This is a genomic window from Herbaspirillum sp. 1173, assembly GCF_031455335.1.
GTDB classification, from domain to species: Bacteria; Pseudomonadota; Gammaproteobacteria; order Burkholderiales; family Burkholderiaceae_D; genus Herbaspirillum; species Herbaspirillum huttiense.
Map to the genome: position 1 here is coordinate 1,663,983 of NZ_JAVDSP010000001.1, position 106,110 is coordinate 1,770,092.

A 106,110-nucleotide genomic window follows, 5' to 3' on the forward strand; every position below is an offset into this window, starting at 1 on the left:
CCTTGTTCATGGCGCGGAAGGCCGAGAGCGGATAGAGCACCAGGCCCACATCGGCCCCCTTCAATTCGTCGACGGTGAACAGCGGCGTCGAGCCGAATTCGGTGATGTTGGCCAGGATCGGTACCTTCACCGCATTGGCGAACTGCTTGTACATGGCGAGGTCGGTGATGGCTTCCGGGAAGATCATGTCGGCCCCGGCTTCGACGCAGGCCACGGCGCGCTCGATGGCGGCGTCCAGCCCTTCGACCGCCAGCGCATCGGTGCGCGCCATGATGACGAAGTTCTCATCGGTACGGGCATCGACGGCGGCCTTGATGCGGTCCACCATTTCCTGTTTGGTGACGATTTCCTTGTTGGGACGATGGCCGCAGCGCTTGGCGCCGACCTGGTCTTCGATGTGCATGGCGGCCGCGCCGAACTTGATCATGGACTTCACGGTGCGCGCCACGTTGAAGGCCGAGGCACCGAATCCGGTATCGACGTCCACTAGCAGCGGCAGGTCGCACACGTCAGTGATGCGGCGCACGTCGGTGAGCACGTCATCCAGGTTGGAGATGCCCAGGTCAGGCAGGCCCAGCGAACCCGCAGCCACGCCGCCGCCGGACAGGTAGATCGCGCGGAAGCCGGCACGCTTGGCCAGCAGGGCGTGATTGGCGTTGATCGCGCCGATGACTTGCAAGGGGGATTCTTCCTGGACGGCCTGGCGGAACGCTGCGCCTGCGGAGTGGAGAGCCATGGTGGACACCTTCTCGATGAGGTTGAAATACGGAAAGTCTGGATTGCCTGACTGCGGCGGGCGGGGCTGCATCACACCCGTCCTGCGACATGTGCGTTCACCATTGCAACGGCCGTGCCATCGCAGTGCAGCATTGCATGGCGCAAGGCATGAAAAAACCTTCATATCGTCTGAAACCAGCGCCGGACAAGGCTGGCAGGCTTCCCTTCCGGTGCGCTCTCCGGGCGTACCCGCCTTCTGTCGGGTTGATGTTCCACAACCCTGGCCGTTTCATCAGTGTTACATTAACGTTTCATAGAAACGCCGCGAACGCCCACCATGAAACGCCCTGCCCCCGCTGACCGCCTGGCCGACAAGCCCGTGATCTGGACCGTGTCCGTGTCGCGCCTCTCCGAACTCTTCCGCGACATCACGCTGGAATTCGACGGCGTGGCCGATATCGAGCCCATACATCTGGGCTTCGACGAGGCCGTGCGCGCCATCCGCGAGCGCCTGGCCAGCGAGCGCTGCGATGTGGTGATCTCGGCCGGCTCCAACGGTGCCTATCTCAAAAGCCGCCTGCCAGTGCCGGTGGTGGTGGCGCGCGCCAGCGGCTTCGACGTGATGCAGGCACTGGCCCGTGCCCGCCAGATCAGCGCGCGCATCGGGCTGGTCACTTATCAGGAGGCGATGCCGGCCCTGACCGAATTCCAGCAGATGTTCGGACTCGACATCGCCCAGCGCACCTATGCCACCGAAGAAGACGCGCGCGCCGTAGTGCAGGAACTGAAAGCCGGCGGCGTGCAGGCGGTGGTCGGGGCCGGGCTCATCACCGACCTGGCCGAGGAAGCGGGGATGCAGGGGATCTTCCTCTACTCCTCGGCCACGGTGCGGCAGGCCTTTGAAGATGCGCTGGAACTGGCGCGGCTGACACAGCTGGAAAGCACGCGCGGCCCCAGTCTGCCGGTCGCTGACAGCCTGCGCGCACGGCATCACCTCAAGGACCTGCGGGGCGATTCGGAGGTGATGGAAACGGTGCGCCAGTCGATCACGCTCTTTGCGCGCTCGCCGGCCAACGTATTGATCCAGGGTGAGACCGGCACCGGCAAGGAACTGGCGGCGCAAGCCATCCATCGTGCTCATCCGCGCATGCAGGGCAAGACCCAGGCAGCCCACCCCTTCGTGGCCATCAATTGCGGCGCGCTGGCCGAATCGCTGCTGGAATCCGAACTGTTCGGTTATGAGGAAGGCGCTTTCACCGGGTCGCGCCGTGGCGGACGGGCCGGTGTCTTTGAAGCGGCCCATCGCGGCACGCTGCTGCTCGATGAAATCGGCGAGATGCCGCTGCAACTGCAGACGCGATTGCTGCGCGTGCTGGAAGAGCGCGAAGTCGTGCGCGTGGGCGGCACGCGGCCCATTGCGGTCCAGGTGCGCATCATCAGCGCCACCCACTGCGATCTGGAAGCGCGGGTGCGTGAAGGACGTTTTCGCGCAGACCTGTATTACCGGCTCAGCATACTGCGTTTGCAGTTGCCGCCCTTGCGGGCGCGCCGCGAGGATATTGCCGCGCTGGCCGAATGGCATCTCAAGCATGCGCTGGCCGCACTGGATGCGCGGCCGCACGCCAACCTGGGCGCGGAGCTGCTGCGCTGTGCGCCACTGCTGGCCGCGTATGACTGGCCGGGCAATGCGCGCGAGCTGCGCAACCTGATGGAACGGCTGGCCTTGTTCCTGGCCGCAGAGCCGCTGCAGGCGCTGACACCCGCGCTGATCCAGCGGGTGGCGCCGGAGCTGGCGGGGATGGCGCAGCCGCTGCTGTCGAACACGGCGGAAATGGTGGCACCCCATGAGCTGACCACGTCCGACATCGTCCCCGACGCTGACGCCATTGAAGCTGCACTGCGCCGCTTCCGTGGCAACCGTGCCGCGGCTGCGCGCCATCTCGGGATCAGCCGCACGACCTTGTGGCGCAAGCTCAAGGAAACGGAAGCGCAGAACAGGGAGCCATCATGAGGCTGCGGGCACGGGAAACGAGAAAATGATTTCGCAAAATCAGGTGCGCGTCCTGCCTCCTGATAATCCCCCGCACTGCGCCTTGACAGTGCCGCATCGCGCCGCCTATCCTCGCCCGCTGTAACGGCCCCGGCCGTCACAGGGAGCCCACAACCATCCATACACAGCCAGGCAGCCTTCTGCTCCGCCAGGGTCAGAACGGCGTGCTGCTCCTCCATCCACGTATCCATCAGGGAGTCTCCATGACCAGCAACACCGCGGCGCCTGGCGCCGGCACCACGCATCCGCAAGCGCGGCGTGCGATCATCTCGTCCTCCATCGGCAATGCGCTCGAATGGTTCGACATCCTCATCTATGGCGCCTTCGCCGTGGTCATCGCCAAGCAGTTCTTCCCGACCGGCGACGACAGCGTCTCGCTGCTGCTGACCTTCGCCACCTTCGGCGTGTCCTTCTTCATGCGTCCGCTGGGCGCGGTGGTGCTGGGTGCCTACTCCGACCGCGCCGGCCGCAAGGCGGCGCTGATGCTGTCCATCATGCTCATGACCATCGGCACGGCCATGATCGCCTTCATGCCCAGCTACGCCAGCATCGGCCTGCTGGCACCGGCCGGCATCGCACTGGGCAAGATGATCCAGGGCTTCTCCGCCGGTGGCGAGTTCGGCAGCTCCACCGCCTTCCTGGTGGAACATGCCCCGCATCGCCGTGGTTTCTTCTCCAGCTGGCAGGTGGCCAGCCAGGGCATCAGCCTGCTGCTGGCGGCCATCTTCGGCGCCGTGCTCAACAACATGCTCACGCCCGAGCAACTGGCCTCGTGGGGCTGGCGCGTGCCGTTCATCTTCGGCTTGCTGATCGCACCGGCCGGCATCTACATCCGCCGCCATCTGGATGAAGCACCCGAGTTCAAGGAATCCAGCGAAAAGACCGATGCGCCCCTGCGCGATACCTTCGCCCACCAGAAGATGCGCCTCTTGATCGGTGCCGGCAGCGTCATCATGGCGACCGTCTCGGTGTACCTGTCGCTGTACATCCCGACCTATGCGGTCAAGCAGCTGGGCCTGCCGGCCTGGTCCTCGTTTGCCGCCATGTCGGTGGCCGGCCTGATCATGTTCATCGGCTCGCCGCTGGTGGGCGCGATGTCCGACAAGATCGGCCGCACGCCCTTCATGATCACCAGCAGCGCGCTGTACATCGTGCTGACCTATCCGATGTTCGTGTTCCTGACCAACTCGCCGGGCTTCCTGCAACTGCTGTTGCTGCAGACCGTCATCGGCGTGCTCATGACCATGTATTTCGCCTCCATGCCGGCCCTGCTGGCCGACATCTTCCCGGTGGCCACGCGCGGCACCGGCATGTCGCTGGCGTATAACATCGCCGTCACCATCTTCGGCGGCTTCGCCGGCCTCATCATCACCTGGCTGATCGACTTCACCGGCAACAAGCTGTCGGTGAGCTACTTCGTCATCTTCGGCGCAGTGCTGAGCCTGATCGCCACGCTGGCCGCGCGCTTCGTGCTGCGCCTGCGCTGACCGAAAACAGACAAATGATATAAATCATTTACTGCTATTTCAGCGGATCGGCAGGCGCTGCTGCAGCGACTTCCGCTCCGTACATGGCACATCCGCCAAATGGCCAGGATCACCCGATCCTGGCCATTTTTCTTGATGGACTCGTCACGGGTGCACACCACGCAATTTGTCAGTTTTGATCGAGATGCGGTGGCACTTCGGTCAACTTGTTGCCAATCCATATTTATGCATTGATAAGCATAATTGAAAGAGTGTTTCCGTTTGGCGTCATCCTGCCAAATTCATCTTGAATTTGGGCAAGACTGCCATTAAAGTTCATGGCGCTTCCCCCGGAGCTCATCCTGACGGCACTGCCGCTCACCCTTGCAGGCCGTGCGCCTGCGTCGGAATCATCATCCACCCTTCGTCTGCCGTCAGTGGCGGCAGGCCAGCCCCCTGAGGGATATCGTGAATTTCAGACAGACCAAAGTTGCCACCCAGCTTATGTTGGGCTTTTCCGTTTTAATCCTCTTCATGGCCGTGCTTGGTGCAGCGGCCTGGTACGGGCTCAATACTGTGGACCGACAGCTGAGCGCAGTGCAAACCAAGCTTATGCCCAGCGTCGCCACGGCCAAGACCATGCAGGCCGAGATCCGCGCCTTCAACCTGGCCCAGTATCGTGCGCTCACCGCCAATGATGCGCAGCGCATGCAGGATGCCCGCACGCGCCTGACCGCCTCGCTGGGACGCTACACCAGCGCCGCCGACCAGTATCGTCCGCTCATCCATACGTCCGAGGAACAAGCCGCCTACGACGAACTGCAGGCCCTGCTGCCCAAGTACCTGGCCGTGAGCCAGCAGATGCTGGCCGCCCTCGAGCAAGGCAAGCAGGAGCAGGCCGTGGACATCATGAAAGACCAGCTCTTCCCGCTGCGTGCAGCGATGGAAGTGCAGATCCTGCGCCTCATCACCGTCAACGAGAAAGGCGTGGCCGAAGCCGCCACCAGCGCGCGCGAAGCGTATGCCGGCAGCCGCATGCTGATCATCGGCCTGACCCTGGCATCGGCGCTGATCGGCCTGTTGATCGCACTGCTGATCAGCCGCCGCCTGACGCGCCAGCTGGGTGGCGAGCCGGCCGAAGCGATGTGGCTGTCGGGCCAGATCGCCGCCGGCAACCTGAGCGCGCAACTGCAACTGCGCAAGGGTGACCGCGCCAGCCTGATGCATTCGCTCATGACCATGCGCGAACAGCTGGCCGGCCTGGTCGGCCAGATCCAGCAGGCCAGCGGTGCCATCCACGTGGCCGCACGCGAAATTGCCCAGGGCAATACCGATCTCTCGCAACGTACCGAAGAACAGGCCGCCTCGCTGGAGGAAACCGCCTCCAGCATGGAACAGCTGACCAGCACCGTGCAGCAGAATACCGACCACGCCCGCAAGGCCAGCCACGTTGCCAGCGCCGGTGCCGATGTGGCCCGCCGTGGTGAAACGGAAATCGCGCAAGTGGTCAGCACCATGCGCGAGATCGCCGTCAGCTCGCACCAGATGTCGGACATCATCAGCGTCATCGAAGGCATCGCCTTCCAGACCAATATCCTGGCCCTCAATGCCGCCGTGGAAGCGGCACGCGCCGGCGAGAACGGCCGCGGCTTCGCCGTGGTGGCCACCGAAGTGCGCGCGCTGGCCCAGCGCAGCGCCGGTGCCGCCAAGGAAATCAAGGGACTCATTGAAGGCTCTGTGGGGCGCATCCAGAGCGGCACGACGCTGGTGGAAAAGGCCGGCGGCACCATCGCCGAAGTCATGCGCGCCTCGGTCGATACCACCCGCATCATCAGCGACATCGCGCATGCTTCGGAAGAGCAAAGCGCCGGCATCACCCAGATCAATGCGGCCATCCTGCAGATGGACCAGGTCACGCAGCAGAACGCCGCACTGGTGGAACAGGCCGCTGCTGCTGCCCAAGCCATGATGCAGCAGGCCGAGCAATTGACGGCGGCGGCATCGGTGTTCCGCATCGACGCGCAGCTCCTGCAGGCTGCGCCGCTTACGCCCGCTCTGGCGACCAATGGCCAGCCTCACATGCCGCGCCTGGCCATGTGAACGCGCCCCTCTTGCTGAATTGACTAAATGATTTAAATTTTATAAATCGTTTATCAGCAGCATCAATAAAAATGGCCTGGATCTCGCGATCCAGGCCATTTCCTTTTTTGTGGCCGCCGCCTCTTCCCCTTGCTGATGCTGCCCACGCGGCGGCACGCGGGCAGACCTCCCCTGCTTGATGGTTGCGCTGCGGATCAGTCGTCTTCCGCGCCGCCGATCCCCAGTTCCTGGATCTTGCGGGTGATGGTGTTGCGGCCGATGCCCAGGCGCACGGCAGCGTCGTTCTTGCGGCCGTGGGTGTGTTTCAGGGCGATCTTGATGAGCGCCGCTTCAAACTGGCGGCCGAGGATGTCCATCACCTCGGGCTGTTCGGAGGCCAGCATCTGCGCCGCCTCCACTTCCAGCAGCGAGATCCAGTTGCCAGCCGCTGCATCCGCCGGTGCAGCGGCGGACGCCGGATCGGCATACGCCACCGGAGCGGCCACGGCAGCCGCCGAGGCGGGCGCGGAAACGGTCTGCGCCGGTTGCGGTGCATGGACGCGTTCTTCCACCAGATCCTGCGGCAGGTCCTTGATCTCGACCGTCTGGCCCGGGGCCATCACGGTGATCCAGTTGCACAGGTTTTCCAGCTGGCGCACGTTGCCGGGGAATTCCAGCTGCGACAGGAACTGCATCGCCTGCGGCGACAGGCGCTTGGCTTCCACGCCGAGCTGGCGCGCGCTCTGTGCCAGGAAGTAGCGGGCCAGGATGGGAATGTCTTCGCTGCGTTCGCGCAGGCTGGGCAGGCGCAGGCGGATCACGTTCAGGCGGTGGTACAAGTCTTCCCGGAACAAACCTTCACGTACACGCTGCTCCAGGTTCTGGTGAGTGGCCGCAATGACGCGTACATTGGCCTTCAGCGACTGATGGCCGCCGACACGATAGAAGTGCCCGTCGGACAGCACGCGCAACAGGCGCGTCTGCAGGTCCAGCGGCATGTCGCCGATTTCATCGAGGAACAGCGTGCCGCCCTCGGCCTGTTCGAAACGGCCACGGCGCATCGCTTGCGCGCCGGTGAAGGCACCGCGTTCATGGCCGAACAGTTCGGATTCCAGCAGGTCCTTGGGAATCGCCGCCGTGTTGAGCGCCACGAACGGCTGGCTGGCGCGCGGGCTGTGCTTGTGCAGGGCACGCGCCACCAGCTCCTTGCCGGAACCGGATTCGCCGGTGATGAGCACCGTCACGTTGGATTGCGACAGGCGGCCGATGGCGCGGAACACGTCCTGCATCGCAGGGGCCTGCCCGAGGATTTCGGGGGTCTGGGCCGCGCCCTGTTCGATATCGGTTTCGCGCAGGCTCTCGTCGAGCGCGCGGCGAATCAGTTCGACCGCCTTGTCGACGTCGAAGGGCTTGGCCAGGTATTCGAAGGCGCCGCCCTGGAAGGCGGAGACCGCCGAATCCAGGTCCGAGAAGGCGGTGATGATGATCACCGGGATGCCGGGGTGCTTGGCCTTGATGGTCTGCAGCAGTTCCAGGCCGGAGGCACCGGGCATGCGGATGTCGGACACCAGCACTTGCGGCGTGCCGTTCTGCAGGGCTGCCATCGCATCGCGTGCGCTGGAAAAACTCTGCGTGGCGAGATTTTCTCGGGCCAGGGCTTTTTCGAGCACCCAGCGTATCGATTCGTCGTCGTCAACAATCCAGATTGGCTTCATAAATAACTTCTTCCTGCGTTGGTCATGCTGTTAATGCTCCCGCGATCCACGGCGCTTCTGACGCCCTGTCCGCAGCCCCCTTGGTGGACCGGATGCCCTGCATCCACTCGGCTTTGGCGCGCCGCCTGCGGCCATGCTCACGGCAGCGGTATAAGTATTCTGAAATCGGTACAACCGGGCCGGCTGTCGCATTCGATGACACCCATGTGCTGATGCACGAAGGTCTGCGCCAGGGTCAGCCCCAGTCCGCTGCCTCCCTCGCGACCCGACACCAGCGGATAGAAGATTCTTTCCTGGATGTCGGGAGGAATGCCCGGACCGTTATCGATGATATGCAAGTCTAGTGCCAGCCGGTATCTGACCTTGGATAGCGTCACCTGGCGCGAGACGCGCGTGCGCAGAATCAGCTCGCCATCACCGGCACGGATGCGGTCGGCCAGCGCTTGCGCTGCGTTGTGGACGATGTTCAGGACGGCCTGGATCAGTTGCTCCTTGTCGCCCCGGAATTCGGGGATCGACAGGTCATAGTCGCGCTTGATGGTCAGCCCCTGCGGGAACTCGGCCATCACCAGGCTGCGCACGCGTTCGCAGACTTCGTGGATGTTGACGTCGCCCACGATGTGCGGGTGGCGGTGCGGGGCCAGCAGCCGATCCACCAGGGTCTGCAGGCGGTCGGCTTCCTTGATGATGACCTGGGTGTATTCGCGCAATTCCTTGAGGTGGCGCTCGGGCAGCTCCAGCTCCAGCAGCTGGGCGGCGCCACGGATACCGCCCAGCGGATTCTTGATCTCGTGGGCCAGGTTGCGGATCAGTTCCTTGTTGGCCTGGCTCTGGTCGAACATGCGCTCTTCGCGGTCCAGCTTGAGTTGCTGGACGTTCTCGCGCAGCTCCAGCAGCACCGGCCAGTCGGTGCTGTCCAGGGGCGTGACGATGGTGTGGACCTGCAGCGGCTCGCGGTTGGCACGCTCCAGCACCAGGTCCAGGCGCTTGTCGGCGAACTGGTGTTCGATGGCCTGGTAGAACAGCGCGGTCAGCTCCTTGCCATTGAGGAAGAGCTCCGAGAGCTTCTGCTGCGAGAGCACCTTGAAGGAGCTCTCCAGCAGGTTCTCGGCGGCGGCGTTGGCGTAGACGATGCCGCCATTGGCATCGAGGATGATCACGGCCGAGGCCAGCAGGTCGAGGCCATCGAGGGATGGGAGCGGTGTCTTCATGGGAGGATTCTTGATGCCTGGGGTCATGTCGTCTCGTGCCGGTCTGGCTGCATCTTGCAAAGGCTTGCCGCGGCGGATGTTGTACTGGATCTGTTTTGACTAGCAATTTTCGGGCGCACTGCCCTGCAGCAGGCGGTGCGCCGCGCATAAAAAAAGGGGAAGCAAGCTTCCCCTTTTTCTCCGGATGCGGATTCGATTACAGCGAGTAGTACATGTCGAATTCGATCGGGTGCGTGGTCATGCGGAAGCGTTGGACTTCCTGCATCTTCAGCTCGATGTAGGCATCGATCATGCTGTCGGTGAACACGCCGCCACGGGTCAGGAACTCGCGGTCCTTGTCCAGGTGCTCCAGGGCTTCATCCAGCGAAGCACAGACGGTCGGGATCAGCTTGTCTTCTTCCGGCGGCAGGTGGTACAGGTCCTTGGTGGCAGCTTCGCCCGGGTGGATCTTGTTCTGCACGCCATCCAGACCGGCCATCAGCAGGGCCGAGAAGCACAGGTACGGGTTGGCCAGGGGATCCGGGAAACGGGTCTCGATGCGGCGGCCCTTCGGGTTCGCCACGTGCGGGATACGGATCGAAGCGGAACGGTTGCGGGCCGAGTAGGCCAGCTTGACCGGAGCTTCGAAGCCGGGGACCAGACGCTTGTACGAGTTGGTGCCGGGGTTGGTGATCGCGTTCAGGGCCTTGGCGTGCTTGATGATGCCGCCGATGTAGTACAGCGCGAACTCGGACAGGCCGGCATAGCCGTCGCCAGCGAACAGGTTCTTGCCATCCTTCCAGACCGACTGGTGCACGTGCATGCCGGAGCCGTTGTCGCCAACCAGGGGCTTGGGCATGAAGGTTGCGGTCTTGCCGTAGGTGTGGGCGACGTTCCAGATCACGTACTTCAGGGTCTGGGTCCAGTCAGCGCGCTCGACCAGGGTCGAGAACTTGGTGCCCAGTTCGTTCTGGCCAGCGCCAGCAACTTCGTGGTGGTGCACTTCGACGGGGATGCCCAGGGATTCCAGGATCAGGGACATTTCCGAACGCATGTCCTGGAAGCTGTCGACCGGGGGAACCGGGAAGTAGCCGCCCTTGACGGTCGGACGGTGGCCGGAGTTGCCGCCTTCGATCTTGGCGCCGGTGCTCCAGGAAGCTTCTTCGGAGTCGATCTTGACGAAGGAACCGGACATGTCAGCACCCCAACGGACGCCGTCGAAGATGAAGAATTCGGGTTCCGGACCGAAGTAGGCGGTGTCGCCCAGGCCGGAGGACTTCAGGTAGGCTTCAGCGCGCTTGGCGATGGAACGCGGATCGCGGTCGTAGCCCTTGCCGTCGGACGGCTCGATCACGTCACATTGCATGAAGAGGGTGGTCTCTTCCATGAACGGGTCGATGTTGGCGGTGTTCGGGTCCGGGATCAGCAGCATGTCGGAGGCTTCGATACCCTTCCAGCCGGCGATCGACGAACCGTCGAAGGCGTGACCGGATTCGAACTTGTCGATGTCGAAATGCGAAACAGGCACGGAAACGTGCTGTTCCTTGCCACGGGTGTCAGCGAAACGGAAGTCGACAAACTTGACTTCGTTGTCCTTCACCATCTTCAAAACCTCTGCGGCCGTCCTTGCCATGCGAATCTCCTAAAACGAGGAAGTAGTATAAATTGGGGTGTTGAGCCGTTTTCTGCGACTGGATCTTTGCATTTGATACAACGGTCTTGCGCCGAACTCAGTCGCGGATGATAGCAGATTCCATGCCACCAACCTTTCGGGTGCGCCAATAATGGAAGTTTTTAGGGAGGACGCGCCAGTTGGGGCGCTGCGCGCGGTGCAGAGGCACTGCAGATATGCATTATTTTAGTGCGATTTACCAATAACGCACCAATAAAATGCATATTCGTGGATTTGGATATGAATTGCACCACTATAGCGCATGCGCCGTGTTGGGGCAGCCCCCGGATGAACTGCCATGCGTGCACCAGCTTGGGAAAATTGCCTAACTGTTTATATTGTTTAAAATCATCTCCCCTGGGTGCACATTGCCTTCACTGGCTTCGTTGCGCTTCAGGGGCTTTCACCGGCATTCCTGCGCTTCCTTGTACGCGCTTCTTTCTTCTTCAGAGGCTTTACCCATGAGCAACGATTCGATTCTCAGCACTGCCACCCAACGCGCGACCGACGGGCAACTGCCCTATGCCGGTGCCGTGACCCCGCAGGAAGCCCTGGCCCTGCTGCAGTCCGATCCCGCCATCAAGCTGGTCGACGTGCGCACCCGCGCCGAGCGTGACTGGGTCGGCGTGGTCCAGATCCCGTCCGGACAGCATCTGGCCGTGCAATGGAATCTCTACCCCGAGGGCAAGCCCAATCCGCAGTTCCTCGAACAACTGCAGGAAGTCGCCCGGCCCGGTGAAGTGCTGCTGTTCCTGTGCCGCTCGGGCGTGCGTTCCAAGCATGCCGCCAAGCTGGCCACGGAAAACGGCTACACGCAGTGCTTCGATATCCTGGAAGGCTTTGAAGGCAACAAGGACGCCAACGGCCACCGCAAGACCATCGAGGGCTGGTGCAAGGCCGGCCTGCCGTGGGCGGGTGCCTGAACGAATCTGACGGAATCAGGCCTGCAGGCTGCGCGCCTGCAGGGCACTGGCCAGCGACTGCAGCAGCAGGCTGATGGCGGCCTGGCCATCGGCCTCGGCGCGCAGCGCTTCTTCCACGCAATCCAGCAGCGCCACCAGTTCCAGTCGGCCCATGGTCAGGGCGGCTCCCTTCATGCGATGTGCGAGCTGCACCATCCTTCCTCTGTCGCCCTGCAGGCTGGCCTGTTCGAGCGCCGCCAGATCGTTGCGGGTGGTTTGCAGGAAGAGCCGGTCCAGATCCTGTCCATATTCCTGTTCAGGCGTCATGGCCTGGCCATCCTCCTCATTGTCGAGATCGCACCAGAGGGCCAGCAGGCGCCGGATGGCCTGGGTCTGCAAGGGCTTGGGAAGCATGCCGTCCATGCCGCTGTCCAGACAGCGCTGCACATGCAGGGCATCGGTTTCGGCGGAAATGCCGATCAGCGGCGTATAAGGACGCTGGCGCTGCGTCTGTTCCAGCTGCCGCACCTGGCGGGCGACTTCCTGACCGGGAATGTCGGGCAGGAAGCAATCCAGCAGCACCAGCCCGTAGGGCCGCGCCCGGATGGCGGCCAATGCGCTGCCGCCATCGGCCACGCAATCGACCTGGCAGCCGAGCCGCTGCAGGCGGTTCTGGATGGCGTAACGAATGGTGACGGAATCATCGACCAGCAGCACGGCCGGTTCACGTTGCCCGGTAGTGGCGCTTTCCCTCTGGTGCGGCATTTACAGCTCCTTGATCTGGTATTCGATCTTGAACAGTTCGTTGTCACTGCGCACGCCCAGCTTGCGGAAGGCCGATTGCTTCTGCCCGCTGATGGTCTTGACGCTGCGTGCGAATTTTTCCGCGATGTCGGTGACCGACATGCCGTCCAGGCAGCAGCGCAGGACTTCCCGTTCGCGCGGCGACAGGCTGGGCATGTCCGACAGCGAGTCCGGCGAGACGTCGGTGCCGCGCGGTCGCCGGCGCGGCGGGCGCACTTCGGGCTGGCTGCGCGTGGCCGCTTCGGCGGCCTGCATGATGGCCAGCTCGCGGGTCATGGAGCTGTTGAGATATTCGCGTCCCCGGCTGATGGTGCGGATGGCCAGGATCAGTTCGGCCAGCTCCTGCGATTTGCTGACGAAACCGCGTGCCCCCGCCTTCATCGCCATGGCCACCGTCGCCGGGCTGCTGTCGGCCGAGGTCACCAGGATCTTGGAACGCGGAAAGCGCACGCGCAAGGCGCGGATCAGGTTGAGACCGTCGATGTCATTGCTGCCCAGCGAATAATCGATCAGCAGCAGATCGGCCGGCGAGGCGCGCAGGGCTGCCATGAGCTCCTTGCTGGTGGCGAAAGCGCCGACCACGGTGAAATCCGGCTCCTCGGCCAGACGCTTGGCCAGGCCGTAACGCACCACGGCGTGGTCGTCCAGCAGCGCGATGCGCAACGCCGATGCCAAGGTCCATGTCATGCGCTATCCCCTCGTATTCTGATCATGTGAAGCCGCTGCGGTGCATCATCAGCCCCCCTTCTGATGCAGCCGCTGACGAAGGCGTTATTGTGGTCGAGCGCCGCCTTCCGGCGCATAAGAATCGTCTGAAAAACAGTGACAAATCGCAGAATTTTTATACTTTACCGCGCTTGCGGGAAGCTGACGAAGGCGTCAGCTTTGTAACACCCTGTATGAAGAACAATGCTTGCTGCGCTACAGTGGCGCTCGGCCGCAGCAGCACGGGATCGCGGTGCGGCCAGACCCGCGCATTACACTTTATTACAGCCCGCGTGCAAGTCCATCACCATACTGGCCTGCAGCTGTTCTCCCCAATTTTCGACCTCGCGAGGCTCGTCGATGCAAGCGCCCTTCAAGCAGCTTTTTCCTTCACGTTCAGCCTGGCTGATGCTGGCACTGGTTGCCTGCACCTTGGGGCAGGCCCAGGCGGCTGGACCGACTTCCGCCAGTGCCCCGCTGTCGGAACAGGAGCGCGCCCTGCACGTACTCAACCGGCTCGCCTATGGCCCGCGTCCCGGCGATCTGGAGCAGGTGGAGCGCATGGGCGTGAAGCGCTACATCGACCAGCAACTGCATCCCGAGCGCATCCCCCTGCCCGATGACTTGCAGGCGCGCCTGGCGGCGCTGCCGGGGCTGCAGATGACGCCGGCACAGTTGTTCGTCGACTATGGCCCGCCCTCCTTCGACCGCAGCGCCAGCAAGGAAGAGCAGCAGGCCGCGCGCCAGCGCGCGCCGCGCGAACTGACGCCGCAATTCCACATGGCGCGGCTGCTGCAGGCCAGCGAAAGCCCGCGCCAGCTGGAAGAAGTCATGACGGAATTCTGGGCCAATCACTTCAACGTCTTCGAAGGCAAGGAGTGGGTGCGCTACTGGGTGGGCGACTATGAAAAGAACGCCATCCGCCCCTATGCCCTGGGCAACTTCCGCGATCTGCTGGGGGCGGTGGCGCATCATCCGGCGATGCTCTACTACCTCGACAACTGGCTCTCCAGCGGTGCCGGCACGCCCGGTGCGCGCGGGCGTTTCAAGGGGCTCAACGAGAACTACGCACGCGAGCTGATGGAGCTGCATACGCTGGGCGTAAATGGTGGCTATCAGCAGGCCGACGTGATCACGCTGGCGCGCATTCTCTCCGGCTGGACCATCGATGTGGACGCCATGAAGGCCGGTGCCTCGCCCTTCCGCTTCGCCGCGCAACGGCATGACAACGGCCCCAAGATCTTCCTCGGCAAACCGCTGCAGGCGAGCGGCTATCAGGAAGGAGAGGCGGCGCTGGACATCCTGGCCAATCATCCGTCGACGGCACGCTTCATCTCGACCCAGCTGGTGGAATACTTCGTCGCCGACCAACCCGATCCGGCGCTGGTGAACAAGCTGGCGCAGAAATTCCTGGCCAGCCATGGCGATATCCGGGCCGTGTTGCAGACCCTGTTCGACAGTCCGCAATTCTGGGCCCGCAGCAATTACCAGACGCAATTCAAGACGCCGTACCAGTTTGTGGTCTCGGCCCTGCGCGCGGGTGATATTCCGGTGCGCAATCCCAAGCCGGTCAATGGCGAACTGGGGCAATTCGGCATGCCGCTGTATGGCTGGCTCACGCCCGAGGGCTACAAGTATTCGCAGGCGGCCTGGCTCAATCCCGGCGCGCTGCTGCGGCGGATCAATCTGGCCGGCAACCTGGCCAGCGGCAAGTCGCCGATCGCCCGCGTGGAAGGCGCGCCTGCGCCCTCCAATACGGAGGCTCCGCCGCTGGACGCAGCGGCCTTGCTGCGCACCCTCGGCCCGGCCATCACGCCGGCCACCGCCGCACAGATCAATGCCGCACCTGAGAACCAGCGTGCAGGCCTGGTCCTGGGCAGTCCCGATTTCATGAAACGCTAACCGCTGGAGGCCAGCATGAACCGCCGCCATTTTCTCCGTTATCTGGGCGCTGCCGGCAGCGGCGCCATCCTGGTGCCGATCGGCTTGTCCGGCTGTGCTGTCGTGCCGACCGGCGACCAGACCATCAGCCGCAGCAACCACACGCCCGGCAAGGTGGCCTACGGCTCCCCTGCCCCGCGCGCGCATGCCCAGGGTGACGGTGCGCCGCGCATGGTGGTGGTGTTCCTGCGCGGGGCCGTCGATGGCCTCAACGTGGTGGTGCCGCATGGCGATCCGCTGTACTACCAGGCGCGTCCGACCATTGCGGTGGCACGTCCCGGCCAGGCCAACGGCGCGCTGGACCTGACCGGTTACTTCGGTTTGCATCCGGCGCTGCAGCCGCTGATGCCGTACTGGGAAAGCGGGCAGTTGACCTTCGTGCATGCATCGGGTTCGCCCGATGGCTCGCGCTCGCACTTCGAAGCGCAGGACTATATGGAAACCGGCACACCCGGCCAGCACAGCACGCGCGATGGCTGGCTCAACCGGGTGATGGATTACCTGCCGCCGGCCGAGTCGCCACTGCAGGCCATCAACGTCGGCAGCGCCACGCCGCGCATCCTGAGCGGCCACAACGTGGCGGCCAATCTGCAGACCGGGCGCGATGCCACGCGTCCGAGCATGATTGACCAGCCGCGCTGGAGCCAGGTCTTCGATCCGCTGTATGGCGGTGATGATGCGCTGGGCAAGGCCTATCGCGATGGCATGGCCGCGCGCAAGCAGCTCATGGCCGAGATCAACAGCCAGGAGCAGCAGATGGCCAACAACGGCGCGCCGCTGCCCAATGGGCTCTCCATGGATACGGCACGCTTGGGCCGGCTGATGCGGCATGATCCGCGCATCCGCCTGGCCTTCCTGGCCGTGGGGGGCTGGGATACGCACATTGCACAAGGCAACGGGACCGGCCAGTTAGCCGGGCGTCTGTCGCCGCTGGCCACGGGCCTGGCCACGCTGGCGCGTGAACTGGGGCCAGCCTTCAATGACACGGTGATCGTGGTGATGTCCGAATTCGGCCGCACCTTCAAGGAGAATGGCAACGGCGGGACCGATCATGGCCACGGCAATGCGATGTGGCTGATGGGGGGCAATCTGCGCGGCGGCAAGATTTATGGTCAGTGGCCGGGGCTGAATCAGACAGCCTTGAACGAGGGGCGCGACCTGGCGATCACGACGGATTTCCGGGCGGTCTTGTGTGCGCTGTCGGAGCGGCATATGCGCATCCCGGATCAGGCATTGGAGAAAATTTTTCCACAATATGCTGCGGGGGCAAGAGGGATTCCTGATCTCTTCGTCTGATATTTTGCAGAGATCGCAGATACGTCAAACGTAAAAAAACCGCATCGAATCGATGCGGCTTTTCGCTTTTACCGCAGCTGTCCGAGTCATTCCGCCTCGGCAATCCACGCTGCCTGAATGGCTTCCAGAATGCGCTCACCAGAGCGATTGGGATCATCCTCAAACCCCTCCAGCTCCATCACCCAACGATGCAGGTCGGTAAAGCGGATGGTCTTGGGATCGACCTCGGGAAACTTGTCGTAGAGTTCCTCGGCGATCTGCTGGGTATCAGTCCATTTCATGTCAGTCTCCCCGGTGCCATGGCACCGAACGAAAACCTCGGAAGATCAGTGATTCTCCGAAGCGTGGTTGATGGTGTACTTGGGGATTTCGACGGTCAGGTCGTCTTCGCCCAGCACCACCTGGCAAGACAGGCGGGACGTCGCTTCCAGGCCCCAGGCCATGTCCAGCAGGTCTTCTTCCTTGTCGGTCGGATCATCGAGGGTCTCGAAACCTTCGCGGATGACCACGTGGCAGGTGGTACAGGCGCAGGACTTTTCGCAGGCGTGCTCGATGTCGATGTCGCTGTCCAGCAGCGCATCGCACAGGGTCTTGCCGGCGGGGGCATCGATCACCGAGCCTTCAGGGCAAAGGACCGGATGGGGGAGGATGACGATCTGGGGCATGGTGGCTCTCGTGTCTTGTCTATCGTGTCTACAGTATTCGGGGTGACGACATCGCTTACGCGACTTCGTCCAGTTTCTTGCCGGCCAGCGCGGCGTGGACGCTGCGGTCCATGCGCCGTGCGGCGAATTCTTCCGTGCCATGCGCCAGCGCATCCACCGCCGCCTTGATGGCGAGGTGATCCGCACCTTGCGCGGCGGCCGTCACGGCTTCGATCTGCGCTTCGATGGCCACGCGCTCTTCTTCCGACAGCAGCGCGGCATCGGCCTGCAGGGCCGAACGGGTGGCCAGGACGATGCGCTCGGCTTCGACCTGTTCTTCGCGCAGGGCGCGGCGTTGCATGTCTTCATCGGCCGAGCTGAAGGATTCCTGCAGCATGCGGGCGATTTCATCGTCACCCAGGCCATACGAAGGCTTGACGGTGATGGAGGCTTCCACGCCCGAGGTCATCTCGCGCGCCGACACGGCCAGCAAGCCATCGGCATCGACCTGGTAGGTCACGCGGATGCGCGCCGCACCGGCGGCCATCGGCGGAATGCCGCGCAGCTCGAAGCGGGCCAGTGAACGGCAGTCGGCCACCAGCTCACGCTCGCCCTGCACCACGTGGATCGCCATGGCGGTCTGGCCATCCTTGAAGGTGGTGAATTCCTGGGCCCGGGCACAGGGGATGGTGGAATTGCGCGGGATGACCTTCTCGGCCAGGCCACCCATGGTCTCGATGCCCAGCGACAGCGGGATCACGTCCAGCAGCAGCCAGTCGTCACCCGGCGCACGGTTGCCGGCCAGCAGGTTGGCCTGCACGGCCGCACCCAGCGCCACCACCTTGTCGGGGTCGATATTGGACAGCGGATTGGTCTTGAAGAACTCGCCCACCGCACGGCGGATGTGCGGCATGCGGGTAGCACCGCCGACCAGCACCACGCCATCCACGTCTTCCACCGTCAGGCTGGCATCGCGCAGGGCCTTGCGTACCGGCGCCATGGTCTTGGCGACCAGGTGCTGGGTGATCTCGTTGAATTGTGCGGCGGTAATCGACAGGTGCACTTCTTCGCCGGACTTGAGCACGGCATCGATCTGTACTTCATCCTTGGTGGAGAGCAGCTCCTTGACTTCGCGCGCCTTGACCATCAGGAGGCGCGTGTCTTCATCCGACAGCGGCTGCAGTTGCGCCTCGTGGCTGATCCAGCAGAACAGGCGATGATCGAAATCATCCCCGCCCAAGGCCGAATCGCCGCCTGTCGCCAGCACTTCGAAGACGCCGCGCGTGAGCTTGAGGATGGAAATATCGAAGGTACCGCCACCCAGGTCATAGACCGCGAAGATCCCTTCGGAGGCATTGTCCAGGCCGTAGGCGATCGCGGCCGCCGTCGGTTCATTGAGCAGGCGCAGGACATTGAGACCGGCCAGTTGCGCCGCGTCCTTGGTGGCCTGGCGCTGGGCATCATCGAAGTAGGCAGGCACGGTGATGACAGCACCCACCAGGTCGTCGCCCAGGGCATCTTCAGCGGTCTGGCGCAGTGTGGCCAGGATCTGGGCCGAGACTTCCACCGGGCTCTTCACGCCGGCCACGGTCTTGATCTGCACCATGCCGGGCTGGTCCTGGAAGTCATAGGGCATGTTCTCGGCGTGGGCGATGTCCTTGAGGCCACGGCCCATGAAACGCTTGACCGAGACGATGGTATTGCGCGGATCAATGGTCTGCGCGGCCTGGGCCTTGTAGCCGATGTTGGCATGGCCGTTGGGCAGGTAGCGCACGATCGAGGGCAGCAGCACGCGGCCGTCATCATCGGCCAGGACTTCGGGAATGCTGTTGCGTACGGTCGCCACCAGCGAATTGGTGGTGCCCAGGTCGATGCCGACGGCCAGACGACGCTGGTGTGGCGCGGTGGACATGCCCGGTTCGGAAATCTGCAGTAAAGCCATAAGGTGTGGACTCGTCGTGGAGCGTTGGGGCGAAGTGACTCGCCGTTATTCAGGTAAGGCCATCCGGATGCCCAGGCCGATGAAGGCACAGCCTGCCAGGCGATTCAGATGAACGGAAGCGGAAGCGCGACGGCGGAAGACCGCACCGACGGCACCGGAAAAGAGCGCGATGGCGCTGAAGATGACGAAGGCCTGGACAATGAACACCAGCGCCAATATCAGCATCTGCAGTGCTTCATGACCAGCCTCGCGCTGCACGAACTGCGGCAGGAAAGCGATGAAGAACAACGTCACCTTCGGGTTGAGCATATTGGCCAGCACGCTCTGCCAATAGATGCGGCGCAGCGGGACCGCCGCAGCGCCCTGCCCGTCTGCCGACATCGCGATGCCGCTGGAAGCCGAACGCAACGTGCGCACACCCAGATAGGCCAGATAGGCGGCACCCGCGTATTGCAGCGCGTGGTAGGCCGGCGGATAAGCCTTGATGAGGGCAGCAAAACCCAGCACGGCCAGCAGCGTATGAAAGATCAGTCCCGAACAGAACCCGGCAGCAGCCACAAGCCCGGCCTTGCGCCCTTGGGCGATGCCGCGCGTGAGCACGTAGATGTTGTCCGGACCCGGTGCCAGGGTCAGCGTCATCGCGGCCAGCAGGAACAGGAACAGATCGGGCATCGTGCGTCTCCGGTCAGCCTTCGATCAGGGCAAAGGCATCGCCGATCTCGGCCCCGAACTTGTCGAGGAACATCAGCTGGCGCACCAGCTTGCCGGCACCGGCGTAGTCGCCCACATCCAGCAGCGCTTCGATGCGCGCGATCTCGGCTTTCTTCTCGGTCAGCAGTTCGGTATTGAGCTGCTCCAGGGCATCGATGTCCTTGCCGGCCTTGGCGTCGTCGAGCGTCTCGCGCCATTCCATCTGCTGCATCAGGAAAGCGGGAGCCATGGCGGTGTTGGATTCGGTCTGCAGGTCTACGCCGTGCAGTTCGCACAGGTAGCGGGCGCGCTTCAACGGGTTCTTCAGCGTCTGGTAAGCCTCGTTGGCACGTGTGGCCCACTGCATGGCCACGCGCTTTTCGGCATCGCTGGCGTGTGCGAACTTGTCCGGATGCGCCTGGCCCTGCACGCTGTGGAAAGCCTGCTCCAGCGCCTTCTGGTCGATGGCGAAACGTTGCGGCAGCTGGAACAGATCGAAGTGGTTTTGCATGGCTGAAAAATAAAAAGCCTGTCGGACTGCAACAGGCTTGGCACATCAGGGACGGCGGACGGTGACCAGGTCGGCCCCGCAGGGAGCAATCACGAGGCCCTCACAGGGCTATCACGGTCCGGCTAAGCACTGGGGCCGCCTGCACCACAAAGCCGGTACGACGGCATCGACAAGAAACTGAAGATCCAGGTCAGATGCGGAAGCTTTCGCCGCAGCCACATTCATCCTTGACGTTCGGATTCTGGAACTTGAATCCTTCGTTCAGTCCCTCCCGGGCGAAGTCCAGCTCGGTACCATCGATGTAGGGCAAGCTCTTGGGATCGACGAAGACGCGCACGCCATGCGACTCGAAGACGGTGTCTTCGGACGATTGTTCATCCACATACTCCAGCTTGTAGGCCAGGCCGGAGCAGCCGGTGGTGCGCACACCCAGGCGCAGGCCGATGCCCTTGCCACGGCGCTCCATGTAGCGGCTGATGTGTTTTGCTGCCTTCTCTGTCAACGTGATTGCCATGATGCTTGCCTTACGAAATCGAAAACGGCCTTGCTGTCCTGCCCGTCAAGCCGCTCAGGCGGCTTGCTGCTGTTCGCCGTGCTTGGCCTTGTAGTCCTGCACGGCAGCCTTGATGGCGTCTTCGGCCAGGATCGAGCAGTGGATCTTCACCGGCGGCAGGGCCAGTTCTTCAGCGATCTGGGTGTTCTTGATGGACAGGGCTTCGTCCAGAGTCTTGCCCTTGACCCATTCGGTCACCAGCGACGACGAAGCGATGGCCGAACCGCAGCCATAGGTCTTGAACTTGGCATCCTGAATGACGCCATCCGCGCCCACCTTGATCTGCAGCTTCATCACGTCGCCGCAGGCCGGCGCGCCGACCATGCCGGTGCCCACGGTGTCGTCGCCCTTTTCGAAGGCGCCGACGTTGCGGGGGTTTTCATAGTGGTCGAGTACTTTTTCGGAATAAGACATGTTCTTTGCTCCCTAGATGATGGTTTCGGCCATCGCCCCTGCCCTGCTGCGGCTGCTGGCGATGGCTGGCAGAATCCTGGTTTAGTGGGCCGCCCACTGGATGGTGGACAGGTCCACGCCGTCCTTGTACATGTCCCACAGCGGGGACAGCTCGCGCAGCTTGCCGACCTTGCTCTTGATCAGCTCGATGGTGAAATCGATATCTTCCTCGGTGGTGAAGCGGCCGATGGTGAAGCGGATCGAGCTGTGCGCCAGTTCGTCGCTGCGGCCCAGGGCGCGCAGCACGTAGGACGGCTCCAGGCTGGCCGAGGTGCAGGCCGAACCGGACGAAACGGCGATGTCCTTGATGGCCATGATCAGCGATTCACCTTCCACGTAGTTGAAGCTCACGTTCAGGTTGTGCGGCACGCGATGATCCATGTCGCCGTTGATGTAGGTCTCTTCGATCTCTTGCAGGCCCTTGGCCAGGCGATCGCGCAGCGCGCGGATGCGGGACAGCTCGCTGTCCATTTCTTCACGCGCCAGGCGGAAGGCTTCACCCATGCCCACGATCTGGTGGGTAGCCAGGGTGCCCGAACGCAGGCCGCGCTCGTGGCCACCGCCGTGCATCTGCGCTTCGATGCGCACGCGCGGCTTGCGGCGCACATACAGCGCACCGATACCCTTGGGGCCGTAGCTCTTGTGAGCCGAGAAGCTCATCAGGTCGACCTTCCAGTTCTCCAGGTCGATCTTGACCTTGCCGGTCGCCTGGGCGGCGTCGCTGTGGAAGATGATGCCCTTGGAGCGGCAGAACTCGCCGATTTCCGGCACCGGCTGGATCACGCCGATTTCATTGTTCACCAGCATGACCGACACCAGGATGGTATCCGGACGCACGGCGGCAGCGATCTGCTCGACCGTGACCAGGCCATTGTCCTGGGGCTGCAGGTAGGTGGCTTCGAAGCCCACGCGTTCCAGCTCGCGGAAGGTATCCAGCACCGCCTTGTGCTCGGTCTTGACGGTGATGATGTGCTTGCCCTTGGACTTGTAGAACTGCGCCGCGCCCTTGATGGCCAGGTTGTTGCTCTCGGTGGCACCGGAGGTCCAGATGATCTCGCGCGAATCCGCGTTGACCAGCTTGGCCACTTCTTCACGCGCCTCTTCCACGGCCTTTTCAGCAGTCCAGCCGTACATGTGGCTGCGCGAAGCGGGGTTGCCGAACTGCTCGCGCAGGTAGGGAATCATCTTGTCGGCCACGCGCGGATCGACCGGGGTGGTCGCCGAGTAGTCCATGTAGATCGGGAAGTGCGGAGCCTTGATGGTCTCCAGCAGGCTTTTTTCCAGGGGTGCGTTCATAAGGTCCTTGCTCCAAATCAGGCTGCGGCTTGCGGGCGGTGCATCACCACCACGCTCTGCGAGTCGGCGGCACGGTGTTCGGCCGCCTTGGGTTCTTTTTGCTGGTCCACCAGGTCCTGGAGGGATACCGAATCCAGGTACTCGACCATCTTCTCGTTCAGGGTGGACCACAGCTCATGCGTCATACAGCGTGCGCCGCCCGGATGCGCCGCGCTGTGGCAATTTTCCTTGCCACCGCACTGGGTTGCATCCAGGGGTTCGTCCACCGCGATGATGATGTCGGCGACCGACACGTCAGCCGCCTTGCGGGCGAGATTGTAACCACCGCCGGGCCCCCTCACGGACTCGACGATCTGGTGACGCCGCAACTTGCCGAACAACTGCTCCAGATATGATAAAGAAATTTCCTGGCGCTCGCTGATGGCCGACAGCGTGACGGGGCCCTTGCCCTGGCGCAAAGCCAGGTCAATCATCGCAGTCACGGCAAAACGGCCTTTGGTGGTAAGACGCATGAAGTTCGCTCCAGAAACAAATGCACCGGCGGGGCCGGTTACCCTGAATTCCCGAATATTTGAGTCAAGTATAGCAAACCCGAGTAATTCTGTCAGGTACCCTGCCTTTTCCTTCATATCGGCCAAAACCCGGCCTGGCGCAAGCCGTCGACAAATTCACCTGAAACTTGTCTGACCTCTTGCGCAAAGTGCGCTACTCTCACGGCTACGGCTGGTCCTGGCGTCGTAGCGGCTTATCGATCTGGTAAGATGGCGCGACTATGTTCACCCCGCCTGATGCGGACCGATCACAACCATTCACAATCCGGTCTGCCAGCGCTCCCGAGAAATAAAACGATATGGATGTAAGCGATACCCCCAACCCGCTGCTGCGCCCGCGCCGCAAGCCCCAGAGCCTGTCGCAGGAAGTGGTGGCGGCGCTGACCGCAATGATCTCCAACGGCAGCCTCAAGCCGGGCGACAAGCTGCCCACCGAATCCGAGATCATGCAGACCCAGGGCGTCTCGCGCACCGTGGTGCGTGAAGCCATCTCGCGCCTGCAGGCGGCCGGACTGGTGGAAACGCGGCACGGCATCGGCACCTTCGTGCTGGAGGTCAAGAAGGGTTCCAACATCAACATCGACCCGGCCACCATCACCACCATGCGCGACCTGCTGGCGCTGCTGGAGCTGCGCATCAGCCTGGAGACCGAAACCGCCGGCCTGGCCGCATCGCGCCGCAGCGATGCCCAGCTGCAGGAAATCCGCGAGGCGCTGGACCTGTTCCACGCCAACCAGAAAAGCGGCGGCGACACCGTGGGCCCGGACTTCCGTTTTCACTTCGCCATCGCCAACGCCACCGGCAACCGCTATTTCATCGAGATCATCAGCCATCTCGGCATGGGCGTGATCCCGCGCAAGCGCATCAATACCGCCGAGCTGGCGCATGACCAGCAGGCCAGCTACCTGGAGCGGGTACAGCGCGAGCACGAAGACATCTATGAGGCGATCGCCCGCGGCGATGCTGAAGCCGCCCGCGCCGCCATGCGCAATCACCTCACCAACAGCCGCGAGCGCCTGCGCCGCGCGCAGCAGGAAGCTGAATCGGGCACCGCCGGCAACGCCTGATCCCGCGCAAGTCCGGCCGGCCCGTGCTGCACGGACCGGCCGCTTCCGTTCCCTCCCCCTCTTCAGCAAGCCTCCGCCATCCGACGATCTCCTCGGCCCGGCCGGCCGGGAATCCCGCCCTCCACCCTGCGCAAACCATCACAACAAAGTACTGGCTTTCTGAAATCTTATGTTGTACGATGACTGATATCCTAATTGGATACAAGAAGATCAGAGACAACATTCATCCTATTTGCCTCGTTTTCCAACCCATTCCTAACGGCGTCGAGCGAAACCATGTCCCAGTACACACCCCAAGACCTCAAACAGATCCTCTCTTCCGGCCTGCTGTCGTTCCCGCTGACGGACTTCGACGAGCAAGGCGACTTCCGCCCCAAGACCTACATCGAACGTCTGGAATGGCTGGCGCCCTATGGCGCGAGCGCGCTGTTCGCCGCCGGTGGCACGGGTGAGTTCTTCTCGCTGGTCCCGGGTGAATATTCGGACATCATCCGCACCGCCGTCGACACCTGCCGCGGCAAGGTGCCCATCATCGCCGGCGCCGGCGGCTCCACCCGCGCGGCCATCGCCTACGCCCAGGAAGCCGAGCGCCTGGGTGCCCACGGCATCCTGCTGATGCCCCATTACCTGACCGAAGCCAGCCAGGACGGCATCGCGGCCCACGTGGAAGCGGTCTGCAAATCGGTCAACTTCGGCGTCATCATCTACAACCGTGCAGTCTGCAAGCTCAATGCCGAGACCCTGCAACGCCTGGCTGACCGCTGCCCCAACCTGATCGGTTTCAAGGACGGCATCGGCGAGATCGAACCGATGGTGCATATCCGCCGCAAGCTGGGTGACCGTTTCACCTACCTGGGTGGCCTGCCGACTGCGGAAGTCTACGCCGCCGCCTACAAGGCGCTGGGCGTGCCGGTCTATTCCTCGGCGGTCTTCAACTTCATCCCCAAGACCGCCGTCGAGTTCTATCAGGCCATCGCCAAGGAAGACCACGACACCGTGGGCAAGCTGATCGATGACTTCTTCCTGCCCTACCTCGCCATCCGCAACCGCAAGGCCGGTTATGCCGTCTCCATCGTCAAGGCCGGTGCCAAGATCGTCGGCCACGATGCCGGACCGGTGCGTACGCCCCTGACCGACTGCACGCCGGAAGAGCACGAAGAACTGGCTGCACTGATCAAGAAGCTGGGTCCGCAATAAAGACTGCATGATCTGATCGGCAGTACCCGAGGGAGGGGCCGCAGGCAGCTGCGGCCCCTCCCTTTTTGGGCGATATGAAAGAAAGTGCAGGCCCTGGCCGAAAAAAAACCTCCGTGGCCTGAGCGACGGAGGTTTTCGTGAAGGGAAGCACCAATAATCAGAACTCTTCCCAATCCTGTGCATCGTCCTTGATGCGGCTGCCCGGCGCAGGCGGCGAGGCCTTGGCCGGCTTGGCAGGTGGCAGCTTGGGAGCAGCCTTCGGTGCAGCAGCAACGGGGGCGGGCGGCGCAGGCTTCAAGGCAGGCGCAGCGGGCGCAGCCGGGGCCGGCGGCGGTGCCATCGGTGCCGGGCGCGGCTTGGCCGCCGGGCTGGCCACCTGATGCGCATCGATCTTGAAGATGCTGACCGCGCCGACCAGATTGGTCGCCTGTGCCTGCAGCGATTGGGCCGCAGCGGCTGCTTGCTCCACCAGCGCAGCATTCTGCTGGGTCACTTCATCCATCTGGGTGATGGCACGGTTGACCTGCTCAATGCCGGTGCTTTGCTCACGGCTGGCTTCGGCGATTTCACCAACGATGTCAGTGACGCGCTGCACGCTGGTGACGACTTCACCCATGGTGGCACCGGCCTGTTCCACCAGCTGGCTGCCGGCTTCGACCTTCTCCACCGAGGCATCGATGAGCGACTTGATCTCCTTGGCGGCGGCGGCTGAACGCTGGGCCAGCGAGCGCACTTCCGAAGCCACCACGGCAAAGCCGCGCCCCTGCTCACCGGCACGGGCGGCTTCCACCGCGGCGTTGAGCGCCAGGATGTTGGTCTGGAAGGCGATGCCGTCGATCACGCTGATGATGTCCACGATCCTGCGCGAGGATTCATTGATGGCCTGCATGGTATCGACCACCTGCGATACCACTTCCCCGCCCTTGCTGGCGGTGGAGGACGCCGAATGCGCCAGCTGGTTGGCTTGCAGGGCATTGTCGGCATTCTGCTTGACGGTGCCGGTCAGCTGCTCCATGGAGGCCGCGGTTTCTTCCAGCGAGCTGGCCTGCTGCTCGGTGCGCGAGGACAGGTCCATGTTGCCGGCGGCGATTTCCTTGGCATTGGTATCGATGCTGTCCGAACTGCTGCGTACGCGCGAGACCGTGGTCAGCAGTGCCTGCTGCATGCTGCGGATGGCCGAGAACAGGCGGCCGATCTCGTTGTTGCTGTGGACGTCAACCTTGGTCGTCAGGTCGCCATTGGCCACCAGATCCAGCAGATGCACGGCGCGGTTCAGGGGCGTCAAGACGATGTTGCGCAGCAGGAAATGCACGCCGATGACCAGGAACATGGCGCCGATCAGGCCTGCGATCACCATCCAGACCACCATGCTGTACTCACGCTCGCGTTCTTCGGTGGCCACGTCGTTGATCTCGATGGCGCGCTTCTGGAAAGTATCCAATGCCTTCGAAAAGCGCGAGCCTGCCGGAGCGATGAATTTGTTGTTGAGCTGAGAATAGGCCGCAGCATCTCCGGTCTTGAGAATATCGCCGGCCTTCTTCAGCAACTCGTTCAAGGCCTTGCCCGATTCAAGCAGTTCAGTCTTGATGGCGGGATCCTCTCCCTCCAGAAGAGGCAACTTGGCAAACTCGTCCAGATACTTGAGGCTGCTCTCATAGGTCCGCGCAGCACTGGTGAAGGCGGCGTCAACCACTGCTGGCTCGCCCTTCTCCATCAGGACCGAATAAATCCGCCCCTGCGCAGAACGCGTGCGGGTGGTGTCCTTGTACGCATCATTGATGAGGATGACATGCTCGGCAATCTCATGCACAAAAACGGTGGCATGGTTGGCGCGGCCCAGCGCAAAGATGCCCACTGCAGCACCTACCACGATCATCACTGAAAACAGCGCAAGCGCGCTCATCAGGCTGAAGCGAACCGTCAGATTTCGCATTCCCTCTCTCCGCTTAATATTGATACAACACGTGAAATGAACAACATGGCGCAGACGATACAACACCGCGTCGCGCTTCATATCGGCGGCAAACCAACCAAAACTCCCCCAATTCCCGGTTAGGGCAGTCAGCAAATGTCCGTTTTCGCATTGTGCACCGGCAACACCCGGGGCTGGCTGTCCTGGATCAAGCCTGATTCATATGGCAGGGCACAGATGTGAAAAAGCTTGCCGAAATGACATTCGGCAAGCCCGAAAAACAACATATTGAGGTTTCTGAGGGTGAATCAAAACCCTTCAGGGATCAGCGTACGCCGGGCAAGTCGATGATCTCGACCCAGTTCGGATTGCGTCCGAGGGTGTAGCGGAAGACCGGCGTAAGCGCCCCGCTGTCGCGGTCGATGGCATAGCTGGTCAGCCCGGCCTTCTGCCCCACGGCCAGCAGGTAACGCCCTTGCGGATCGATGTTGAAGCCGCGCGGCTGGGTTTCGGTGGGAATGTTGAGGATGCGGGTGAGCTTGCCGCTGGCCGGGTCCACGCGATAAGCGCTGAGCGTGTTGGAGGCGCGCTCGGTGGCATAAAGAAAACGGCCATCCGGCGTCAGGTGCAGGTCGGCGGCCGCCAGCTGTTCACTGGTCTTGAAGCCTTCCGGCAAGGCCGAGTCGCTGGCCAGCAGGGTCAGGGTGCCGGACTGGCGATCGTAGGCGTAGGTGTTGACAGTGGCGTCCAGCTCATTGGTCGAATAGACGAAGCGCTGGTCCGGCGAGAACACGAAATGGCGCGGCCCGGCACCGGCCTTGGTGGCGACCGACGGCGGACTGTTGGGCGTGACGGTGCCGGTGGCCGGGTCGAAACGGTATTGCAGGATCACGTCGCTGCCCAGGTTGCTGGCAAAGACGAAAGCATTGTCAGGAGAAACCTGCACGGAATGCGCGTTCTTCCCGGTCGGGATCACCGCCAGCGGCGGGGCCTGCACGGTACCGTCCGTCCCGATGGCATTGACCGAGATCCTGTTGCCGGAGTAGGACGCGGCCAGCAGGTAGCGCCCGCTGCGGTCTGTGGCGACGTTGGCCATGTTGTCGGCCAGCGGCACCTTGGACAGCGCCTTGAGCTTGCCGCTGGCGGGATCAATGGCATAGCTCACCACCGAATACGGCTGGCCGCGCAACGCGGCATAGAGGAATTTGTGGTCCGGGCTCAGCGCCAGCGGCATCACGGTGCTGCCGGTATCGACCTTGTCGATCAGGTTGACGCTGCCATCGCCATTGAGCCGGAGCACGTAGATGTCCTGGCTGTCCGCATTGGAGACGTAGGCGACAGTGGCCGCACCGGCATGCGCGGCGGCCAGGCTGAGGACTGAAGTGGCAATCAAGGTGGCGAAGCGGGAAGAAGGTGAAGAAAGGGTGTTGCTCATGCGGTCTCCTGGCGAATCATCTTGTTGTTGTCATCACGATGGAACAAAAAAAAGGACCCGCAAGCGGGCCCCAAGGAAGGATCAGGTCACCGGCGCCGGATTGAACAGGGTCAGTGCATTGTGCAGCTTCCACTGTTCGGCCCAGGTGCGCTTCTTGCCGCTGGCCACGTCCAGCATCAGCTGGAACAGCTCCCAGCCGACCTGCTCGATGGTGGCCTCGCCGCTGGCGATGCGACCGGCGTTGACATCCATCAGGTCATGCCAGCGCCGCGCCAGGTCATTGCGGGTCGCGACCTTGATGACCGGCACAGCGGCCAGGCCATACGGCGTACCCCGGCCCGTGGTGAAGATATGAAGATTCATGCCGGCCGCCAGTTGCAAGGTGCCGCAGATGAAGTCCGAGGCGGGCGTGGCCGCATAGATCAGGCCCTTCTGCTGAAGCTTGTCGCCCGGCGAGAGCACGCCCGAAATCGGGCTGGAGCCGGACTTGACGATGGAGCCCATGGCCTTCTCGACGATGTTGGCCAAGCCGCCCTTCTTGTTGCCGGGGGTGGTGTTGGCGCTGCGGTCGACACCGCCCTGCTTCAGATAATTGTCGTACCAGTCCATCTCGCGGATCATGGCCTGGGCCACTTCCTCGTTGACCGCGCGCGAGGTCAGCTGGTCGATGCCGTCGCGCACTTCGGTCACTTCCGAGAACATCACCGAGGCGCCTGCGCGCACCAGCAGGTCGGTCGCAAAGCCCACTGCCGGGTTGGCCGTCACGCCCGAGAAGGCATCGCTGCCGCCGCACTGCACACCCACCACCAGGTCCGAGGCCGGGCAGGTTTCGCGGCGGCGCTTGTCCAGTTCGGTCAGGCGCGCCTCGGCCATCTTCATGATGGAATCGATCATGGAGTTGAAACCGACGTGTTCCGCATCCTGCAGGCAGACCACATAGGGCTCGCCGGCCTTGTGGATGGGGATCATGTTTTCCGGCAGCAGGCGGTTGGGCTGCAGCTTTTCGCAGCCCAGGCTCACCACCATGGCCTGGCCGCCGAAGTTGGGGTTCAGGCTGATGTTGCGCAGCGTACGGATGGGGATGCCGGCGTTGGGCGCATCGATGGCCACGCCGCAGCCATAGGTATGCTCCAGCGCCACCACGTCTTCCACATTGGGATACTTGGGCAGCAGCTCGGCGCGGATGCGCTTGACCGCATGCTCCACAACACCGGCCACGCATTGCACCGTGGTGGTGATGGCCAGCAGGTTGCGGGTGCCCACCGAGCCATCAGCGTTGCGATAGCCCTCGAAGGTATAGCCTTCCAGAGGCGGCTGCGGCGCCGGCTTTTTGGTGGCGATGGGCAGATTGTCGAGACCGCGCGCCGGGGGCATCTGCACCAGCGATTCCTCGATCCAGCTGCCCTTGGGGATGTCACGCACGGCGTAGCCGATGGCCACGTCATAACGCACGATGGCCTCGCCCTGCTTAAGATCGCGCAGCGCGATCTTGTGGCCCTGGGGCACGCGGTCGACGAGGGTCAGGCCGTCGGGGAAGACGGTGCCGGCAGGCAGGCCTCCGTCATTGACGACGATGGCGACATTGTCGGTGTCGTTCATCATGATGTAGCGCGGTGTGAATGCCTGGCTGGCGGCGGTATCGGTGCTCATGCTAAGTCCCATGCGACAGAATGCTGCAATTCAAATGAAGGGCGGCCACTGCAACAGCGGCCGCCCGTAAAACGGATCAGGCGTCCTTGAGTTCGACGCGCTTGATTTCCTTGACGATGACAAGATAGCTGATCACGGTCACCAGTGCATTGATGCCCACGAAGACCAGCGCACCGGAGAAGGAACCGGTCTCCTTGACGATATAGCCGATCACGATCGGGGTCGTGATGCCGGCCACATTGCCGAACATGTTGAAGAGGCCACCCGACAGGCCCACGATCTGCTTGGGCGCGGTATCGGCCACCACCGCCCAGCCCAGCGCGCCCACGCCCTTGCCGAAGAAGGCCAGGGCCATGATGCCCACCACCATCCACTGTGCATCGACGTAATTGCACAGGATCATGGTCATCGACAGCAGCATGCCGCCCACGATGGGGATCTTGCGCGCCCAGGTCACCGACATGCCGCTCTTGATCAGGCGGTCGGAGATCAGGCCGCCGACCACGCCGCCAATGAAGCCACACACCGCCGGGATCGAGGCCACGAAACCGGCCTTGAGGATGGACATGCCGCGCTCCTGCACCAGGTACACCGGGAACCAGGTCAGGAAGAAATAGGTGATCACGTTGATGCAGTACTGGCCGATGTAGACACCCAGCAGCATGCGGTTGGACAGCAACTGGCGGATGTAGCCTTTGCCCTTGGTGGAGGGGGCGGCGACCTTCTTGTTGTCCATATCGACCAGGCCGCCACCGGATTCGATGTGCTCCAGTTCAGCCGGGTTGATGCGCGGATGGTCCTTGGGACTGTAGATGATCTTGCCCCAGATTATGGCCAGCAGGATGCCGACCACGCCCATGACGGTGAAGACATGGTGCCAGCTGTAGGTGTGCACGATCCAGGCCATCAGCGGGGTGAAGATCACGGCCGCGAAATACTGTGCCGAATTGAAGATGGCCGAAGCGGTACCGCGTTCCTTGGTCGGGAACCAGGCGGCGACGATGCGGCCATTGGCCGGGAAGGACGGCGCTTCGGCCAGGCCCACCATGAAGCGCAGCAGGAACAGCGCGATCACGGCCGCACCCGTGCTCATCCACGTCACACCGGCCTGCAGGAAGGTGAAGAAAGACCACAGGGCAATGCTCCACATGTAGATCTTCTTGGAACCGAAGCGGTCCAGCAGCCAGCCGCCCGGCAGCTGGGCCAGCACGTAGGCCCAGCTGAAGGCCGAGAAGATGTAGCCCATGGTGACCGGGTCCAGCGACAGCTCGGTCTTCATGGCCGAACCGGCAATGGAAAGCGTGGCGCGGTCAGCGTAGTTGACGGTGGTGACGACGAACAGCAGGAACAGGATCAGGTAGCGGATATGGGTCGGCTTGCCGGCCGCTGCCCCGCTGTGGGTGTTGCTTTGCGCCAATTGGATTCTCCAGGTCTCTCGCCATCCGCTCCGCCTGGCCGGCCCCGAAGCGCCGCCGCAGGAACGCGGGCGGACTGGCATCGGGACTTGCCGGAAGTGTCTCTTGGCGTATTGTTGTGTGTTGGGGTGATTGTTATAAGACGTCATACAACAGCAAGCGCAGTATAACAGGACACGAAACGGACGCAAGCGGTGAATGTGAAGGAATCTGCACTTCCGGCCGCTGGCACGGGGCGACACGGTTGTCTGACATGTCCTTCTGGCGCACTGACGAAGTGGCGCGCGGCAGGTATCATGCGCGCACTCTCCTGCTCTCCCACTATTCTTTACCACCAGATCTTCCCATGACCTTCTCATCCTCCGCCTCGCGCAGCTCTTCTGCCTGGCTCAAGCCGCTGCTGTTCATCCTGGTGGCGGCCATCGGCCTCTACTATGTGAAGTGGTCGCCCTACTACCTGAAATCCTTCGTGGCCGCCGACAAGCACAGCATTGGCGCCTCCATCCTGGCCAATGCGCCCGCCGCCCCGTGGTCGGCTGCGCTGGAATATGCCACGGTCTACTTCCTGGCCATCTGGAAAGCCGCCGTGCTGGGTGTGCTGCTGGGTTCGCTGGTGCAGGTGCTGGTGCCGCGCGACTGGCTGCTGCGGGTGTTCGGCCGCGCCGGCCTCGGCTCGACCCTGCGTGGCGGCCTGTTCGCCCTGCCCGGCATGATGTGCAGCTGCTGCGCCGCACCGGTGGTGGCGGGCATGCGCCGCCAGCAGGTGTCGGTCGGGGCCGCGCTGGCCTTCTGGATCGCCAACCCGGTGCTCAATCCGGCCACGCTGGTGTTCATGGGCTTCGTGCTGGGCTGGCATTTTGCCGCGCTGCGTCTGGTGGCCGGCGTGCTGCTGGTAGTGGGTGTGTCGCTGATCGCGCAACGTGTGGCGCAGACCGAGACCCTGCCGCAGGCCGCCCTCGATGCGGTGGCCGCCGCCGAATATGAACCGATGGACGATGGCCGTCATTTCCTGGTCCGCTGGGGCAGCAAGCTGTGGCAACTGTTCTGGACCACGGCACCGGTCTACATCGTGGTGGTGCTGGCGCTGGGTGCGGCCCGGGTGTGGCTGTTCCCGCAGGTCGATGCCAGCATGGGCAACAGTCTGCTGTGGATCGTGGCGCTGGCGGTAGTGGGCACGCTCTTCGTGATTCCGACGGCCGCCGAGATCCCCATCGTGCAATCCATGCTTTCGCTGGGCATGGGCGTGGGGCCGGCCGTGGCGTTGCTGATGACCCTGCCCAGCATCAGCCTGCCGTCGCTGCTGATGCTGCGCAAATCCTTCACGCCGCGCGTACTCACGACCGTCACCCTGCTGACTATGCTCATCGGCGTGGTCAGCGGGCTGGTGGCGGTGGTGCTGCTGTAAATTAATTCAGGGCCGATACTGGCGCAGGAAGCCGACCACCTCGGTCTGCTGCCCTGCGAACAGCAGGCGGGAGCGCTTGGACTCCCGCTGGAAGGCATAGATGGGATCGTAGTATTCCGCCAGCAAGGCATCGATCCAGGCGCGGTGCAGGTCGACCACGCCGTCTTGTTCCTGGCGCGCCAGCGCCGTTTCCATCATCTGCAGCAGGCGGCGGTAGCGCTGGTCGCCGAGGCGCTTGACCAGCTTGCCCAATGCAGCAAGCAGATGCGCGCGATAGCGTTCAAACCCGTGGCGCGGATCCAGCGCCACGTATTCCTCGCACAGGCCACTGACGTAATCGCGCAGGATACGTTCCACGCGCCCTTCCCTGCTGTCTTCCAGCCACACCATGGGCAGGCTCTGCATGCGCTGGTGCAAGGCCAGCGGCAAGGCGCAGGCACCGATCAGGCGGCTCTCGTCTTCCAGCGCAAACCAGTGATGGCCCTGCGCTTGCAGTTTGATGAGGGCAATGGCCAGACGGTGTTCGAAATCGATGGGCGCTGGCTGCGGGCTGGCGCGCTTGCCGAAACTGGAGCCACGATGATTGGCGCAAGCCTCCAGGTCCAGCGCGTTGTCGAGCTGCAGCAGCACGTCGGTCTTGCCGCAGCCGGTCATGCCGCCCACCACCACGAAGGAACACTCCGCCAAAGCCTGATCGATGGCTTCCATCAGGAAGTGGCGCAACGCCTTGTAACCGCCGGCCACGCGCGGATAGGCAATGCCGGCTTCGCTCTTCAGCCACTGCTGCGTGATCTGCGAGCGCAGGCCGCCGCGGAAGCAATACAGGCAGCCTTCCGGATGCGCTTTTGCGAACGCCGCCCAAGCCGCAATCCGTTCGTCCTTCACCGCTCCGCTGACCAGTTGATGACCCAGTTCGATGGCCGACTGCTGGCCCTGCTCCTTGTAGCGCAGGCCGACCTGATGACGCTCGCTGTCATTCATCAGCGGCAGGTTCACCGCAGTCGGAAAGGCACCCTTGCCGAACTCCACCGGCGCCCGGGCATCCAGCATGGGCGTATCGGCGAGAAAGAGTTCGCGGCTGGGCTGCAGGTCGGTCATCAGAGCACCTCGACCGCGTAACGCTGTCGTTCCACCAGTTCGCCGATGGGGGCCAGTTCCAATCCGAGGGCAGCGGCAGTGGCCAGGAATTCCGGATTGGCTTCGGGCCGCACCGCCACCAGCAGGCCGCCGCTGGTCTGGGGATCGCACAGCAGGTTCTTCTGGGCTTCGCTGAGCGGGCTGATCTTGCTGCCGTAGCTCTCGACATTGCGCCCGGTGCCACCCGGCACGCAGCCTTCAGCCAGGTAGTAAGGCACGCCTGGCAGGCTGGGCACCAGCGCGTGCTGGATGCGTGCGCTCACGCCGCTGCCTTCGCACATTTCCACCAGATGGCCCAGCAGGCCGAAGCCGGTCACGTCGGTCATTGCGGCCACGCCCGCCAGCTTGCCGAAGCGGCTGCCGGGCTGGTTGAGCTGGCACATCCAGTCGCGCGCCGTGCCGACGTCTTCGGGGCGCAGCTTGCCCTTCTTTTCTGCGGTGGTGAGGATGCCGATGCCCAGCGGCTTGGTGAGGTAGAGCAGGCAGCCGGCACTGGCGGTGTCGTTGCGCTTCATGTGGCGCTTCTCGACCACGCCGGTCACGGCCAGGCCGAAGATGGGTTCCGGGGCATCGATGGAATGGCCGCCGGCCAGCGGGATGCCGGCCGCGTCGCAGGCGGCGCGGCCACCGCGCACGACTTCGCGTGCCACTTCCGGCGGCAGCACGTTGACCGGCCAGCCGAGGATGGCGATGGCCATGAGCGGATCGCCGCCCATGGCGTAGATGTCACTGATGGCATTGGTGGCGGCGATGCGGCCGAAGTCGAAGGGATCATCGACGATGGGCATGAAGAAATCGGTGGTCGAGACCACGCCACGCTCTTCATCGATGGCATAGACCGCAGCGTCATCGCGCGAGGCATTGCCAACCCAGAGTTTGGGATCGAGATGCTGGGCACCGCTGCCGGCCAGGATGACTTCCAGCACCTGCGGCGAAATCTTGCAGCCGCAACCGGCGCCATGGCTGTATTGGGTCAGACGAATGGGGTCGCTCATGGGAAAGTCCTGGCTGATCGGGGGATGCCGATTCTAGCAGCGTTTAATTGACAGGAAGTGAAACGGAAAAGGCCGGTAGCGACTGCTACGAGATGAAGACACGCCGGGCGAAGCAGATATCTGGTGAGCTAAAACCCAGCTCAACTGTGCTCGTTTCCAGCGCAGTGCGTGAGCATCACAAGATACGAAGCCAAAAACAAAAAAGCCCCGCAAGAAACTTGCGAGGCTTTCGTATTCTGGCTCCCCGACCTGGACTCGAACCAGGGACCTGCGGATTAACAGTCCGTCGCTCTACCGACTGAGCTATCAGGGATCAATTGAGGGCGCGATTATGAACGATTTTTTTCAGATTTACCAGAGTGTAAAACGAAAATTTTTTACATCGTTCTGCATCGTGGCGGCATAGCCCTGCCGCCCTTCGTATGAGACCAAAATACCAGCCTCACACTAATTGAAAAGGCCCCGCAATTGCTTGCGAGGCCTTCGCATTCTTTGGCTCCCCGACCTGGACTCGAACCAGGGACCTGCGGATTAACAGTCCGTCGCTCTACCGACTGAGCTATCAGGGAACAGCTGAGAAAAAGATTATGACGCGATTTTTACTTCATGTCAAAACTTTTTTCAGGGAAAGGCGCATTTTTTCATAGGAGAAAGCGCCCTGCGCGGCCCCTCCGAAGACGGGGCCGCGCATGCCAATTAGAGCACCTTGGCGATGGCGTCGACCACCACGTCGATGTTCTTGGTGTTGAGCGCAGCCACGCAGATGCGGCCGGTGTCGACGGCGTAGATGGAGAACTCGTTGCGCAGGCGATCCACCTGGGCCTTGGTCAGGCCCGAGTAGGAGAACATGCCGCGTTGCTTGATGACGAAGTCGAAGTCATGGCCCGGGGCCTTTTCCTTCAGCTTGGCCACCAGCAGCTGGCGCATTTCGCGGATGCGCACGCGCATCTCGGCCAGTTCGTCTTCCCACAGCTTGCGCAGTTCGGGCGACGCCAGGGCGGTCGCGACCACCTGGCCACCGTGGATCGGCGGGTTGGAGTAATTGGTACGCACCACACGCTTCAGTTGCGACAGCACGCGTGCCGCTTCTTCGGCGCTGGCCGCAGCGATCGACAGTGCGCCGACGCGTTCGCCGTACAGCGAGAAGGACTTGGAGAAGGAGTTCGACACGAACAGCGGTCCGCCGGCTTCAGCGAAGCGGCGCACCACCTGGCCGTCTTCGGCGATGCCGTCGCCAAAGCCCTGGTAAGCCATGTCCAGGAAGGGCACCAGGCCGCGCGAGGTCACCACTTCAATGACTTGCGTCCACTGGTCGTCGGTCAGGTCGGCACCGGTCGGGTTGTGGCAGCAGGCGTGCAGCAGCACGACCGAGCCGGCGCTCATGGACTTCAAAGCCTCCAGCATGCCGGCGAAGTTCACGCCACGGGTAGACGGATCGTAGTACGGATAGGCGTTGACCTTGAAGCCGGCCATCTCGAACAGGGCGCGGTGGTTTTCCCAGCTCGGATCGCTGATCCAGACTTCGGTACCGGCCGGCGAAAAGTGCTTCAGGAAGTCGGCACCCAGCTTCAGGGCACCGGTGCCGCCCAAGGCTTGCACGGTGATCGCACGCTTCTCGGTCACCACGGCACTGCCGGCACCGAAGACCAGCTCCTGTACGGCGCGGTCATAGGTGGCCAGGCCGTCGATGGGCAGGTAGGTACGCGGGGCCAGCTTGGCCGCCAGTTCCGCCTCGGCTTTCTTCACGCATTCCAGCAGGGGGACCTTGCCGTTGTCGTCGTAGTACACGCCCACGCCCAGGTTGGTCTTGGCCGGGTTCTGGTCGGCGTTGTAGGCTTCGGTCACGCCCAGGATGGGGTCGCGCGGCGCCATTTCGATGGCGGAAAACAGGGAGGCAGAGACAGGTGCGTTCATCGTGATAACATGAAAAGTTAGCTGCAACAAAGCGCTGCAGAAGGAAATGGGTGCACAGGGAGAGAATCGGATGTGCACCTTTTTGCAACACTGCATTCTAACAAATGTGGATGGCCAATCACAGACACAGACAGGCCCAATTGCCTGCTGAATCTGCATGACACCATGTTCTATCGACATAACCCCGATCTGCACCCACCCCGCGCCAGGCCGTCCGCCCCAGTGGATGAGCTGGCTCCTGACGCGGCTTTGCGTCCGGTTTGGCCGGCTGCTGAGGCGCAGATTGTGTCTTGAACTTCAGCATCCCGGCAGCATTTGATGAATATTCACGCCTCCACCTTGCCTGTGTGCAATGCCCCGCTTGCGGGCGTTGCCGGTTCTTCCTGCACCGTGGCGGCACACCGGAACCCGCGCGACAAAGGCAACCCAGACCATGGCTGAACTGACCCCCATCAATACCGAGCTGGACGAGAGCAAGTTCGTCACCTTCCCCGACTCGCCCTTCAAGCTCTACCAGGTGTTTCCCCCGGCGGGCGACCAGCCGGCGGCCATCGACAAGCTGGTCGAAGGCGTCAACGACGGCCTGTTCTACCAGACCCTGCTGGGCGTGACCGGCTCGGGCAAGACCTACACCATGGCCAACACGATTGCCCGCCTGGGCCGCCCGGCCATCGTGTTCGCGCCCAACAAGACGCTGGCGGCGCAGCTCTACAGCGAATTCCGCGAATTCTTCCCGCACAATGCGGTGGAATACTTCGTCAGCTACTACGACTACTACCAGCCGGAAGCCTACGTCCCCCAGCGCGACCTGTTCATCGAGAAGGATTCCTCGATCAACGAGCACATCGAGCAGATGCGCCTGTCCTGCACCAAGTCGCTGATGGAACGGCGCGACGTGGTGATCGTGGCGACCGTCTCGGCCATCTACGGTATCGGTAATCCGAACGAATACCACCAGATGATCCTGACCCTGCGCGCCAAGGACAAGGTCTCGCAGCGCGACGTCATCGCCCGCCTGATCCAGATGCAGTACACCCGCAACGAAGTGGATTTCGGCCGCGGCACCTTCCGCGTGCGCGGCGACACCATCGACGTCTTCCCGGCCGAACACGCCGAGCTGGCCGTGCGCATCGAGACCTTCGACGACGAGATCGACAGCCTGCAACTGTTCGACCCGCTGACCGGCCGGGTGCGCCAGAAAATCCCGCGCTTCACCATCTATCCCGGTTCGCACTACGTCACGCCGCGTTCGACCGTACTGCGCGCCATCGAGACCATCAAGGAAGAACTGGCCGAGCGCCTGGAATTCTTCCGCAAGGAAAACAAGCTCATCGAAGAACAGCGGCTGGAACAGCGCACCCGCTTCGACATCGAGATGATGACCGAGATCGGTTTCACCAAGGGCATCGAGAACTACTCGCGCCACCTGTCCGGGGCCAAGCCGGGCGACCCGCCGCCGACGCTGGTGGATTACCTGCCCAAGGACGCCGTCATGTTCCTGGATGAATCGCACGTGCTGATCGGCCAGTTGAACGGCATGTACAACGGCGACCGCGCGCGCAAAGTGAACCTGGTGGACTACGGTTTCCGCCTGCCCTCGGCACTGGACAACCGGCCGCTGAAGTTCGACGAATTCGAGAAGAAGATGCGCCAGACCATCTTCGTCTCGGCCACGCCCGCAGACTATGAAAACACCCACGCCGATCAGGTGGTGGAACAGGTGGTGCGCCCGACCGGCCTGGTGGACCCCATCATCGCCGTGCGTCCGGCCACCACGCAGGTGGATGACCTGATGCAGGAGATCAACGACCGCATCGCCAAGGACGAGCGCGTGCTGGTGACTACGCTCACCAAGCGCATGGCCGAGCAACTGACCGAATTCCTCTCCGACAACGGCATCAAGGTGCGCTACCTGCACAGCGACATCGATACGGTCGAACGTGTGGAAATCATCCGCGACCTGCGCTTGGGTACCTTCGATGTGGTGGTCGGCATCAACCTCTTGCGCGAGGGCTTGGACATTCCCGAAGTCTCGCTGGTGGCGATCCTGGATGCGGACAAGGAAGGCTTCCTGCGTTCCGAGCGCAGCCTGATCCAGACCATCGGCCGCGCGGCCCGCAACCTCAACGGCATGGCGATCCTCTATGGCGACGTGGTAACCGATTCCATGCACAAGGCCATCGGCGAGACCGAGCGCCGCCGCGCCAAGCAGCTGGCCTTCAATGCCGCCAATGGCATCGTGCCGACCGGCATCAAGAAGGAAATCCGCGAACTGATCGACGGCATCTTCAACCCGGCCCAGGCACGCACCGAAATGATGGTGGCCGAGGAGAAGCGCAACTACGAATCCATGAGCGAGAAGCAGATCAGCAAGGAGATCAAGCGCCTGGAGAAGCAGATGCAGGAACACGCCAAGAACCTGGAGTTCGAAAAGGCCGCCGCGGCGCGCGACCAGCTGCAGCTGCTCAAGCAGCAGCTCTTCGGCGCATCGGGCAGCGATTCGGCAGTGGCCTGATCCTGCAGGGAGGCCGGCCGGGCGGTATACAATGCCGCCACTTCATTCATACGGCCGTGCCTCCCCTTCATTTTCCATGTCTTCCGTTTCCGCCCTCCCCGCTCCCCTGCTCGACCTGATCCACACCGCCCATCCCTCTTGGCATGCCGCCCTGCGCGCCGGCATGGAGGCGATCCAGCAAGCCGATCCCGCCTATCTGCCCACCTTGGCGCAGGACGATTACCTGCCCACCGAAGGCCGCCTGTTCGCAGCCTTCACGCAGCCCATGGACCAGGTGCGCTACGTACTGGTGGGCGAAGGCCCCTACCCGCGCGCGGCCAGCGCCACCGGCGTGTGCTTCATGGATGGCGCGGTGGGTTCGCTGTGGTCGGAAAAGGGCTTGTCCAAGCAGGTCAATCGGGCGACCTCGCTGCGCAATTTCATGAAGATGCTGCTGGTGGCCGAAGGCGCGCTGCAGGCGGGCCAGACCAGTGGCGATGCGCTGGCCGGCATTGCGGCGCAGGCCCAGGCCGATGTCGAAGGCAGCATCCAGACCCTGGCCGACCTGCAGGACAACCTGACTGCGCAAGGCTTCCTGCTGCTCAATGCCAGCCTGGTGTTCCGCAGCCATGTCGCCCCGGTCAAGGATGCCAAGGGCTGGAAGCCCTTCTTTGAGACGGTATTGCGTGCCCTGGCCGAGCATGGCCAGACACAGGGAAAACCCCTGCCGACCCTGGTGCTGTGGGGGAAGATCGCCGAGCAGCTGAGCGGCCTGCCGCTGGTAGCGCAATTCCCGCGCGCGGTGGCCGAGCATCCCTACAACCTCAGCTTCATCGAGCACAGCGGCATGCAGCAATTGTTTGCGCCCATGCAGTTGCTGAAGAAGCGGGCCTGAGGCGGCCCGCTTCCATTTCCTCGCTCAGAATTCTTCCCAGTCGTCGCCACCACTGCTCTTGGGCGGTGCTTTCGGTGCGGCCTTGGGCGCGGCAGGCGCAGCCGGTTCGGCCGGCAGCGCAGGCTTGCTGGCGGGCTTGGCCTTCAGCGGTGCCGGCTTGGGCGTGATGTTGACCGGTGCCGGACGGGCTGCTGCAGCCGGCGGCGGGGCAGCATGATGAACCGGCGGCGGCGTGATCGGTGCGGCCCCGCCGCTTTCATCCAGCTTGAAGCCCGCCACCACGGCAGCCAAGTGAGCCGCCTGTTCCTGCAGGGACTTGGCCGCTGCCGCTGCTTCCTCCACCAGCGCCGCGTTCTGCTGGGTCGCCTCATCCATCAGGGTCACGGCATTGCCCACTTCGGTGATGCCGGCACTCTGCTCCTGGCTGGCTGAACTGATCTCACCCACGATGTCTGTCACGCGGCGCACGCTGGAGACCACTTCATCCATGGTCGAACCGGCCTGGGCCACCAGCTGGCTGCCCGCTTCCACCTTCTGCACCGAGTCATCGATGAGCTGCTTGATCTCCTTGGCGGCCGTGGCCGAGCGCTGCGCGAGGGAACGCACTTCCGACGCCACCACCGCAAACCCGCGCCCCTGCTCACCGGCACGCGCCGCTTCCACGGCAGCATTCAAGGCCAGGATATTGGTCTGGAAGGCGATGCCATCGATGACGCTGATGATGTCGACGATCTTGCGGGAAGACTCATTGATGGAACTCATGGTGCTGACCACCTGGCCCACCACGGTGCCACCATGCACCGCCACATCCGAGGCCGACACCGCCAGCTGGTTGGCCTGGCGGGCGTTATCGGCGTTTTGCTTCACGGTGGAGGTGAGTTCTTCCATCGCCGAGGCGGTCTCTTCCAGGGAACCGGCCTGCTGCTCGGTGCGGGCGGACAGGTCCATGTTGCCGCTGGCGATTTCGCTGGAAGAAACCTTCACAGACTCGCTGGCGCGCCGGATATCGAGCAAGGTGCGCGAGATCTTGTCGGCAAAGTGATTGAAGGCGCGGGAAATTTGCGCCAGTTCATCCTTGCCGCTGGTATCGAGCCGGCGCGTAAGATCGCCGTCACCTGACGCGATTTCTTCCATCGCATTGCGCACCACGCCCAGGCGGCGCAGCAGGCGCGTGATGGTGTAGCTCAGCAGCAATGCCGCCGCGACGATGGCCACCACGGCCAGAATCACCGCCAGCGCCATCAGCGCCCCAACCGCATGCGTGGCCTCGCGATAATCCAGCGCCACCACCAGCGACCAGTCAGTGTTGTCGATGGGTTGCGTAAAGAGCAGATAGGGTACGCCGCCGATGGTCGCGCTGCCGCCCTGCTTCATCCCGGCCAGCGAGGCTGCGGAGAGATTCTGGTCCAGCGCCGACACCGGCTTCAGGGCCAGCTCCTTGTTGGGGTGAGTGATGATGAGGCCATCCTTGCCGACGATGAAGGCGAAGCTGGATGGCGTGGGCTTGATGCCGGCCACGGTGCGCACCACGTTGTCGAGTTGCACGTCCGAGCCCAGCACGGCCTGCAGGGTCCCCTTGTCGCTGACCGGCTCGGCGAAGGTCACGACCAGCTTGCCGGTGGTGGCGTCCACGTAGGGGGCAGTGAGTACCGGCTTGCCGGCATCGACCGCCTGCTTGTACCAGGGCCGCGCGGTCGGATCGTAGCCGGCCGGCATCGGGTGCAAGGCCAGCATGCGCTTGTCGGGATAGCCGATGTAGGCGTCGTCAAAGGAACCTGCCTCCTGGGCCGCCGCGACGATGGGCAGGACATCGCTTTGCTTCAAGGCCTGCTTCATGGCCCCGGTGATGATGCGTTTGCTGCGCACCCACTCGGTGATGTTGGCGGCGTAGCTTTCGGTGAGCTGGCGGGTCTGGGTCGAAATGCCCTCCAGCGTATCGCTGCGGACGGTGTAGATGTTGGCACCACTGAGAACGATCATGGCCACCGCCACGATCAGTACGCAAATGACGATCAGCCGGGCACGAAGTGAAGACAACATGGCGAACTCCCCTGTAAGAAGCAATGAAGCGGAACCTGCATGAACAACAACATATTTCTTTTCCCCGCGACAAATATAGCAGTGCTCCACTACCGCGCGATGTCATTTTTGTTAAGAGGGAAGTATCAGGAGCGGGCAAGACGGCATGGCTTTTCAGGAAACACACGCGTAAACGACAAATCCCCGCAGCAGCGGGGATCGGGGGTGTTCAACGCAGCGTGCACCTGGCCATGTTGGGGGTGCTGTCGGCCATCAGGCCACCGTTGCGGGTAATACGGGTACTACGGAGATGCGTCGGGCAGGGTCTGCCTCTGTGGGCGACTGCTGGCTGCCTGCTGCGGCTCCGGGCATGCGGAGCCGGTCTCTTCTTCGTCGTTCTTCAGGCGCATCGGGCCTGGTCCTGCCGGGTACTGCGGTATTTCATTGCTGCGGGTGCTGCCATCAAGCTGGCCGCATCGGCATTCAGATCTGCGATTGCAGCTTCCAGACGGCGTGCAGGTGGCTGTGATCCAGCTGGCGCAGGCGCACTTCCATTTCGAAGTGGTCGGTCACGCCTTCGAAGTAGGCGGCGTCATGCAGGTCGGTAGCATCGTTGCGCACGGGCTTCAGGGCATGGGCGGCGATGACTTGCTGGACAGCAAACTTCACCAGCTCGACCAGGGAGCGCAAATTGTTAGAAAAACCGGCATCTTTTGCCAATATACTGACGTTGTTCACGATGAATTCCTTCTGTTTGACGTTTGGGTGATTGAAGAATAAGGTCGCCCCCGGCTTTTGCAAAGCAACATTTTCCGTCACCACTATAAGTTTTTCTTACAGCATGTCTTCATCCTTACCCCCGCTCAAGGCCCTCAAGGTGTTCGAAGCGGCAGTCCGGACGCGGAGTCTGACGCTGGCAGCCCATGAACTTTTCATCACCCATAGCGCGGTCAGCCAGCAGATCAAAACGCTGGAAGAGTATTTCGAACAACCGTTGTTTTTACGCCAGTCGCGTGGCGTGGAACCCACAGAAGCGGCCCTGGCCTTCTATGCCGAGGTCAAGGCCAGCCTGGACCGCATTGCGCTGGCGGCCGAACAGCTGTCGCTGGCCGGCAAGAGCCGCGTGGTGCGCCTGATCGCCGCGCCCTCGGTGGCCATGCGCTGGCTGATTCCGCGCCTGTCGCAGTTCCAGATTGACAACCCGCGGATCGAGGTGCGCGTCACCACGACCATGTCGGAGTATTTCGAGGATGTGAAGGATCCTTTCGACGTCATCATCTGGCGCAGCCCGCTGGAGCGCAGCGGCTACGACTGCGTGCGCTTCCTGGATGACGTGTCGGTGCCGCTGGCCTCGCCGCACTTCCTGGAGACGCACCCGATCCGGGTCCCGCGCGATTTCGTGGAGGTGCCGCTGATCCACCTCTCCAGCCGGTCAGCGGCCTGGTCGCAGTGGCTGGGCAAGGCCGGGGTGGCGGTGCGGCGCAAGATGCCGGGGACGGTCTATGAACATTCCTTCCTGAGCCTGCAGGCGGCTGCTACTGACCAAGGCGTGGGCATGGGCACGCTGGCGCTGGTGGATGACGATCTGGCCGCAGGCCGGCTGGTGCGGCTGTTTCCGGAGATCGTGCTGCACGGGGAGGGTTACCACATGCTCTATCGCAGCAGCGCCGACACCAATCCGGCACTGAAGACTTTCATCACGTGGTTGAAGCAGATGGGCCAAGCGTCTTCGTTCGATCCGCAGCAGACCTGGCCGGCGGATTTTCCTGGCGAATATTGAGGGAGTCCATCCCCGCGCCGGGCGCGGGGACAAACGCGGCGAGGATCAGTCCGCCGACTTCAGCACATGCACCTTGCGATCTGCGATCAGGTCCTTGGACTTCTCGCGATAGTCAGTCATGTGCGGCAGGGTGAAGTGCAGTTTCAGCGCTTCTTCGTCCTTCCACTTCTCGACGAAGGCGAAGGTATCCGGCCCCAGCGGCGCCTGGTTCGGGCCGAAGCCATCCACATCCACCACCAGTCCATATTCGATGCAGCCTTCCTCGGCACGCACGGCGGCCAGGTTGGCGCGGGCGATGGCCAGCAGCGCTTCGCGCTGGCCGGGCTTGGCGGTGATGATGGCGACGACGGTAACGGTGCTCATGCGGGAATTCTCCTATGCAAGGTGACGGACGCCGCCAGGGCGGCGGCGCGGGGCCACCAGCATACGCGATTTGTCGCGCCTCAGTTGAGACGGATCTTTTCCAGCAATTGCGTGATGTTGTAGCGCATCAGCGAGAGGTAGTCCGCTGCCGGGCCATCCGGTTTCGACAATGCATCGGCGTACAGCTTGCCGCCCGGTGCCGTCCCGGATTCGCGGGCGATCTGCTGCAGCAGCTTGGGGTTGCTCATGTTCTCGAAGAACAGGGCCTTGATCTTCTCGCTGCGGATCTGGCGGATCAGCGAAGCCACCTCGCGGGCGCTGGGTTCGCTGTCGGTAGACACGCCCTGCGCAGCCAGGAAGCGCACCTTGTAGCGCGCACCGAAATATTCGAAGGCGTCATGCGAGGTGATGACCTTGCGCTTGGCATCCGGGATCTGGCTGAACTGGCGTGCAGCCCAGGCATCCAGGTCCTGCAGCTTGGCGACATAGGCCTCGCCGTTCTTGCGGTAGACCTCGGCACCGGCCGGGTCCAGCTTGGCCAGGGCGGTGACGATGTTGCGGGTGTAGACGATCACGTTCTGCGGATCCTGCCAGGCGTGCGGGTCGTCCTTGCCGTGATGTTCATGTCCGGCACCGTGGGCGTGATCGTCCTCATCGTCACCCACGCGCTCGCGCGGCTTGATGCCGGCCGAAGCCACCACGATGGGGCCACGGTAATTGGCCGACTGCGCCAGGCGCTCCATCCAGCCTTCGAAACCGAGGCCATTGACCACGATCAGTTTGGCACGCGAGACCGCCTTGATGTCATCCGGCGCGGGCTGGAAGACGTGCGCATCTTCATCCGGACCGACCAGGGTGGAGACGGCGATGCGCTCGCCGCCGACATTGGCGACCACGTCGCCCAGGATGCTGAAGCTGGCCAGCACCGGGATGCGCTCGGCAGCAGCGGCCGGCAGGCTCGCCGCCACGGCCAGGGCCGCCAGCAGCGCAGAGAGAGGACGAAACAGTTTCATGAATACTCCGGAGAAAGAGAAGCAGAAGAAATCAGCAATAGACAGGAGAAAGTGAAGTCTCAGGCCTGCAGGTGCGGTCGCCGCAACAGGCGCGGCAGCCAGCCGCGCGGGGCGAACAGCAGCGAAGCGGCATACAGCACGCCCGCGCAGACGATGATGACGGGGCCGGACGGCACCGAGGCGTAATACGAGATCAGCAGCCCCGCATACCCCGCCAGCGCCGCCTGCAGCACGCTGTTGCACAGCTGCGCAGGCAAGGTGTCGTGCCACAGCCGCGCCGAGACCGCCGGCAGCATCATCAGGCCGACCGCCATCAAGGTGCCCAGGGTCTGGAAGGAGGCCACCAGGTTCATCACCACCAGCATCAGGAATACCTGCTGGTAGATCGCACCGCCGCTGCGTCCGCCGCCCACGGCCATGTAGGAAGGATCGAAGCTCTCCAGCAGCAACCCGCGATAGAGCGCGGCGATGCCCAGCACGCTGGCGCTGGCCACACCGGCAATGAGTACCAGGCCTTCGCTGTCCACGCCCAGCACGTTGCCGAAGAGGATGTGCAGCAGATCGAGCTGGGTGCCGTGGCGCGAAATCAGGATCACGCCCAGCGCCAGAGCGACCACGTAGATGGCGGCCAGGCTCGCGTCTTCCTTCAGTTCGGTATGCCGGCTGATCCAGCCGGCCACGGCCACCACCAGCACCCCGGCGGCGAATCCGCCGATGGACAGCGCCGGCAGCGACAGGCCGAAGAAGATGAACCCCACCGCCACGCCCGGCAGCACGGCGTGGCTCAGGGCCTCACCGAACAGGCTCATGCGGCGCAGGGTCAGCAGCACGCCCAGCGGGGCGCTGCCCAGCGCCAGGGCAAAGGCAGCCACCAAAGCGCGGCGCATGAAGGAAAATTCCAGGAACGGGGCAATGGCCAGCGTTTGCAACGTCGAAAGTACACTCATGCCTGGCCTCCCGGGCTGGCGGCATGGTGCGCGTGGGGATGCCCATGTGAATGTTCATGCGCATGGTCATGCACGCGCGACAAGGCCAGCACTTCCGCCTCGCTCACCTCGCAGACGCCGGCATGCTCATCGACCGCCTCGGCCATGGCGCGGGCGCGCTGCAGGTTTTCTTCACACATGACTTCGGCCGTCTCGCCCCAGGCCACCACATTGCGCGCCAGCAGCAAGGTCTGCGGGAAGGCGCGGCGCACCTGGTCGTGGTCGTGCAGCACCGCAATGACGGTACGGCGTTCGGCATGCCAGGCCGAGATGATGCGCAGCAGGTCGCCGGTGGTGCGGGCGTCGATGGCATTGAAGGGTTCGTCCAGCAGGATTACCTCGGCATCCTGCAGCAGGATGCGGGCAAACAGCACGCGCTGGAACTGCCCGACCGAGAGGCTGGACACCGGGCGTCCGGCAAAACCGTCCAGCCCGACTGCCGCCAGCGCCTGCACCGCACGCTGGCGCATGGCGGCGTCGATGCCGCCCCAGTTGCCCTTGGCCTGCCAGTAACCCAGTTGCACGCAGTCGATCACCGTGATGGGGAAGCTGCGGTCAATCTCGGCCTGCTGCGGCAGGTAGGCGATGCGGCGTGCATCGACATGGGTATGCACGCGTCCGTCATTGCAGCGCACCAGCCCCAGCATGGTCTTGAGCAGAGTGCTCTTGCCGGCCCCGTTGGGACCGACGATGGCAGTGAGCGAACCACGCGCAAAGGCCCCGTTGACATGGTGCAGGGCCGGATGGCGGCGATAGCTGACGGTGAGGTTGTCCAGCGAGATGGCAGCGTCCATGTCAGCCCTCCCCCAAGGCCCAGTGCACGCCCAGCCACAGCAGCAGGACTACGGGCACAACGGCCAGCACACGCTCCCACCAGGGGCTGGCGAGCACGCCTTGCTTCAACAGGAATCGAGAGAGAAACGACACGGCAGGCAATCTGAGAAGAAGCAACACGGGCACCGGACAAGGCGGCCAGCAAGGCCGGGAAGAGCACACTTGCCCGTTGGCGCAACCGAGTTGCAGAAACAGGAAAAGCAGGCATTATAATGCAACCCTGTTGCAGAATGTAACAACGCTGCAAATCTGCCCTTGGTCCGGGGCACAATGCCGCTCTGAGGGCGGATCTTCTGCCCTGGTTTGCAGTCTGTTTCCTTGCGTTGCCGGTTTGCCGCCCCCCCCTTAAATTCTCTTTACAACAAGCACAAGAAAGAAGCCGCCCATGTTCCGATCCCGTCCATCGTTGCGCCTGATTCCTCTCGTCCTGCTGTCCCTGGCCAGCCTGCCTGCGCTGGCCGCCGATGAAGGCCATGACCATCATGGCAACCATCCCGCGCACGTGCACGGCGTGGGCAAGCTGGACGTGGCCCTGGAAGGCAACACCCTGACTTTGCACCTGGACAGCCCGCTGATCAACCTGGTCGGCTTCGAACACGCCGCCAGCAGCGGCAAGGACAAGGACACCGTGCGCGCCGCCGTCAAGAACCTGCGCGAGGTCAACCGCATGTTTGCCACCGATGCCGCTGCCCAGTGCAAGCCGGCCGAAGTACAGCTGGAGTCGGCCGTGCTGCCACCGGCTCTCCTGGGTGAGAAGACGCCCGCCAGCAGCGAGCCCGCCCCCAGCGATGGCCATGCCGACCTCGATGGCGATTTCACCCTGGTCTGCGCCACCCCTGGCGCACTCAACACGGTGGATGTGAGCGGCCTGTTTGCCGCCTTCCCCGGCTTCCAGCGCATCGACGTGCAACTGGCCACGCCCAAGAAGCAAGGTGCGGTGCAACTGGTGCCAGGCAGCGCCCTGATCCCCCTGAACTGATCCTCCGAACCGCCGGGGCCACTTGCCCCGGCGGCCAGTCAGGCCAATGACAGGCAGCGGCGCTATGATCGGCCCTGCCCCTCTGCCTCGGCACTCCTGCGCTTTTCCTTCATGTTGTCATGACTCTCCCTGAACGCCCCTCCCCGGCCGCAGCCATCGCCATGCGCGAGCTGCGCTTCACCTGGCCCGGCCAGACGCACCCGGCGCTGGCCTTGCCGCATTTCCAGGTCGCGGCTGGTGAACATGTCTTCGTCAGCGGCCCCAGCGGCAGCGGCAAGAGCACCCTGCTGGCGGCCATCGGCGGCATCATCGTGCCGCAGGCCGGCACCGTGGAAGTCCTGGGCCAGTCGCTGCACAGCCTCTCGGCGGCGCGCCGGGACCGCTTCCGGGTGGATCACATCGGTTTCATCTTCCAGCAGTTCAATCTGCTGCCTTATCTGTCGATCCTCGACAACGTGCTGTTGCCCTGCCAGTTCTCGTCCTACCGCAGGGAGCGCGCCGGCCAGCAAGGGGCCGATCTCAAGAGCGTGGCGCAATCCCTGCTGGCGGCGCTGGATCTGGCACCGGCCCTGTGGACGCGCCCCGTGACCCAACTCTCCATCGGCCAGCAGCAACGCGTGGCCGCCGCGCGCTCGCTGATCGGCCGTCCGGAAATCATCGTCGCCGATGAACCGACCTCGGCCCTGGACAGCGACCGCCAGCAAGCCTTCCTCGACCTGCTGCAGCGTGAATGCGCGCAGAGCGGCGCGGCACTGGTCTTCGTCAGCCACGACCAGCGCCTGGCCGAACGCTTCAACCGCCGCATCGCGCTGGAACAGCTGAACCAGGCCGCCCGCCCCGAGGAGGCCGCATGAAGCTGCTCCTGCGACTGGCCGCGCGCAGCGCCTGGAACCGCCGCTTCACGCTGGGGCTGATGCTGCTGGCCATTGCCCTCTCTACCACCATGCTGCTGGGCATCGAACGGGTGCGCCATGAAGTGCGGGCCGGATTCTCGCAATCGGTGTCCGGCACGGACCTGGTGGTCGGTGCGCGGACCAGTCCGATCCAGCTGATGCTGTACGCCATCTTCCGCATCGGCGGCGCCACCAACAACATGGGCTGGGACAGTGCCCAGACCCTGGCGCGCAATCCGGCGGTGGCCTGGACCATCCCGATCTCGCTGGGCGATTCCCATCGCGGCTTCCCGGTGCTGGCCACCAATGGCGATTACTTCACCCATTTCCGCTATGGCAGCGGCCAGTCGCTCAAGCTGGCCCAAGGCCAGCCCTTTGCCGGCGTCTTCGATGCCGTGCTGGGGGCGGACGTGGCCGACAAGTTGCACTATCACCTCGGAGACGTCATCGTCCTGGCCCATGGCATGGGTGGTCTCGGGCTGACCCAGCACGCCGACAAACCCTTCAAGGTGGTCGGCATCCTGGCCCGCACCGGCACCCCGGTGGACCGCACGGTACATATCGGCCTGGATGGCATGCAGGCCATCCACCTTGACTGGGAAGGCGGTGCGCCCTTGCCGGGGGTGCATATCCCGGCCGAATTCGTGAAGAAATTCAACCTGACGCCGACCAGCATCACCGCCGTCCTGGTGGGCCTGAAGAGCCGCGCCCGGGTGTTCGCCGTGCAGCGCGCCATTGCGGATGGCGATGGCTTCAAGGAGCCGTTGATGGCCGTGCTGCCGGGCGTGGCGCTGGACCAGTTATGGGACGTGGTCGGCATCGGCGAGAACGCCTTGCTGGTGGTCTCGGGCATGGTGGTGGTGGTCGGCCTGGCCGGGCTGGTGGCGGCGATCCTGGCCAGCCTGGGCGAGCGGCGGCGCGAGCTGGCCATTCTGCGCTCGGTCGGAGCGCGTCCGCTGGATGTGCTGTGGCTGCTGTGCGTGGAGGGATTGGGCGTGATGCTGTGCGGCGTGCTGGCGGGGCTGTTGCTGCTGAGCGGACTGATCTGGGTGCTGGGGCCGATGCTGGCTGACCAGTTCGGCATCGCCCTGCATCCCGCCTGGCCGGCGGCAGGCGAATTACAATTGCTGCTCTGGACCGTGCTGGCCGGACTGGTGGCCAGCCTGTTGCCGGCCTGGCGCGCGTATCGCCTGAGCCTGTCGGACGGCCTGACACCAAGACTCTGATCTGGAAGCAATGATATGAAGACTCTTTACTGGATAGGCGGCATCGTGGTCGCCGGCCTGTGGGCCGGGCTCGGCGTGCGCCTGCTCTCGCAAGTCAACGCCCACGCGGCCCCGGCGGCCGCGCCTGCAGCGGTCAGCGCAGCCCCGGCGACGTCTGCCGCGCTGGCCGGCGCGGTCCCCGCTGTCACGGCACGCGCCGATGCCGGCAGCACCGTGCCGGGCGTGGCGGACGCATCCAACGGCCCCTACAAGGTCGGCGACCAGTTGCAGCAAAGTGCCGCCGTGACCGAAAAGCCTTACCAGGCCTCGGGCAAGATGGTGAACGGCTTCCAGGAGATCGCCTGGGAATCGTTGATCCCCAAGGACTGGGACCCGATGGCCCCCTTCAAGGGCTTGAAACTGGACCAGATGACCGATGACGATCCGCGTGCCGATGCGGCGCTGTGGAAGGCCAAGAAATACTGGAAGGATGCCCCGGTCGACCCGGCCATGGAAGGCAAGCCGGTGCGCCTGCCCGGCTTTGTGGTATCCCTGGACCGGGAAGGCGAGGCACTCAAGGAATTCCTGCTGGTCCCCTACTTCGGTGCCTGCATTCACGTGCCGCCACCGCCGGCCAACCAGATCATTCACGTCAAGAGCGCCAAGGCCGTCAAGAATGTGCGCACCATGGATGCGGTGTGGATCAGCGGCGTGCTCAAGGTGGAACGCTCGGATTCTTCCATGGGGGCCTCCAGCTACAGCATGAAAGCGGTCAGCGTTGAACCCTACAGCGCGCCGGACAAGAGCTGAGTCGTCGCCCGACGGCTTATCCCCAGTTTCTCCTCTGCCTCCTCCAAGGCCTGCCCTGCGCAGGCCTTATCCACATTTTACGGGGGCAAGCTTGTGGACAAGGCTTTGACAAGCCACCCAAGCCCTTGATTCTTCAGTACTTTTCCCTCCCGCCTCGGCAGCGCGCAGAAATGGTGCAGTCGCCTTCCGCCCATCTCGCGGCGCTGACTTGTCCCCGTCCCGTGAGCGGATATCCACATTTTTTGGGAGCAAGCCTGTGGAGAAGCGCTGGGCAAGTCAGGCAAGGTCTTGATTGCAAAGGACTTTCCTTAGCCAAGGCTGCAGCAGGCAAAAAACGGGCGGCCCGGCAGACCCGATAAGCGTTGCAGGACCTGCAAGGATATCCACATTTTCTGGGAGCAAGCTTGTGGAGAAGCACTTGACAAGCCACTCAAGCCGTTGATTCCAAACAACTTTTCATTATCGCAACTGCGGCTGGCAAAGACCACCCAAATACGCCCGACCTTGGCTTTTCAGCTTGCTCCGGACTCGAAATACGGCATTGCCAGGCGCTTTCGGCAGGATATCCACACATTTTGGGAGCAAGCCTGTGGACAAGCGCTTGACAAGAGATCCAAGTAATTGATTACAAAGGAAAAACTATTTCAGATGCAAACCCGGGCAGTTTTTTGGCGCACCAGTCCGTCCGCCGCAAAGCCGCGCCCAGACTGGCCGAGCGGGGTGATATCCACACTTTTTGGGAGCAAGCCTGTGGAAAAGCACTGGACAAGCCACTCAAGCCATTGATTGTTAAGGGCTTTATGAAAAATGATACGAGACGGGCAAGGCCCGTTGGCCTGCAGCCCTTGCATGGATATCCACATTTTTTGGGAGCAAGCCTGTGGAAAAGCGCTGGGTAAGCGCATCAAGTCGTTGATTGCAAAGGGAATTCACCACCAGGGCAGCGGATGGGCAATCGGCGGGCAACACGGGGAGCAGAAGAGAGGAAAAAGCGATGAGCAGGCCCCGGTGACGGAGCCTGCCCGGAAGGGAGGGACGCACCCCGCGCCGCGCACCGACAAGCTTGCGCCTGACGGGAAGGGAGGACTGCGGCTTCCATTACGTGTGCGACCTGCCGGGTTACGACGCCACTGTCCGGCCTGGGCGTGAAGCATGAAGCTGGGAGAAACTGGCTGACCCGCAGAAAAAAAGGCCTGCGACGCACTCGCATCGCAGGCAACAACATCTGCACAGGGTCAGAGGAGACGTGTTGAAGTCTAGTGGCCGCGTATGACCGCGCCATGACAGTGCACAGGGGATATGAAGGAAAAAGCGAGAACGGCAGCGGCCGGGAGAAAAGTGATACCGAAAATGTCATGAAGCCGTCATAACGACGAACTATAGTGTGAACCTTAGTGCGGTACATGCAACCGATATGCATGATCGCATGGTGTGTTGGACATCTGTCCAGCACACCCTCCTCTCGGAGGCGTCCGCCTCCATGACATTCCCTGAAGAAATTGCTGAAGAAAAACGACGGACGTCTTACCAGACGCCTTCGATGGCCGTGGCCTGCAGTTTGATGCGCGAGACTTCGCCATCGGCGCCTTGCAAGGCCAGATCATCCGGCATGGCCTTGGGCGGCTTGCGGAACCATTCCAGGCACAGTTGCGACAGATTGGTCAGCGCTTTCTTGGCCATGAACTGCTGCAACAGCTCACGTGTCAGTTCCAGGTTGGAAGCCAGGTAGAAGTCGCCCGGCTTGGCCAGTGCCTGCACGTCCGCGCTCATGCGCTGCAAGTCCTTCTGGAACATCTGGCGCGGCACCGGCAGCGGGTGGCCGGCCGAGACCAGCAGCTCCTGGAACAGCGGCGCCATGAAGTCCAGTGCATAGCCATCGCACTGCACCCAGGCGTGGAAGGCATCCTGGTGGCTGGTGACGCTTTGGCCGTCATCCCCCAGTGAACCGAAGGACAGCGCACCGCCCCCATCTTCACGAATCAGGTAGAAGGCCGCACCGGCGACGGGAAAGGCATTGCGCTTGTAGAACTTCTTGAGGATCTGGGCGGCGGTGACGGAAAAGAAGAAACTGGCGGCCGGGATGTCCGCTTCCACGCTGTGCAGCACGGAATGGATGACGCGGAAGATGCGTTGGTAATCGGCCAGGGGGATCAATGGGCGCAGGTTCTGCGCGGAGGAATGTGAGCTTTGCATGGGCGCTATTTTCTCATGGAAAAGAACGGGCAAGCCGGTAGGCCGCTCCACGGGCGTGCCGGACTGCACACTCCCGTTGCGTGACGCGCTTTGGAACAAAAGCGGCTTCACGACTTGCCGTTCCACCCTCAAGACATGTTTACTGCGCAAAACTCTGCTGCTACTTCTACGGCTACTTCAACTGCTGCTACGCACTGCAACTGCAACTACCACTACAAACCCATTGCAAAACGAAACGACATTGGTTCACTGCTGCTGCGGATGCTTGCTGTTGTTGCAGGCACTACCCCTAGTGCCTCGCAACGGTACTGCCTTTGCTGCTTCACTCCCCCTCGCTTCACTTCCCTTCACTTCCCCTCACTTCCCCTGCTATCCCTCGCCCCCAGGCACTGCTCCCCTGGAATTCAATCCGGCTTCTTCGGTTCCTGCATGAAGCAGGTGCAATCGACATCGTGATACTGTGCGCAGTGCTGCAGCGACGGCCGGGTCAGGCCATTGTCGAACAGCGAACGGTCTTCGGCATCCACCTTCACGTAGCGCAGGGCCGAGGCCATCACCTGCTGGTCGCGCCGGCCGATGTCGTCCAGCGACACTTCCAGGCTGCCCCACTCCTTGTCGGTCTTGACGAAGAGATACATCAGCACGGTGCAGAAGACCAGATAACTGATGAACATCAGGGTGATTTCACCCGGTACGGATTCGGTAACGAAATGCATGGCTGGCTCCTAAGGCAAGATTCTTGGTCAAGGTCTTGCGTGCCAGTCACGACCCCACTGTGTGGTCGGGGGTCCGGGGCACAGACCGTGTTTCATTGGTTCCCATGGTAGTGGCCCAACGTGACTGCGAACATCGGGGAATTCCTGATCCTGCAACGCGGCTTGTCAGCTCGACAGCAAGCTGGCACAAGGCTTTGCCGCATATCAAGCTCTTCCATGACCTGTAAAAGTTACGTGAATTTCATGCCGAGCTGCCGCAGGGAAACAGCCGAAAAAAAACCCGCCAGGCTTGCGCATGGCGGGTTCAGGCTCGAATTGTCCAAGTCCAAGGACGTCTGAGGAGACGCCCTCAATGTACCGGGCTACGCAGCGGCTGAAAACGAAGCATTCGTCATGCGCTTATGCTGTTGATGCATAAGCCTCGCGCTGCCCCTCTCAGCCAGCCTTGACGGGCAGCCATCGCTCTACCAGCCGGGTCCAGAAGGCGGCTCCCACCGGGATGTTGGCATCATTGAAATCGTAGCCTGCGTTGTGCAGCATGGGCTGGCCCTGCCCGTTGCCCACCCGCAAGAAGCAGCCAGGGCGCTGTTGCAGGAAGTAGGCAAAATCCTCGCTGCCGGCAATCGGACCGAAGGGCGCGATCACCTTCTCCGCACCCACCAGTTCCTCAGCCACGCTACGGGCGAATTCGGTTTCGGCATCGCTGTTGACCAGCACCGGATAGCCGCGCAGGTACTCGATATCTGCCCGCGCACCGTAGCTCTCGGCATGCAGCGCCACCAAGGCGCGGATGCGTTCTTCCAGCAACGCGCGCACCTCGGGCTTGAAGGAGCGCACGCTCAACTCCAGCGTGGCGAATTCGGGAATCACGTTGGAGGCCTTGCCCGCATGCAGGCTGCCGACCGTGACCACTGCCGTTTCCATCGGATCGACATTGCGCGAGACCACCGTCTGCAAGGCCATCACCAGGCTGGCGGCGGCCACCACCGGATCGACCGACAGGTGCGGACGCGCCGCGTGGCTGCCGCGCCCGGTGAGGCGGATCTTGACGGTATCGCAGGCGGCCATGAAGGGGCCGCTCCTGAACATGAACGTGCCCGCTTCCACGCCCGGATGATTATGGATGCCGAAGACGGCATCGCAGGGAAAACGTTCGAAGAGCCCATCGGCCAGCATCTTCTGCGCGCCGCTGTCGAAGCCGGCTTCTTCGGCCGGCTGGAAGATCAGGTGCAGCGTGCCATCAAAACGGCGCGTGCGGGCCAGGTGCTTGGCCGCCCCCAGCAGCATGGCGGTATGGCCATCATGGCCGCAGGCGTGCATGGCACCGGGCTTCACGCTGGCCCAGTCCAGGCCGGTTTCTTCGTGGATGGGCAAGGCATCCATGTCGGCGCGCAGGCCGATGCTGCGGGTACTGCTGCCGGCTTTGAGGGTGGCGACCAGGCCATTGCCGCCGATGTGGCGGGTGACGGCATAGCCCCACTCTTCCAGGCGCGAGGCGACCAGGGCAGCGGTATCGACTTCCTCGAAGGACAGTTCGGGATGCTGGTGCAGATGGCGGCGGATGCCGGTGATTTCGTCGTGGATATCGTGCAGGTCGGCGACCTCGCACAGGGCGTGTTCATGCGGGTGACTCATTGTTTCTCCGTGGGGGATGGGCGTCGCGCCAGCACATCGCGGCCCTGCTCGGCCAGGTCCCAGAACAGGCCCGCCATCAGCTGCAGCGACTCGCGCGATACGCTGGCCAGTATATGCTCGTTGGGCGCGTGCTGTGAGCAGGCCGGATAGGAGTGCGGCACCCACAGCGTCGGCAGGCCGAGGGTCTCGGAGAAGACATCGTTGGGCAGCGAGCCTCCCAGGTTGGGCAGCAAGGTCGGTGTCTTGCCGGTGCTCTCCTGCAGCGAGGCCAGGCCCCAGCGCACCCATTCATCATCCGGATCGAGCCGGGTCGCGGAAAACTGCACGCCCGACAGCGTCACCTGCACATCGTCATAGCCGTGCTCATCCAGATGTGCGCGGATGTGTTCGATGAAATGCGCATCATCGCTGCCGACCACGAAGCGGATCTGGCAATGCGCCGTGGCACGCCCCGGAATGGCATTGACGGGGGCCTCCGGATTGCCGGTCTTGAAGGCCAGCACTTCCAGCGTATTCCAGCCGAAGACGCGCTCGGCGGGCGTGAGGTCGGGCTCGCCCCAATCCGGATCGATCTCGGGATCGGTGAGGCCGCCGCCCAGCTTGACGCTGGCCAGGGCCTTGCGCACGCTCTGCGGCAGGGCATCCGGCAGCAAGGCCGGCACGCGGATGGCACCGCGTTCATCGACCAGGCAGGCGATCGCATTGGCCAGGCGCACGCCAGGATTGCGCAGCAGGCCGCCCCAGTTGCCGGAGTGATGGCCGCCGTCGCGCAGATGGCAGGTCAGATCAAAGTTGCAGCCGCCGCGCGAGCCCAGGAACATGGTCGGCGTGGGAGCGTTCACGCGCGGGCCGTCGGAGGCGATGAAGAGATCAGCCTTCAGGCGCTCTGCATACTGGCGGCAGACTTCGTTCAGGCCGGGTGACCCGGTTTCCTCGCCCATTTCCAGGATCAGCTTGACGTTGTAGCCGAGCTTGCCGCCGCGTACCTTCATGACTTCTTCCAGCGCGGCCAGGTTGATGGTGTGCTGGGCCTTGTTGTCGGCGATGCCGCGTCCGTACCAGCGTTCGCCCTCGACCACGATCTCCCACGGCGAGAGGCCGGCGCGCCATTGATTGTCATAGCCGCGCACCACGTCGCCATGCCCGTAGGTCAGCAAGGTGAAGGCGGCCCCCTCCTCGATGCGCTCGGCGATCAGGAAGGGACTGCCGCCCGGCAACGGATTGTCGATCACTTCGCAGTCAAATCCCAGAGAGACGAGATAAGGCGTGATCTCCTGCCGCAGGTAGTCGTAGAGGATGGGCAGGCTGGCCGCTTCCTGGCTCTCGGTACGGATGGCCACGCGGCGCTTCAGGGTTTCCATGAAACGGCCGTCGTCGAAGTAAGCCTGTACGCCGGCGATGGCTTGTGCTCTGCTCATGCTGCTGCTCCTTGGTTTTTTTCAGTTTGGTTCATGTGTTCAGGCGGCTGCCGCCAGCGCCGGAATACCCAGGCCCGGATCGGGCGTCAGCGCCGAGGCCAGCAGCATGCGGGTATACGGATGCTGGGGATCGCTGAAGAGTTGTTCACGTGAGGCCAATTCCACGATGCTGCCCTTGTTCATCACGGCCACCCGGTCCACGAGATGCTCCACCACACCAAGGTCGTGGCTGATGAACAGGTAGGTCAGCCCGAACTCGGCCTTCAGATCCAGCAGCAGGTTCAGGATCTGCGCCTGCACCGACACATCCAGCGCCGAGGTCGGTTCATCGCAGATGAGGATGTCGGGCCGCAGGATCAGTGCCCGCGCAATGGCCACCCGCTGCCGCTGGCCGCCGGAGAGCTGGTTGGGATATTGCGTGTGGGTGCGCTCCGGCATGCCGACCAGATCGAGGATCTGGCGCACCTGGCGAGTGCGCTCGGCAGCATTGCCGATGCCATGCAGCTTTAACGGCAGGCCGACGATCTCGCCTACGGTCTTGCGCGGATTGAGCGACGAATACGGGTCCTGGAAGATCGGCTGGATGTGCCGTGCATGCGCGCGGCGCTCGGTCGGATCGACCTCCTGGCCGTTGATGAGCACGTTGCCCGAGGTCGGCGCCAGCAGGCCCAGCAGCATCTTGGCCAGGGTGCTCTTGCCGCAGCCGGACTCGCCGACCAGGCCCAGCGTCTCGCCGCGATAAAGACGCAGCGACACGTCATCGACCGCCTTCAGTTCACCGGGTGCCTGGAACAGCCCGCGCTTGAGCGGATACACCTTCGACAAGGCGCACAGCTCCAGCGCAATATCGTCGAGCGGTGGCCGTGGTTTCAACAAAGTATTCATGCTGCCACCTCCATCGCCGACACCGGCACATCGAGCTTGAAACAGCGCGCCTCATGCGGCAAGCCAGGGCTGCCCTGCTGCACCATGGGCGGATCCTGTTCGCAGCCGCTGTCGGCCAGAGTACAGCGATTGCGGAAGGCGCAGCCGCTGACCTGCCCGACCAGGCTGGGCACCACGCCCGGAATGGCTTGCAGCCGGCTGCCCGGCAAGGTCTTGCCGCGCACCGGGATGCAATTGAGCAAGCCGCGCGTATAGGGATGGCGCGGCTGCGCGAAGAGTTGGGCCACACCGCTGGTCTCCACCACCTGCCCCGCATACATCACGGCCACGCGATCGGCGATGCGCGAGACGACGCCCAGGTCATGCGTGATGAAGATGACCGCAGTCCCGAACTCCTGCTGCAGTTCGCGGATCATGCGCAGGATCTGCGCCTGGATGGTCACGTCCAGTGCGGTAGTGGGTTCGTCGGCGATGATCAGGTCCGGGCTGCACATGAGCGACATGGCGATCATCACGCGCTGGCGCAGGCCGCCGGAGAGCTGGTGCGGATACTGGCGCAGGCGGTCTTCGGCATTGCTGATGCCGGTCCGGTGCAGCAGGTAGAGCGCACGTTCGCGTGCCTCGCCACGTGTGACGCCCGGCTGCTGCAGCATCGCCTCGCAAAGCTGGTTGCCCAGCGTGTAGGCGGGGTTCAGCGACGTCATCGGCTCCTGGAAGATCATCGACATGCGCTTGCCGCGCAACTGCATGCGCTGCCGCTCGCTCATGGTGTTGAGATCCGCGCCATCGAAGAGGATGTGGTCGGCACTGCATTGCGCCTTGCGCGGCAGCAGTCCCATCAAGGCCAGCGAAGTCATGGACTTGCCACAGCCGGACTCGCCGACCAGGCACAGCATCTCTCCCTTGCGCACCTGGAAATCGATGCCGCGCACGGCATGCAGCATGCCGTTTTCGGTGGGCAGGTCCACCTTCATGTTCTTCACGTCCAGCAATATGCTCATGGTGTGCTCCTTGCGTGAACCCTCAGTTAGTTGCGGCCGTCGGGCGCATTGACATCGCGCAGGCCATCGCCGACCAGGTTGATCGCCAGCACCAGCAGCGCCAGCGCCACACCTGGAATGACGATCACCCAGGGCTTGAAGAACATGTAGGTCTTGCCCTCGGCCACCATCAGGCCCCACGACGGCGTGGGCGGCTGCACGCCCAGCCCGAGGAAGGACAGCGTGGCTTCCAGCAGAATGGCGTGGGCCATTTCGAGCGTCGCCACGACGATCAGTGCACCCATGATGTTGGGCAGGATCTCGCGCAGCAGGATGTAGGGGGTCGAAGCCCCGATGGCCTTGGCGGCCGCGATGAATTCGGCATCGCGCAATTGCTGCGTGGCCGAGCGCGTGACCACCGCAAAGCGGTCCCACAGCAACAGCCCCAGCAGCACGATCACCACCTTCAGCGAGCCACCGACCAGCGAGGCCATGGCCAGCGCCACCAGCACCACCGGCATGGCCAGGCGCGTGGTGATGAGATAGCTGATGACGGCATCGGTACGTCCGCCGAAGTAACCGGCCAGCACGCCCAGGGTGGTGCCGATCAGGCCCGAGATGAGCGCGGCGGCAATGCCGATGGTCAGCGAGACACGCGCACCGAAGATCAGCCGCGAGAGATAGTCGCGCCCCAGCTTGTCAGTACCGAGGATGTGTTCCCAGCTACCCTGGGCCTGCCACACCGGCGGGATCAGGCGCGCCGTGACATCCTGCTCGAAGGGATCATGCGGCGCCAGCAGCGGTGCGAAGATGGCCGCCAGCACGATGATGGCCAGGAACAGTGCCCCCAGCACCAGGCCGCGATGGCCCAGCAGGCGGCGCAGCTTGCGGCGCCACGCCGGCAGCGGTGGCAAGGCCGCACTCAACACGGCAGGGGGCGGCAAAGTGGATGATGAGGTAACGCTCATGTCGTCTCCAGACAAGATCAGCGGGTACGGATGCGCGGGTCCAGCAGCGCATTGATGACATCGGCCAGGAAGGTCAGGCCAATGTAGAACATGGCGATGATGAGCACCACGGCTTGCACCACGGGATAGTCGTTGCGCGAGATGGCGTCCCATGCGAGCTGACCCAGCCCCTGCATGGAGTAGACCGATTCGATGACCACCGAGCCCCCCAGCATGAATCCCAGCTCAACTGCCGCCAGCGCCACCACCGGGATGACCGCATTGCGCAAGGCATGCTTGAACACCACCCGTGATTTGGAGAGGCCCTTGGCACGTGCCGTGCGGATGTAGTCCGAACCCAGCACCTCCAGCATGCCCGAGCGGGTCAGCCGCATCATGGCCGGCATGGCGTAGTAGCCCAGCGCCACGGCCGGCAGGATGAAATGCTGCCAGCTCTCGTTGCCGGCCACCGGCAGCCAGTGCAGGGTGACGGCGAAGAGGAGGATCAGCGTCAGGCCGAACCAGAAGCTGGGCATGGCCTGCCCCACCACGGCGATCAGCAGCGCCGTGCGATCCAGCCAGGTATCGCGATAGAGCGCCGCCAGCACGCCCAGTGGAATGGCAGTCAGGATCGCCAGCAGCAAGGCACTGCCGCCGAGTTTGAAGGTGATGGGCAGGCGTTCGGAAATCATTTCCATCACCGGCCCCTGGAAGTAGAAGGACTTGCCGAAGTCGAGCTGCACGGCGCGGCCCAGCCAGTCCACGTATTGCGTGGTCAGCGGGCGGTCCAGGCCGAACTGGGTACGCACCGATTCGACCTGGGCTGCCGTGGCCTCCGGCCCGGCGATGGAGACTGCCAGGTCACCGGAGAGATGCAGCAAGGTAAAGCTGACGACGGACACCGTCAGCGCTACGCACAAGGCGATGGCGAGGCGGCGCAGGAGGTAGATCAACATGGCGATCCTTCCTTGCAAAAGCTGGGCGGATGACGTCAGGAGCGGCGCACGCAGTGCGTGCGCCACCGGGTTTATTTCCAGGAGGCTTCGTAGAAGCGCGGCAACTCGTCCGGATATCCCTGGAACTTCAGCTGCGCATTGAAGGCATAGAAGGTCGAATAGGAGAACATCGGTGCCACGTAAGCCTGCTTGGAAATGAGTTCCTGCGCCTTGGTGTAATTGGCCTTGCGCACCGCCGGGTCGATGGAGGTATCGGCGGTCTGCAGGAACTGCTGCAATTGCGGATCCTTGGTGATGTCATCGGCACCGCCCTTGAAGTAGACACCGGCAAAGGCCGAGGTATCGTTCATCGAGAACGAGCCCCATGAATAAAAGCTCATGGGTGTCTTGCCGCTGCGGTATTCGGTCTGCAGGGCCGCGAACTTCATGTAATGCAGCCGTGCGCGGATGCCGACCTTGCGCAGGTCGCCGATGATGGCTTCGGCGATTTCACGCTCGCGGTAGGCGTAGATGTCGGTATCGAAGCCGTTCGGATAACCGGCTGCCGCCAGCAGCTCCTTGGCCTTGGCCGGGTTGTAGTCAAACTTGATGGCGGCGTTGCTGTCGCAGCCGAACTGCGTGCGGAAACAGGCGGTATAGACCGGCTGGCTGCCGCCGCGCATCAGGTTCTCGGCATAGCCCTTGCGGTTGATGGCGTGATTGACCGCCTGGCGCACGCGCACATCCTTGAAGGGAGAATTGGGCGCGGAGGTGCCGGTCGCATCCAGGGTGATGAAGCCCACGCGCATGGTCTCGCCACTCTGCACGGTCAGCTTGGGATTGGTCTTGAGCGAATCGGCCTGGTCGGGCGGCACGCGCCAGATCCAGTCGATGGCTCCGGTCATCAGTTGCGCGGCACGCGTTTCCGGATCGGGGATCACCACGAACTTGATGTTGCCAATCGAGGGCTGGCCCTGCGGGCTGTCCTTGAAGTAGTTGCCGTTCTTGACCAGCGTCACGCCCTGTCCCGGGGTCACGCTGGTGACCTTGTAGGGACCGGTGCCGATGGGGGCCTTGGAAAAACCTTCCAGTCCGACCTTCTTGAAGTAGGCCGCCGGATAGATCGGCAGCGGACCGGCCAGATATTCGAGGGCAGCGGGGAACGGCCCCTTCAGGTTGATGCGCACCTGGTAGTCGCCCAGCTTGTCGACGCTCTTGATCCAGTCGGTGTTCTGGCGTGTGACCGCCTTGGATTCCGGCGAGACGGCGTAGTTGAAGGTGAACACCACATCGTCAGCGCTGAACTTGTCGCCGTTCTGGAATTGCACGCCCTGGCGCAGATCCAGCACCAGCGCAGTGGGCGACTCCCACTTCCAGGCGGTGGCCAGTTGCGGCTTGTACTCGTTGGTCTTGGGATCGCGATAGATCAGCGTGTCCCAGATCAGGTGCGCCAGGATCACGCCTTCGCGCAGGTTGTTGTGGTACTGGCTGATGTTCTCGACTTCGCTGTCGGAAGCGTAGATGAGGGTGTCGTTGGCCTTGCCGGCATGGGCTGCCATCGCGCTCATGGCCCCCGCCACGAATACCGCGCAACGTGACCAGCGCATGAGGGATTTCGGTAGTGCGTTCATTCCTGCCCCTTCGTTCGAATAAGACAATTTAGAAAAAATCGCGACGTCGGGGCTGATACTAGGCTAGGATTTATCGATGCCACAATCATCAAATTTCTAAGCCTGCGTTGCCGAATCCAGAACGCAGAAATGCTGCACCACAATGAGACCACCCTGGCAAAAGCCGCATCGCTGCTGGGCTGCGGGGCGTGGAGCAGGTGCAGCATCGCAGTGCGCGCCCAGCCCGCAAGCACTGCACCAAAGCCGTGAAGCACGCACCAAATAAAGCGCGAAATTATTTGCACCGACCGGGTAAAGTGCCGGTCAGCCTTGGTCAGGACGGAAGGAGTCACCGGATGAAATCACAGCAACTGCAAGACACCGCGCTGCGCTACTTTCTCGAAGTAGTCCGCTGCGGTTCCATCAGCGAAGCCTCGCAGCGCCTCAACGTGGCCAGCTCGGCCATCAGCCGCCAGATCAGCAGTCTCGAAGAGACGCTCGATACGGTTCTGTTTGAACGCCGTCCACGGGGCATGGTGCTCTCGGCGGGTGGCGAAATGCTGGCCGCGCATGCGCGCAAGATGGCCCTGGAGGCAGACCGCGTGGTGGCCGACCTGCAGGCCCTCAAAGGCTTGCGCAGCGGGCGTGTGCGGCTGTCGGCCTCGGAAGGTTTTGCGATCGATTTCCTGCCGCGCCTGATCAACGCTTTCCAGAAAAAATATCCGGGCTTCGTGTTCCAGCTCTTCGTGGGCGCGCCGGCAGTCGTGTCGCGCCAGGTGCGCGAAGGCAATGCCGATATCGGCCTGACCTTCGCACGACTGCCCGAGCCGGAGATCAAGGTCGTGCACCGCCAGCCCGGCCCGATTGCGCTGGTGATGCGCAACGATCATCCGCTGGCGCGCTTCCGCCATGTGTCGCTGGGCCAGCTCAAACCTTATCCTCTGGCGCTGCCCGACCCGACCACGACGCTGCGGCAATTGTTCGACATCGCCTGCAGCCGCCAGCAAGTGGTGATCGAACCGGTGATGACCAGCAATTACATCCAGTCGCTGCACAACTACGTGCTCGATAACGACGCGCTCTCCATCACCGGCGACGTCACCGTGCGCTACCGCATCGAGCGCGGTGAACTGACCATGCGGCCGATCCGCGATTGTCCGAGCGATGGCCGCTTCGTCGAAGTGCAGACCCTGGCCGGACGGACCTTGCCGCGCAGTGTCGAGATTTTCCTGGATTACCTGGTCGCGGAATTGAGCAAGGACCTGTAAAACGCAACAACGCAACGCGGCCGCTACAGAAGCGGCCGCGTTGTTTCTTCTTTCAGCTTTTCAGCAGGTCAGTGCATCGCTCAGAAGCGCCAGCTGGCTTTGATCGCCGCCGACTGGTTGATGAAACCGCTGCGGCCTTCGGCATCGAAGCGCAACAAGATGTCGGCCGCTTCCACCAGCTTGAAGCGATAGCTCACACCCGCTTTCAACAACCACGGCGAGCGAGCGGGTCCGGGCGTGGTGAAGGACTGGCCCGGCGCACCGGCATAGGTGGCCACCAGGTCATCGCGATCGTTGATGACGTCATAGCTGGCACCGAGGTAGGTACTGATCTGCGAAGACGTTGTCAGCGCGTAGTTCAGGCGCGCCGCCGTGCCGAGCAACAGGGCCCGGCTGCGCTTGCCCTGCACCGACAGGTTCAGGTCCCCTGCCCCGTTCTCGCCGTAGGACGGGCTTTGCAGGCGGGTGTAGTCGAGCTGCAGGGCCGGTACCAGGCTCATTGCTTCACTCAGCGGCAGCGTGAACGATACGTTCGTGCCCAAATGCGCATGCCAGCTCTGGAAGCGGCTGCTGGCGATGCGATTGAGGCCACCGAACTGCATCTGGCGATCCAGGCGGTTGCCATTGCGGCCCAGGTCGGCTTGCCAGCCGAGTGATATCTCTCCCAACGGGAGGCTGCCGTAGAGGGCCACCATGTTGGACTCGATGCGGCTGCGACTGCCGGTGCCGGTGATGGCGGCATTGCCGCTGGCACTGGTGCTGGCGTAGGCGTAGGACAGGCCGGCGCGTGCGCTGTCGAACTCCATCTCGGCACCGGCTGCCAGGCCCGAAGTGCTGGCGCTGAAGCCGGACTCGCCGCCACGGTCGCCCTGGTTGGTGCGCGACTCGAAGGGCATGATCCACACCTGGCGGTCGCCGCCTGCCTCGCCTGAGGACAAGCCGCTGCCTGCAGCGGCGCTGCCCATGTTGCCGCTCTCGGTGCGGGTGGCGATGACGCGGTTCAGGGACGCCATGGTGCCACGGATGGCACTGGCGCTGACGTCCCTGGGCAAGGTCTGGCTGACGGCGCGCAGCAGGCTTTCCGCATCGGGCATGCGGCCCAGGGCGGTGACCACCTGGGCCATGTCCGCCGTGGAGGGCTGGCGGATCTGGCGGTCCAGTACCGGGGCGACCCGTGCAGCGGCCGTGGCGGCGTCGATGAGTGTGGCCGAGGGGCGCACTGTGGGGGCGGGCGCTGGAGCCGGTGATGCTGCTGCAGGGGTTGCGGGTGCTGCTGCCGGTGCTGCCGATGCTGCAGCCGGTGCCGCCGGTGCCGCCGGTGCCGCCGGTGCCGCTGGAGCTGCTGGTGCTGCTGGTGCTGCTGGTGCTGCTGGTGCTGCCGGTACTGGTTTATTTGCGGCCGGACCAGTTGGAGCTTGCGTGGTGGACGCTTGGGTGGTCGTAGCCTGTACAGCTGGAGCCGGTGCAGTGGATGCTTGAGTACTCGTTGCCTGTACAGCTGGTGCAGGTGGAGTGGACGCCTGAGTACTCGTGGCCTGTACAGCTGGTGCAGGTGAAGTGGATGCCTGAGTGCTCGTGGCCTGTACAGCTGGCGCTGGCGTAGTGGATGCCGGTGTGCCAGTTGGCTGTACAGCAGGCGCTGGCGTAGTGGATGCCGGTGTGCCAGTTGCCTGTACAGCTGGCGCTGGCGCAGTGGATGCCGGTGTGCCAGTTGCCTGTACGGCTGGCGCAGGTGTACTGGACGCCTGCGTGCTGGTCGCCTGTACGGTTGAAGCCGGTGTACTGGACGCATCCGTGTTCGTTGGCTGTACGGGCGGAGCAGGTGTAGCGGCCGGCTGCGTGCCCGTTGCTTGTATGGCAGGGGTCGGTGTCCCCCCCGCATCCGGCGTCAGCACCGCCTGGGCGACCTGCTGAATGCTGGTCGCGTCGACGATGTTCAGGTCAAGCGCAGTAGCGGACACCACAGGCTTGAAGTCGAACAGCAGGGAATTGTCCGTGACATTCAGGCGCGGTGCCGTGAGGCTGCCGGCCGTGACCACGCCGGCCAGTGTCTGGCCGCTTCCCAGACTGGCGGTCTTGTAGACATCCACGGCCAGGTGCGCGTCGGGCGCGAAGCTGGCCGCACCGGTGACCGACAGCTTGCCGTATTGGCTGGCACTGGCCACGCCCACGCTCAGGGTCTGGTCCGTCGCCAGGCTGAAGGCCGGAACGCTCAAAGTGCCCGCGGCGATGGTGGTGTTGCCGCTGTAGCTGAGCGGACCGAGCACGTGCAATGTCCCGTCCCCCTGCTTGACCAGGCTGCCCTTGCTGCGGCCATCGGCGATGCCGGCATGGAGCGTAAGCGTGAAAGCCTGGGTATCGAAGCGCCCTTCGCCACTGACGCTGACCACATTGCCCATGGCCAGTTGGTCGGCCGCCGCACGCAAGGTGGTGCCATCGGACATGGCCAGCGGGCCGGTGCCCAGCGCGGTGGAAGACGCCACGCCGAGCGTGCCGCCCTCCAGCCGGGTGCCCCCCGAATAGCTGTTGTTGCCCGACAAGATGAGGCTGCCCTCGCCGGTCTTGACCAGGCTGCCGACGTAATCGGCATCGGTCTTTTTGCGGGCGGCGTCGAGATAGGTGGCCTGGGCGTGATAGTCGCCCAGCGCCACCGTGGCCGGATCTGCGGCGATCAGCCTGGCCATCAACTCCTCCTTGCTCAGCGTGGGACCGCTGCCGGACTGCTTGAGCAGGGCCGCTGCCAGCGGATTGGCGGCGACTGCCTTGTCGGCTTGCTGGAAGGCAGTGTTGTCCTCTTTCTTCTTGCTGGCCTGGAAGGTGGCATTGCGCTGCGCGCGTGTCTGGACCAGTGCCATGGCCTGGCCATAGCCGCTCTCCACATTCGATGCGATCTGGACCGCCGCGCTGGCAGCGGCCGCCTGCAGGGCATCCGGCGAGGCAGCCTCACGGGCTGCCAGCTGGGCACGGTCATCGCTCTTGCGCTGGATCAGCGCGGCTTCGGAGATGTCGTTGCTCCAGGTGTCGCTGCGGCCGGCGGCGATGTTGGCGTTGAAGACACCCAGCAATTGTCCCGGACCATTCAGGGCCTTGTTGAGGTCCGGCACACCCCAGCCGAACATGGCATTGGGCACGTCCGCCGGACCGCTGCCCAGATGCTTGGCGGTAGTCAGCAGGATGGTGCGGATGGCCTGGTTGTCGAGGTCGGGATAGCGCTCCATGAGCAGCCCCAGTGCGCCGGTCACGTGCGGGGCGGCCATGGAGGTGCCGGAGGCGTTGACCAGGTCGGTGTCGGAAGTGATGTTCAGACTGGTGATGGCCGAGCCGGGGGCGGACACACACCAGTACCTGGCCAGTCCACACTGGTTGGAGAAGCTGGGCAGCACCGAACTGGCATTGATGGCGGCCACCGCGATCCAGTTCTGTTCCAGCTCCGGCCGGAAGTAAGGCAGCGCCGAACGGATATTGATGTTGGCCTTGGCGGAATTGCCGGCCGCCCAGACCATCAGCGTATTGGAGTCTTTCGCCACATCGGCGGCGGCATCCAGCCAGCTTTTCTTGCCACCACCCTGCAGGCGATCGTAGGCCGCGGCCACGCCGCCGATGCTGCTGAAGTCATCGCGCGAATCCGGACTGCCCCAGCTGCTGTTGATGACCCGCACACCGGCATTGGCGAGGTTGCCGTAGGCTGCCTTGAAGTAGTTGTAATCCGCGTTCACGCCATAGACCAAACTGTCGGTGCCGTTGGTATTGGTGATGTGGTAGTCGCTGGCGAAGGCCACCCCCATGATGCCCGCGCCGTTCTTGGCCGCGGCGATGGTGCCAGAGACGTGGCTGCCGTCCTGATATTGCGAACCGTCATTGGCGTAGGTGCCGGTGACGGCCAGGGCCTTGACGTTGCGGGTGACGAACTCGGCGTGGGACAGCAAGAGCCCGGAATCGACCGCGCCCAGCTTGATGCCCAGGCCCGAGAAGCCGGCCGCGTAGGCGTACTGGGCATTCATGGCCCCCAGCCCCCAATCGGTCTGGAATTCCTTGTTGCCTGTCCAGCTGGCCAGGGCGGCGGCAGAGTCGGTGGTGGTACTGCCATCGTAGTTGACGAAACTCTGGGCGCCAGCGGGCAGGCTCAGGGCCGGGCTCAGGGTCAGCAGTACGGCGGTGCAGAGACGGTGTAGGCGCAAGCCGGCGGGCGGCGTGGTGCAGGCGGACTTGTCCTGCTTCTTTTTGTGTTTCATCTTCCCTTCCTCGGTCGATCTTTTGGAATTGGCCGGGTCATCGGGAAGGCAAACCCGTCCCCCGTCCTTCTTGTCGTCGCCCCTTGGTGCCGGTTCGGACCGGCTTTTGTAGGGGCGCATTGTCGGGGGACAAGGTCTTTCTGGACATTGTCTTTTGGTGCTGTTCAGGGCGGAGGGAGGTGAAGCTTCGTACCTCAGGTGAGGGGGCGACCGAAGGGAGGATGACGCGCGAAACCCGTCTGCGGGTCACTGCCAAAAGGAAGAAGCGTCAGTGCCGTCCATGCAAAGGCACCGAGAAAAGAGAGGATAAGAAAATCGCCGCAGGCATTGCAGCCTGCGGCGATGTGAAGAAAACGGAGAAAACGGAGGTGGCTGATACGGGGCTCATCACCCGTATCGGCTGCCGCATGTCAGAGCGCTTCCTCCGACCACCCCAGCCCCAGCGCCTTCTGAATTCCCACAAAACTGCGCGTCAGATTGGCCTCGGCCTGCAACAGATTCTGCTGCGCGGTGATCTGCTGCCGCGTGGTGTCGAGCACTTCGATCAGCGTCCCGGTACCTGCCTGATAACGCTGCCGCGCCAACACCAGCGCACGGTCGGCGGAGACCTTGGAACGCGCGATGGTGGCCACGCTCACCCGGCCATAGCGGAAGCGCGAGAGCGCGTCTTCGGCATCACGCAAGGCTTCCAGCACGGACTGGCGATACTTCATCTCGGCCTCGTCGCGCAAACGCTCTGCTTGCGTGACACGTGCCTTGGCGCGGCCAAAGTCGAGGAAATTCCAGCTCAGCATGGGTGCGCCCAGCGCCGCAAAATCATCCAGGCGCGTCAGGTCCGAAGGATGTGTTCCACCCAGCCCGATCACGCCGAACAGCTTCAGGCTCGGATAGCGCGCCGCTTCAGCCTGCCCGATCTTGGCCGTATCGGCGGCCAGCGTGCGTTCAGCAGCGCGGACATCAGGACGACGACGCAGCAGCGAGACAGGATCTCCCACCGCCACCTGCTGCGGCGGCAGCGGCACGGGGGCTGTGGCCGCCAGTTCGCTGTCCAGCGTGCCCGGCTCCTGTCCCAGCAGCGTGGCCAGTTGGTTGAGGTAGGCATCGCGCTCGGCCTGCAGCGGGACCAGGTCGGCACGACTGGCATCAAGCTGGTTCTGCACGCGCAGCTGATCCAGCGAAGAGGCCGTGCCGCGCTCGACACGCTGCCCGGTCAGCTGCAGCATCTGCTCCTGCGCCTGCACCGCTTCCTGGCCCAGCGACAGACGCAGCTGGCGGTCGCGCAGGCTGATGTAGGCATTGGCCACTTCAGCGGCCAGGCTCACCTGTACATCAGCCAGCGAGGCCTGCGCCGCATCGGCCGTGGCCGTGGCCGCTTCCACCGCTCGGCGGCGGGCACCGAAAAGATCGATCTCCCAGCTCGCATCAAAACCCACGCTGTAGAGATTGGCGCTGGTCGGCGAGCCATTGCCGGAGCTGGACCCGCCGGTCAGCGCGCCCAGGTTGGCCGGCGGCAGGCGCGCATGTCCGGCCAGGGCCGAAGCACCGACGCTGGGGGCGGCATTGGCCTGTTCCAGCGCCAGCCCCGCACGCGATTGCTGCAGACGGGCACGCGCCACGCCCAGATTTGGATTGGCTTGCAGGGCGCGCTCGATGAGGCTGTTCAGTTCGCTGTCGCCCAGGCCTTGCCACCATTGATTGATCGGCGCGGCGCTATTGGCGCTGTCGCCGCCGCGGACGAATTGCTGGCTGTGTGCCGCTTGCGGGGCGGCTTCGGGCGGGCCGGCGTAGTCCGGTCCGAGGGCGGAACAGCCGGCCAGCAGCGCAGCGGCCGCCAGCGCGATCAGGCGCACGGCCGGGAAGGAGGAGTAAGTCTTGTCCATGTTGATCATCAATGAGAAGCCACCGGTGCGGCATTGGTCGGCAAGGGGCGCAGGAACAGCACCAGCGGAGTCACGCAGAGGATGGCCACGCCCAGCATCCAGAACAGGTCGGCATAGGTCATGGTCAGCGCCTGCGCCTGGATGGTCGCGCCCATGAGCTGGATTGCCACATCCTGCCCGCCCAGCAGATGGGCTTGCGCGGCGATGCCGGACTGCACCAGGTCGGAATTGGCGTTGAGGCTTTCTTCCAGGCGGCGGCTGTGCAACCACAGCCGCTGGTCCTGGATCACGGCAATGGCTGCCAGCGCCAGCGAGCCACCCAGGTTGCGCGCGGCACTGTAGAGGCCGGATGCATCCCCGGCCTGCGACGGCGGCACCGAGCGGATCGCCGCCTGATTCAGGAACAGCATCGCCAGCACCGTGCCCACCCCGCGTATCAGCTGCGAGGCCACGAAGGAGCCGCCATAGGACAGCGGGCTCAGGTCGGTCTCGATGAAAGCCGAGGTAGCCAGCAGCAGGAAACCGGTGCCCACGGCAATGCGGATATCCACCAGCCGCATCAGCAAGGGCGTGAAAGGCATCATGAGGATCATCGGCACGCCCGAGAGCAGCACGATCCAGCCCGATTGCAGCGAGTTGTAGCCGGCAATGCCGGAGAGGAATTGCGGGATCACGTAGGCCGTGCCATAGAGCGCCACGCCGACGATCATGGCCATCATCACCACGGAACCGAACTGGCGGTCGCGCAAGAGCCGCAGCTGGATCACAGGATGGCGCGCGCGCACCTGTCCGATGGCCAGCAGGATGAAGCCGAGTACGGAGGTGGCCGCAAGCCAGCGGATATCCGGGGAGGAAAACCACTGCTCGCGCTCGCCCTCTTCCAGCACCACCGTCAGCCCACCCAGCCCCAGTGCCAGTCCGGCGATGCCGAACCAGTCGGCCTCGGCCAATTGTTCGAACTTGGGACGTTCATAGGGAATGGCCACCAGCAGCAAGGTGATGAGGGCCGCACCCACTGGCAGGTTGATGAAGAAGGCATAGTGCCAGCTGACGTTCTCGGTCAACCAGCCACCCATCACCGGCCCCAGCACCGGACCGAGAATGGCGGTCGCACCGAACAGGGCATTGCCGACCGGCTGCTGCGAACGCGGCAGGCGCGTGGCGATGATGGTCATGGCGGTGGGAATGAGCGCGCCACCGGTGAAACCCTGTCCGACCCGGCCCACGATCATCATCGGCAGTGTGGTCGAGAGGCCGCACAGCACCGAGAACAAGGTGAAGAGACTGGCCGCCGTCAGCAGCAGCACGCGCAATCCCAGCAGCCGTTCCAGCCAGGCTGACATGGGGATGATGACGATCTCGGCCACCAGGTAGGCGGTGGCGATCCAGGTGCCTTCAGTGCCTGAAGCTCCGATTTCACCCTGGATGGTGGGCAGCGAGGAATTGACGATGGAGATATCCAGCGTGGCCATCAGCGCACCCAGCGTGCCGGCCGCAACCGCCAGCCAGGCGGAGGCATCGGCTTTCTCCGGCTGGGCGCCCTGCCCGATGGGCTGGGCGGGGGCCGCGCCGCTCACTGCGACTCCTTGCGGGTGGCGTTGGTCTCGCTGTTGCGTTCGCGCAGTTCACGCAATTCATCTTTGGCCGCGATGGTGTTGACTTCCACCGTCACCGACAGGCCGGCCACGAAGGCACGGGTTTCTTCCGGCGTGGCATCGACGGCCACGCGCACGGGCACGCGCTGGACGATCTTGGTGAAGTTGCCGGTGGCATTCTGCGGCGGCAGCAGCGAGAACTGGGCGCCGGTACCCGGCGAGAGGCTTTCCACATGGCCGTGGAATTCCACGCCCGGCAAGGCATCGACCTTGATGATGGCAGGCTGGCCGATGCGCATGATGCCGATCTGGGTTTCCTTGAAATTGGCCGAGACGTAGAAGCGGGTCGGCACCACGGTCATCATGCGCGTACCGGGCGAGACGAACTGGCCGACGCGGACCTGCTTGTCACCGATGCGGCCATCGACGGCGGCGCGGATCTCGGTATAGCCGAGGTTGACGCTGGCAGCATCGTATTGCGCCTTGGCCGTCTCGCCCTGGGCCTGCGCCTGGCGCACCTGGGCCTGCAGCGAGCGTACCCGCAGCTGCGCCGCATCCAGCGCGGCACGACGGGCGGCGACCGTACTGCGGGCCTGGGCCTGCTGGTTGCGCAGGGTGGTCAGGCGTTCACGCGTTTCGGCACCGGAAGCCGCCAAGGGCGTGTAGCGCTCCACTTCGGCGCTGGCGAAGCGAGCATCTTCATCGGCTGAGGCAAGCTGGGCCTTGGCCTGCGCAATGGCGGCCTGTTGCTCGGCCAATTGGGCATGGGCGGCTTCCTCGCTGGCGCTGGCGGCGTCGATCTGGGCCTTGGCCTGGGCGGCTTGCGCCGAATAATCGCGCGCATCGATGCGCACCAGCGGCTGGCCAGCCTTGACGATCTGGTTGTCCGCCACCAGCACCTGGTCGACATAGCCGGTCACCTTGGAGGACACCGTCACGCTGTCGGCCTGGACGAAGGCATCGTTGGTGCTCTCCAGATACTTGCCGCGGAACTGGTAGTACAGCACCCAGGCCGCCACGATCACCAGCACCAGCAAGCCCAGCGTACGCAGGATGAAGCGGGCGCGCGGACTCATGCGTTTCTTGGGAGCGTTGTTCTTGTTGCTGCCGTTGGTGGAGGCATCCGGCCGGGAGGGACTGGCTTCTGTATTGCTCGGTGTGTTGCTGGGTGTGGCGTCGGTCATCTTTTTTATCCTAATATCTGGGCGCGGAGGGCTGCTAACTGAATCAATACACTGGGCAACACTGTATTGATACGGAGCAATACACTTCACGCACCAGCACCAATACAGTGGCAATACGGGGTCAATACAGCTTTCCCCAACCGAACGGGGAAATTAATGAGGTACCATATGATATGGTATCTGGAAAAATCATGTCTACAGGCTTTACAAACGATGACAGCAGCAGTGCCGCCGAGGCGCTGCGCGACTTCTACATCCGCTCGCACCGCACGCTGGACAAGCTCATGGCCGGCGAAGGAGCCTCATTGGCGCGCAACAAGATGCTCGGCCACATCGAACGCAACAGCCCGGTGCGCGCGGCCGACCTGGCCACGGCCTTTGGCTTCGCGCCGCGCACCATCACCGAGGCCATCGATGCCCTGGAGCGCGACGGACTGGTCCAGCGCAATGGCGACACCACTGACCGCCGGGTCAAATACATCGCTTTGACAGCGTCGGGAAAAGAAGTGCTGCGGGCCTCGGAGCCGGTGAAAAAAACCTTCATCGACGGACTGTTCGCTGCCCTGAGTGAAGAGGAAATCGGGGCGCTGACCACTGTATTGGGCAAACTCAACCATCGGCTGGCTGAATTGGAAGAGGTGTATTCCTCGAACGCCCCTGTGCCAGCCGCAGCAACGGATGAGCTACCCGCCAAACGCAGCCGCAAGAAAAGCTGAAACGAACGAACAGGTAAAAAAAACGCTCCCGCAAAGGGGAGCGTCAGACAGACTGCGCGGCCAGATCGCTGGCCGCGTTCACCGCCATGCGTCACAAATCGGCGAAGCGATCAGTGGCCGCGATCAGCTGATCAAGGATGCCGGGCTCGTTGTAGGCATGACCGGCGCTGTCGATCAGGTGCAATTGCGAACCGGGCCAGGCCTGGTGCAGGTCCCACGCCGACTTGGCCGGGGTGGCCAGATCATAGCGGCCCTGCACGATCACGCCGGGAATGCCTTCCAGGCGCGAGGCATTGGCCAGCAACTGCCCCTCCTCCATGAATCCCTTGTTGAAGAAGTAGTGGTTCTCGATGCGCGCAAAGGCCAGCGCGAATTGCGCATCGTTGAAGGAATCGATCAGGCGTTCATCGGCCACCAGCGTGATGGTGCTGGCTTCCCAGCGGCTCCAGGCACGCGCGGCCTGCAGCTTGGCCGCTTCGTCGTCGCCGGTGAGGCGCTTGCGATAGGCATGCACCAGGTTGCCGCGCTCGGCGGCAGGGATCGGGGCCAGGAATTCGTCCCAGCGATCCGGCACCATCCACGAAGCACCCTCCTGGTAGTACCAATCCAGCTCGGCCTGGCGCAGCAGGAAGATGCCGCGCAGGACCAGTTCGGTCACGCGCTGCGGATGGGTCTGCGCGTAGGCCAGCGCCAGCGTGCTGCCCCAGGAGCCGCCGAAGACCTGCCAGCGCTCGATGCCTAGCAGTTCGCGCAGGCGTTCGATGTCGGCCACCAGATCCCAGGTGGTGTTGGCATCGAGGTTGGCATGCGGCAGCGAGCGGCCACAGCCGCGCTGGTCGAACAGGACGATGCGGTATTTCTCCGGGTTGAAGAGACGGCGATGCGAAGGACCGCAACCGCCACCGGGGCCACCGTGCAGGAATACCACCGGCTTGCCCTTGGGGTTGCCGCAGACTTCCCAGTAGACCTGGTGACCATCACCGACGTCGAGCAGGCCGTGGTCATGCGGTTCGATGGGAGGATAGAGGCCGCGCAGGGTGGCAGGAGCAGAAGTGGTCATCAGCAGATCCTTGAGGGTGAAGACAAAAGATGCAGTATAGGGTGTGCGTGAAAGGAACGCAGAGTCCTCATTCCACCACGAGTTCCGGATTGTTCTTCACTTCGTTGAGCACGAAGAATGAACGCAATTGCCGCACGCCCGGCAGCCGCAGCAGCGTATTGGCGTGCAGGCGGTTGAAGGCCTGCAGGTCCTTCACGCGCAGCTTGATCCAGTAGTCAAATTCCCCGGCCAGCAGCAGGCACTCCTGCACGGCGGCGATCTCGCGCACCGCTTTCTCGAACTCGGCAAAGCTTTCGGGAGTGGAACGGTCCAGCACCACGCCCACGGTAACCAGCACCGGCAGGCCCAGTTTCTCGGGGTCGAGGATGGCGCGCACTTCCTTCACATAGCCCTCATCCATCAGCCGCTTGGTGTGGTTCCAGCAGGCGGTGGCGCTCATGCCCAGCTTCTTGGCCAGCTCGGCATTGCCGATGCGGCCGTCCTTCTGCAGCGCCTTGAGGATGCGCTTGTCCATGCGGTCCAGTGACATGATGAATCTTTCTCTTAAATATTGTTTATCACAATTTTCTTTGCATTAAATAATTTACATCGCTTTTTCATCACGAATCATGCCATAAATTCGGAAGCACCATTTTAATCCTCCGGCGTAAAGTTGATCCCGGCGATTCACCATGAATCGAACCAGATTCGGACCCCTTTCGACCATCCAACTGAACCGGAGCACTCCATGCTGGCACTCGACAAACTCTTCCCTCGCAAGACCCTGGGCTTCTTCCCCTCCCCCATCCACAAGCTGGAACGCTTGTCCGCCATGCTGGGCGTGGAAGTGTGGGCCAAGCGCGATGACGTCTCCTCGGGCCTGGCCTTCGGCGGCAACAAGATCCGCAAGCTGGAATGGCTGGTGGCCGATGCCCTGGCCAAGGGCTGCGACACCCTGGTCTCGATCGGCAACATCCAGTCCAACCACACGCGCCAGGTCTGCGCGGCCGCTGCCGCCGTGGGCATGAAGTCCTATACCGTGCAGGAAACCTGGCTGGAATGGGATGATCCGGTCTACGACAAGGTCGGCAACATCCTGCTGACCCGCATCATGGGCGGCAACCCGATCATGGGCGGCTATGGCTACTCCACCACCGAGAAGGACACCTGGGCCCGTGCCCTGGAAGAAGTGCGCGCCAAGGGCGGCAAGCCCTATGCGATTCCGGCCGGCGCATCGGACCACCCGCTGGGCGGCCTGGGCTATGCCAACTTCGCCGACGAAGTGGCGATGCAGGAACAGCAGCTGGGCATCTTCTTCGACAACATCGTGGTGGCGACCTGTACCGGTTCCACCCAGGCCGGCATGGTGGTCGGTTTCGCCGCCCAGGAGAAGCGCCGCCGCGTGATCGGCATCGACACCGCCGACGATGAAGCCATGACCCGCCGCGCCGTCACCAAGATCGCCAACGACACCAGCGAACTGATCGCCGCCAAGGGTGGCCAGCGCGTGGTGGTGCGCGATGCCGACATCGAGATCATCCCCGACTACAGTGGCCCGGCCTACGGCCTGCCGAGCGAGCAGACCATCGCCGCCATCCGCACCGCCGCCGAAATGGAAGCCATGCTGACCGATCCGGTGTATGAAGGAAAATCCATCGATGGCTTGATCGACATGGCCAAGAAGGGCCATTTCAAGGGCCAGCGCGTGCTGTATGCCCACCTTGGCGGTGCCCCGGCACTGAACGCTTATTACAAGGCCTTCGAAGATCCGGAAAACCTGACCAAACTGGCCCGCGAAGCGCGTTACAAGGAGTAAGCGGAATCCCCGCGCACAGGCGGATATCCTGATAGCGATACGGATATCCGCCACGCTGCACACCAAGCCCCAGCCTGTTCATGCAGGCGGGGCTTGTGTCGTTTTTGCGTGGCAAGTTCCCGCCGGCGAGGGCATTTTTGCCCGATGTATCCACGCGCTTGATCGGCATCAAAGCCTGCAGAAAGCTTCACGCGTACCTTTCGGACATCCTCACTCGACAGGTAAAACACCGTGAAAAAAATCGTCACCATCACCGCCGCCGTTGCCGCCCTGGCTTCCTCCTTCGCCGCTGCTCCCGTGTTCGCGCAAGAAGCGCAAAGCCCGTGGCTGGTGCGCGTGCGTGCCGTTGATCTGAGCCCGGAAAACAAGTCCGACCCGGTCGGCGGCACCGGCGCCTCGGACCGCATCACCTTCAACGAGAAGGTGATTCCGGAACTCGACATCAGCTACTTCTTCACCCCGAACATCGCCGCCGAACTGGTGCTGACCTATCCGCAAAAGCAGGACGTGCGCCTGGACGGCAACAAGATCGGTACCTTCAAGCACCTGCCGCCAACCCTGCTGCTGCAATACCACTTCATGCCTGAAGCAGTCTTCAGCCCCTACGTCGGTGCCGGTATCAACTACACCCGCATCTCCGGCGTGGATCTGGCCAACGGCCTGCAACTGGACAGCAACAGCGTCGGCGGTGCCCTGCAGATCGGTGCCGACTACAAGATCAACAAGAACTGGCTGATCAACTTCGATATCAAGAAGGTGCAGATCTCCAGCGACGTCAAGACCGCTTCCGGCACCAAGATTTCCAGCGTCAAGATCGACCCGTGGCTGATCGGCGTTGGCGTGGGCTACCGTTTCTAAGGTATTCTTGCCGCACCCAAACGGCGCGATCCGTCATCGATGATGACCGGTCGCGTTGTTTTTTGGGATCCGCGCTAACGTCCCCGCCACCGGTTTTCCGGCCGCCATTTCTTGCAATGCCATCCCCCTTGCAGCGTTAGCTGGAGCAGTCTCTGCGGCATGCTCCGCCCGTCCACCGTTTGATAGTAGGAAGAGGTAATTACGATGTCGACGACTTCGCACCCCAATACCCCGGTCGCGCCCGGCGCACCGATGCCCCATCGCAAGATCATCCGCTCCTGGGTGATCCCCATCAGCCAGCGCAGCACGGCCATCGCCCTGGCACTGTCGGTGCTGGATTTCTGCCTGTTCGGTGCCAGCCTGGCGGCCATCGTCTGGGCCCCGTGGCTGCTGGCCAAGATCGCGCTGGGCGTGGTCAATGGCTTCATCATCGGCCGCCTGTTCATCCTCGGCCACGATGCCTGCCACCAGGCTTTCACACCCAGCCGCAAGCTCAATACCTGGCTGGGCCGCCTGTTGTTCATGCCCTCGCTCACGCCCTATAGCCTGTGGGCAGTCGGTCACAATGTGGTGCACCACGGCTACACCAACCTGAAGGGTTTTGATTTCGTCTGGCAGCCGCGCTCGCTGGAAGAATTCCGCGCCCTGCCGCGCTGGCGTCAGCGCCTGGAGCGCATCTACCGCAGCGGCTTCGGTCCCGGCCTGTACTACATGATCGACATGTGGTGGAAGCGCATGTACTTCCCCTCGAAGAAGCAGATGCCGACCCGCCGTGCTGAATTCATGTGGGATGGCGTACTGGTGACCGCCGTCGCCGTCGTCTGGATCACCGGCCTGGCCTGGGCCGCGCAGGCGACTGAACAATCCTTCTGGATCTTGCTGGTGACCGGCTTTGCGATTCCGCTGCTGTTCTGGAAGGCCATGATCGGCTTCGTGGTGTATGTGCACCATACGCATACCTCGGTGGCCTGGTATGAAGACAAGATCACCTGGGCCGCTGCGCAGCCCTTCGTTTCCACCACCGTGCACCTGACCTTTGGCCGCTACTGGGGATCGCTGCTGCATCACATCATGGAACACACCGCGCACCACGTGGACATGAGCGTGCCGCTGTATCGCCTGAAGCAGGCGCAGAAGAAACTGGAAACCATGCTGCCCGGCCGTATCGTGATCCAGCGCTTCTCCTGGCGCTGGTACTTCGACACGGCGCGCCGCTGCAAGCTGTATGACTTCAAGCGCCTGTGCTGGACCGACTATCGTGGCCGCCCGACCAGTACTCCGCTGCCATTGCCGGACATGAGCAAACCTACGGCAGAAGTTTGAACGGGAGCCAAGGCAGCCCCATTCAGGAAGCCACGAAAGTTCTGAAGTTTCAATAACAAGACGGTCGCATGGAAGGGCATTCGCGGGTCCCCGGTAACCCCGCGATACCGCCCACTTTCCCCCATCAAGGCCGCTTCTCTTCCACGCACTGTCAGCCGTCGTCATTTTCCGTCAGCTCTGATGTTTTTAGGTGAAATCCGCCATCACACGGTAAGCCTGCCCGCCCTTTCGGGCGCTTACTTGGACCAAGTTTGATCTGGGACAAGAAATGCCGTCTGATTCGGGAATACTGTGCTGCCTATCACGTTCCGCGCACTTAAAATCGAGTCATTCGATTGCCACAAGTCCGCCGGGAACATTGTATGAACCAGCCTTGCCACTCCACTTCGCTCGCCGCTGCCAACAACGCCGCCGCGCCCCTGACCCAATGCTCGCCGCTGACCGCCGCGCGCGAAGCCGCCGCCAGCTCTGCGCTGCGCAGCTGCACCGCCTGCGGCATGCACCAGCTGTGCCTGCCCATGGGCCTGGATGAATCCGACATGAAACGCCTGGACAAGATCATCGGCCGCCGCAAGGTCGCCCGCGATGACTTCCTGTACCGCATCGGCGACCGCTTCACCGCGCTCTACGCCGTGCGTGTGGGCCATTTCAAGACCTATCAGGAAAACCTCGACGGCGACCGCCAGATCACCGGTTTCCAGATGCCTGGCGAACTGCTGGGCATGGATGCCATCAGCACCGAGCAGCATCAATGCGATGCAGTGGCCCTGCAGGACAGCGAAGTCTGCGAAATCCCGTTTGCGCGCCTGGAACAGCTGTTCGGCCAGATTCCCCATCTGCTGCGCCACTTCCACCGCATGATGAGCCACGAGATCACCAGCGAACAGAACGTCATCATGCTGCTGGGGAACATGCGTGCGGAGCAGCGCTTTGCTGCCTTCCTGGTGAATTTGTCTTCACGTTATGCCGCACGCGGCTATTCCTCGACGCGCTTCCAGCTGCGCATGACGCGTCAGGACGTCGGCAACTATCTGGGCCTGACCATCGAAAGCATCAGCCGCCTGATTTCCAAGTTCCGCAAGCAGGGCCTGCTGGCGGTGGAACAACGCGATGTGGAAGTGGTGGACCTGGCCGCGCTCAAGCGCCTGGCTGCCGGCGTCGATGCCTGCACACCGGCACCGGCGGCAGCAGCTACCGCACGAGCAGCCAGCTAAGGCTAAGGGCTGACAGGCTTGAAACCGGTAGCAGCACCGGCTTCGAGCCAACCCCAGACTGTTCAAAGTTGATTGAAGCGCTCCAAGGCGTTCAGCCCTGGACGTAATGACGCAAGCGCTCTCTCGGCAGGGCGCGTGTCAGCCTCACGGCCAGCAGGCCGCAGACGGCGAAACTTCCCCAGAAACAGAAGAACCCTACGGTGTAGGCGCCCAGCGCTTCCCATTCATGGCCGGACGCCATGGCCAGTTCCTCGGGATTGAACAGGGAAAAGAACACGCCCTCGGCCGCGATGGCCATCAGGAAAGCCACCCAGACCACGATGGCGAGATTGCGTTGCTGTTTGCGCATGGCTGTCTCCTTGACGCATGAAGTTTCATCCGAAGATGGCCGGTCTTGAAGCCGGCTTCACTCCAGCTTAGCGCATTATTCGGCCGGTGCGTAGGCCTCCGCATTCATTTCGATGCTGCGCTGTTGCGGCCACAACCAGGTACCGTGCAGGCGCCAGCGATGGCTGCCGTCCTCGGCCACCAGGCGCCAGCGTGCCTGCTCCATCTCTGCCAGCGGTACCGAGAAGCTGCCATCGGCGGCCGGACGCACCAGCAGCGTGCGGTCCTTGGCCGGCTGGGCCGGGTGCACCAGGTTCAGCACCAGGGTCTGGCCCTCTTCGCCGACGGCAGGCACCTGGCGCAGCTGCAGGCGGCCGCGCAGCACGGCAGCGGCCGGGTCATAGGCGATGCCGATGGCCGCGCCCAGCCTTTGCGCCTCATGATCGCGGCGCAGGTCCTTGTTGATGGCCTTGCCCTGCTTGTAGTAATCGTCGGCCACCAGGGCATCGGCCCGCGAGATGGCCAGCCAGGCGGTAAAGATCCCCGCTACCACCACTACGGCCGGGCCGGACATCAGCAGCCAGGGCCAGCGGTGGCGGTACCAGGGAGCGGTGTTGCCAAGCTTGGGGGAGATGGTGGTCATGGTTTCCTCTCGATATGAAGTTTGGTTCACGTGTGTTGCAACGCTTGCCGCACTCAGCGGCGCGGCACCAGGAACACGGCCTTCTCGCTGACATGCAGCGCCGGCTGGTCCTCTGCCTGCAATTCGATATGAATCTTGTTGGAGCCGGACTCACCCGCTCCATGCGGCGCCCTCACCCGCACCGGCACCATCAGGGTCTGGGTGGCGGCCAGTTCGATGGGGCCGGCCGGATCGACGGTCAGTCCTTCGATGCCGCTCGCACTGATGCGATAGCGATGGCCGCGCTCATCGGTGTTGATGACTTGCAAGCGGTAGACGTTTTCGATGATGCCGTCCTCCACCTCACGGCCCATGGAACCGCGATCACGGATCACATCGAGCTTCAGCGGCGTGCGCACCACCAGCGAGCCCAGGAACAGCGCGATCACCGCACCCAGGATGGCGGTGTAGATCAGGATGCGCGGACGGAACAGGCGGCGGCGGATTTCCGGCGTCGAGAAGCCCTGCTCGATGGCGTTCTCGGTGGAATAGCGGATCAGGCCGCGCGGACGGTCGATCTTGTCCATCACGCTGTCACAGGCGTCCACGCAGGCCGCGCAGCCGATGCACATGTATTGCAGGCCCTGGCGGATATCGATGCCGGTCGGGCAGACCTGGACGCACATGGTGCAGTCGATGCAATCGCCCGCCTTGCGTCCCTCCTGCAGCTTGGCTGCCTTGGCCGCAGGCATGCGCGGCTCGCCACGGGCGTTGTCATAGGTGATGACCAGGGAGTCGCGGTCGAACATGGCGCTCTGGAAACGGGCATAGGGGCACATGTACTTGCAGACCTGCTCGCGCATCCAGCCGGCATTGCCGTAGGTGGCGAAGGCGTAGAAGGCGATCCAGAAGCTCTCCCACGGGCCCAGTGCGAACTGGCCGATTTCCGGCAACAACTCGCGCATCGGCGAGAAGTAGCCGACGAAGCTGATGCCGGTCCACAGGGCCACGCTACCCCAGGCCAGGTGCTTGGCGGACTTGCGCCAGAGCTTGTCGAACGACCAGGGCTGGCGGTCCAGGCGCATGCGGGCACTGCGGTTGCCTTCGATGCGGCGTTCGATCCACAGGAAGATCTCGGTGTAGACCGTCTGCGGACAGGCGTAGCCGCACCAGACGCGGCCGGCGATGGCCGTGAAGAGAAACAGGCTGAAGGCGCAGATGATCAGCAGCGCGGCCAGCCAGATGAAGTCTTGCGGCCACAGTACCAGGCCGAACAGGTAAAACTTGCGTGATGCCAGGTCGAACAGCACGGCCTGGCGCTCGTTCCAGTTGATCCACGGCAGGCCGTAGAACACCAGCTGCGTCAGGAATACGCACAGCCAGCGCAGGCTGGCAAAACGTCCCTGGATCTCGCGCGGGTAGATCTGTTCACGCGCGGCATACATGCGGATGACGGCGTATTCATCCTTGCCGTTCTTGCCTTCCTTCTTTGGCGCCTCCTGCTGCGTTCCTGCCTCGGGTGGCGGGTCCCCTTCCTTGCTCTGCCTGGGTGTCATTGCGGCCTTGTTCATGGTCTTGCCTGCTCTGCTTTCGCTCTCTGTCATGCGCCCCTTGGCCGGGCGCGCGGCCGATATGGCCATCACGAAGAACGCCGGGGCCGCGCAGCTCTGTGTCTGCGTCGGCCCCGGCGCGGGTTCAACTGCTCATCGGGGCCTACTTGGCCTCTGCATTGCTGGGCTTGTTGGACAAGCTCCAGACATAGGCCGCCAGTACGTGCACCTTGGGTTCACCGAGGAATTCGCCAAACGCCGGCATGGTGTTGTCGCGGCCCTTGTTGATGGTCTCCTTGATGGTGTCGATGCTGCCGCCATAGAGCCAGATCTTGTCCGACAGGTTGGGCGCGCCCAGTGCCTGGTTGCCCACACCGCCAGGGCCGTGGCAAGCCATGCAGGCGGCAAACTTGGACTTGCCCAGTTCGGCCTTGATCGGATCATGGGCCGAATTGGACAGGCTCAGCACATAGTTGGCGACGTTGTCGACATCCTTGTCGGTACCCACCGCCGCAGCCATGGGCGGCATGACGCCGTGACGGCCCTTGAGGATGGTTTCCTTGATGATCTCGGGCGTGCCGCCATGCAGCCAGTCGTTGTCGGTCAGGTTGGGGAAGCCCTTGTTGCCGCGCGCGTCCGAACCGTGGCACTGCGCGCAGTAGGTCAGGAACAGGCGCTCGCCAATGGCATGGGCTTGCGGATCGGCGGCCACCACCTTCAGGTCCTTCTTGAGGTAGCTGTCGAAGAGCGGTCCGTACTTGGCTTCGGCCTGCTTGACGTCGGCATCATGCTCGCCGGTCGAACGCCAGCCCAGGGTACCGGGCAGGTTGCCCAGGCCCGGATAGGCGATCAGGTAGCCCACCGAGAAGATGATGGTGAGGTAGAACAGCCACATCCACCAGCGCGGCAGCGGGTTGTTCAGTTCGGTCAGGTCGTCGTCCCAGACGTGGCCGGTGGTCGAACCGGCAACCGGCTGGTCGCCCTTCTTGACCTTCCAACTCGACTGCTGCCACAGCAGCAGCGCGCAACCGGCGATGCCCAGCACGGTCAGGACGATGATCCAGATGTTCCAGAAACCACTGGTGAAATCAGCCATGGCGCACCTCCTTGTCGCTGCTGTCGGCGGCGGGCTGGCCGATGTCGCCATCGGCAAAGGGGATCATCTCGGCTTGCTTGAAATCAGCGGGCTTGTGGCCGACATAGGTCCACCACAGGATGCCGGCAAAGGTGATGAAGCTGATCAGCGTGATCAGGCTGCGTGGGTCGGTCAACATTTCAATCATGGTCTTATCTCTCCGCCTTGATCAGGATGCCCAGGCCTTGCAGGTAGGCGATCAGCGCATCCTGTTCAGTCTTGCCGGCCAGTTCGGCCGGGGCATTCTTGATGTCTTCTTCGGTGTACGGGTCGCCGATGCGCTTCAATGCCTTCATGCGCGAGACGATGTCGTAGTTGTCCAGCTTGGCCTGCTCCAGCCACGGGTAGGCCGGCATGTTGGACTCCGGTACCACGTCACGCGGGTTGTGCAGGTGGGCGCGATGCCATTCATCGCTGTAGCGGGCACCGACGCGGGCCAGGTCCGGGCCGGTGCGCTTGGAACCCCACTGGAAGGGGTGGTCATAGACCGACTCGCCGGCCACCGAGTAGTGGCCATAACGCTCGGTCTCGGCGCGCAGCGGACGGATCATCTGCGAGTGGCAGTTGTAGCAGCCCTCGCGGATGTACACGTCGCGGCCAGCCAGGCGCAGGGCCGAATAAGGCTTGAGGCCGGCGATCGGTTCGGTGGTCGATTTCTGGAAGAACAGCGGCACGATCTCGGCCAGGCCACCCACACTGACCACCAGCAGCACCAGGCCAATGAGCAGCCAGGGGTTCTTCTCAATCCATTCATGCGAAAACTTCATACTTTCCCCCAATCAGTGCGCAGCGTTGGTCACGGCAGGAATCGGTGCGACAGCCAGTTCGGTGCCGCGCATGGTGCGCCAGGTGTTGTAGGCCATCACCAGCATGCCGGACAGGTACATCAGGCCGCCCATCAGACGAATGATGTAATACGGGTAGGTTGCCTTGACCCCTTCGACGAAGCTGTAGGTCAGGGTGCCGTCGGCGTTGACCGCACGCCACATCAGGCCTTGCATGACGCCGGCGATCCACATGGCGGCGATGTAGAGCACGATGCCGATGGTGGCGACCCAGAAGTGGATCTCGATCAGGTCCTTGCTCCACATCTCGGTCTTTCCGGACAGGCGCGGGATCAGGTAATACATCGCCCCCATGGTGACGAAGCCGACCCAGCCCAGGGCACCGGAGTGCACGTGGCCGATGGTCCAGTCGGTGTAGTGGGACAAGGCGTTGACGGTCTTGATGGCCATCATCGGACCTTCGAAGGTGGACATGCCGTAGAAGGACAGCGACACCACCAGGAACTTCAGGATGGGATCGGTACGCAGCTGGTGCCAGGCGCCCGACAGCGTCATCATGCCGTTGATCATGCCGCCCCAGGACGGTGCCAGCAGGATCAGCGAGAACACCATGCCCAGCGACTGGGTCCAGTCAGGCAATGCGGTGTAGTGCAGATGGTGCGGACCGGCCCACATGTAGGTGAAGATCAGAGCCCAGAAGTGCACGATCGACAGGCGGTAGGAATAGACCGGACGGTTGACCTGCTTGGGGATGAAGTAATACATCATGCCCAGGAAGCCGGCGGTCAGGAAGAAGCCCACCGCGTTGTGACCGTACCACCACTGGATCATGGCATCCTGTGCGCCGCTGTACATCGAGTACGACTTGGTCAGCGTGGCCGGCATGGTCATGCCGTTGACGATGTGCAGGATGGCCACGGCGATGATGAAGGCACCGTAGAACCAGTTGGCCACGTAGATGTGCTTGACCTTGCGCTTGACGAGGGTGCCGAAGAACACCACGGCGTAGGCCACCCAGACGACGGCGATCAGGATGGTGATGGGCCATTCCAGCTCGGCGTATTCCTTGCCGCGGGTCAGCCCCAGTGGCAGCGTGATGGCCGCACCGACGATGACCAGCTGCCAGCCCCAGAAGGTGAAGGCCGCCAGGAAGTCGGAGAACAGCCGCACCTGGCAGGTGCGCTGCACGACGTAATACGAGGTTGCCATCAGCGCACAGCCGCCGAAGGCAAAGATCACTGCGTTGGTATGCAAGGGACGTAGCCGGCCGAAGCTCAGCCAGGGAATCCCCATGTTCAATTCGGGCCATGCCAGCTGGGCGGCGATGATCACGCCGACCAGCATACCGACTACGCCCCACAGGATGGTCGCCACGGTGAATTGGCGCACAACCGTGTAGTTGTAGCTATTTTCTTTGCTCACGAAACTCTCCCCACTTTGTTGAGTACTGTTCAATGCGAGCTTACGGGGCAAGCCTCCGGGGGGCATTGACGTGTATCAAGTGGAAAGAGAGCCAAAGAAAAATGCAGGCAATTGCGGCGTTATTTGCACGAACGGGCAGGCGTGAGAGCAGCTCAGGCGGGATCGTGCCGGTCCTGCTGCGGGGGAATGTCGTCGTCGTGGAGGATGCGCATGGCCGGTCCTTCGAGATCATCGAACTGACCGCTGTCGGAGGCGCGGAAGAACACCCAGATCGCCAGGAAGACCAGCAAGGTACTGAGTGGAATGAGGAGATAGAGCGCTTCCATCAGGCCCCTCCCGCCAGCGCTGGCTGGACCGCTGGAACACCTGCCGGCACCTGCCGTGCCGCGCGCGTGGCACGGCTCAGGCGCAGCGCATTGCCGACCACCAGCAGCGAACTGGCCGACATGCCCACCGCCGACATCCACGGATCAAGCAGCCCGAAGGCCGCTGCCGGAATGGCGAGGAAGTTGTAGACGCTGGCCCACACCAGGTTCTGACGCACGATGCGCATGGTCCGGCGGGCCATCTGCGCACATTGCGCGACGGCCGACAGGCGATCACTCATGATGACGGCATCCGCACTGACCTGGGCCAGAGCCGCACCTTTGCCCATCGCGAAGGAGACATCGCCTGCGCGCAGCATGGCGGCGTCATTGATACCATCGCCGACGATGGCCAGCACCGCCCCGCCCTGCTGCAATTGGCGCACCACCTCCAGCTTGCGTTGCGGCGTGCAGCCGGCGATCACTTCGTCGATACCGACGACCGCTGCTACCTCGGCGCAGACCTCGGGCTGGTCACCGCTCAGGAGGATCACCCGCAAACCCTGCGCACGGAACGCAGCCACGGTATCCACGGCATCCGCACGCAATGCATCGGCCAGGTCGAAGCGCGCCAGCCAACCTTGGCTGTTGCCCAGGTAGACCGAACCGGCCGCTGCCGCAGCGGGCTGGTTCAGTTCGGCAGGCACGGATTGTCCTGCGATCTCGGCCACGAAGCGGCGCGCGCCCAGGCGATGCGGCACGCCATCGATGACACAATGCATGCCCGCGCCCGTGACGGAGCCGAGCTCGGCGACGTCGCAAGCTGCACTGCCGCGACGGTCGGCCTCCTCCACCAGCGCCTTGGCCAGCGGATGCAGACTGCCGCGCTCCATGGCGGCGGCGACCGACAGGGCCTGCGCCTGGGGAATGCAGCTCCACAACGCCGTCATCTGCGGCCGGCCTTGCGTGAGCGTGCCGGTCTTGTCGAAAAGGATGGTATCGGCACGCTGCAAGGATTCCAGCACGTTGCCGCGCACGACCAGCGTGCCTTCCCGCAGCAGGCGGTCGGTGGCGGCAGCCAGGGCCGATGGCGTCGCCAGCGACAGCGCGCAAGGGCAGGACACCACCAGCACCGCAATCGCGGTAGCCCAGGCGCGCGCCGGATCGATCAGATGCCAGGCAATGAAAGTGATCGCCGCCAGCAGCAGCAAGGCCACCACGAAGCGCGAGGCCACGATGTCGGCCCACTGCGCCAGTGCCGGCTTGCCCTGTCCGGCCTGCTCCGCCAGACGGGTAATGGCCGCGAGCGTACTCTCGCGCGTGGTGCGCACCACGCGCAGCAGCACCGGCTGGCTCAGGTTGACCGCGCCGCCGGGCGCTTCCTGACCGGGCTGGAAAGCTTGCGGACGGCTTTCGCCTGACAGCAGCGCCAGGTCCAGTTCAGCCACGCCTTCGAGCAGACAGGCGTCGGCGGCGATGGTGTCACCGGGGCGAGCCAAGATCACGTCACCGGCCTGCAATTGGCTGGCGGCCACCAGCGTCGTCTCACGTTGCAGCGGATACCCGCGCAGTACCAGCGCCGACGCCGGGAAAGCCTGTTGCATGCGCTCCAGCGCGGCCGCCGATTTGCGACGCGCGGCAGTCTCAAGGTAGCGGCTGGCCAGCAGCAGGAAAATGAACATGCTCACGCTGTCGAACCAGATCTCACCCTCGCCGCGCCAGGTGGCAATGGCGCTGCCGGTGAAGGCCGCAGCAATGCCGATCGCCACCGGCAGGTCCATGCCCGGCGCACGCGCCCGCAGCCCCGCCCAGGCACCGGTAAAGAACGGCAAGGCCGAATAGAACACCGCCGGAATGGTCAGGAACAGACTGGCCCAGCGCATCAGCGCCATCATGTCGGGATCGATGCCTTCATGCGTCATGTAGACCGGGATGGCATACATCATCACCTGCATCATCGACAGCCCGGCGATGAACAACTGGCGGAACAGGCGGCGGCCGGCGCGGCGCGCCTGCTCGCCCTGGCGCAGCGGATCGAAGGGATAGGCCGTATAACCCAGGCCGTGCAGGCCGCGCAGGATGGTGGAAGTAGAACAGCGCGCAGGATCGCGGCGGATATGCAGGCGCGCACTGGCCACGTTGAGTTCGGCCATGTCGATGCCGGGCATCCGGGCCAGGTATTTCTCGATCAGCCAGACGCAGGCGGCACAGCGCAAGCCATCGATGGAAAGCACCAGTTCCTGCGCGTGGTCCCCTGCGTCAGAAACTTCACTATCGGCTGTCTGCACGGGCAGATCCACCAGGGCCAGCTCTGGCGGCAGCAACTGTTCTGGATCGATGCGGGCAGAGGGAACGGTCCGCCGCAGGTAGAAATCTTCACATCCGCTCTCGACGATGAGCCGGGCCACGCTCTGGCAGCCCACGCAGCACAGGGTCCGGTTGAGCCCACCAATGTCCAGCGTCCAGGACTCCCCCGCCGGCACCGTCTGGCCGCAATGGAAACACAGGTTCGCCGCATCACTCCCGTCGTTGTGCATGCTCATCCTCCGTGCACCGGACTGACACAGAACACGTCGATCCAGCCGCGCGCAATGCCCAGGCCGCCAATCTCGGCGGCACGCAGCAAACCCAACAACCCGAAGGCCAAGACGATCACGCCGGCGCTGCGCCGCACCCAAGGGCGCGCAGCCAACTGGCGCAAGCGTGCACCGGACATGCCGGCCACCAGCAGCACCGGCAAGGTGCCCGCCCCGAAGGCCAGCATGGTCAGCGCGCCTTGCACGGCGCTGCCGGCCATGAGGGCGGTGAGCAAGGCGCTGTAGACCATCCCGCACGGCAGCCAGCCCCACAGGCTGCCCAGCAGCAGCGCCTTGACCGGCGTATCCACTGGGACCAGCCGCGCTGCATGGGGACGCAGTCGGGACCAAAGACCGCTACCCCATTGCTCCATGCGGGACAGGCCGCTCCACCACTGGGTGAGGTACAGCCCCAGCAGGATCAGGACAAGATTGGTGATGACATAGGCCACCGTCTGCGCCGGTGCCAGCCAGCCCAGCACGTCGGCACCGCGCAGCAGGCCGGCGGCGATGCCCCCGGCCAGTGCGCCGGCCAGCGCGTAGCTGGACAGGCGACCGAGGTTGTAGCCCAGCACGCGCACCAGATCCTGCCCGAAGGCCTGGACCTGGGCGGAGCCGGCGACATGAAGGGGAATGATGCGATGCGCCGCACGCCCCGGCGCTGCGGCCATGGCCAGCACCTGGGCGGCGACGGCCGGGGCGCGCGGCGGCGCGGCTGAACTGAGCGCACCGATGATGCCGCCGCACATGCCGATGCAATGGACGCTGCCCATCAGGCCTACCAGGAAGATCGGCAGCAGGTTCATCGACGCGCCCCGCTCACACGGTCTGCGAATAACGCTGTGGTGTGTCCTTGTTCTGGCTTGCGGCTTTTTCGCGGTCCTGGTTCAGGTAGCGGTCAAACACCATGCAGATATTGCGGATCAGCAGACGGCCCTTGGGCTCGACCGTGATCCATTCGGGTTCGATATTGATGAGGCCGTCCTCTTCCAGTTGCTTCAGCTTTTCCATCTCCGGTGCGAAGTATTCGCGGAAGACGATGGGATAGGCAATCTCCAGCGAATTGATCGACAGCTCGAAATTGCACATCAGCCGCTGGATGATCAGACGGCGCAGCACGTCATCCATGCCCAGCTGAATGCCGCGGGCGATGGGCAGCGTGGAATTTTCCAGGCGAGCGTAATAGCCATCCAGGGTCTTTTCATTCTGGCTGTAGCTGCCGCCCACGGCGCTGATGGCCGAGACGCCGCACGCGACCAGGTCGGTCTCGGAATGGGTGGAGTAGCCCTGGAAATTGCGATGCAGGCGGCCCTGCTGCTGGGCGATGGCGAGATCGTCAGTGGGCTTGGCGAAGTGATCCATGCCGATGTAGACGTAACCGGCGCCGGTCAGCTGGCGGATGCACAGCGAGAGCATGTCCAGCTTGCTGTCGGCGCTGGGCAGGTCTTCTTCCTTGATCTGGCGCTGGGTCTTGAACAGCGCCGGCATGTGCGCATAGTTGTAGACGGCGATGCGGTCCGGGCTGGCGGCGATGACCTTGGCCAGCGTGCGCGACATCGACATCACGTTCTGCTTGGGCAGCCCGTAGATCAGGTCGATGCTGACCGAGCGGAAGCCGGCTTCACGCGCGGCAGCGATGATCTGCAGGGTCTGTTCTTCGGATTGCACGCGATTGACCGCCAGCTGGACTTCCGGATCGAAATCCTGCACGCCCAGGCTGATGCGGTTGAAGCCCTGCTCGCGCAGCTTGTGGACACGCGCCACCGACACCGTGCGCGGATCGATTTCGATCGAATATTCACCCACGTGATCCGGCGCCAGCGTGAAGCTGTGGCGGATATGATTCATCAGGTCCGACATCTGCTCGTCCGAGAGATAAGTCGGCGTACCGCCACCGAAGTGCAGCTGCTCGACCTGGTTCATGCCGGAGAAGAGCGAGCCCTGCATGCTGATCTCGCGCTTGAGGTAGCTCAGGTAGAGCGCGGCCTTGGCGCGGTTCTTGGTGACGATCTTGTTGCAGGCGCAGTAATAGCAGATGGTGTCGCAGAACGGGATGTGCAGATACAGCGACAGCGCCCGCCAGGCGCTCATGTTGCGGCGGTCGGAGACCGCATGCAGGTAGTCGGTGACGGCGAAGTCACTCGAAAAGCGATCTGCCGTGGGATAGGACGTGTAACGCGGACCACGCTGGTCCATTTTGCGCAGGACGGCCTTGTTCATGCCGGCGAGACTGGCGGATGGATGCAGGATGGACGGATGGGCGACTTGCATGCGATGCTCCTGGCCGGCTGCCACGCCGGACTGACGCGGCGCGCACATGCGCTGGGCCGCGAGCCCACCGGGCGAGCTGGTATTGACTGGAGCTTGCAGAATAGACAGATCACTGCAGGACCGCATTGATGTGCATCAAAGGGTCAGGACCTGTTGCCGGAGCGGCATCTACAGCAAGCCTGAAACCGCCGTCTGTGGTGCCAATGTCACGCGGCGTCTTCGTCCTGCCGCTTTTTGATTGCATTTCGGTATTGTCGCGCTTTACAGAGCGATGCGCCAAACCCTAGGCTGCGATGGACGGCATCTGACCGTCTTTCATCTTCAATCCCGGGGGATTTCTTCGTGCACCGTTTCCAACTTTCCTGCGCTTGTCTCATCAGCCTGGCTGCCCTTGGCAGCACCGCCCAGGCCGCCAATCTCGGCCTCAGTGGCGAACTCGGCACTACCGGCGTGGGCGTCCACCTGAGCGTGCCGCTGGCGCAACAGCTCAATGCCCGCTTCGGGGTCAACTATTTTGATTATTCCTTCAACTCCAGCACCAATGATATGAACTACGATGCCAAAGCCAAGCTGCGCACCTTCGATGCGCTGCTGGACTGGTTCCCGTTCGACAACGGCTTCCGTCTCTCCGGCGGCGTGGTCTACAACGGCAACAAGATCGACGCCACCGGCAAACCCAAGGCCAACGGCATCTATACCATCAATGGCAACGTCTATACCGCTTCACAGGCAGGCCAGGTCGATGGCCGCATCGATTTCAAGAAGTTCGCACCCTACGTGGGCCTGGGCTGGGGCAACGCAGTCGCCCCGGCAAAGCCGGGCTGGGGCTTCACGGCCGACCTGGGCGTGATGTTCCAGGGCAATCCCTCGACCTCGGTCAGCAACTCCGGCTGCAACGCCCCCGCCGCAATCTGCGCGCGCCTGGCCACCGACGTGGCGGCCGAAAACGCCCAGCTCAGCGACAAGGTGCATGGCTACAACCTGTATCCGGTGCTGCGGGTGGGCGTGAGCTATCAGTTCTGATTGTGCTCTTCGGCCTTGCGGGCCGATCCGTAACAGGCCCGCAAGGCGCGATAGTCGTAGTAATGGCTGCCCGGCGAAAGCCGCGCAGCATCGCAGTCCGGCTTGAAATCCATCTCCGCTTCGTTGTACAGCAGGCGCACCACGGTGCGTCCTGCGGCATTGGCGAACATGTCCCATTGCAGGTTGGCGGCCATCGGCGCGATCAGCGCGCCACGCCAGCCGTTGCTGGCCGGGGCATAGGGTTCGCGCTCGGTCACCTGCTGCGATGCGCCGGGCAGGCCCAGCAGCGCAGCCAGCGGGATCACGATCTCGGCGTGGGCGAACCGCAGCTTGGCCAGATGGCGACGCTGCCCGCGTTCAATGGCATCGGCCTCATCAAAAAAATCCTGCAGCAGGATGCGCGCCATGCGCCAGGTCACATCGCCCTGCTCCACCATGCCCGGCCCCTTGCTGTAGAAGTCTTCAGCATCTTCAGCCTCGGCGTAACGCTGCGCCGCCAACGGTGGCATGAATCGTTCAAACTCCTTCACATCGCTGCCAGCCTGCTCCAGTTCGCTGCGCATGCCGGCACTGATGGCATAAAGGTCATACAGCGCCCAGGCGGCCTGCAAGCCGTTGACGATCACGCTGCGGCCATCGCCGGTCAGCGTGCTGGTGTAACGGCCATCGGCGCTGGAAAATTTCAGCGTGCCGCTGTTGCTGAAACGGTAGCTCCCCTGCGCCAGCCGGCTCAGAAAATCCGGCTTGAACAGCCGTGCCAGGACCACATCGGCCGCCTCCTGCAAGCGCGGATCCTGCCGGATGCGGGCCAGTTGCGCCTGTAAGGCCGGACTGCGGGCATAAGCCTGGTAGGCCTGGCTGTCGCGCCAGGTCTGCAGGCGCAGCGCCTGCAGAGGATCCGCGCCGGAGGTCTCTGCCGGGGGAGTCTTGGGCAAACGGTGGAAATACAGCAGATAGGCATCGCTGGACGGCCCCTGCACCTGGTCGCGCAGACCAGGGCGGACCACCAGCAGCGCCCGGGTGAAGGCCTCGGCACTGTCCACTGCGCGATCCTTGCCGGAACTGACCACGACCACCGCGCGCCCGGCGCTGCCGGCCTGATCGAACAGGCCGGGCAGGCGCTGCACCATCCGGTGCGCCAGATCGGCATGCTCCTGCAAGCCGGTCCGGGTCTCGTTGCCATAGCCGGGCTGGCTGATGCCTGGAACCCCGGCCCCCAGCAGGAGGTTGGCGCGCAGCATGGCCTGCAAGGCCGGTCCCAGTTCGCGGCCCAGCGGGGTCAGCGCATCCTCCTGTTCGGCTTGCTGCCACAGGTGATACAAGGCCAGATCGGATTTCATCCCCGTCAGGCCGCGTGATCCATGGCGCGCCAGCAGTTGCGTGAACACCGGTTCATATCCAGGCGGAACCGGCTCCAGGCTGGCCATCGTCTGGCGTGGTGCGTAGGGGGTCTTGGTCTGGCGATCATCACGATCGGCGGCCTGCGCCAGGCTGGCGGCCAGCAGCATGCCACTCAGCCAGACAGAGGCCCTCGCGGGCTGATGGGAGAACAGGCCACCGATCATGTTGTTTCATCCTTTCCGAATCAGGAAAACCTTGGCACTCAGAAGTCTGCGCGCACGTTCAGGTTCAGGGTACGTGGCGCACCCACGTTCAGGTAGGTTTCCTGATAGTAGGTCCAGTACTTGCGATTGGCCAGGTTGGTGATGTTGGCGCTCCAGGTCGTCATGTGGCCACCGATGCGGGTGCGATAGTTCAGCCCGGCATCAAACAGGCTGTACGGCGAGAGCATGTTGGCATTGGCCGAATCCAGCGCCATGGTGCCGACATACTGCGCGCCGGCATGCAATTGCAAGCCCGGCAAGGCCGCCACGCGATAGCTCAGTTGCGCCCCGGCCTGCATATCGGCCGCACCGACGGCACGCTTGCCGTTGACCGCGGCCGCCGCATGAGTGATCTCCGAGCCCATGACCATCACGCTGCCATCCAGGCTCAAATCACGCGTGAGCTGCAGCGAGCCATTGGCTTCCACGCCGCGATACACGCTCTGGCCATCGGCCACGTAGACGTTGGCGCTGTTGATGTACTGCGAGCCGCGCTCGATGCGGAACAGTGCCAGGCTGCCGTTCCAGCCATCGTGCTCGGTCTTGACACCGACTTCAGCCTGTTTGCTCTTGATCGGCGCGAAGGTCTGGTTGGCATTGACGGTAGTGGTCGGGGCGGAGGCACTCTGCTCCAGTGCTTCGGCATAGCTGACGTAGACCGTGGTGTCAGCGCGCGGCTTGTACATCACGGCTGCCGTCGGGCTCAGCGGATTGGCGGTGAAGCGCGCGCTGGTGGTGTTGGCAGTGCTGTAGGCGGCATCGATATAGTTGGTATAGCGCACACCGGCCAGTACCGACCAGCGGTCGTCGAACTTCATCGTGTCGCTGGCGAACAGCGCGGTCTGGGTGGTCTTTTCATCGCGATAAGTGCCGCCGCTGTAGTTGACGCTGTCGGCCGAGTAGATCGTCGGGGCATACAGGTTGCCGGTGCCGATGTAGGGCTTGGGGGTATTGACCGAGGAGGTCGAGAGCAGGTTCTGCGCCATTGCACCGAACACCAGCTCATGCTGGAGGAATCCGGTGCGCACCTTGCCCTGCACCATGGCTTGCGCCTCGTTGAATTCATAACCGTGGTATTCCGAGGTCACACGATCACGGTAATTGCCGCTGTTGCTGGTGATGTAGTACTGGTCCTTCTTGTAGATGCGTACCGATTCGGAGTGACGCACGGCGACGCTGGCCTTCCAGTCATCCGAAAGACGGTAGTCGGCGCTCAGCGTCACCAGGCGGTAATCGACATCGGTGAAGGAGCCATTGCTGTAGAGCCGGGTCGTGCCATCCAGCGGCGAAGGAATTCTGAATCCGCTGACGATGACATCGGTGCCGCCGGTGGCGATGCGGCGCTGGTAGATGGCATCCAGCCGCACGGTCAGGTCGCTGGTGAGGCGGGCATCAAAGGATGCGCCGATGGACTGGCGGTTGATGCTGCCGTGATCGGCCTCGGTATCGCCGCTTTCGTTGACCAGGTTGACGCGGTAACCGAAGCGCTGGTCCTCGCCAAAGCGCCCACCGGCATCGACATGTTCCTTCCAGGTACCGCCGCTGGCATAGCCGAGATCGGTGGCGAAGAAGGTGTCATCGGTCGGACGCTTGGTGACGTAATTGATGATCCCGCCCGGCGAGCCGAAACCATACATGAAGCCGGACAAGCCCTTGAGCACTTCCACCTGATCGAACATCTCCAGCGGCATTTCGGTACCGCGGTTGATGTTGGCCAGGCCATCGATCTTGTAGCCGTTCAGGTCATCCAGGCGCAGGCCGCGCACCGAGATGGTGGCCGGGTGCGTGCCATTGACCGGACTGTTGTTGCTGACGCTGGCGTCGTACTTCAGCACCTCGGCCAGCGAGGTGGCCTGGCGATCTTCGATCTCGTCGCTCTTGACCGCGCGCGTGGAGAACGGCGTCTCCAGTTCGGAGCGATCACCGAGGGCACCGCTGCTGACCTTCTCGGCCAATTTCTTCTTGTCGGCGCTGTCGGTGACGGTGATCTGGGGCAGGACGCTGTCATCGGCCTGCGCCATCAGCGGACCAGCGCTGCCCAGCAGGAGGCCGGCGCCGAGCAGGGCACGGCGCATGGTGGACGGACGGAAACGGGCAATGCGTGTGGAAATCATGTCGGACTCGCAGTGGATGTGGAGAGAGAGGGAGTTGATTTGGCTATGCAATGGACCGACCGGGCAATGCCGGTCAGTCTTCTCTTTTTTATTGGGTCGTTTTCGTGTTCATGGCCGCGGATCAGTCACGAAGCCGATCTTGGCCAGCCCGCCTGCCTGTGCCATGGCCATCACCTGTGCCACTTTTTCGTAGGGCGTGGTGAGGGCTGCTCGCAGATGCAGTTCCGGCGGCTGCGGTGCAGAGGCTGCCTTGCCGATGCGAGCCTGCAGTTGCGACTGATCGACCGGTTCGTCATTCCAGAAGGTCTTGCCGTCGGCATCGATGGCGAGGTTGATGCTGTCCGGCTTGAGCGTATCGGGTTGGGCGGTGGCGCGCGGCAGGTCGATCTTGACGGCGTTGTTCATGACCGGGACCGTGATGATGAAGATGATCAACAGCACCAGCATCACGTCCACCAGCGGTGTGGTGTTGATTTCGGGATTGAAGTCATCGTCCGAATCGGAGAGGGAACCCATGCCCATCATGCAGCTCCCCGCGTGCGCAGGCGCAGGGCCGGGGCCTGTTCCGGCGCGGCAGAGGCGGAGTCGGCGCGCGCCCCGGTGACGAACAGCGCATGCAGTTCGAAACCGAACTTGTTCAGTCGCGCGATGATGCTCTTGTTGCCGCGCAGGAGCGCGTTGTAGCCAAAGGTGGCGGGAATGGCCACTGCCAGCCCGAGCGCCGTCATGATCAACGCTTCGCCGACCGGACCGGCGACCTTGTCGATGCTGGCCTGGCCGCTGCTGCCGATGGAAACCAGGGCGTGGTAGATGCCCCAGACCGTGCCGAACAAGCCCACGAAGGGAGCCGTCGAACCGACCGAGGCCAGCACCGCCATGCCCGACTGCAGGCTGGCCGAGGCTTCATCGATGGCCTGGCGCAGCGACAGCGTGACCCACTCGCTGACCGGCAGACGATCCTGCAACTGCCCTTGGTGCGTGGTGTGATGATCGACTGCGCCCTGGCCGGCGCTGGCAAGCGCGGCAAAGGGATTGTCACGGCCCAGCAGGGTGATGCCGGCGGCGACGTTGCCGGCCTCCCAGAACGCGTGGCCTGCGGCGTGCGCCGGAGTACGGTAGCGCCACAATTGCAGGGCCTTGGTCACGATCACATACCACGAGGCCATCGACATCATCGTCAGCAGAAGCGCCACCGCCTTGGTGACGACATCGCCTTGCGACCACAGGGCCGTGAGGCCGTAGGGACTTGCATCCATTGCTGATTCCTTTCGTTCGGGGTTACTGCGTCAATTGAAATTTGATCGGTACGACCACATAGGCAGGCAGCGCCCTGCCCTGCTCCACATAGGGCTGGAAGCGCGCGCGCCGGACGGCCTCGCGCGCGGCCTGGTCGAGGCTGGCGATGCCGGAAGAACGTTCCAGTGCAATCTGCTCCACCCCGCCCTGGGCATCGATCAGCACGCGCAGCAGCACCTCGCCTTCATCGCCGCGACGGCGGGCCGCAGCGGGATAGACCGGCTGCGGTGCAGTAAGGTACTGAACGCCGCTGGTAATGACGGGCGGGCGGATCATCGGGGCGGCCGGCGTCACCGGGGCAGCGGCGGCCTCGGGCGCAGACGCTGGAGCAGCTGGCGAGGAAGGAGCAGATGGCGCGGATGGCGCGGATGGCGCGGATGGCGCAGACGACGTATCGGCAGAAGTGACCATGGTCGGCGCGGGTGCCACGGCCTGACGGGTGTGCGGCACGGGTGTCGGCCGCAATGGCACAGTGCGCACGGGGGCTGCAGGATGCGGTGATGTCGCAGGCAAGGGCGGCTGCGGTGCGGACTCGAGGAGCGCCAGCATCACGGTGGGCGGTACCGGTGGCTTGGCGGTGGACGCTGGCAAGGCGTGCATCTGCGTGGCCAGCCACAGCAAGCCCAGATGCGCAGCCAGCACCAGCAGCGCCGGCTGCGCACTGCGCAACATGGCTGCACCGTGAACCGTGCGCTGTGGAGAAAGAGGGAGGGATGACAGCATGACTCTCGCCGCATCGCGCGGCCTTGCTCTGAAAAAAGCAGGAGTCTAGGCAGTCAAGATGACCTCGCCGTTACGCATCGATGACAACGGCGTCAGGAAAGCCCCGCGAGATGTAAAAATTTGTTGGCAGCATGCCGGGGCAGTGAACTCTGCGGATCAGATCGGGAGATCACGCCTCTCTGTGTCCTGCGGAGGTGGCACGCCAGCAGAGGATCGATCCGGCGCACACCAGCGCCGCGCCGACCCAGAACGACGGCGGCAGCGGCGCACGCAGCAGCGCGGCCGACAGTGCCGAGGACAACACCGGGATGAAATACGATGCCCCCGCCAGCACCGTCACGTTCCCGTGCAGGATGCCCACATTCCAGGCCGCATAACCCAGCCCCATGGCGGCAGCCGCCAGCAGCAGATAGACCAGCGCGGGCACGCTGAAGGAAAGTTCAGCGGCATGACCGCCCAGCAGGACCTTCACCCACAAGGCCAAGGCCACCAGCATGAAGAAAGGCGTCACACCGTTCCTGCCCTCGGCGATGCGGGTGGTCACGGTGCAGTAGGCCGCCCAGATCAGGGCACCGATGAAGGCCAGGCCATAGCTCAGGGGATTGTCCTGAATGTTGGCCAGCATGACCGGCAGGTCCAGGCCCTGATTGCCGCCCAGCACCCAGCAGATGCCCAGCATGGACAGGATGAAGCCCGGCACCACCAGCAGCGTCGCGCGCTGCCCGCCGAAGAGAATCGCCGCCACCAGCGTGAAGGTCGGCCACAGGTAGTTGACCATGCCCACTTCGATGGCCTGGCGGCCGGTATGGGCGTAGCCGATCGAGAGCGACAGGCACAGTTCATACGCCACGAACAGCACGCTGCCCCACACCAGATACCTGCGCGGGAAGCTGGACAGGCGCGGGAAACCGACCGACACCATCAGGATCAGCGAGGCCACCGTATAGATGGCTGCCGCGCCGCCGGTGGCACCGAGATGTTCGCTCACGCCGCGGATCAGGCCAACGATGGCGCTCCACAAGACCACGGCGCTCAAACCGATCAGGGTTGCCTTCTTGCTGTTCATTGCACCTGCCCAAAAGCGCAAGAGTTTACCTCAAGGGCCGGGACCGGGCCTTGTGATAAAATCCTGCCCCTTCTGTCCGGTCTTCGGCGGCCATTGCCCGCGCGGCGGCCGGACGTGTTCCATGGGTTCCCTCGCCCCCATTCATCAAAAAGGTTCATATGACAACACTCGACCTGCGCCGCCATGCCGCGCTGCTGACCTGGCTTTCGCTGTTTCACCTTCTGGTGATCACTTCCAGCAACTACCTGGTGCAATTGCCCGTTTCGATCTTCGGGCTGCATACCACCTGGGGCGCCTTCAGCTTTCCTTTCATCTTCCTGGCGACCGATCTGACGGTGCGCTTCTTCGGTGCGCCACTGGCCCGCCGCATCATCTTCGCGGTGATGCTGCCGGCCCTGTTCATCTCCTACGGCATCTCGGCTCTCTTCTACATGGGCCAATGGCAGGGCTTCGGCGCGCTGGCGCATTTCAATGTCTTCGTGGCGCGCATCGCGGCGGCCAGCTTCATGGCCTATGTGCTGGGGCAGGTGCTGGACGTGCAAGTGTTCAATCGCCTGCGGGCTTCGCGCCACTGGTGGCTGGCACCGTCGGTATCGATGATCTTCGGCAATGCCAGCGACACCATCGCCTTCTTCTCCATCGCCTTCTGGCGCAGCAGCGATCCCTTCATGGCCGAGCACTGGGTGGAGATCGCGCTGGTCGATTATGGCTTCAAGATCGCCATCAGCCTGCTGTTCTTCCTGCCGGCGTATGGCGCGCTGATGTCCTTCCTGAAGAGCTGGTTTGGCCGCCCCTTGGCGGCCGATCCGGCTTGAGTCCTGCAGCGATTTCCATCCAACGGTAAACTTGCGGCTTTGCGCGGTCTGCCCTGGCCGCGCCCTCCTCCTCTCCACCCTCCACCTGGACTGCGCATGAACTGGCCCCTGTTTGCCCTCGCCGTTGCCGCCTTCGGCATCGGCACCACTGAATTCGTCATCATGGGCCTGCTGCCCGACGTTGCGCTTGATCTGGGTGTCACGGCTCCGGCCGCCGGCATGCTGGTCTCGGGCTATGCCCTGGGCGTGGCCGCCGGTGCGCCCATCCTCGCCATCCTTACTGCCAAGTGGCCGCGCAAGCAGGCGCTGGTAGGGCTGATGTGCCTGTTCATCCTCGGCAATGTGCTGTGCGCGCTGGCCCCCAATTACCCGTTCCTGATGGTGGCGCGGGTGGTCACCGCCTTCTGCCATGCCGCCTTCTTCGGCATCGGCTCGGTGGTGGCAGCAGAACTCGTGACGCCGCAGAAGCGCGCGCAGGCAGTGGCGCTGATGTTCACCGGCCTGACCGTCGCCAACATCCTGGGCGTGCCGCTGGGCACCGCCTTCGGCCATGCGGCGGGCTGGCGCTCCACCTTCGGCGTGGTGACCGGCATCGGCCTGCTGGCCGCCGTCATGCTGTGGACCATGCTGCCCAAGAAGATCCCCATGCAGGCCGGCAATATCTTCCAGGAGTTCCGCTCCATCATCGATACCCGCGTGCAGCTGTCACTGCTGACCTCGACGCTGGCCTCGATCAGCATGTTCAGCGTGATCACCTACATCGCCTACATCCTGCTGGACGTGACCGGCTTCAGCGCCCGTGAAGAAAGCTGGGTGCTGCTGCTCTTCGGTGCGGGCATCACCGTGGGGGGCCTGGTCGGCGGCAAGCTGGCGGACTGGAAACTGATGCCGGTGATGTGCGGCGTGTTCCTGTGCATTGCCATCGTGCTGGGACTGTTTTCCTTCACCAGCCATTACAAGTGGCCGACGCTGGCAACGATGTTCGCCTGGGGGGCCTTCGCCTTTGCGGTGGTGCCCGGTGCGCAGATCCGCGTGCTCGACACCGCACGCGGCGCGCCCAACCTCGCCTCGACCCTCAACCAGGGGGCCTTCAACCTCGGCAATGCCACTGGCGCCTGGGTCGGTGGACTGGCGATCTCGGCCGGCCTGCCGCTGACCGACCTGCCCCTGATCGGCTCGGTCTTCGCCCTGCTGGGCCTGGTCACGGTGGCCGTCTCGGCCTCGCTGGACAAGCGCGTTCGCGCTCCGGCCTGACTCTTCCCCGCTCCGGAAAAAAGGCGCTTGACCCTCACGGGCAAGCGCCTTTGTTCATTCCGGCGAAGATGCTGAAGCGATCAAACCGCCTTCAGATGCGCCGAAGCGACGAAGTTGTCGAAGAAACTTTCACATCGGGCCAATTGCTCCAGTGTCACGAACTCGTTGGGCTTGTGCGCATGGATAATGTCGCCCGGCCCGCAGATCACCGCCGGCATGCCGGCCTGACCGAACAGCCCGCCTTCGGTGCCGAAGCCGACCTTGCGCGCGCGTTCACTACCCAGGATGCGCAGTGCCGAACTCACCAGCGGATCATCGGGCGACGTGCTCATGCCCGGATAGGCCGTCAGCGTTTCGAATTCGATGCGTCCTTGCGCACCTTCAATCTGCATCTGCGGCAGCACTTCCTGTTCTGCATAACGCTTCACTTCGTCGAATACCTCGGCCGGGTCGATACCGGGCAGGAAGCGGTGTTCGAAGACGAACTCGGCCTTGTCCGGAATGATGTTGGGCGCGTTGCCGCCATTGGAGAGCGTGGTGACGATGGAGGAATACGGCACGTCGAAGTCGTAATCCTGCGCTTCCGAATGGCGCACGCGCAGCGCGATCTCGCGGATCTTCAGCTGCATCATGGCCGCATAGTCGATGCTGTTGATGCCCAGGTGCGGACACGACGAGTGCGCCGCATGGCCATGCACCGAGCAGCGATAGGAGCGCTTGCCCTTGTGCGCGATCACGGGCTGCATCATGGTGGGCTCGCCGATGATGACGCCGGTGGGCTTGATGTCGTTACGCTGCAGGTCAGCCAGCAGCTCGCGCACCCCCAGACAGCCCACTTCTTCATCGTAAGAGAACGAAAAGTGCAGTGGTGTGTGCAGGCGATCCTGCGCGATGGCCGGCAGGCGCGCCAGACAGACCGCGATGAAACCTTTCATGTCGCAAGCGCCGCGGCCGAACAATTTGCCATCGGCCACATGCGCCACGAAGGGGTCGGTATCCCAGTTCTGTCCCTTGACCGGCACCACATCGGTATGTCCGGAGAAGACCGTACCGAAGCGGCCGGGACCGGCATCGCCCAGGGTGGCAAAGAGATTGGCCTTGCGCCGTTCGGCGTCGTAGGTCAGGCGGGTGGTGGCACCGTGGCGTTCGAGAAGATCGCGGACCCATTCGATGAGGTCCAGGTTGGATTCGCGGCTGATGGTGTTGAAACCGATGAGGGTCTTGAGGATGTCCAGCGTCGCCTCGGTCGGTTGCGCGGCGGCTGATGTCAGTGGTGCATTCATGATGATGGTGTGCCTGTTCAAATCCGGAACGGCGGGCCAGCGGTCAACAGGACAGCAGGCTGCATGTTCCCTCAGAAGTGCAGCAAGCGGCGTGCCACGGCGGGCGCATGCTGGCATAGCGGCCGGTCAAGGCAAACGGTGCCCGCGCTGATCAATTCCCCGATTTTCACAATCTCACCTGACGGGAATTGCATAATTCAAGCGGGTTCGCTGGCGTGCAAATGAAGGTTTAGCTTACACCGCAATGCAGATAGGGGTTGGGGAGATGAAGGATCTTGACGGCAGAGGCCTGGATGCCGGCCGGCAAGGATTTGCCTTCAGAGCCAATTGGAACTCGCTCAACCGCCTTGTAGACAGTGACAACAGCGCTTATCAGGAAATTCCTGCTAGGAGCTTTTTCGCATTTTTGTCAGACTGCAGATGAAGTTTTGTGCCCGGAGAAGCGCCCGCAGAGGCCAGCATGGATTCCCGCGGCACAGGAATGGTGATCAGGGTCACTACAAGAGAAGGACAAGACCATGAAACCGCCGATCATACTGATGATTGAGTCGAACGGCGAAGCAGTAGAGCTGGCGCGCTTTGCGCTCTGGCGCAACAATTTTCACTGTGTATTGCAGTGGGTTGACGAAGCAGACGCGGCCATCGAGGGACTGTTGCAGCGTCGTGCGGATGGCGAGATGCAGCTGCCGGGCATGATCTTTCTGGACCCGGGCATGATGGAAAACAACGGCCTGGACTTCATCCAGGCCATGAAGGCGGGCCGCGACACGCGTGCGGTGCCGATCGTGGTATTTCCGGACAGTGACTATCCGCCGGAGATGCCTGCCTTGCTGGAAGCCGGAGCCGTGGAATATCTGCTCAAACCCGAGACGGCCCAGCAGTTCATGGAGGTGGTACTAGACCGTGCGCGGCGCTGGAGCAAGCGGCGGCGCAGGCGTTCAGCTTCAGCGTCGACTTCCAATGCAAGTGCAGGCACAGGGGAGGCGGACGGAGAAGCGGGAACATCCTGAGCGGAAAGAAAAAACGCCGTGTGCTTCAGTGCTCACGGCGTTGTTCTTGTGCCCGCGCGATGGACGGGCGAGGTGATGCTTATTTCTTCACGCGCGTACTGATGTGGCCATCGAATTCGCGCTGCGCGGCTTCGAGCTTCTTGAGGGCTTCCTGCCAAGGCTGGTAATCCGCCTCGGTGAGCCAGGAGCCGCCGGGATTCTGCTTCCACTGTTCGAGCTTGGCGGTCATCTTTTCATATTCTTCCAGCTGGGCGATGAGAAGCGATTCCATCTGCGTCTTCAACTCTTCGGCACGGACGATCCAGGGATCTTGTTCCAGTTCTGACATGGGCGGCTTTCCTTGGTGTGAATAATGTGTCGGATGCTATCACGAAGAGGACTGCTCACAGCCGAGAGGCGATTCGGGTGCACCAGGGCCCTTCTCTTTGACGGCGGCGGCGGAAGCGACTCCAGGTTTCAGACCGAGGCGGGGAAACGACTGACACAGGCATTTTCAAGAAACGAAAAAGAACCTGCCGAGGAGAAAAAAACTTCACTGAGGGTCAACGGCAAAAAAGTGAATCGGAAGTCACGTAAAGCAAAACGGCTGTTCCCAATCGCATGCACCGTCTGGACAACCTTACCAATAGCACCCGTCCTGGTCTCGAAATCGGCTTTAATCCCGATATGAATCAAAAAACAAATAAATCAAATTTAATATTTTAAAAGCATAACAACAGCCGTTTTTCTTATTGGAAACCACCGCGAGCAGCTGCTATTACAAACCACCTCGTTGTCTGGCAAGGGGATGTGAAAATTGGCTAACATTTGCCAAGTATGCAGCATTATCTGGTTATCATGTTCTTTCTCCCAATAAAATGTTTCTTGCCAAGCAAGCATTTAGTTGACGCAATACAGAAATCCAACAAGAAACACAAATAAAATGATTTAAATAGTTTTTTGTCGTATAGTTTCCCTGTTCGATCAACGACGATGCATCTGAATCAGATGCGCATGTCTAATCAGGCCTCGTGAAAGAGGCAATTTAAGGGGGCATTATGAAGATGACCGATATCAAAATTAGCGTGAGACTTTGCATCTGCTTCGCTACGCTGATCCTGGTGACGTGCGTGATTGCAGGCGTTGGTGTGAAGAATCTGTGGACCATCAGCGATGCGACAAATGAAATCGTCAATGATCGTTATGTCAAAGTCGCGCTGGTCAATCAGGCCACTGAGAAAGTCAACATTGCAGCTCGAGCGATTCGCAATGCGATCATTGCCCCGGACCAGGCGACGATCGACAAGTACCTGGAGCGTGCCGTCAGCAATACCAGCGAAGTGACACAGCACCTGGCTGATCTTGAAAAACGCATCAATACGCCGAAGGGCAGCGAGTTATTCAAGCGCATCAGGGACGCGCGTGCAGAATATGCCAAGCCACGGGATAACGTGCTTGAAATGATCCGGCTACAGAAAAGGGCTGAGGCCGCCGACTACCTTTTCAAGGAAGTCATTCCCGCGCAAGACAAGTTCTTCGCTGCAATGAAGGAAATGTCGGCTTTTCAGGTGTCGCTGATGGACAAGAGCGTGGCCAAAAGTGATGCCGCATCGGCCGATGCCATCAATCTGATGGTTGTGCTCTCTTGCATCGCCATTGTGCTCTCGACGGCCTGCGCCATCCTGATCACGCGCTCCATCATTCGTCCCCTCAATGAAGCCGTTGGGGTGGCCAGCGCGGTGGCGGCGGGTGACCTCACTGTGCAGATCGCCGCCACCTCCCGGGATGAAACGGGCGCGCTGCTGTCGTCACTCAAAACCATGAACGAGAACCTACATCGTATCGTCACCGAGGTTCGCCAGGGTACCGACACGATTGCCACCGCGTCGGGCCAGATTGCTACCGGCAACCTCGATCTGTCCTCGCGGACCGAACAGCAAGCCGGTGCACTGGAAGAGACCGCCTCGGCGATGGAAGAACTCACCTCTACCGTCAAGCAGAATGCCGACAATGCCCGTCAGGCCAACACCCTGGCCGCGAGCGCCTCGCAGGTCGCCGTGCAAGGTGGCAGCGTGGTGGGTGAGGTAGTTCAGACCATGAGCCAGATCAATGATGCCTCACGCAAGATCGTAGACATCATCACGGTTATCGATGGCATCGCTTTCCAGACCAATATCCTGGCCCTGAATGCTGCAGTGGAAGCAGCACGAGCTGGAGAACAGGGACGTGGCTTTGCCGTGGTGGCTTCCGAAGTACGTACCTTGGCGCAACGCAGTGCTGCAGCCGCCAAGGAAATCAAGGCTTTGATCGATACCTCGGTCGAGCGTGTGGAAAACGGCAGCCGGCTGGTGGAACAGGCGGGGGCGACTATGCACGAGGTGGTCGCCAGCGTCAAACGCGTCACCGATGTCGTCGCCGAAATCACCGCTGCCAGCGGAGAACAGAGTGATGGCATCGAGCAGATCAATCAGGCCATCGTGCAGATGGACGAAGTAACGCAGCAGAACGCAGCATTGGTAGAAGAAGCCGCCGCTGCCGCCCAATCATTGCAGGAACAATCCAGCCGCCTGCAGGAGACCGTCGGCATCTTCAAACTCAGCGGCAATGACGTGCGCCACGCCACCGCGGCGGTTGCCACTCTGGTACGCAACAGTGTGGATATCACTCCGCATCCAGCAGGAATGCCCCGATAGAGAAGCACCGTACAGAACCCCTTGCCAGTGCTGACATACCACTGGCAATTCACCCCGCCTCGTGCGGGGCTTTTTTTGACGGGATCACATCACCAATAATGGGGGTAGCGTCAACATGACTTCTCCCCCCCCTTTTATTCGGATGTTGATTTGCTCGCAGATTTGACCCTCTCCATTTGACCCACCTTCCATCGTCTACCAAAGGCGGCCACACGGTCGTACGACCCTTGATATCCCA

90 protein-coding genes and 2 tRNA genes (1 of these 92 cut by a window edge) are annotated in these 106,110 nt (G+C 63.1%); 27 read left to right on the forward strand and 65 right to left on the reverse strand.

All coding sequences use genetic code 11. The annotated features are described in order from the left end of the window. Positions 1–736, reverse strand: partial view of a methylisocitrate lyase gene (gene prpB, locus J2X56_RS07425; protein WP_121042346.1) — the 5' portion only. It extends 155 nt beyond the left edge of the window; 736 of the gene's 891 nt are visible here — the first part of the coding sequence; its start codon is at positions 734–736; its stop codon lies off the left edge, out of view. 318 nt (positions 737–1,054) lie between these two features. Here prpB and prpR point away from each other — a divergent pair, with 318 nt between their 5' ends. The 3 genes from prpR (at position 1,055) to J2X56_RS07440 (ending at position 6,333) form a co-directional block, all read left to right on the forward strand. Further along, positions 1,055–2,728, forward strand: a complete 1,674-nt coding sequence (gene prpR / locus J2X56_RS07430; RefSeq protein ID WP_310159237.1) for a propionate catabolism operon regulatory protein PrpR — start codon at positions 1,055–1,057, stop codon at positions 2,726–2,728. Between the two features lie 242 nt (positions 2,729–2,970). Beyond that, positions 2,971–4,254: an MFS transporter gene (locus J2X56_RS07435; protein WP_134136102.1), complete on the forward strand. Its 1,284-nt coding sequence runs from the start codon at positions 2,971–2,973 to the stop codon at positions 4,252–4,254. Positions 4,255–4,701: 447 nt separating this feature from the next. After that, positions 4,702–6,333 carry a methyl-accepting chemotaxis protein gene (locus J2X56_RS07440; RefSeq protein ID WP_310159240.1) on the forward strand — a complete coding sequence of 544 codons (1,632 nt, stop codon included), beginning with the start codon at positions 4,702–4,704 and terminating at the stop codon, positions 6,331–6,333. A 194-nt stretch (positions 6,334–6,527) separates the two neighbouring features. On the opposite strand, the gene ntrC is transcribed toward J2X56_RS07440, so the two are convergent. The 3 genes from ntrC to glnA form a co-directional block, all read right to left on the reverse strand. Continuing rightward, a complete protein-coding gene (gene ntrC, locus J2X56_RS07445) occupies positions 6,528–8,027 on the reverse strand; it encodes a nitrogen regulation protein NR(I) (protein WP_121042117.1) in 1,500 nt (499 codons plus the stop codon). A 137-nt stretch (positions 8,028–8,164) separates the two neighbouring features. Continuing rightward, a complete protein-coding gene (glnL, locus tag J2X56_RS07450) occupies positions 8,165–9,238 on the reverse strand; it encodes a nitrogen regulation protein NR(II) (protein WP_034331333.1) in 1,074 nt (357 codons plus the stop codon). 196 nt (positions 9,239–9,434) lie between these two features. Then, positions 9,435–10,850: a type I glutamate--ammonia ligase gene (glnA, locus tag J2X56_RS07455; protein ID WP_034331334.1), complete on the reverse strand. Its 1,416-nt coding sequence runs from the start codon at positions 10,848–10,850 to the stop codon at positions 9,435–9,437. 500 nt (positions 10,851–11,350) lie between these two features. Between glnA and J2X56_RS07460 the strand changes: the two genes are divergently transcribed. Beyond that, entirely contained in the window at positions 11,351–11,812 is a 462-nt protein-coding gene (locus J2X56_RS07460; RefSeq protein WP_204725676.1) for a rhodanese-like domain-containing protein, read from the forward strand. Between the two features lie 15 nt (positions 11,813–11,827). Here J2X56_RS07460 and J2X56_RS07465 read toward each other — a convergent pair whose 3' ends face one another. Further along, entirely contained in the window at positions 11,828–12,556 is a 729-nt protein-coding gene (locus tag J2X56_RS07465) for a response regulator (protein ID WP_121042121.1), read from the reverse strand. Further along, complete coding sequence (locus J2X56_RS07470; protein WP_310159245.1) at positions 12,557–13,282, reverse strand: response regulator transcription factor; 726 nt, start codon at positions 13,280–13,282, stop codon at positions 12,557–12,559. A gap of 426 nt (positions 13,283–13,708) precedes the next feature. On the opposite strand from J2X56_RS07470, the gene J2X56_RS07475 reads away from it, so the two are divergent. Together J2X56_RS07475 and J2X56_RS07480 are read left to right on the forward strand one after the other, a co-directional pair. Further along, a complete protein-coding gene (locus J2X56_RS07475; protein WP_252695237.1) occupies positions 13,709–15,202 on the forward strand; it encodes a DUF1800 domain-containing protein in 1,494 nt (497 codons plus the stop codon). Between the two features lie 15 nt (positions 15,203–15,217). Continuing rightward, positions 15,218–16,537, forward strand: coding sequence for a DUF1501 domain-containing protein (locus J2X56_RS07480; protein WP_310159248.1), 1,320 nt, complete (start codon positions 15,218–15,220; stop codon positions 16,535–16,537). 86 nt (positions 16,538–16,623) lie between these two features. On the opposite strand, the gene iscX is transcribed toward J2X56_RS07480, so the two are convergent. The 9 genes from iscX to iscR form a co-directional block, all read right to left on the reverse strand. Beyond that, a complete protein-coding gene (iscX, locus tag J2X56_RS07485; protein WP_034331339.1) occupies positions 16,624–16,818 on the reverse strand; it encodes a Fe-S cluster assembly protein IscX in 195 nt (64 codons plus the stop codon). Positions 16,819–16,863: 45 nt separating this feature from the next. Beyond that, positions 16,864–17,202, reverse strand: a complete 339-nt coding sequence (gene fdx / locus J2X56_RS07490) for an ISC system 2Fe-2S type ferredoxin (protein ID WP_013235088.1) — start codon at positions 17,200–17,202, stop codon at positions 16,864–16,866. A gap of 55 nt (positions 17,203–17,257) precedes the next feature. Then, positions 17,258–19,123, reverse strand: coding sequence for a Fe-S protein assembly chaperone HscA (hscA, locus tag J2X56_RS07495; protein WP_310159252.1), 1,866 nt, complete (start codon positions 19,121–19,123; stop codon positions 17,258–17,260). A gap of 45 nt (positions 19,124–19,168) precedes the next feature. After that, positions 19,169–19,795 carry a LysE family translocator gene (locus tag J2X56_RS07500; protein WP_121042131.1) on the reverse strand — a complete coding sequence of 209 codons (627 nt, stop codon included), beginning with the start codon at positions 19,793–19,795 and terminating at the stop codon, positions 19,169–19,171. Positions 19,796–19,808: 13 nt separating this feature from the next. Then, positions 19,809–20,324, reverse strand: a complete 516-nt coding sequence (gene hscB, locus J2X56_RS07505; RefSeq protein WP_121042133.1) for a Fe-S protein assembly co-chaperone HscB — start codon at positions 20,322–20,324, stop codon at positions 19,809–19,811. 190 nt (positions 20,325–20,514) lie between these two features. Beyond that, positions 20,515–20,838, reverse strand: coding sequence for an iron-sulfur cluster assembly protein IscA (iscA, locus tag J2X56_RS07510; RefSeq protein ID WP_006712826.1), 324 nt, complete (start codon positions 20,836–20,838; stop codon positions 20,515–20,517). Between the two features lie 54 nt (positions 20,839–20,892). Beyond that, positions 20,893–21,291: a Fe-S cluster assembly scaffold IscU gene (gene iscU, locus J2X56_RS07515; protein WP_034331342.1), complete on the reverse strand. Its 399-nt coding sequence runs from the start codon at positions 21,289–21,291 to the stop codon at positions 20,893–20,895. Positions 21,292–21,372: 81 nt separating this feature from the next. Further along, positions 21,373–22,626 (reverse strand): IscS subfamily cysteine desulfurase, encoded by a 1,254-nt coding sequence (locus J2X56_RS07520; RefSeq protein WP_034331343.1) that lies wholly within the window; start codon positions 22,624–22,626, stop codon positions 21,373–21,375. A gap of 17 nt (positions 22,627–22,643) precedes the next feature. Then, positions 22,644–23,138, reverse strand: coding sequence for a Fe-S cluster assembly transcriptional regulator IscR (gene iscR / locus J2X56_RS07525; protein ID WP_034331344.1), 495 nt, complete (start codon positions 23,136–23,138; stop codon positions 22,644–22,646). Between the two features lie 338 nt (positions 23,139–23,476). Between iscR and J2X56_RS07530 the strand changes: the two genes are divergently transcribed. Both J2X56_RS07530 and kdgD read left to right on the forward strand, forming a co-directional pair. Continuing rightward, entirely contained in the window at positions 23,477–24,244 is a 768-nt protein-coding gene (locus J2X56_RS07530; protein WP_121042135.1) for a FadR/GntR family transcriptional regulator, read from the forward strand. Between the two features lie 276 nt (positions 24,245–24,520). Continuing rightward, positions 24,521–25,441 carry a 5-dehydro-4-deoxyglucarate dehydratase gene (gene kdgD / locus J2X56_RS07535; protein WP_088757000.1) on the forward strand — a complete coding sequence of 307 codons (921 nt, stop codon included), beginning with the start codon at positions 24,521–24,523 and terminating at the stop codon, positions 25,439–25,441. Between the two features lie 157 nt (positions 25,442–25,598). On the opposite strand, the gene J2X56_RS07540 is transcribed toward kdgD, so the two are convergent. From J2X56_RS07540 to J2X56_RS07555, 4 genes are all read right to left on the reverse strand, one after another. Continuing rightward, positions 25,599–27,374 (reverse strand): methyl-accepting chemotaxis protein, encoded by a 1,776-nt coding sequence (locus tag J2X56_RS07540; protein WP_310159257.1) that lies wholly within the window; start codon positions 27,372–27,374, stop codon positions 25,599–25,601. Between the two features lie 304 nt (positions 27,375–27,678). Beyond that, positions 27,679–28,788, reverse strand: a complete 1,110-nt coding sequence (locus J2X56_RS07545) for a beta-propeller fold lactonase family protein (protein ID WP_121042139.1) — start codon at positions 28,786–28,788, stop codon at positions 27,679–27,681. 81 nt (positions 28,789–28,869) lie between these two features. After that, positions 28,870–30,438: a galactarate dehydratase gene (garD, locus tag J2X56_RS07550; protein ID WP_121042141.1), complete on the reverse strand. Its 1,569-nt coding sequence runs from the start codon at positions 30,436–30,438 to the stop codon at positions 28,870–28,872. A gap of 76 nt (positions 30,439–30,514) precedes the next feature. Further along, entirely contained in the window at positions 30,515–31,855 is a 1,341-nt protein-coding gene (locus J2X56_RS07555) for an MFS transporter (RefSeq protein WP_310159259.1), read from the reverse strand. Between the two features lie 344 nt (positions 31,856–32,199). On the opposite strand from J2X56_RS07555, the gene J2X56_RS07560 reads away from it, so the two are divergent. Next, positions 32,200–33,258, forward strand: a complete 1,059-nt coding sequence (locus J2X56_RS07560) for a permease (protein ID WP_134136114.1) — start codon at positions 32,200–32,202, stop codon at positions 33,256–33,258. 6 nt (positions 33,259–33,264) lie between these two features. Here the strand turns inward: J2X56_RS07560 and mnmH are convergent, their stop codons facing one another. From mnmH to J2X56_RS07585, 5 genes are all read right to left on the reverse strand, one after another. Continuing rightward, on the reverse strand, positions 33,265–34,356 hold the full coding sequence (gene mnmH / locus J2X56_RS07565; protein ID WP_310159261.1) for a tRNA 2-selenouridine(34) synthase MnmH: 1,092 nt from the start codon (positions 34,354–34,356) through the stop codon (positions 33,265–33,267). Continuing rightward, positions 34,356–35,390 carry a selenide, water dikinase SelD gene (gene selD / locus J2X56_RS07570; protein ID WP_134222881.1) on the reverse strand — a complete coding sequence of 345 codons (1,035 nt, stop codon included), beginning with the start codon at positions 35,388–35,390 and terminating at the stop codon, positions 34,356–34,358. Before selD ends, mnmH begins: the two co-directional genes overlap by 1 nt. Before the next feature lie 237 nt (positions 35,391–35,627). Beyond that, positions 35,628–35,703, reverse strand: a tRNA-Asn gene (locus J2X56_RS07575). A 180-nt stretch (positions 35,704–35,883) separates the two neighbouring features. Continuing rightward, positions 35,884–35,959 (reverse strand) — tRNA-Asn (locus tag J2X56_RS07580). A gap of 127 nt (positions 35,960–36,086) precedes the next feature. Continuing rightward, positions 36,087–37,304 (reverse strand): amino acid aminotransferase, encoded by a 1,218-nt coding sequence (locus tag J2X56_RS07585; RefSeq protein WP_121042151.1) that lies wholly within the window; start codon positions 37,302–37,304, stop codon positions 36,087–36,089. Positions 37,305–37,737: 433 nt separating this feature from the next. Between J2X56_RS07585 and uvrB the strand changes: the two genes are divergently transcribed. Continuing rightward, on the forward strand, positions 37,738–39,819 hold the full coding sequence (gene uvrB / locus J2X56_RS07590; protein WP_034334595.1) for an excinuclease ABC subunit UvrB: 2,082 nt from the start codon (positions 37,738–37,740) through the stop codon (positions 39,817–39,819). Between the two features lie 76 nt (positions 39,820–39,895). Further along, positions 39,896–40,693, forward strand: a complete 798-nt coding sequence (locus J2X56_RS07595) for a uracil-DNA glycosylase (protein WP_310159266.1) — start codon at positions 39,896–39,898, stop codon at positions 40,691–40,693. A gap of 24 nt (positions 40,694–40,717) precedes the next feature. On the opposite strand, the gene J2X56_RS07600 is transcribed toward J2X56_RS07595, so the two are convergent. Both J2X56_RS07600 and J2X56_RS07605 read right to left on the reverse strand, forming a co-directional pair. Then, the gene (locus tag J2X56_RS07600) at positions 40,718–42,733 is read right to left on the reverse strand and encodes a methyl-accepting chemotaxis protein (protein WP_134136119.1); all 2,016 of its coding nucleotides are present in this window, start codon (positions 42,731–42,733) and stop codon (positions 40,718–40,720) included. 462 nt (positions 42,734–43,195) lie between these two features. Beyond that, a complete protein-coding gene (locus tag J2X56_RS07605) occupies positions 43,196–43,450 on the reverse strand; it encodes a hypothetical protein (protein ID WP_039785006.1) in 255 nt (84 codons plus the stop codon). A 103-nt stretch (positions 43,451–43,553) separates the two neighbouring features. Here J2X56_RS07605 and J2X56_RS07610 point away from each other — a divergent pair, with 103 nt between their 5' ends. Further along, the gene (locus J2X56_RS07610) at positions 43,554–44,492 is read left to right on the forward strand and encodes a LysR substrate-binding domain-containing protein (protein ID WP_034335739.1); all 939 of its coding nucleotides are present in this window, start codon (positions 43,554–43,556) and stop codon (positions 44,490–44,492) included. Positions 44,493–44,537: 45 nt separating this feature from the next. On the opposite strand, the gene J2X56_RS07615 is transcribed toward J2X56_RS07610, so the two are convergent. The 5 genes from J2X56_RS07615 to J2X56_RS07635 all read right to left on the reverse strand — a co-directional run bounded on the left by J2X56_RS07615 (position 44,538) and on the right by J2X56_RS07635 (position 47,781). Continuing rightward, entirely contained in the window at positions 44,538–44,855 is a 318-nt protein-coding gene (locus tag J2X56_RS07615; RefSeq protein ID WP_039784852.1) for a putative quinol monooxygenase, read from the reverse strand. Positions 44,856–44,935: 80 nt separating this feature from the next. Continuing rightward, positions 44,936–45,868 (reverse strand): metal ABC transporter substrate-binding protein, encoded by a 933-nt coding sequence (locus J2X56_RS07620; RefSeq protein ID WP_134136120.1) that lies wholly within the window; start codon positions 45,866–45,868, stop codon positions 44,936–44,938. 59 nt (positions 45,869–45,927) lie between these two features. After that, positions 45,928–46,815, reverse strand: coding sequence for a metal ABC transporter permease (locus J2X56_RS07625; protein WP_310159270.1), 888 nt, complete (start codon positions 46,813–46,815; stop codon positions 45,928–45,930). Next, positions 46,812–47,648 (reverse strand): zinc ABC transporter ATP-binding protein AztA, encoded by an 837-nt coding sequence (gene aztA / locus J2X56_RS07630; RefSeq protein WP_039784849.1) that lies wholly within the window; start codon positions 47,646–47,648, stop codon positions 46,812–46,814. The genes J2X56_RS07625 and aztA overlap by 4 nt, the downstream gene beginning before the upstream one ends. 1 nt (position 47,649) lies before the next feature. Further along, positions 47,650–47,781, reverse strand: a complete 132-nt coding sequence (locus J2X56_RS07635; RefSeq protein ID WP_256497406.1) for a hypothetical protein — start codon at positions 47,779–47,781, stop codon at positions 47,650–47,652. Between the two features lie 292 nt (positions 47,782–48,073). Between J2X56_RS07635 and J2X56_RS07640 the strand changes: the two genes are divergently transcribed. The 4 genes from J2X56_RS07640 (at position 48,074) to J2X56_RS07655 (ending at position 51,575) form a co-directional block, all read left to right on the forward strand. Continuing rightward, positions 48,074–48,667 carry a DUF2796 domain-containing protein gene (locus J2X56_RS07640; protein WP_121042161.1) on the forward strand — a complete coding sequence of 198 codons (594 nt, stop codon included), beginning with the start codon at positions 48,074–48,076 and terminating at the stop codon, positions 48,665–48,667. 119 nt (positions 48,668–48,786) lie between these two features. After that, positions 48,787–49,521, forward strand: a complete 735-nt coding sequence (locus J2X56_RS07645; protein WP_204725689.1) for an ABC transporter ATP-binding protein — start codon at positions 48,787–48,789, stop codon at positions 49,519–49,521. Continuing rightward, entirely contained in the window at positions 49,518–50,786 is a 1,269-nt protein-coding gene (locus J2X56_RS07650; RefSeq protein ID WP_121042165.1) for an ABC transporter permease, read from the forward strand. Before J2X56_RS07645 ends, J2X56_RS07650 begins: the two co-directional genes overlap by 4 nt. A gap of 15 nt (positions 50,787–50,801) precedes the next feature. After that, positions 50,802–51,575 carry a DUF3299 domain-containing protein gene (locus tag J2X56_RS07655; RefSeq protein WP_121042167.1) on the forward strand — a complete coding sequence of 258 codons (774 nt, stop codon included), beginning with the start codon at positions 50,802–50,804 and terminating at the stop codon, positions 51,573–51,575. 1,524 nt (positions 51,576–53,099) lie between these two features. On the opposite strand, the gene J2X56_RS07660 is transcribed toward J2X56_RS07655, so the two are convergent. From J2X56_RS07660 to J2X56_RS07700, 9 genes are all read right to left on the reverse strand, one after another. Continuing rightward, positions 53,100–53,768, reverse strand: coding sequence for a DUF2026 family protein (locus J2X56_RS07660; RefSeq protein WP_088757021.1), 669 nt, complete (start codon positions 53,766–53,768; stop codon positions 53,100–53,102). Positions 53,769–54,172: 404 nt separating this feature from the next. Further along, positions 54,173–54,484: a hypothetical protein gene (locus tag J2X56_RS07665; RefSeq protein WP_121042171.1), complete on the reverse strand. Its 312-nt coding sequence runs from the start codon at positions 54,482–54,484 to the stop codon at positions 54,173–54,175. Between the two features lie 435 nt (positions 54,485–54,919). Next, on the reverse strand, positions 54,920–56,119 hold the full coding sequence (locus J2X56_RS07670; protein WP_310159279.1) for a M20 aminoacylase family protein: 1,200 nt from the start codon (positions 56,117–56,119) through the stop codon (positions 54,920–54,922). Beyond that, a complete protein-coding gene (locus J2X56_RS07675; RefSeq protein ID WP_134136123.1) occupies positions 56,116–57,537 on the reverse strand; it encodes a M20 family metallopeptidase in 1,422 nt (473 codons plus the stop codon). The genes J2X56_RS07670 and J2X56_RS07675 overlap by 4 nt, the downstream gene beginning before the upstream one ends. A 39-nt stretch (positions 57,538–57,576) precedes the next feature. After that, positions 57,577–58,422, reverse strand: a complete 846-nt coding sequence (locus tag J2X56_RS07680) for an ATP-binding cassette domain-containing protein (protein WP_310159280.1) — start codon at positions 58,420–58,422, stop codon at positions 57,577–57,579. Continuing rightward, positions 58,419–59,423 (reverse strand): ABC transporter ATP-binding protein, encoded by a 1,005-nt coding sequence (locus tag J2X56_RS07685; protein WP_134136125.1) that lies wholly within the window; start codon positions 59,421–59,423, stop codon positions 58,419–58,421. Before J2X56_RS07685 ends, J2X56_RS07680 begins: the two co-directional genes overlap by 4 nt. A 26-nt stretch (positions 59,424–59,449) precedes the next feature. Then, positions 59,450–60,370: an ABC transporter permease gene (locus tag J2X56_RS07690; protein WP_121042180.1), complete on the reverse strand. Its 921-nt coding sequence runs from the start codon at positions 60,368–60,370 to the stop codon at positions 59,450–59,452. 17 nt (positions 60,371–60,387) lie between these two features. After that, positions 60,388–61,305 carry an ABC transporter permease gene (locus J2X56_RS07695; RefSeq protein WP_121042182.1) on the reverse strand — a complete coding sequence of 306 codons (918 nt, stop codon included), beginning with the start codon at positions 61,303–61,305 and terminating at the stop codon, positions 60,388–60,390. A gap of 71 nt (positions 61,306–61,376) precedes the next feature. Then, positions 61,377–62,915: an ABC transporter substrate-binding protein gene (locus J2X56_RS07700; RefSeq protein WP_134136126.1), complete on the reverse strand. Its 1,539-nt coding sequence runs from the start codon at positions 62,913–62,915 to the stop codon at positions 61,377–61,379. 335 nt (positions 62,916–63,250) lie between these two features. Between J2X56_RS07700 and J2X56_RS07705 the strand changes: the two genes are divergently transcribed. Continuing rightward, positions 63,251–64,162 (forward strand): LysR family transcriptional regulator, encoded by a 912-nt coding sequence (locus tag J2X56_RS07705; RefSeq protein WP_034331414.1) that lies wholly within the window; start codon positions 63,251–63,253, stop codon positions 64,160–64,162. Positions 64,163–64,242: 80 nt separating this feature from the next. Here J2X56_RS07705 and J2X56_RS07710 read toward each other — a convergent pair whose 3' ends face one another. The 4 genes from J2X56_RS07710 to J2X56_RS07725 all read right to left on the reverse strand — a co-directional run bounded on the left by J2X56_RS07710 (position 64,243) and on the right by J2X56_RS07725 (position 73,053). Continuing rightward, positions 64,243–68,394: a S8 family serine peptidase gene (locus tag J2X56_RS07710; RefSeq protein ID WP_310159288.1), complete on the reverse strand. Its 4,152-nt coding sequence runs from the start codon at positions 68,392–68,394 to the stop codon at positions 64,243–64,245. A 410-nt stretch (positions 68,395–68,804) separates the two neighbouring features. Further along, the gene (locus tag J2X56_RS07715; RefSeq protein WP_310159290.1) at positions 68,805–70,283 is read right to left on the reverse strand and encodes an efflux transporter outer membrane subunit; all 1,479 of its coding nucleotides are present in this window, start codon (positions 70,281–70,283) and stop codon (positions 68,805–68,807) included. Beyond that, positions 70,283–71,851 carry an MDR family MFS transporter gene (locus J2X56_RS07720; protein ID WP_310159293.1) on the reverse strand — a complete coding sequence of 523 codons (1,569 nt, stop codon included), beginning with the start codon at positions 71,849–71,851 and terminating at the stop codon, positions 70,283–70,285. The genes J2X56_RS07715 and J2X56_RS07720 overlap by 1 nt, the downstream gene beginning before the upstream one ends. Next, positions 71,848–73,053, reverse strand: a complete 1,206-nt coding sequence (locus J2X56_RS07725; RefSeq protein WP_134136132.1) for an HlyD family secretion protein — start codon at positions 73,051–73,053, stop codon at positions 71,848–71,850. The genes J2X56_RS07720 and J2X56_RS07725 overlap by 4 nt, the downstream gene beginning before the upstream one ends. A 191-nt stretch (positions 73,054–73,244) precedes the next feature. Here J2X56_RS07725 and J2X56_RS07730 point away from each other — a divergent pair, with 191 nt between their 5' ends. Further along, a complete protein-coding gene (locus tag J2X56_RS07730; protein ID WP_134136133.1) occupies positions 73,245–73,769 on the forward strand; it encodes a MarR family winged helix-turn-helix transcriptional regulator in 525 nt (174 codons plus the stop codon). Positions 73,770–73,860: 91 nt separating this feature from the next. On the opposite strand, the gene pip is transcribed toward J2X56_RS07730, so the two are convergent. Together pip and J2X56_RS07740 are read right to left on the reverse strand one after the other, a co-directional pair. Beyond that, positions 73,861–74,829 (reverse strand): prolyl aminopeptidase, encoded by a 969-nt coding sequence (gene pip / locus J2X56_RS07735; protein WP_134136135.1) that lies wholly within the window; start codon positions 74,827–74,829, stop codon positions 73,861–73,863. 67 nt (positions 74,830–74,896) lie between these two features. After that, positions 74,897–75,358 (reverse strand): Lrp/AsnC family transcriptional regulator, encoded by a 462-nt coding sequence (locus J2X56_RS07740; protein ID WP_017454720.1) that lies wholly within the window; start codon positions 75,356–75,358, stop codon positions 74,897–74,899. 198 nt (positions 75,359–75,556) lie between these two features. Here J2X56_RS07740 and J2X56_RS07745 point away from each other — a divergent pair, with 198 nt between their 5' ends. The 4 genes from J2X56_RS07745 (at position 75,557) to fnr (ending at position 80,019) form a co-directional block, all read left to right on the forward strand. After that, positions 75,557–76,624, forward strand: coding sequence for a 1-aminocyclopropane-1-carboxylate deaminase (locus J2X56_RS07745; RefSeq protein ID WP_039784832.1), 1,068 nt, complete (start codon positions 75,557–75,559; stop codon positions 76,622–76,624). Between the two features lie 231 nt (positions 76,625–76,855). Further along, complete coding sequence (locus J2X56_RS07750) at positions 76,856–77,482, forward strand: OmpW family outer membrane protein (RefSeq protein WP_310159298.1); 627 nt, start codon at positions 76,856–76,858, stop codon at positions 77,480–77,482. A 252-nt stretch (positions 77,483–77,734) separates the two neighbouring features. After that, positions 77,735–78,805: a fatty acid desaturase gene (locus J2X56_RS07755; protein WP_375166013.1), complete on the forward strand. Its 1,071-nt coding sequence runs from the start codon at positions 77,735–77,737 to the stop codon at positions 78,803–78,805. A 362-nt stretch (positions 78,806–79,167) separates the two neighbouring features. Beyond that, positions 79,168–80,019: a fumarate/nitrate reduction transcriptional regulator Fnr gene (gene fnr / locus J2X56_RS07760; protein ID WP_039784830.1), complete on the forward strand. Its 852-nt coding sequence runs from the start codon at positions 79,168–79,170 to the stop codon at positions 80,017–80,019. A gap of 91 nt (positions 80,020–80,110) precedes the next feature. Here the strand turns inward: fnr and J2X56_RS07765 are convergent, their stop codons facing one another. From J2X56_RS07765 to hemN, 11 genes are all read right to left on the reverse strand, one after another. Continuing rightward, on the reverse strand, positions 80,111–80,368 hold the full coding sequence (locus tag J2X56_RS07765; protein WP_121042204.1) for a hypothetical protein: 258 nt from the start codon (positions 80,366–80,368) through the stop codon (positions 80,111–80,113). Between the two features lie 75 nt (positions 80,369–80,443). Beyond that, positions 80,444–80,989: a FixH family protein gene (locus tag J2X56_RS07770; protein ID WP_310159300.1), complete on the reverse strand. Its 546-nt coding sequence runs from the start codon at positions 80,987–80,989 to the stop codon at positions 80,444–80,446. A 53-nt stretch (positions 80,990–81,042) separates the two neighbouring features. Next, the gene (ccoG, locus tag J2X56_RS07775) at positions 81,043–82,539 is read right to left on the reverse strand and encodes a cytochrome c oxidase accessory protein CcoG (protein WP_209567005.1); all 1,497 of its coding nucleotides are present in this window, start codon (positions 82,537–82,539) and stop codon (positions 81,043–81,045) included. A 142-nt stretch (positions 82,540–82,681) separates the two neighbouring features. Beyond that, positions 82,682–83,614, reverse strand: a complete 933-nt coding sequence (gene ccoP / locus J2X56_RS07780; protein ID WP_121042210.1) for a cytochrome-c oxidase, cbb3-type subunit III — start codon at positions 83,612–83,614, stop codon at positions 82,682–82,684. Beyond that, the gene (locus tag J2X56_RS07785) at positions 83,607–83,792 is read right to left on the reverse strand and encodes a cbb3-type cytochrome oxidase subunit 3 (protein ID WP_409025207.1); all 186 of its coding nucleotides are present in this window, start codon (positions 83,790–83,792) and stop codon (positions 83,607–83,609) included. The genes ccoP and J2X56_RS07785 overlap by 8 nt, the downstream gene beginning before the upstream one ends. Before the next feature lie 13 nt (positions 83,793–83,805). Beyond that, a complete protein-coding gene (ccoO, locus tag J2X56_RS07790) occupies positions 83,806–84,420 on the reverse strand; it encodes a cytochrome-c oxidase, cbb3-type subunit II (protein WP_039784824.1) in 615 nt (204 codons plus the stop codon). Positions 84,421–84,432: 12 nt separating this feature from the next. Next, complete coding sequence (gene ccoN, locus J2X56_RS07795; protein WP_134136143.1) at positions 84,433–85,860, reverse strand: cytochrome-c oxidase, cbb3-type subunit I; 1,428 nt, start codon at positions 85,858–85,860, stop codon at positions 84,433–84,435. 152 nt (positions 85,861–86,012) lie between these two features. Then, positions 86,013–86,186 (reverse strand): cbb3-type cytochrome oxidase assembly protein CcoS, encoded by a 174-nt coding sequence (ccoS, locus tag J2X56_RS07800; RefSeq protein WP_039784822.1) that lies wholly within the window; start codon positions 86,184–86,186, stop codon positions 86,013–86,015. Next, the gene (locus J2X56_RS07805; RefSeq protein ID WP_134136144.1) at positions 86,186–88,702 is read right to left on the reverse strand and encodes a heavy metal translocating P-type ATPase; all 2,517 of its coding nucleotides are present in this window, start codon (positions 88,700–88,702) and stop codon (positions 86,186–86,188) included. The genes ccoS and J2X56_RS07805 overlap by 1 nt, the downstream gene beginning before the upstream one ends. Before the next feature lie 2 nt (positions 88,703–88,704). Further along, the gene (locus J2X56_RS07810; RefSeq protein ID WP_134136146.1) at positions 88,705–89,547 is read right to left on the reverse strand and encodes a sulfite exporter TauE/SafE family protein; all 843 of its coding nucleotides are present in this window, start codon (positions 89,545–89,547) and stop codon (positions 88,705–88,707) included. Positions 89,548–89,560: 13 nt separating this feature from the next. After that, positions 89,561–91,012, reverse strand: a complete 1,452-nt coding sequence (gene hemN, locus J2X56_RS07815) for an oxygen-independent coproporphyrinogen III oxidase (RefSeq protein ID WP_121042220.1) — start codon at positions 91,010–91,012, stop codon at positions 89,561–89,563. A gap of 468 nt (positions 91,013–91,480) precedes the next feature. Between hemN and J2X56_RS07820 the strand changes: the two genes are divergently transcribed. Next, on the forward strand, positions 91,481–92,035 hold the full coding sequence (locus J2X56_RS07820; protein ID WP_310159375.1) for a hypothetical protein: 555 nt from the start codon (positions 91,481–91,483) through the stop codon (positions 92,033–92,035). On the opposite strand, the gene J2X56_RS07825 is transcribed toward J2X56_RS07820, so the two are convergent. The 6 genes from J2X56_RS07825 to yddG form a co-directional block, all read right to left on the reverse strand. Next, complete coding sequence (locus J2X56_RS07825) at positions 92,026–93,600, reverse strand: histidine-type phosphatase (RefSeq protein ID WP_310159309.1); 1,575 nt, start codon at positions 93,598–93,600, stop codon at positions 92,026–92,028. The genes J2X56_RS07820 and J2X56_RS07825 overlap by 10 nt on opposite strands. Positions 93,601–93,638: 38 nt before the next feature. Beyond that, positions 93,639–95,753 carry a TonB-dependent siderophore receptor gene (locus J2X56_RS07830; protein ID WP_310159312.1) on the reverse strand — a complete coding sequence of 705 codons (2,115 nt, stop codon included), beginning with the start codon at positions 95,751–95,753 and terminating at the stop codon, positions 93,639–93,641. Positions 95,754–95,861: 108 nt separating this feature from the next. Beyond that, positions 95,862–96,275 (reverse strand): biopolymer transporter ExbD, encoded by a 414-nt coding sequence (locus J2X56_RS07835; RefSeq protein ID WP_310159314.1) that lies wholly within the window; start codon positions 96,273–96,275, stop codon positions 95,862–95,864. Beyond that, complete coding sequence (locus J2X56_RS07840) at positions 96,275–97,009, reverse strand: MotA/TolQ/ExbB proton channel family protein (RefSeq protein ID WP_121042224.1); 735 nt, start codon at positions 97,007–97,009, stop codon at positions 96,275–96,277. The genes J2X56_RS07835 and J2X56_RS07840 overlap by 1 nt, the downstream gene beginning before the upstream one ends. Positions 97,010–97,031: 22 nt before the next feature. Next, positions 97,032–97,772: an energy transducer TonB gene (locus J2X56_RS07845; RefSeq protein ID WP_209567013.1), complete on the reverse strand. Its 741-nt coding sequence runs from the start codon at positions 97,770–97,772 to the stop codon at positions 97,032–97,034. Between the two features lie 169 nt (positions 97,773–97,941). Then, positions 97,942–98,838 (reverse strand): aromatic amino acid DMT transporter YddG, encoded by an 897-nt coding sequence (gene yddG, locus J2X56_RS07850; protein ID WP_310159318.1) that lies wholly within the window; start codon positions 98,836–98,838, stop codon positions 97,942–97,944. A gap of 158 nt (positions 98,839–98,996) precedes the next feature. On the opposite strand from yddG, the gene J2X56_RS07855 reads away from it, so the two are divergent. Together J2X56_RS07855 and J2X56_RS07860 are read left to right on the forward strand one after the other, a co-directional pair. Continuing rightward, positions 98,997–99,653: a 7-cyano-7-deazaguanine/7-aminomethyl-7-deazaguanine transporter gene (locus J2X56_RS07855; protein ID WP_039784818.1), complete on the forward strand. Its 657-nt coding sequence runs from the start codon at positions 98,997–98,999 to the stop codon at positions 99,651–99,653. Between the two features lie 96 nt (positions 99,654–99,749). Next, positions 99,750–100,907: an MFS transporter gene (locus J2X56_RS07860; protein WP_121042230.1), complete on the forward strand. Its 1,158-nt coding sequence runs from the start codon at positions 99,750–99,752 to the stop codon at positions 100,905–100,907. An 80-nt stretch (positions 100,908–100,987) separates the two neighbouring features. Here J2X56_RS07860 and argE read toward each other — a convergent pair whose 3' ends face one another. Continuing rightward, on the reverse strand, positions 100,988–102,190 hold the full coding sequence (gene argE, locus J2X56_RS07865) for an acetylornithine deacetylase (RefSeq protein ID WP_204725707.1): 1,203 nt from the start codon (positions 102,188–102,190) through the stop codon (positions 100,988–100,990). A 518-nt stretch (positions 102,191–102,708) separates the two neighbouring features. Between argE and J2X56_RS07870 the strand changes: the two genes are divergently transcribed. Next, the gene (locus J2X56_RS07870) at positions 102,709–103,200 is read left to right on the forward strand and encodes a response regulator (protein WP_121042232.1); all 492 of its coding nucleotides are present in this window, start codon (positions 102,709–102,711) and stop codon (positions 103,198–103,200) included. Between the two features lie 79 nt (positions 103,201–103,279). On the opposite strand, the gene J2X56_RS07875 is transcribed toward J2X56_RS07870, so the two are convergent. Then, a complete protein-coding gene (locus J2X56_RS07875) occupies positions 103,280–103,528 on the reverse strand; it encodes a hypothetical protein (protein WP_121042233.1) in 249 nt (82 codons plus the stop codon). Positions 103,529–104,237: 709 nt separating this feature from the next. On the opposite strand from J2X56_RS07875, the gene J2X56_RS07880 reads away from it, so the two are divergent. Next, the gene (locus J2X56_RS07880) at positions 104,238–105,872 is read left to right on the forward strand and encodes a methyl-accepting chemotaxis protein (protein ID WP_204725708.1); all 1,635 of its coding nucleotides are present in this window, start codon (positions 104,238–104,240) and stop codon (positions 105,870–105,872) included. Positions 105,873–106,110: the final 238 nt, after the last annotated feature.

Coding starts and splice junctions, on each gene's coding strand:
- J2X56_RS07465 (WP_121042121.1), bottom strand. CDS start 12,556: ATGCCGCACCAGAGGGAAAGCGCCACTACCGGGCAACGTGAACCGGCC.
- J2X56_RS07740 (WP_017454720.1), bottom strand. CDS start 75,358: ATGTCACTGGACCGCATGGACAAGCGCATCCTCAAGGCGCTGCAGAAG.
- glnL (WP_034331333.1), bottom strand. CDS start 9,238: ATGAAGACACCGCTCCCATCCCTCGATGGCCTCGACCTGCTGGCCTCG.
- J2X56_RS07610 (WP_034335739.1), top strand. CDS start 43,554: ATGTCTTCATCCTTACCCCCGCTCAAGGCCCTCAAGGTGTTCGAAGCG.
- J2X56_RS07785 (WP_409025207.1), bottom strand. CDS start 83,792: ATGTTGACCGACCCACGCAGCCTGATCACGCTGATCAGCTTCATCACC.
- ccoP (WP_121042210.1), bottom strand. CDS start 83,614: ATGGCTGATTTCACCAGTGGTTTCTGGAACATCTGGATCATCGTCCTG.
- J2X56_RS07640 (WP_121042161.1), top strand. CDS start 48,074: ATGTTCCGATCCCGTCCATCGTTGCGCCTGATTCCTCTCGTCCTGCTG.
- J2X56_RS07805 (WP_134136144.1), bottom strand. CDS start 88,702: ATGCACAACGACGGGAGTGATGCGGCGAACCTGTGTTTCCATTGCGGC.
- J2X56_RS07480 (WP_310159248.1), top strand. CDS start 15,218: ATGAACCGCCGCCATTTTCTCCGTTATCTGGGCGCTGCCGGCAGCGGC.
- J2X56_RS07560 (WP_134136114.1), top strand. CDS start 32,200: ATGACCTTCTCATCCTCCGCCTCGCGCAGCTCTTCTGCCTGGCTCAAG.
- J2X56_RS07690 (WP_121042180.1), bottom strand. CDS start 60,370: ATGAGCGTTACCTCATCATCCACTTTGCCGCCCCCTGCCGTGTTGAGT.
- J2X56_RS07710 (WP_310159288.1), bottom strand. CDS start 68,394: ATGAAACACAAAAAGAAGCAGGACAAGTCCGCCTGCACCACGCCGCCC.
- J2X56_RS07730 (WP_134136133.1), top strand. CDS start 73,245: ATGTCTACAGGCTTTACAAACGATGACAGCAGCAGTGCCGCCGAGGCG.
- J2X56_RS07860 (WP_121042230.1), top strand. CDS start 99,750: ATGAACTGGCCCCTGTTTGCCCTCGCCGTTGCCGCCTTCGGCATCGGC.
- J2X56_RS07670 (WP_310159279.1), bottom strand. CDS start 56,119: ATGAGTCACCCGCATGAACACGCCCTGTGCGAGGTCGCCGACCTGCAC.
- J2X56_RS07660 (WP_088757021.1), bottom strand. CDS start 53,768: ATGCAAAGCTCACATTCCTCCGCGCAGAACCTGCGCCCATTGATCCCC.
- J2X56_RS07615 (WP_039784852.1), bottom strand. CDS start 44,855: ATGAGCACCGTTACCGTCGTCGCCATCATCACCGCCAAGCCCGGCCAG.
- J2X56_RS07675 (WP_134136123.1), bottom strand. CDS start 57,537: ATGAGCAGAGCACAAGCCATCGCCGGCGTACAGGCTTACTTCGACGAC.
- J2X56_RS07810 (WP_134136146.1), bottom strand. CDS start 89,547: ATGAACCTGCTGCCGATCTTCCTGGTAGGCCTGATGGGCAGCGTCCAT.
- J2X56_RS07540 (WP_310159257.1), bottom strand. CDS start 27,374: ATGCGAAATCTGACGGTTCGCTTCAGCCTGATGAGCGCGCTTGCGCTG.
- J2X56_RS07585 (WP_121042151.1), bottom strand. CDS start 37,304: ATGAACGCACCTGTCTCTGCCTCCCTGTTTTCCGCCATCGAAATGGCG.
- prpR (WP_310159237.1), top strand. CDS start 1,055: ATGAAACGCCCTGCCCCCGCTGACCGCCTGGCCGACAAGCCCGTGATC.
- J2X56_RS07460 (WP_204725676.1), top strand. CDS start 11,351: ATGAGCAACGATTCGATTCTCAGCACTGCCACCCAACGCGCGACCGAC.
- yddG (WP_310159318.1), bottom strand. CDS start 98,838: ATGAACAGCAAGAAGGCAACCCTGATCGGTTTGAGCGCCGTGGTCTTG.
- ccoG (WP_209567005.1), bottom strand. CDS start 82,539: ATGAACAAGGCCGCAATGACACCCAGGCAGAGCAAGGAAGGGGACCCG.
- argE (WP_204725707.1), bottom strand. CDS start 102,190: ATGAATGCACCACTGACATCAGCCGCCGCGCAACCGACCGAGGCGACG.
- fdx (WP_013235088.1), bottom strand. CDS start 17,202: ATGCCCCAGATCGTCATCCTCCCCCATCCGGTCCTTTGCCCTGAAGGC.
- J2X56_RS07765 (WP_121042204.1), bottom strand. CDS start 80,368: ATGCGCAAACAGCAACGCAATCTCGCCATCGTGGTCTGGGTGGCTTTC.
- iscU (WP_034331342.1), bottom strand. CDS start 21,291: ATGTCTTATTCCGAAAAAGTACTCGACCACTATGAAAACCCCCGCAAC.
- J2X56_RS07545 (WP_121042139.1), bottom strand. CDS start 28,788: ATGAGCAACACCCTTTCTTCACCTTCTTCCCGCTTCGCCACCTTGATT.
- J2X56_RS07695 (WP_121042182.1), bottom strand. CDS start 61,305: ATGTTGATCTACCTCCTGCGCCGCCTCGCCATCGCCTTGTGCGTAGCG.
- J2X56_RS07770 (WP_310159300.1), bottom strand. CDS start 80,989: ATGACCACCATCTCCCCCAAGCTTGGCAACACCGCTCCCTGGTACCGC.
- J2X56_RS07880 (WP_204725708.1), top strand. CDS start 104,238: ATGAAGATGACCGATATCAAAATTAGCGTGAGACTTTGCATCTGCTTC.
- ntrC (WP_121042117.1), bottom strand. CDS start 8,027: ATGAAGCCAATCTGGATTGTTGACGACGACGAATCGATACGCTGGGTG.
- J2X56_RS07530 (WP_121042135.1), top strand. CDS start 23,477: ATGGATGTAAGCGATACCCCCAACCCGCTGCTGCGCCCGCGCCGCAAG.
- hscA (WP_310159252.1), bottom strand. CDS start 19,123: ATGGCTTTACTGCAGATTTCCGAACCGGGCATGTCCACCGCGCCACAC.
- J2X56_RS07705 (WP_034331414.1), top strand. CDS start 63,251: ATGAAATCACAGCAACTGCAAGACACCGCGCTGCGCTACTTTCTCGAA.
- J2X56_RS07625 (WP_310159270.1), bottom strand. CDS start 46,815: ATGAGTGTACTTTCGACGTTGCAAACGCTGGCCATTGCCCCGTTCCTG.
- J2X56_RS07665 (WP_121042171.1), bottom strand. CDS start 54,484: ATGCATTTCGTTACCGAATCCGTACCGGGTGAAATCACCCTGATGTTC.
- J2X56_RS07650 (WP_121042165.1), top strand. CDS start 49,518: ATGAAGCTGCTCCTGCGACTGGCCGCGCGCAGCGCCTGGAACCGCCGC.
- uvrB (WP_034334595.1), top strand. CDS start 37,738: ATGGCTGAACTGACCCCCATCAATACCGAGCTGGACGAGAGCAAGTTC.
- mnmH (WP_310159261.1), bottom strand. CDS start 34,356: ATGACCGACCTGCAGCCCAGCCGCGAACTCTTTCTCGCCGATACGCCC.
- iscR (WP_034331344.1), bottom strand. CDS start 23,138: ATGCGTCTTACCACCAAAGGCCGTTTTGCCGTGACTGCGATGATTGAC.
- J2X56_RS07595 (WP_310159266.1), top strand. CDS start 39,896: ATGTCTTCCGTTTCCGCCCTCCCCGCTCCCCTGCTCGACCTGATCCAC.
- J2X56_RS07845 (WP_209567013.1), bottom strand. CDS start 97,772: ATGCTGTCATCCCTCCCTCTTTCTCCACAGCGCACGGTTCACGGTGCA.
- J2X56_RS07875 (WP_121042233.1), bottom strand. CDS start 103,528: ATGTCAGAACTGGAACAAGATCCCTGGATCGTCCGTGCCGAAGAGTTG.
- J2X56_RS07645 (WP_204725689.1), top strand. CDS start 48,787: ATGACTCTCCCTGAACGCCCCTCCCCGGCCGCAGCCATCGCCATGCGC.
- ccoS (WP_039784822.1), bottom strand. CDS start 86,186: ATGGAAGCGCTCTATCTCCTCATTCCACTCAGTACCTTGCTGGTCTTC.
- pip (WP_134136135.1), bottom strand. CDS start 74,829: ATGACCACTTCTGCTCCTGCCACCCTGCGCGGCCTCTATCCTCCCATC.
- J2X56_RS07700 (WP_134136126.1), bottom strand. CDS start 62,915: ATGAACGCACTACCGAAATCCCTCATGCGCTGGTCACGTTGCGCGGTA.
- J2X56_RS07435 (WP_134136102.1), top strand. CDS start 2,971: ATGACCAGCAACACCGCGGCGCCTGGCGCCGGCACCACGCATCCGCAA.
- hemN (WP_121042220.1), bottom strand. CDS start 91,012: ATGCAAGTCGCCCATCCGTCCATCCTGCATCCATCCGCCAGTCTCGCC.
- aztA (WP_039784849.1), bottom strand. CDS start 47,648: ATGGACGCTGCCATCTCGCTGGACAACCTCACCGTCAGCTATCGCCGC.
- J2X56_RS07835 (WP_310159314.1), bottom strand. CDS start 96,275: ATGGGCATGGGTTCCCTCTCCGATTCGGACGATGACTTCAATCCCGAA.
- glnA (WP_034331334.1), bottom strand. CDS start 10,850: ATGGCAAGGACGGCCGCAGAGGTTTTGAAGATGGTGAAGGACAACGAA.
- hscB (WP_121042133.1), bottom strand. CDS start 20,324: ATGCAAAACCACTTCGATCTGTTCCAGCTGCCGCAACGTTTCGCCATC.
- J2X56_RS07685 (WP_134136125.1), bottom strand. CDS start 59,423: ATGAGCATATTGCTGGACGTGAAGAACATGAAGGTGGACCTGCCCACC.
- J2X56_RS07870 (WP_121042232.1), top strand. CDS start 102,709: ATGAAACCGCCGATCATACTGATGATTGAGTCGAACGGCGAAGCAGTA.
- selD (WP_134222881.1), bottom strand. CDS start 35,390: ATGAGCGACCCCATTCGTCTGACCCAATACAGCCATGGCGCCGGTTGC.
- J2X56_RS07475 (WP_252695237.1), top strand. CDS start 13,709: ATGCTGGCACTGGTTGCCTGCACCTTGGGGCAGGCCCAGGCGGCTGGA.
- J2X56_RS07755 (WP_375166013.1), top strand. CDS start 77,735: ATGCCCCATCGCAAGATCATCCGCTCCTGGGTGATCCCCATCAGCCAG.
- kdgD (WP_088757000.1), top strand. CDS start 24,521: ATGTCCCAGTACACACCCCAAGACCTCAAACAGATCCTCTCTTCCGGC.
- J2X56_RS07745 (WP_039784832.1), top strand. CDS start 75,557: ATGCTGGCACTCGACAAACTCTTCCCTCGCAAGACCCTGGGCTTCTTC.
- J2X56_RS07715 (WP_310159290.1), bottom strand. CDS start 70,283: ATGATCAACATGGACAAGACTTACTCCTCCTTCCCGGCCGTGCGCCTG.
- garD (WP_121042141.1), bottom strand. CDS start 30,438: ATGAGCACCGATACCGCCGCCAGCCAGGCATTCACACCGCGCTACATC.
- J2X56_RS07725 (WP_134136132.1), bottom strand. CDS start 73,053: ATGACCGACGCCACACCCAGCAACACACCGAGCAATACAGAAGCCAGT.
- J2X56_RS07520 (WP_034331343.1), bottom strand. CDS start 22,626: ATGAACGCACCCCTGGAAAAAAGCCTGCTGGAGACCATCAAGGCTCCG.
- J2X56_RS07655 (WP_121042167.1), top strand. CDS start 50,802: ATGAAGACTCTTTACTGGATAGGCGGCATCGTGGTCGCCGGCCTGTGG.
- J2X56_RS07620 (WP_134136120.1), bottom strand. CDS start 45,868: ATGAAACTGTTTCGTCCTCTCTCTGCGCTGCTGGCGGCCCTGGCCGTG.
- J2X56_RS07830 (WP_310159312.1), bottom strand. CDS start 95,753: ATGATTTCCACACGCATTGCCCGTTTCCGTCCGTCCACCATGCGCCGT.
- J2X56_RS07680 (WP_310159280.1), bottom strand. CDS start 58,422: ATGAATACTTTGTTGAAACCACGGCCACCGCTCGACGATATTGCGCTG.
- J2X56_RS07500 (WP_121042131.1), bottom strand. CDS start 19,795: ATGCCCGATCTGTTCCTGTTCCTGCTGGCCGCGATGACGCTGACCCTG.
- J2X56_RS07470 (WP_310159245.1), bottom strand. CDS start 13,282: ATGACATGGACCTTGGCATCGGCGTTGCGCATCGCGCTGCTGGACGAC.
- iscX (WP_034331339.1), bottom strand. CDS start 16,818: ATGAAATGGACTGATACCCAGCAGATCGCCGAGGAACTCTACGACAAG.
- iscA (WP_006712826.1), bottom strand. CDS start 20,838: ATGGCAATCACGTTGACAGAGAAGGCAGCAAAACACATCAGCCGCTAC.
- fnr (WP_039784830.1), top strand. CDS start 79,168: ATGAACCAGCCTTGCCACTCCACTTCGCTCGCCGCTGCCAACAACGCC.
- J2X56_RS07825 (WP_310159309.1), bottom strand. CDS start 93,600: ATGATCGGTGGCCTGTTCTCCCATCAGCCCGCGAGGGCCTCTGTCTGG.
- J2X56_RS07840 (WP_121042224.1), bottom strand. CDS start 97,009: ATGGATGCAAGTCCCTACGGCCTCACGGCCCTGTGGTCGCAAGGCGAT.
- ccoO (WP_039784824.1), bottom strand. CDS start 84,420: ATGAAGTTTTCGCATGAATGGATTGAGAAGAACCCCTGGCTGCTCATT.
- J2X56_RS07855 (WP_039784818.1), top strand. CDS start 98,997: ATGACAACACTCGACCTGCGCCGCCATGCCGCGCTGCTGACCTGGCTT.
- J2X56_RS07600 (WP_134136119.1), bottom strand. CDS start 42,733: ATGTTGTCTTCACTTCGTGCCCGGCTGATCGTCATTTGCGTACTGATC.